The organism is Salmonella enterica subsp. arizonae (assembly GCF_008692845.1).
Taxonomy (GTDB): Bacteria; Pseudomonadota; Gammaproteobacteria; order Enterobacterales; family Enterobacteriaceae; genus Salmonella; species Salmonella arizonae.
In genome coordinates this window covers 115,344-230,686 of the sequence record NZ_VXJW01000004.1, presented here as the reverse complement: position 1 = coordinate 230,686, position 115,343 = coordinate 115,344, and the positions used below count along the sequence as shown (strand labels likewise).

Sequence of the window (115,343 nt, the reverse complement as noted above, 5' to 3'; positions counted from 1 at the left end):
AGAAATATTATTGCCATGCTGACGAGCCAGTTATCTCTTTGTGCCATTGCTGTTGACTGGAGTGGATATCCATCTCAGGAGCATCACGTGCTCCGCGCCAGCCTGATTTGCGACGGACGTTCGATACCCTTGCTGAGGTAGATAGTTCCTTCGGAGAAACAGCAAAATGCAAAGGTACAGCAGGCCTTTCTTAATACTCTTGCCGAAGCGGTAAACCCAGAAGCAAGAGTGATCATCGTCACTGATGCAGGGTTCCAGAATGCCTGGTTCCGGCACATAGAATCACTCGGATGGGATTTTATCGGGCGCATAAGGGGAAAGATCCAGATGCGGCTTGAGGCCAAAGGCGAATACTGGTTCAGACGTCAGGAATTGCAGGCCAGTAGCAAACCGGAATATCTGGGGCCAGGGACACTTGCCCGCTCAGAATATGCGCGGTGCGATGGTCATTTTTATTTGCATAAAAAAGAGCCGAAAGGCCGGAAAAATAAACGCTCCCGTTGCGGTATAGCCAGACCATCACAGATAAAAGATGCCAGCCCGGCGGCAAAAGAACCGTGGTTAATATTCAGTAGCACTGATGACTTTAAGCCGCGAGTGATCATGAAGTTATACAGCCGCCGAATACAGATTGAGCAGCGCTTCAGGGATGAAAAAGTGAGCGCTTAGGGTTCGGTCTGCGGGCCAGTTACAGCCGTTCGGCAGGAAGAGTGCTGGCGCTGAGCCTGCTGACAACGCTGAGCACAATAGTCCTGTGGCTTGTAGGTTATCACGCTGAAAATAAAGGATTACATTTAAGGTATCAGGCCAACAGCATCAGGACACGGCGGGTTATCACGTATCTGACGTTAGCGGAGAATGTCTTACGACAGTCCCCGCTAATTTTAAAACGAACGGTGCTGCGCACCGTTCTTAATCACCTCGCCAGAACCTATCAGAATATGGTGTTGGTTTATTGGCGCAGATTTATGGGGATCCCTCAGCGCTTCGGCGGGGTTTTGTTTATCAATCCTGCAAAGCCTTGTATAGAGGTTGGATAAGACGCTCGCGTCGCTATCCGGCAATTAATTAGCGGTTGTAGTGATATAATATTTTCCGTTCTGTGATGAATAGCACAAAACGCTATCGGTGTCGATCTTTCCAGGAAAAGTGAAAAGCAATCGATTTCTTTCATAAAATTACATTCTGAAAAATAGCAAAAAAATAGTGTAAATCATTTGTTGTAAATGAAAATTAAATGTGTGAGATAGTTTGGTTAAAATTTTATTAAATGTTTCTTTGAAAACAAATAAGGTAAAAAAATGTGATGCGTAACGTTTTTTAAGCGAATTTATATCCTACTTATACTTAATTTTGATAAGTTACGCTTTAAATTTAACATTGGAATTGTCTATAAAATAGCCCGTAATTGCTTGAAATATCGTCTTCATGAGGTGCTGGAAATAGGGGGGGAAATCGGGTGGTTATCGCCATAATATATCGTTATTTCTGCCATATTTTTTGACTAAAATCAGACTGAATTACTGTTTGTCTTTGTTAACAATTTGAAATTAAATGGCTTTTGTATTTAGCAATAACCTTGTAAAAATTGTGGTAAGTTAATTTGTGAGTGGTAGCACATAACCGCTAAGATTTAATTTGCTACACTTCATACCGTTCACAATATTATTTTAGAGCGGTAGATATGAATACACTTGTTCTCCCTAAAACACAGCATCTGGTGGTCTTTCAGGAAGTCATTAAAAGTGGTTCTATCGGTTCTGCCGCAAAATCGTTAGGGTTAACCCAGCCCGCAGTTAGTAAAATCATTAGCGACGTTGAGGCTTATTTCGGCGTTGAGTTAATTGTACGTAAAAATACCGGCGTTACGTTGACTGAAGCGGGGCAGGTGCTGCTCTCCTGGTCTAAATCTATCACTCGTGAAATGAAAAATATGATCAACGAGATGAACAGCATGACGTGCAATACCGTCGTTGACGTCTCGTTTGGTTTTCCTTCGCTGATTGGTTTTACCTTCATGTCCGATATGATTCATAAGTTCAAAGAGGTATTTCCAAAAGCGCAGGTATCCATGTACGAAGCCCAGCTCTCTTCATTCCTGCCGGCCCTGCGCGACGGGCGGCTGGACTTTGCTATCGGTACGCTCAGTAGTGAAATGCAGTTACAGGATCTGCATGTAGAGCCGCTGTTTGAATCAGAGTTTGTCCTGGTGGCCAGCAAGTCCCGAACATGCACCGGCACCATCACACTGGAATCGTTAAAAGACGAACAGTGGGTGTTGCCGCAAACGAATATGGGCTACTACAGCGAATTACTCACCACTCTACAACGAAATGGCATCAGCATCGAAAACATTGTTAAAACAGATTCCGTCGTCACAATATATAATCTTGTTCTCAATGCTGATTTCTTAACTGTGATTCCCTGCGATATGACCACGCCTTTTGGCTCTAATCAATTTATCACGATACCAATAAAAGACACGTTACCCGTCGCACGTTATGCGGCGGTATGGTCTAAAAATTATCGTATCAAAAAAGCCGCTTCAGTATTAGTAGAATTGGCTAAACAATATTCATCATATAATGGATGCAGACGCAGGCAGTTAATAGAAATTGAATGATATGGAATAAACATATTTAGCGAAATGGACGCCATCTGTTTTTTGAACAGTGGGCAACGGTAACTTATTTTTAATACCCAGGTTAAGAGGTTATAATGCACATTACATACGATCTCCCGGTTGCAATTGAAGATATCCTCGACGCGAAGAAAAGACTGGCAGGGAAGATATATAAAACAGGGATGCCTCGCTCTAACTATTTTAGTGAACGTTGCAAAGGCGAAATATTTCTCAAGTTTGAAAATATGCAGCGTACGGGCTCATTTAAAATTCGTGGCGCTTTTAACAAACTTAGTTCGTTAACGGAGGCTGAAAAACGTAAAGGCGTTGTGGCCTGTTCCGCGGGTAACCATGCGCAGGGCGTTTCGCTTTCTTGCGCAATGCTTGGTATTGACGGCAAGGTGGTGATGCCAAAGGGCGCGCCAAAGTCTAAAGTAGCGGCCACCTGTGATTATTCGGCGGAAGTCGTGCTCCACGGCGACAACTTCAATGACACCATTGCTAAGGTGAGTGAAATTGTCGAAACTGAAGGCCGGATATTTATTCCGCCTTACGACGATCCGAAAGTCATTGCCGGACAGGGCACTATTGGTCTGGAAATTATGGAAGATCTGTATGATGTCGATAATGTCATCGTGCCTGTTGGCGGCGGTGGTTTAATTGCAGGTATTGCCATTGCGATTAAATCGATTAACCCCACCATTAATGTTATCGGCGTCCAGTCTGAAAATGTTCACGGTATGGCGGCGTCTTATTACGCTGGCGAAATAACCACGCATCGAACGACCGGCACCCTGGCGGATGGTTGTGATGTCTCCCGCCCGGGTAATTTAACATATGAAATCGTTCGTGAATTAGTGGATGACATTGTCCTGGTCAGCGAAGATGAAATTCGTAACAGTATGATCGCCTTAATTCAGCGCAATAAGGTTATTACTGAAGGTGCTGGCGCACTGGCTTGCGCTGCATTATTAAGCGGGAAATTAGATAGCCATATTCAGAACAGAAAAACGGTCAGTATTATTTCTGGCGGCAATATCGATCTTTCTCGTGTATCACAAATTACGGGTTTAGTTGACGCTTAATCTTTTCGTGAGGATAGGATATGAGTACTACTGATAGCATTGTATCCAGCCAGGCAAAACAGTCGTCATGGCGTAAATCGGACACTACGTGGACGCTGGGTTTATTTGGTACCGCCATCGGCGCCGGGGTGCTGTTTTTCCCTATCCGCGCCGGGTTTGGCGGGCTTATCCCCATTCTGCTGATGCTGGTTTTAGCTTACCCTATTGCGTTCTATTGTCATCGGGCGCTGGCGCGTCTGTGTTTGTCCGGATCTAATCCGTCCGGCAATATTACGGAAACGGTCGAAGAGCACTTTGGTAAAACGGGCGGGGTAGTTATCACATTCCTGTACTTCTTTGCGATTTGTCCGCTGCTGTGGATTTATGGCGTCACCATTACTAACACGTTCATGACATTCTGGGAAAACCAGTTGCAGATGCCTGCGTTAAACCGCGGTGTCGTGGCGCTGTTCTTGCTGCTGCTGATGGCCTTTGTGATCTGGTTTGGTAAGGATCTGATGGTTAAGGTGATGAGCTACCTGGTGTGGCCGTTTATCGCCAGCCTGGTGCTAATCTCATTGTCTCTTATTCCTTACTGGAACTCGGCGGTTATCGATCAGGTTGATCTCAGCAATATCGCCCTGACCGGGCACGATGGCATACTGGTTACGGTGTGGCTGGGGATCTCTATCATGGTGTTCTCCTTTAACTTTTCGCCCATCGTCTCTTCATTCGTGGTTTCTAAGCGTGAAGAGTATGAGAAAGAGTTTGGCCGCGACTTTACCGAACGTAAATGTTCTCAGATCATCTCCCGCGCCAGTATGCTGATGGTAGCCGTGGTGATGTTCTTTGCCTTTAGCTGCCTGTTTACGCTCTCCCCGCAGAATATGGCGGATGCGAAAGCGCAGAACATTCCGGTACTTTCCTACCTGGCCAACCATTTCGCCTCTTTGTCCGGGACGAAATCCACTTTTGCAACGGTGCTGGAGTATGGCGCATCTATCATCGCGCTGGTCGCTATCTTCAAATCTTTCTTTGGTCACTATTTGGGGACCCTGGAAGGGTTGAACGGCCTGGTGCTGAAGTTCGGTTATAAAGGCGATAAAACCAAAGTCTCCATGGGCAAGCTTAACACCATCAGCATGATCTTCATTATGGGGTCTACCTGGGTTGTGGCTTACGCAAACCCGAACATTCTGGACCTGATCGAAGCGATGGGCGCGCCGATTATCGCTTCATTGTTATGTCTGCTGCCGATGTATGCCATCCGTAAAGCGCCGTCGCTGGCGAAATACCGTGGCCGTCTGGATAACGTGTTCGTCACCCTGATTGGTCTGCTGACCATCCTGAATATCGTCTACAAATTGTTCTAATCCTCACGTTCAGACAGCGTTCCGCCATAGGGCGCGGACGCAGTCTGACATCGACGGAGTCACTACATGAATGAATTTCCGGTCGTTCTGGTCATTAATTGCGGATCATCTTCTATTAAATTCTCGGTACTTGATGTCGCTACCTGTGATCTTTTAATAGCGGGAATAGCAGATGGAATTAATACTGAAAACGCCTTTTTATCCATTAATGGTGATAAGCCGTTAAACCTGGCGCACCCTAATTATGAGGGCGCGTTACAGGCTATTGCTTTTGAGCTGGAAAAACGTGATTTAACGGATAGCGTGGCATTAATTGGCCACCGTATCGCGCATGGTGGAGATCTATTTACGCAGTCCGTTATTATTACCGATGAGGTTATCGATAATATTCGCCAGGTATCGCCTTTAGCGCCGTTACATAATTACGCTAATTTAAGCGGTATTGACGCTGCGCGGCATCTTTTTCCGGGCGTGCGCCAGGTCGCGGTATTTGATACCAGTTTCCACCAGACGCTGGCGCCGGAAGCCTATTTGTACGGATTGCCGTGGGACTATTTTGCCAGGCTCGGCGTGCGTCGCTATGGCTTTCACGGTACGTCGCATCGCTATGTTTCGCAGCGCGCGCATGAACTGCTTGGCCTGGATGAAAAAAATTCGGGTCTGATTGTCGCGCATCTGGGCAATGGGGCGTCTATCTGCGCGGTACGCAATGGTCAGAGCGTGGATACCTCAATGGGGATGACGCCGCTTGAGGGGCTGATGATGGGCACTCGCAGCGGCGACGTTGATTTCGGCGCGATGGCGTGGGTAGCCAACGAAACCGGGCAGACGTTGAGCGATCTGGAGCGTGTGGTGAATAAAGAGTCCGGTTTGCTCGGCATCTCCGGGTTGTCATCCGACCTTAGAGTCCTGGAAAAAGCCTGGCACGAAGGACATGAGCGCGCCCGGTTAGCGATAAAAACGTTTGTCCACCGTATCGCCCGTCATATTGCCGGACACGCGGCATCGTTACATCGGCTGGATGGCATTATTTTTACCGGCGGTATTGGTGAAAATTCAGTATTAATTCGCCAGTTGGTAATTGAACATTTGGGCGTACTGGGGCTTACGTTAGACGTTGAAATGAATAAGCAGCCGAATTATCACGGCGAGCGTATTATTTCCGCTAACCCTTCTCAGGTTATTTGCGCTGTTATTCCCACAAATGAAGAGAAAATGATTGCCCTTGATGCCATTCATTTAGGCAACGTGAAAGCACCAGTGGAATTTGCATAACTTAACGGTTGTTCTGTAGAGAGATTATTTTTGATGAAGGTAAATATCGATACCAGCGATATGCTGTATGCCGAAGCATGGCGTGATTTTAAAGGTACGGACTGGAAAGAAGAAATTAATGTCCGTGATTTTATTCAGCATAACTATACGCCTTATGAGGGGGATGAATCTTTTCTCGCCGATGCGACGCCAGCGACCACGGCGTTGTGGGAAAAGGTGATGGCGGGAATACGTATCGAGAACGCGACCCATGCGCCGGTGGATTTCGATACCAACATCGCGACGACGATTACCGCCCACGATGCGGGATATATTGAAAAAGACCTGGAAAAAATCGTCGGTTTACAAACGGATAAGCCGCTTAAACGCGCTTTGCATCCGTTTGGCGGCGTTAATATGATCAAAAGTTCATTCCATGCCTATGGCCGCGAAATGGACGCCGATTTTGAATATACCTTTACCGACCTGCGGAAAACCCATAATCAGGGCGTATTCGATGTTTACTCGCCGGATATGCTGCGCTGCCGTAAATCCGGTGTATTAACCGGTTTGCCGGATGGTTATGGTCGCGGGCGCATTATTGGCGATTATCGCCGCGTCGCGCTGTATGGCATCCGTTATCTGGTGCGCGAACGCGAGCTGCAATTCGCCGACCTGCAGTCGAATCTGGAGTGGGGACAAAATCTTGAGGCGACGCTTCGCCTGCGTGAGGAGCTGGCGGAGCACCGTCGCGCGCTGCTGCAAATGCAGGAGATGGCCGCGAAATACGGCTACGATATCTCCCGTCCGGCGCGAAACGCGCAGGAGGCTGTACAGTGGCTCTACTTTGCCTATCTGGCGGCGGTAAAGTCGCAGAATGGCGGCGCAATGTCGCTGGGGCGAACCGCGTCGTTCCTGGATATCTACATTGAACGCGATTTCAACGCGGGCCTCCTGACGGAGCAGCAGGCGCAGGAGCTGATCGACCATTTCATCATGAAGATCCGCATGGTACGCTTCCTGCGCACGCCGGAATTTGACTCGCTCTTTTCCGGCGATCCGATCTGGGCGACGGAGGTAATTGGCGGTATGGGGCTGGACGGTCGCACGTTGGTGACCAAAAACGCCTTCCGTTATCTGCATACCCTGCACACGATGGGGCCAGCGCCGGAGCCTAACCTGACCATACTGTGGTCTGAAGCGCTGCCAGTGGCATTCAAAAAATATGCGGCGCAGGTCTCCATCGTGACTTCATCTTTGCAGTATGAAAACGACGATTTAATGCGTACCGACTTTAACAGCGACGATTACGCTATCGCCTGCTGCGTCAGCCCAATGGTCATCGGTAAGCAGATGCAGTTCTTCGGTGCGCGGGCTAACCTCGCCAAAACGTTGCTGTACGCCATCAATGGCGGCGTTGACGAGAAGCTGAAAATCCAGGTCGGGCCGAAAACCGCGCCATTAACGGATGAGGTACTGGATTACGACACGGTAATAGAAAGCCTCGACCATTTTATGGACTGGCTGGCGGTGCAGTACATCAGCGCGCTGAACATCATTCACTACATGCACGATAAGTACAGCTATGAAGCTTCGCTGATGGCGCTGCACGACCGTGATGTATATAGGACGATGGCGTGCGGTATTGCCGGACTGTCGGTAGCGGCGGATTCTCTGTCCGCCATCAAGTATGCTCGCGTTAAGCCGATTCGCGACGAAAACGGCCTTGCCATCGACTTCGCTATTGAAGGCGAGTATCCGCAGTATGGTAATAACGATGAGCGCGTGGACAGCATCGCCTGCGACCTGGTGAAACGCTTTATGCAAAAAATTAGCGTGTTGCCGACGTATCGCCATGCGGTGCCGACGCAGTCCATTTTGACCATCACCTCGAACGTCGTGTACGGGCAGAAGACCGGCAATACGCCGGATGGACGCCGCGCCGGGACGCCGTTCGCGCCAGGGGCGAACCCGATGCACGGTCGTGACCGTAAAGGAGCGGTAGCCTCGCTGACGTCGGTGGCGAAACTGCCGTTTACCTACGCTAAAGACGGTATTTCGTACACCTTCTCGATTGTGCCAGCGGCGCTTGGGAAAGAAGATGACGTGCGGAAAACCAATCTTGTCGGCCTACTGGACGGCTATTTCCATCATGAAGCACAGGTGGAAGGGGGGCAGCATCTGAACGTTAATGTAATGAACCGTGAAATGTTGCTGGATGCGATTGAACATCCGGAAAACTACCCGAACCTGACGATCCGCGTTTCCGGCTATGCCGTGCGCTTCAATGCGCTGACTCGTGAGCAGCAACAGGACGTTATTTCGCGCACTTTTACTCAGGCGATGTAACGTGAACGGGGCGATCGTGTGGATCGCCCCGCGACGGATCTTCACTGAACGGTAATCTTAGGGGGAGATATGATTAGCGCATTTGATATTTTTAAGATTGGCATTGGACCTTCAAGCTCCCATACCGTAGGGCCGATGAATGCAGGAAAATGTTTTATCGATCGGCTGGCGGGCAGCGGCGACCTGCCGCGAACGACGCACATTAAGGTTGATCTTTACGGATCGCTGTCGCTGACCGGCAAAGGCCATGCGACCGACTCTGCCATTATGATGGGCCTGGCGGGCAATACGCCGCAGGACGTCAATATTGATAGCATTCCGGCGTTTATCCAGGAGGTTGCCCGCAGCAGCCGTTTACCGGTCGCGGGAGGCGCGCATGTGGTGGATTTTCCCGTTGCCGACAGTATTCTCTTTCACACTGAAACCCTGGCGCGCCATGAAAACGGCATGTGTATTACCGCCTGGAACGGACAAATGCCGCTTTTACACAAAACGTATTACTCTATCGGCGGCGGCTTTATTGTCGAAGAGGAACGCTTTGGCCAGTCGCACGACGTAGAAAAATCGGTGCCTTATGACTTTCATTCCGCCAGCAAACTGTTGTCGTTGTGTGAAAGACACGGACTCTCGGTTTCCGGTCTGATGATGAAAAATGAACTGGCGTTACGTAGCAAAGAGCAGATTGACGCTGGCTTTGCCCGCATCTGGCAGGTAATGGCGGCCGGGATTGAGCGTGGTATGAATACTGAGGGCGTGCTGCCGGGGCCGCTGAACGTTCCACGCCGCGCGGTAGCGTTACGGCGTCTGTTGGTCTCCAGCGATAATCTCTCCCGCGATCCGATGAACGTTATCGACTGGATTAACATGTTCGCCCTGGCCGTGAGCGAAGAGAACGCGGCGGGGGGGCGGGTTGTCACCGCGCCGACCAACGGCGCGTGCGGGATTATTCCCGCGGTGCTGGCCTATTACGACAAATTCCGTCGTCCGGTAAATGCCAACTCTATCGCCCGTTATCTGCTGGCGGCGGGGGCGATTGGCGCGCTGTACAAGATGAACGCCTCGATATCCGGCGCGGAAGTGGGGTGTCAGGGCGAGGTTGGCGTCGCGTGTTCGATGGCGGCGGCGGGGCTGACAGAACTGCTGGGCGGTAGCCCGGCGCAGGTCTGTATTGCGGCGGAAATCGCGATGGAGCATAACCTGGGCCTCACCTGTGACCCGGTGGCGGGTCAGGTACAAATCCCCTGTATTGAACGTAATGCGATTAACGCCGTTAAAGCGGTAAATGCGGCGCGAATGGCGCTACGCCGTACCTCCGAACCGCGGGTTTCGCTCGATAAAGTGATTGAAACCATGTATGAAACCGGTAAAGACATGAACGACAAATACCGCGAGACGTCGCGCGGCGGCCTGGCGATTAAAGTCGTTTGTCGGTAGGCCCGATAAGCGCAGTGTTATTAGACTGTTGGATAACACACAAGGCAGAAGCATGGGAAAAGGGCGCACTAAAATGCGCCCTTTTTTGTTGTGATCCTCTTCAAATAGAGAAAATAACAATATTAAACGAATGGTAAATAGAAAATAATTCTTAACCCATAGGAAATATAGGTGTTTGATTGGTAAGTTTTTCTCTTATTGTGCGCGTATGATTTTCTTACTACAAGAAAGTACCTGCACCTCACGTACTGCACATCGCCTTGTTGCGGCACGAAAAATAAAAAAACCTCTACCTACACATTGAGCGAGAATTTTATGGAATCGGCAAGTAATACTAGCGTAATCCTCGACGCATCAGCCCCGGCGCGTCGGGCAGGGATGACAGAAAGCGAATGGCGCGAAGCCATCAAATTTGACAGTACCGACACCGGTTGGGTCATTATGAGTATCGGGATGGCGATCGGCGCAGGAATTGTTTTCCTTCCTGTCCAGGTCGGTCTGATGGGACTTTGGGTCTTTTTACTCTCTTCTATTATTGGTTATCCGGCCATGTATCTGTTCCAGCGGTTGTTTATTAATACGCTGGCGGAATCCCCGGAATGTAAAGACTACCCCAGCGTAATTAGCGGCTATCTGGGCAAAAACTGGGGTATTTTATTAGGCGCGCTCTACTTCGTGATGCTGGTTATCTGGATGTTCGTTTATTCCACGGCGATTACTAACGACAGCGCTTCTTATCTGCACACTTTCGGCGTAACAGAAGGATTACTCTCCGATAGCCCGTTTTATGGCCTGGTGCTGATCTGCATCCTGGTGGCGATTTCCTCACGCGGTGAAAAATTACTGTTCAAAATTTCCACCGGCATGGTACTGACCAAACTACTGGTAGTGGCGGCGCTGGGCGTATCAATGGTTGGTATGTGGCACTTGTATAACATTGGCGCGCTGCCGCCGATGGCCCTGCTGGTTAAAAACGCCATTATTACCCTGCCGTTTACGCTGACCTCGATTTTGTTTATCCAGACGTTAAGCCCAATGGTGATATCTTACCGTTCACGCGAAAAATCCATTGAGGTTGCACGCCATAAAGCGTTGCGCGCCATGAATATCGCGTTTGGCATCCTGTTCGTTACCGTCTTTTTCTATGCGGTTTCCTTCACCCTGGCGATGGGACATGACGAAGCGGTGAAAGCTTACGAGCAGAACATTTCCGCTCTGGCCATCGCCGCGCAATTTATTAGCGGCGATGGCGCTGGCTGGGTCAAAGTGGTCAGCGTAATTCTGAACATCTTTGCCGTCATGACCGCCTTCTTTGGCGTTTACTTAGGATTCCGTGAAGCGACGCAAGGCATTGTGATGAATATCCTGCGTCGCAAAATGCCCGCAGAGAAGATCAATGAAAATCTGGTACAGCGCGGCATTATGCTTTTCGCCATTTTGCTGGCCTGGAGCGCTATTGTCCTCAACGCGCCTGTACTGAGCTTTACCTCTATTTGTAGCCCTATCTTCGGTATGGTGGGCTGTTTAATTCCGGCATGGTTGGTCTGGAAGGTTCCTGCATTGCACAAATATAAAGGCGCCTCGTTGTACCTTATTATCATTACCGGTCTGCTGTTATGTGTTTCTCCGTTCCTGGCATTTTCTTGATATACCTGAGATTAAGGTTGTTGTTATGTTTGAATCTAAAATAAATCCATTGTGGCAGAGACTTATCCTGGCCGTACAGGAAGAAGTAAAACCAGCGCTGGGATGTACTGAGCCTATTTCACTGGCGCTGGCGGCAGCGGCGGCAGCGGCTGAACTTGACGGTACAGTTGAACGCATTGACGCGTGGGTTTCGCCCAACCTGATGAAAAATGGTATGGGCGTTACCGTTCCGGGAACGGGAATGGTAGGGCTACCGATCGCCGCGGCGCTTGGCGCGTTGGGCGGCGATGCTAAAGCCGGACTGGAGGTGCTTAAAGACGCTTCCGCTAAAGCGGTTGCCGATGCGAAAGCGCTACTGGCTGCCGGACATGTCGCCGTGATGTTACAGGAGCCGTGTAACGATATCCTGTTTTCACGGGCGAAAGTTTATAGCGGCGATAGCTGGGCATGTGTCACGATCGTCGGCGATCATACGAACATCGTGCGGATAGAAACCGACAAGGGCCTGGTGTTCGCACAGTCCGATAATGTGCAGGGAGAAGAAAAGGCTTCGCCGCTGGTGGTACTGTCTCACACTTCGCTGGAAGAGATTCTGGCATTTGTGAATGCGGTGCCCTTTGACGCCATCCGCTTTATTCTGGATGCAGCCAGGCTAAACGGCGCGCTGTCGCAGGAGGGACTGCGTGGTTCCTGGGGACTGCATATCGGTTCGACGCTGGCAAAACAGTGCGATCGCGGTCTGCTGGCGAAAGATCTCTCCACATCGATTTTGATTCGTACCAGCGCAGCGTCAGATGCCCGAATGGGTGGCGCAACATTGCCCGCGATGAGCAACTCCGGTTCCGGCAATCAGGGGATTACCGCCACTGTGCCGGTGATGGTGGTCGCTGAACATGTCGGCGCAGATGATGAGCGTCTGGCGCGCGCGCTAATGTTATCGCATTTGAGCGCTATCTATATTCACCATCAGCTTCCGCGTTTGTCGGCGCTATGCGCGGCAACCACGGCGGCGATGGGCGCGGCGGCAGGTATGGCGTGGCTGATAGATGGTCATTATGCCACTATCGCGATGGCTATCAGTAGTATGATTGGCGATGTCAGCGGGATGATTTGCGATGGCGCTTCGAATAGCTGCGCGATGAAAGTCTCCACCAGCGCGTCGGCGGCGTGGAAAGCCGTGCTGATGGCGTTGGACGATACGGCGGTGACCGGAAACGAAGGGATTGTGGCGCACAATGTCGAAGAATCTATTTCGAACTTGTGTTCGCTGGCGTGTCGTTCAATGCAGCAGACAGATAAGCAGATCATCGAGATTATGGCCAGTAAAGCGCATTAATAACGAATGCCCCGGCAGGAGGCCGGGGCATTCGTGTCGCCAGATGGCGCTCGCGCCGACATCCGGCCTGATATTCAGGCGGCGGCCTTTTCTTCTGCCAGCCGGACTTCGGCATCTGCCACGATAGCTTCCAGTTCGGTTAGCATCTCTTCATAGCCCAGATGCACAGTGGCTCTCATTGCCTTCTGTACGGCAGGTTTTACCACGGACTGACGTTTCTTCGCCGATTTTTTGCTCATCTTACGACTCCTTTTATGGCTGGCTACACCGGTAAATCTACCAGTAATGCGCGCAGCGGCGTATTGGCAACCAGCGTAATGTTAGGTTCATCACGAATAAATGCGCCATCCCCGCAGGTTAATACCTCTTGCTCTTCATTGTGCGTCACCGCGTGGAACGTACCGTGAATCGACTGCAAATAGGCGCGCGGCCCGTGAAGCTGAAAATTAAGCGATTCGCCTTTCTTCAGCGTAATGTGATGTAGCCAGACCTGTTGGCGCAGTTGTAAGCTGTTTTGCTCGCCGTCAGGCGAGGCAAGAAGCTGTTGTTGCGCCGCCGATAGCGTGGTTTTTTGTACCAGCGCGTTTTCCTGTTCAGGACAGGCGTCGAGCCACAGTTGCATTCGGGTTAAGGGCTTAACGTTGCTGAGATTACGTTCGCTGTAGCTAATACCCGGCTGCGCGGCAAGCAGTAACGCTTCGCCCGCTTTGGCCTGCACATGGTTGCCGTCGCTGTCGCGGTATTCCGCTTCGCCGTCCAGAATCAGGTTTAAAATATCCACCTTTGGATAAGTTCGGGGCTGAAAAGAGGCGCCAGGCGCCAGGACTTCCTGGTTCAGTACGCGCAGCGAAGCGTAGCCCAGCAGTGTAGGGTCGAAGTAGTGTCCAAAGGAGAAGGTGTAGCGGGCCTGCAGCCATCCATAGTCTGCCTGTCCACACTGTTTGGCGGTTCGGGTAGTAATCATCGTTATTAACCTCTCTTTACTCCCTTTTATGTTAAGGGGCTGGACGCTGCATTGTTAGCCAGATATTCTGCCCGGTATGTTCAAATTTCCTGAATGAGAACGCTATGGCTAAAGAGAGAGCGCTGACGCTTGAAGCATTGCGTGTGATGGACGCCATTGACCGCCGGGGCAGTTTTGCCGCAGCGGCAGATGAACTGGGACGGGTGCCCTCCGCGCTGAGTTACACCATGCAGAAGCTGGAAGAAGAGTTGGACGTTGTGCTGTTTGATCGTTCCGGCCATCGTACAAAATTCACCAACGTCGGGCGTATGCTGCTGGAGCGTGGCCGGGTATTGCTGGAAGCGGCAGACAAGTTGACGACGGATGCTGAAGCGTTGGCCCGCGGTTGGGAAACGCATCTGACGTTGGTCACTGAGGCTCTGGTGCCGACGCCCGCTTTTTTTCCGCTGCTCGACCGGCTGGCCGCTAAAGCCAATACGCAGCTTTCATTTATTACCGAAGTACTGGCTGGCGCATGGGAGCGCCTTGAGCAGGGGCGGGCGGATATCGTCATCGCCCCGGATATGCACTTTCGATCGTCGTCGGAAATTAACTCCCGTAAATTGTATACGCTCATGAATGTGTATGTCGCCGCGCCTGACCATCCGATTCACCAAGAGCCGGAGCCGCTTTCGGAAGTGACGCGGGTTAAATATCGCGGCATAGCGGTAGCGGATACCGCGCGCGAGCGCCCGGTATTAACGGTGCAACTGCTGGATAAGCAACCGCGCCTGACGGTAAGCACTATTGAAGATAAACGTCAGGCGTTGCTGGCCGGGCTTGGCGTCGCCACCATGCCATATTCGATGGTAGAACAGGATATAGCCGAAGGACGGCTACGCGTAGTGAGCCCGGAATCGACCAGCGAAATTGATATTATTATGGCCTGGCGGCGTGACAGTATGGGCGAGGCAAAAGCCTGGTGTTTGCGGGAAATACCTAAGCTATTCGCCGGGAAATAAATAGCGCGCGGCGCTTTAAAAGCAGCGCCGCGCCGCCATCAGGAAAAACGTTTCGGATCGGGGCCGAAGCGGTTATCGCCCGGCGTACCGTTCTGGCAGTTGAACGCGATGATGATAAGCCAGCCGATAATGGGGATTAGTAGTAATAGTAGCCACCATGCGGAGCGGTCAGTGTCATGCAAACGTCGGAACTGCACGGCCCACCACGGTAAAAAGATCAGAACGCCGTAAATGGTGGTCAGAACACCTTCACCCCCGGCGCGCTGCCAACCGAGCATGGCGTCCAGCAGGCCCAGCACAAAGGTAAAAATGATATTGACCAGAATAAACATCCAGTATTCTTTGCGTCGCGCGCGACCGCCAAAGCCCAGATAATTTTTTAAAACGTTTAAATACCAATCCATTTTCGCCTCAATAGTCGTTCAATCAATTGTTTTTAAAGTAATCAAACTAAGAATAGCTGCGAATGAAATGCTGGTAAATATTTGTGATATTAATTAATAAGGCGTCGCGGTGTAGTCTCCCCCAAATTTAGTCTGACCGCTTAATAGAGTCCTCTGGTTAAAATACAACCAATGGAGGTACGCTATGAAGAAAATACGTTTCACCGAATCCCAGATCCTGAGAGTCCTGAAAGAAGTTGAAGGCGGTCGACATGTGAAGGAGGTTTGTCGTGAGAATGGTGTTTCCGAAGCCAGCTACGATAACTGGAAATCCAAATATGGCGGCATGGAGTCCCCGGATATCAAACGCATGAAAGAGCTGGAAGAAGAAAACCGGCGATTGAAGCAAATGTACGCGTCTTTGAGCCTGGATCATGAAATTCTTAAGGATGTCGTCGCAAAAAAACTTTAACGGTTCCCGAAAAACGTAAACTGGTGCGCTATGTCATGACGGAACATCAGACCAGCGAGCGACGCGGGTGCCGAATTATTGGTATTAGCCGAAGCCTTTTGCATTATCGCCCGAATGCCGAACGGGATATTCCGGTGATCGAGGCGCTACAGGATCTGGCGCATCACTATCCGGCCTATGGATTTGGCTTGATGTTCAACAAGCTGCATCAGGCAGGGTTATCGTGGAATAAGAAACGCGTTTACCGGATATATTGTCGGTTAAAACTAAACCTCAGACGCAAGGGTAAAAAACGCTTGCCCAACCGGAACCCGCAGCCTTTGGCGGTCCCCATTAACATGAATCACTGTTGGTCAGTGGATTTTATGAGTGACGCGCTGATGGATGGAAGGCGGTTCAGATTGTTTAACGTAGCCGATGATTTTAATCGGGAAGCGCTGGCAGTCGAAGTGGACTTAAATATCCCGGCGCATCGCGTAGTGCGCGTTTTGGAGCGGCTCAGCGCCGAAAGAGGCTATCCGGCGTTTCCGAAGTGATAATGGACCGGAACTTACCGCCGCCGTCCTGTCGGAGTGGGCCGAGCAGCATGGAGTCATACTGGATTTTATTCAACCGGGAAAGCCAATGCAGAACGGATTTATCGAACGGTTCAATAAGACATTACGAACAGAAATACTCGATATGTATCTGTTCCGAACGCTGTCTGAAGTCCGAGAGTTAACAGAAAACCGGCGAACGGAATATAACGAGGAACGCCCGCATAGCTCACCTGGCGGCATACCGCCGGTTACCTATGCAAGGCAAAAACTGGCCGGAGACTCTAACTGGCAGTGGTACTAAAAACCGGAGTGACTACATCGCGACTAATACAGTTTATACCTATCTACTGGCATGCCCAACATATTACGGCAGCATCGTATCGAAATACTTCCTTTCTTCCTGGTAACTTTTTATAAGACAGTTGCTCACTTCGGCCGTCTCTGCATCAGTTCCTTTCGAATCAACCGTTTCCAGTTGGCATTTTTTATCAATCATCTCTCCCCATGATTTTTTAAGCTCCAGAATAAATGGCTTACGATCTGGGTTGTTATTGATTTGTGCATCAACAGATTTGTTCAAATTCTCTAATGCCGATTTTACTTCCCCTGAGCTTTTTTGATTAATACTTGCAAGCTGACTATTTTTTTCCGGAAAATGCAGCAGCACTAACTTCAGAATACCCTGTGAACAACAAGAGTAAAACAATGCTATATTTTAGATGTTCATTCTTCACACCCCAAAGCAGAATCTTTATCACAAGCCAGTTTTGCCGACAAATCACTAAGACGATCAATGCTAACGGACTTACAATCGTAAACAGATTCCTTTTTGCTATTCAGGTTCGTAACACTAACTCCACGGCTTTCACTCTCACCCTCATAATTACTAAATATCGTGTACTTATACTCTGCATTTACAAACGATACACTGAAATAATCGGTTTGAAATCGTGAGTAATGATTGTATTTAAATCCTGAATAATCATTACCTTTCGATTCATAATTAAATGCAGTTTTGCGGTCTTTCGATAAGGTGTACCGAAGCACGCCTTTGTTTTCATCTAGTTTGATTGTTCCTTTTGCAGTGTTGCACATGAAATATTCATCACTCGCAAACGATGAACCACACAAAAGCATTGCAGCCAACGCAAAAAACTTATAATGATGCATTGTAATTTCTCTCCATTTTCAAATCATATCCCTTCTGCCTTGGTCCGTTATATCTTTGAGCAAATGAAAGCCAATCTTTAGTCCGAATGGAGCGCAATAAAACTCTATCAGCCTTAATGAAGCTAACGAATGCTTTCAACTGATTTTTCTCAGACTTACTTAATGCAAAAACGAAATCCTCAGGGCTAGCGTAGCCTGATGTGGCGTAGTTCGACGCCAAAATCTGAAACTTACCCCAAGATGCTGACTTTAAAGCTGCTTTCTTGTCTAAAGCATACGCTTTGATTAGCTTTGCATACTGTATTGATGTTGCACCATATCCACCCGCAACAGGATTTGATATATCTTCGAACTGATCATACTTCCCATTTGTATATTTATGAAAGTGATGCCTTTCAAATAATATCGCAGGAACATAATCATCGTTATCTTCAAATTTAAAATAGGAGCCATAAGGACCATTTTCAGTTTTTGCTACAGCTTTAATTGCTGCAACTTCGCATCCTAATTCTTTTGCAGCCTCTTCATAATCAGTATCATCAATTTTATCTCCATTATAGAAGTGAATAAATTCTATAGGAGTTAACTCCCCATTAACAGGAGTCTTGGGAAACTCTGCACTTCGTAATATTTCCGGAAACTCAAGCGGATGAAAATGCCATACTGACCGCTGACTGGCGAACGGCGGCACCTTATCCATCCAGCGCGTCACATCCAGAAATCCCCCGTTGGCCATCTTCACAACAGGACTTTCATCCCTGACCGTAAATACCGATGACCAGCGTGTATCTTCGCGGGTACTGTGCCAGTCGCTGTCATGCTTCACTATCAGCCGCCGCGCATATTCCGGGATGTTCATCTGATTGGTATGCAGTGCGCCGAACAGCAGTTCGTCCAGGGATTTATCGGGATACGGGTCGGGCGGTCTTCTGTTTTCAGCGTTGTGGATCAGGCTGTCATAAAACATTTTTGCCTGTGCCGATGCGGGTCCTTTTTCGCTGTCAAAGTGCGAGCTGATGCTTTTCAGGGCATCAATAACCCAGCGTTCATCCAGCGTGCGGGTAAAATCGGTTGTGTGTTCAGCCTCAATACAGTGAAAGTTTAGCTCAGCTAAATCATGCTGACTGAGCTGCTCCACATCGTCCTGGTGCATCCACGTATGTGGGCGGATTTGAAAGTATGTTACGCCGTTTTTATCCGTAAACGGGTATGTGGCATCACGCGGAATAATTTTTCCAGCATCGGCACGGGTAATGGCGCTCATCTGCTTAAAGGTACTTTCCTCGTCCTCCCCGTTTCGCAGGTACAGTGGCCGTTTCAGCTTCAGCTTAATGAACTGTTTGCCCGTTTTGATGCCCTTCACGTTGGCCACCACATCCGGCACATGCTCGTCGAGGCTCAGCAGCTCGATATGGGCTTTATAGTCCGTGGTAATAATCTGCGGATAATTATCTTCGTCGGCCAGATCCTGAGCGCCGAGGAACCCGACCGGATCCCCTGCTTTCACCGTCACTTTCAGCGGGGCGGACGGCACTACCACATCATCAAACACGCCGTGATTCAGTGCGTGGTGCATCCACTCAGGCAGGCACACGTAACATTCCCCGTCCGGCTCCAGATATTCCGGGCGCATCGAGACCCAGAACAGATCGCCTGCGGGTTTACCGTCCTGAAGACGCTGCACCAGGGCGAACGGCTCCGGCCGTAGTTCCAGCAGAAACGATTTTTGTTGCAGCACGGTCAGCGTTTCCCCCTGCATCAGCATTCTGGCGTGGCCGTGTTTATTTGCCAGCACGTCCGGCACGATTTCACGGCTGTCATCGTGGCGGGAGTGTTTGCGCATCCGCACCCCGTGACCTTTCTGCGTGACCCGGTAAAGCGGGCGTTTCGGGAATTCTGATAGTGGCGCGATGTGCATGTAAAGCTGGTACAGCGTCAGCCAGGAGGATTCATCCTGTTCGTCGGGTTTGTACACCGATTTGACCAGCACAAAGGTGCCGGACTGGCGCAGGGGGCGTTCCTGGTAACACTCGATAGCCGCGTAATCGCGGTTAACCCGCCATGCCACCACCTCGCCGTCCATCATGAACTGGAGCGGCACGGATTTTTCCGGCGTGTCCTGATTCAGCACCGAGGCCGGAGACGATGACGTCCCGATGTGGATCCCCCCGTGCCAGTAATGACTAATGCCAAGTAACCACCAACCGTGCGCGTTTTTGCGGATGTCGGTCAGCAGCTCGTCATAGTTCTTATAGTCCCGTCCGTCGGCTTTCCGTACCGGATAACGAATGTTTATCATCTTTCCTTAAGTGAAATCCCTCAAAACCATAATCATCGCAGGGAGTTAAGAAGAAAGGGAGTGAAATTTATGCAAATTTTATTACTAAGATAACCCGCACGTCGGCAGATAAGGTATTGATCGGTTTCTTAGAGTATGAGGCTGTAGCCGCCATGTTTAACGAATTCCCTAGAATGTAGGGCGCGGGTTGGGGGGCGGTCTGAATCGCTACGGATAATCCAGACACTTCCGAGCCGTTGATAATACTGGTTTTCATATTCTGTTGGTGACATCTGATTACTCGAACCATGCCGACGCTTACTGTTATAAAACATTTCGATGTAATCAAAAATATCGCTGCAGGCTTCTTCCCGCGTTCCGTAGATCTTTTTCTTTATCCGCTCGCGTTTCAGTAACTGGAAAAAGCTTTCTGCAACCGCGTTATCGTGACAGTTACCGCGACGGCTCATACTCCCGTCCAGACCGTGTGATTTCAGGAATGACTGCCACTCATGGTTTGTGTACTGACTGCCCTGGTCCGAGTGAACCAGCACCTTTCTTTGCGGATTACCCCTCCATACAGCCATCAGCAGTGCGTTCAGGACAATGTCCTTTGTCATCCGGGATTGCATTGACCAGCCGATAATTTTGCGTGAGAACAGGTCAACAACCACGGCCAGATACAGCCAGCCCTCGTGAGTCCTGATGTAGGTTATGTCCGTTACCCAACGCTCATTCGCGCATCCGGATTGAACTGTCGCTGGGGCCTGTTGGGCGATACGATACAGGCCTCGCCTTTGCGTGCCCGCGGGCTCCGGTACCCGACCTGAGCCTTTATCCCGACACGCTTCATCAGTCGCCAGATTCTGTTCACTCCGCACTGTTGCCCGCTGTCCCGCAAGTCCAGATAGATCTTGCGATAACCATAAACGCAACCGGACTCCAGCCAGAACTGTTTGATCTGTCCCGTCAGTCTCCGATCTACCTGGTGGCGCTGAGAATGCGGCTGCTGAAGCCAGGCGTAAAAGCCACTGGGGTGAACATTCAGCACCCGACAGAGCAGACGAACAGGCCAGCAACTGCTGTTGTCACGGATAAAGGCGTACCTCAGTCGGACAGCTTTGCGAAGTTTAATATGTCCCGTTCGTCAGTAACCCGCTTCAGCTCTTTCTGGAGTCGGCGGAGCCCGGCCTGAGCATCTGACTGTTCTTTATTAATGGATGAGTACGGACCGTACTTCTTTATCCAGGCGTAAAGGCTGTGGGTGGTGATATCGAGACGTGTTGCAACGCTGGAAACAGAATGACCGCGATCAACAACCTGTTTGACTGCTTCAATTTTAAACTCTTCGGGATAACGCTTACCGCTCATGGGCGCCTCTCATCAAGTCATTTTAAATGACTCTGAGGTGTCTGTTAAACCCGTGGCGATTCATTATTCCCTCGCTTTTTAATTGAGTATAGGTTGCTTACCACTTTCTATTCAGCAGACGGTCAAGGCTGAACGCGCCTGGTCCGGTTAACGCCAGTAATAAGAATCCGCCGGCAATGGTCAGGTTTTTCATAAACATCAGCGAGTTTACGCCTTCTGCAAAATTGCTATGGAAGATAAATGCCGTCAGCAGCGTAAAACCGGCGGTGAAAAACGCAGTGGTTCGGGTGAGGAACCCCAGCAGAATCGCCAGGCCGCCGCCGAATTCAAGCAGTATGGTGAGCGGCAGCAGGAATCCCGGTACGCCCATCGCTTCCATATACTGTTGTGTGCCCGCATAGCCATTAATTTTTCCCCATCCTGCGGTAATAAACAGAACTGGCATTAAAATACGCGCTATCAGTACACCAACATCTTCTAATTTTTTCATGTTACTCTCCAGGAGGCCGCTTCGACTGCTGCTGTTATTTTCATTAGCAATGGCGCGGCGTAGCGCGTCATTGCTATCGCTGGAGAGAATCATAAACGTGACGTGCAGGAATTGTTAGCAAGTAAAATTGCAAAATTTTCTCAAAAAATTTGATTGATGGATAAGGCGGTAATATACCTGAAAAGTATCGCGCTATCAGATATCAACGGATGATAGCCGGATAGCGCGATGCTATAAAAGAAAGACGTTAACTGCGGAGTTGCTGTTGACGGAGAGTATTTTTTACCAGGCGCCATGCGCTCCAGATACCCAAGCCGCGTTTCGCCCAGCGTACCAGCATATTAGGATGACGTATGGTCCAGATAGCCATTACGCTGCTACCGACCAGCGCCCAGGAGCGCAGGCTTAACACCGTATTCCAGCCGCGATCGTAAGCGCCGGTGGTCTCCAGCCAGTCGCGACGGCTGGCAGCCAGATCCAGCCGTTGCTGCTGGATCTGGCTGAGAAGCAGCGCTTTACGTTTTTCGCGTTCGCCTTTGCTGCTCACGACTGATCGTCCTCCAGAATTTTCCGATCGTTAGCCAGTTCATGCCGCGTATGGCGCAACAACGTGGACTGACGCGCTTTACGCAAAGTCCAGATGCCGCCGATCAGCGCAAGCACTAATAGCACAACGGTGGTAGCGATCATGGCGTTCAAACGGTACTGAGGATCGATAGCCCAGATGACCAGCACCATCAGGCTCATTAAGCCAAACGCAGCGAAAAGCATGGTAAGACCTACCATCAGCAACAACTGAAAGAGGTTCGCTTTCTCTTCTTCCAGTTCCACTACCGCCAGTCGCAGTCGGGTTTCCACCATTTCAACGATAATGGTTACAATCCGCTGCCCGATACCCAGTACGCTTTTGCCTGGTCCTTGTGCCTGTCGAGAGTCCGCCATAATTAACGACGCGTCAGAAGTACGCCCAACACCAGACCGACAGCGGCGCCAATGCCTACGCTCGTCCAGGGATTTTCGCGCACATAATCATCAGCGCGGGTGGCGGCAACGCGAGTCTGATTGGCAATCACATCGCCCGTTTCGCCCAGGCGGTAACGGCTTTCTTTCAGCGCGCGTTCGGCTTTGCTACGAATCTTACTCAACTCTTCTTTCGACTTTTCGCCCGAAGAGCTCAGCACTTCTTCAAGCGTATCGGTCAGGGATTTCAACTCAGCGCGCAGATGTTCCGTAGTGTTATCTTTCGACATAGTTTTCTCCAGGTGAGTGAGTATTTACATTCGGTATTAACTTAATAGTCTCTGGCCTCAAGTTTTTTTAGCTCGTCCTGAGCCTCGGCCAGCTTACGTTCACGTTTGTTTATTTTATCCGCATCGCCTTTTGCTTTTGCCTCGGCTAAATCACGTTGGCGTTCGGCTATTTCCTCTTTTTGTTCGGCGATCTTTTTCTGATGCTCGGCGCGCAGCTTGCTGTCAGTACAATTGGCGCGTACTTCGCTGAGCGCCTTGTTCAGACCCTCGATACGGCGCTGATTATTGTGCTTTTCAGCGTAGCTAATTTCTTTTTGTATATCCTGCTCTTTTTCCGGACAAAGCGTATTAGCGTAGCTGCCTGCGCTAAGCGTGAAAAGTGTAATAGCCAAAGCGATACGGTATTTCATTCCTGAACTTTCCCTTATGTTCGAACCCATTGTCCGGGGCGGTGATCCCGATAATAACGTGGTGGGCTAAACACCAATTTATTAATCATAGTCATTAAACAACGAAATCACCAAAGTGAGTGATATGATTCGGATTCCTGGAGATTAGCCAAAGCGGTGTGAGTTTTCCCGTAAGCGAGATAGCCACTGTACCGCTTCGTTGTCATCGTCCTGCTGAGCGACGACATAACCGTGTGGCAGCGTTTGATCAAGTACCGCTTTCGCTGCGGCGCTTTGCGTAGGGGAATCGAATGTAATGAGCAGCATGTCATTCTTAGGTGTAATGCTTTTAAAATGAATGCCGTTCGCATCCAGATGATGCAGAACTGAAAAACCGTCTGGAATACTGGCGCCCTGGTTAACCGCGCGAATGGCCAGTGTCGACTCCTGCTGGCGCAGAGTTGACCACGCTACCATGAGTACGGTCAGCATCAGTAGAAAAGCGCTGATCCAAATGAACTGTCGGGCAGTTATGCGTGGTTTAAGCATAAGTTATCCCCGGCCCCCATATTTCTTTTTCCACAGCATGACCAGAGAACCCGCCAGGCCAAAAAAGAGCAGTACCACGGGCAATAGCATCAGATATGACATTAACTGATCTTCATACTTCATAAAGACAGGCGTTTTGCCCAGCAGATAGCCCAGCGACGTCAGAATAAGCACCCATAACAAGCCGCTCATCCAGTTAAAGAACTGAAAGCGCGCGTTATTCAGCCCGGATATGCCGGCAATGGTGGGCAGTAGCGTTCTGACAAATGCGATAAAACGGCCTATCAATAATGCCGACAGACCGTGTTTATGAAAAAGGTGGTGGGCGCGTTGATGGTAATGCGCGGGGAGATGAGAAAGCCAGTTTTGCACGGTACGGGTATTCCCAAGCCAGCGGCCCTGAATATAGCTGACCCAGCAGCCCAGGCTGGCAGCGACGGTAAGCAGTAAAATGGTTTGTGGAAAGCCCATCGCGCCTTTAGCGATCAGAACGCCGACCAGGATCAACAGGCTGTCGCCAGGTAAAAAGGCGGCAGGGAGCAAGCCATTTTCCAGGAACAAAATCATAAATAACACAAAATACAACATGCCAATCATGGAAGGATTAGCAAGTGTTTCAAAGTCCTGAGCCCACAGGGCATTCAGCAATTGAGTCAGTAGTTCCATTCAGTATTCCTGGGGAATCGGTTAACGTCACGCCGGTAATCTGAGGTTTGCACTACCGCAACAGAGGTGGAGTTTTTATCAGCGTTGCGGAAACGGCAAATTCGCGACCTGAACTATTCCTTGTTAAGTTGTGAAGTAAGCAAGCACTAACACACAAAAATTCAAATGCATCTAATTGTAACAAAGGTCAACGAAGTCCGTTATAGAAATTATGCGTCGTTGAGCTTTGATTTTGCTTATCGCAAAGGAGGGTGGCGAGAGGATTTACACAGACTGACATTTTATACTTTACGCTTACCGAGCGCCGCAGCAGACGTCATTTTACGCCGCCAGAGGCGATATCAAGGTGTACAACCGGATTTTCGGCAAAAAGATAGCGGTTGGCGTTAAATTCAAAATCATCACTGGTTTCATTAAATAACATCTGTTTCGTGTTCTCCAGATGCTGCCCCATCGTCACTTTAGCGGCGTGAGGATCTTTACGTATCAGCGCGCAGGATCTGGTCGTGGTTGTTGCACCAGTTGTCAACCGTGCGCAAGTCAATGTGTGTGCAATTTTTTCTAAAAAAGGTTGTGGATGCGTTGTGCCCACTTCTTATCGACAATGGCGGCCAACGCAGAGTCTTGCGTGGTTAACGCTACCTCAACAATGGCTATTTACCGGCGTAACAGGTTGCCGCAAATTACCGTTTTAAGAATCTGTATGGCATCTGGCTGAAAGGCGAACATTACCAATGGCGAGCCAGATCTGGCAATCTTTAAGCGTGGCGTTACGCGATAAAAAAGGCCGGATAAGATGCTTTAGCGTCTTATCCGGCCAGGATTAACCATGTTTCGAACGTAGGCCGGATAAGCGTAGCGCCTCCGGCATCAATAATAACTTAGCTACGCAAGGCATTGTTCGCCAGACGTTCGTCCTCTGCCTGGCAGGCTGCCGCGGTGAACAGAACATCGGTAGATGAGTTCAGCGCCGTTTCACACGAATCCTGCAATACGCCGATGATAAAGCCGACCGCAACTACCTGCATTGCGATATCGTTCGGGATGCCAAACATGTTGCACGCCAGCGGGATCAGCAGCAATGAACCGCCTGCCACGCCGGAGGCGCCGCAAGCGCACAGCGACGCCACCACGCTCAACAGCAGCGCTGTGGGCAGATCCACCGGTACGCCTAACGTATGGACTGCCGCTAACGTCAGAACTGTAATGGTAATTGCCGCGCCAGCCATATTGATGGTGGCGCCCAGCGGAATGGAAACGGAGTAGGTATCCCTGTCCAGATTCAGTTTTTCGCACAACGCCATATTCACCGGAATATTGGCGGCAGAACTGCGGGTAAAGAAGGCATAAACACCGCTTTCACGCAGGCAGGCGAATACCAGCGGGTAAGGGTTACGACGAATCTTCCAGAATACCAATAGCGGGTTGACCACCAGCGCGACCAGCAGCATACAGCCAATCAGGACCACCAGCAGGTGCGCATAGCCCCACAGAGTGGAGAAACCGGTGGTTGCAAGCGTTGATGAAACCAGACCAAAAATACCGACTGGCGCGAAACGGATCACCAGTTTGACCATAAAGGTCACGGCGTTGGACATATCGTTCACGAGGTTCTTCGTGGTCTCATTGCCATGACGCAGGGCAAACCCCAGACCGACGGCCCAGACCAGGATCCCGATATAATTCGCATTCAGCAGCGCGTCGATAGGGTTTGACACCATACTTATCAGCAGACCACGCAGGACTTCTACAATTCCGGACGGCGGCACAATATCCTGGGCGCTACTGGACAGGTGCAGCGTTGAAGGGAAGGCGAAGCTGAACACGACGGCCGCCAGCGCGGCTGAAAAGGTGCCTAACAGATAAAGAAAGAGAATCGGGCGGATATTGGTTTTTTGACCGTGCTGGTGGTTGGCGATTGAGGCCATCACCAGCATCAGCACCAGAATGGGGGCGACCGCTTTCAAGGCGCCGACGAACAGGGTGCCCAGCAAGCCAACCGCTTCCGCCGCAGGCTTAGAGACCCATGCCAGTAAAATCCCCAGTACCAGACCCACTAAAATTTGTTTAACCAGGCTGCCCTGCGCTAAACGCTGCAGTAGCCCTGATGCACGTTGCGTAGCCATTTCATATTCCTTGTATTGTGTTGCTGTTCATCCCCTGCACGCTCTTACGGCGCATCTTTCAGGATGTAACAAAGTGTTTGCCTGGTTGAGTATAAGGAAAGTTGAAGGTTCGGGAAGCGAAATATCCTGGATTTTTTGCTGCGATCATATTTTATAACTTTATATTAACAGTATTGTGACATGTTAAACAAAAAAGCCCAACGGGTATGCGCCGCCGGGCGTTAATGACAGAGAGGTTTGTTCCGATAAAAGCTTATTGCGCTCGCAGTTTCTTATCGCGCTGATGGTTAACCCAAGCGTTAATCACCAAAGTAATGGTCAGAATACCAAACACCACGCCCAGCGAAACCGCGATAGGAATATGGTAGAAGTCGACGATCAGCATCTTAATGCCGATAAAGACCAGAATGACCGCCAGACCATATTTCAGCATCGAGAAACGTTCCGCCACGCCGGACAGCAGGAAGTACATCGCACGCAGACCCAGGATAGCAAACAGGTTAGAGGTCAGCACGATGAACGGGTCGGTGGTGACTGCAAAGATTGCCGGAATACTGTCAACGGCGAATATCACATCGCTGAACTCAACCATAATCAGTACCAGTAGCAACGGTGTGGCATACAGCAGGCCATTTTTGCGTACGAAAAAGTGCTCGTTCTCGATCGTATCGGTCATGCGCAGATGCCCACGCAGCCAGCGCACCATCGGTTTTTCGCCAATGCCGGATTTGTCTTCTTTCGCCAGCGCCATTTTTACGCCGGTAAACAGCAGGAAGGCGCCGAACACGTACAGCAGCCATTCGAACTGGGCGATGAGCCAGGTACCGGCAAAAATCATGATGGTACGCAACACGATCGCGCCAAGAACCCCATACACCAGCACCCGGCGTTGCAGAGCCGGGGGGACGGAGAAATAGCTAAACAGCATCAGCCAGACAAAGACATTATCCACGGCCAGCGACTTCTCAATCAGATAGCCGGTAAGGAACGCCAATGCCTGAGGGTCAGCGACTTCGCGCCCTTGCGTTTCAGCCAGATACCACCAGAAAGCGGCGTTAAACAGCAGAGAGAGCGTTACCCACAGGATTGACCATCCCGCCGCTTGTTTCATCGACATGGCATGTGCGCCGCGTCGCCCCTGCAACAACAGGTCGATGGATAGCATTATCACCACTACAACCGTGAATCCACCCCATAATAATGGTGTACCGACAGTATTCATTATTTCTCCCCATGCAAAAAAAACGGCTAACGCCGAATGACATTAGCCGCTGCTTTTATGCATAGACCTTGCCATTCGGCAAGGTCTCACTTACAACTATAAAGGAATACGCTGACGTATTCCTTTATAGCTGCCCGGTGACCGGATGTGGTTTTGCACACATCGTAATGACGATCGTCCGACAATGAAGTTACTCCCCTTTGCGCGTAACAAAGTATGACAGGCCACGCCTGGAGTCAATGACCTGTAACATATAATTTACATTATTTTACGCAGGAAGAGGATGCGTCATATCGTCCGCCGGAAAGATAACCCCGGTTTGACGACGTATTTCTGTTAGCCATTTTGCTGTGGCGCGACTTAGCGACAATCCCGGATGTTCTACGGTGTGAGTCTCAATGAGACGGGCGAACGCCTCGGCTTCATACAGCATGGTATTAATATGCTGAGGTTGAGTTAGATCCTGCATCAGCGCGCCGCGCGGCGCAAAGCACACCTTCTGGCATTCCGACAGCTTTTCAATCACCAGAGATCCCGCCTCGCCCTGAATTTCGCTGGCCAATACGGAGTCGCTGACTTTGGAATGCTGTAGCGTAACGCTAAAATCGCCGTAATCCATGACCACAACGCCGTGCGCATCCACTCCGCTTTCCAACAAATTCGCTGACGCCTGAACGCTGCGCGGCTCGCCCCATAGCACGATCGCTGAAGCCAGACAGTAATACCCAATATCCATGATCGAACCACTGGAGAAGGCCGGATTAAACGTATTCGGGTTTTCACCGTTCAGATAGCGCTGATAACGTGAGGAGTACTGGCAGTAATTCAGCAACGCCTTATGCATTCTGCCGATCTTCGGCAGCGATTCCCGCAGGAGCAGAAAATTAGGCAGGTTGGCAGTTTTAAAAGCTTCAAACAGCACCTGCTGATTATCGCGCGCGCAGGCGATAGCGGCATCAACCTCCGTCAAGTTAGATGTCAGTGGCTTTTCGCACATGACATGTTTTTTATGCTGCAAAAAGAGCTGCGTCTGGGAGAAGTGCAGTGAGTTCGGGCTGGCGATATAAACCGCCTCTATCGCGTCGCTTTGCGCCATCGCCTCCAGCGAGGTAAACAGATGCTCGACGGGATAATCATTGGCGAAAGATTGTGCCTGCTCAAGGCTACGGGAGTAGACGGCGGTGAGCCTGAACTTGCCGGTTTCATGGGCGGCGTCGACAAACTGGCGCGTGATCCAGTTAGTACCGATTACAGAGAAACGTATCATAAACGTCAACGGACTCCTGAAAGGGATTTTCGTCAATGTAGCACGACTTTCTGCCCTTGCCAGTGCGCTGTGACGCACGCCGACATTTTACTGGCGAGAAGGGCATCCGTGTGCGCTATCGGTCCCAATAGTTACGCCAGCGCCTGATGCGTCAGCCACAGGCGGGTATCAAATTCCAGTTGATGGTACTGCGGCTCCATATGGCAGCAGATCTGATAAAACGCTTTGTTATGCTCTTTTTCTTTCAGGTGCGCCAGTTCGTGAACCACAATCATCCGCAGAAACGGCTCCGGAGCGTTGCGAAACACGGTGGCGACGCGTATCTCCGCCTTTGCCTTGAGTTTGCCGCCCTGAACGCGCGAGACGGCGGTATGCAGCCCCAGCGCATTTTTTAGCACATGGATCTTGCTGTCATACATCACTTTATTGATGGGCGGCGCGTTGCGTAGAAACTGACTTTTCAGCTCCTGAGTATAGTGATATAGCGCTTTGTCAGTGGCGTAATCATGCGCGCCGGGATAGCGTTTTTCCAGCATCGTTCCCAGGCCCTGCCCGGCGATTAAAGCGCGCACCTGGGCAAGGAGATGTTCCGGATATCCCTGAAGGTAAGGTAGTGAGGTCATCAAAGCTCCATGTTGCTGATAAAAAGTGTATACTCACGCACCCTTTTCAGGGATAACGCCGCAATTTTACCATTCAGGAGGCCCAATGAGCCACGTAGACGACGGTTTCCGTTCACTGACGCTGAAACGTTTTCCGCAAACGGATGATGTTAACCCGCTTCTGGCGTGGGAGGCGGCCGATGAATATCTGCTGCAACAACTGGATGAGACGGAAATTCGCGGCCCGGTGCTGATCCTGAATGATACGTTTGGCGCGCTAAGCTGCGCGCTGGCGGAGCATTCGCCATACAGTATTGGCGATTCATATTTAAGCGAACTGGGTACGCGAGAGAATTTACGCCATAACGGCATCGCTGAGTCCAGCGTAACGTTTCTCGACAGTACGGCTGACTACCCGCAGGCGCCGGGCATAGTATTGATTAAAGTACCGAAAACGCTGGCGTTGCTGGAACAGCAGTTACGCGCTTTGCGTAAGGTGGTGACGGCGCAAACGCGTATTATCGCTGGCGCGAAAGCGCGTGATATTCATACCTCTACGCTGGAACTGTTTGAAAAAGTGCTGGGTCCAACCACAACGACGCTGGCGTGGAAGAAAGCGCGTCTGATTAACTGTACCTTCAGCAATCCGCAACTGGCCGCTGCGCCGCAAACGCTAAGCTGGAAACTGGAAGATACTGGCTGGACGATTCACAACCACGCGAATGTATTTTCTCGTACCGGATTGGATATCGGCGCACGCTTCTTTATGCAGCATCTGCCGGAAAACCTCGACGGGGAGATTGTCGATCTCGGCTGCGGCAACGGGGTGATTGGCCTGAGCTTACTGGCGAAAAATCCGCAGGCGAACGTGGTATTTGTCGATGAATCGCCGATGGCGGTAGATTCCAGCCGTTTGAATGTGGAAACGAACATGCCGGAGGCGTTCGAACGCTGCGAATTTATGATCAACAATGCGCTTTCCGGCGTGGAGCCGTACCGTTTTAACGCCGTGTTCTGCAACCCGCCGTTTCACCAGAAACATGCGCTGACCGATAATATTGCCTGGGAGATGTTCCATCACGCCCGCCGCTGCCTGAAAATCAACGGCGAACTGTATATTGTGGCGAACCGCCATCTGGACTATTTCCACAAGTTGAAGAAGATTTTTGGTAATTGCGCGACGATAGCGACCAACAATAAATTTGTCATTCTGAAAGCGGTGAAGCTAGGACGACGTCGATAATTTGAAAGCGTTTGTCGGCGGATGGCGACGCTTGCGCATCTTATCCGGCCTACAACCTGCGCGATGGCGTAGGCTTGATAAGCGTAGCGCCGTCAGGCAAAAGTCGTTAAATCTCCAGCGCCAGTCGGGTGCCCTGGGCAATCGCCCGCCGGGCGTCCAGCTCCATCGCCACATCGCATCCGCCGATAAGATGTACCGTTTTTCCCGCGGCGCGTAGCGGTTCCGCCAGTTCGCGGCGGGGTTCCTGTCCGGCGCAGATCACCACATGATCGACCTCCAGTAGCTGGGGCTCGCCGCCGATTAAAAGATGTAATCCGTCATCGTCGATCTTCTGGTAACTGACCGCCGGGAGCATTTTCACGCCGCGCGCCAGTAACGTAGCGCGATGGATCCAGCCAGTCGTTTTGCCTAACCCTTCCCCCGGTTTACCGGTTTTGCGTTGCAGCATCACGATTTGCCGTGGGCTGCGCGTCAGGCGCGGGCCTTCCGGGCGCAGACCGCCTGCCTGTTGCAGGCTGGTATCAATTCCCCATTCAGTACAAAATTCAGCAATATTTTGGCTGGTGGATTCACCGTGCTGGCTCAGATACATGGCCGTGTCAAAACCGATCCCGCCGCAGCCGATGATCGCCACTCGCTTACCAACCGGCGTTTTATCGCGCAATACCTGCAGGTAGGTCAATACCTTCGGATGATCGATACCGTCGATTGGCGGGCGACGCGGTTCTATGCCACAGGCGAGGATCGCTTCGTCAAACGGCTGAAGATCCTCTGCGTTCACCTGCTGATTCAGTTTCAGCGTAACGCCAGTGACATCGATCATACGACGGTAGTAACGCAGCGTTTCGTAAAACTCCTCTTTACCTGGGATCTGTTTGGCGATAGTAAACTGGCCGCCAATTTCATTATGAGCGTCAAACAGCGTGACATGATGACCGCGCGACGCGGCGTTAATCGCGAAAGCCAGCCCTGCCGGGCCAGCGCCGACAACGGCCAGCTTCTTTTTGCGTATGGCTGGCGTTATCGGCATTTGGCTTTCGTGACAGGCGCGTGGGTTAACCAGGCAGGATGTCACTTTACCGATGAAGATTCTATCCAGGCAGGCCTGATTACAGCCGATACAGGTGTTGATCTCATTTGCGCGTCCGGATTGCGCTTTAGCCAAGAATTCGGCATCGGCGAGAAAGGGACGCGCCATCGACACCATATCGGCATCGCCGCGCGCCAGGATCGCCTCGGCAACCTGCGGATCGTTAATGCGATTGGTTGCGATCAGGGGAACCGACACCAGACCCTTGAGTCTACGCGTTACCCAGCTAAAGGCGCCACGCGGTACCGGCGTGGCGATGGTAGGGATTCGCGCCTCATGCCAGCCAATACCGGTATTAATAAGAGTTACGCCTGCGGCTTCAACGGCTTGCGCCAACTGTACCGTTTCGTCGAACGTACCGCCATCTTCCACCAGATCGAGCATCGACAGGCGATAGATAATAATAAAGTCGTTTCCTACCCGCTGGCGTACCGCGCGTATAACTTCAACGGCGAAGCGCATACGGTTGTCATAGTCGCCGCCCCACTCATCATTGCGATGGTTAGTCCGCCGCGTGAGAAATTCATTAATCAGATAGCCCTCTGATCCCATCACCTCTACGCCGTCGTAGCCAGCTTCCCGCGCCAATTGCGCGCAATGCGCGAAATCGTCGATTAACTGCAAGATTTCATTATGCGTCAGTTCATGCGGCGTAAAGCGGTTGACTGGCGCCTGAATTGCCGACGGCGCGACCAGGTGCGGCTGATAGCTGTAACGCCCTGTGTGTAGAATTTGCAGCGCGATTTTACCGCCTTCCGCATGTACGGCATCGGTCACCACGCGATGATGCCCTAGTTGGCTGGCATCGTTCAGCATCGCGCCGCCGGGCATGACTACCCCGGAGGGGGCGGGCGCAATACCGCCAGTGACGATTAATGCTACGCCGTGTCGCGCGCGTTCGGCATAAAATGCCGCCAGGCGATCTGCGCCATCAGAATGTTCTTCCAGACCCGTGTGCATAGATCCCATCAACACGCGGTTTCTGAGAGTGGTAAAGCCCAGATCGAGCGGGGCGAACAGCGACGGGTAGCTCATAAACGTATCCATTATGTAAAATTATTGTTATGTGGTCGGATGAGTTACTACTGTAGCCGTCGCGACGTAAAAGGGAAAAAGGGAATGCGGTGATTGTGATGAGATTCAAAAAAGAGGCGGCGATAAGGGGAAAAACAGGCCGGATAAGCACAGCGCCATCCGGCATCGTTTTTAAACCTCTTCAACGCTCACCTGCATCGCCGCCAGCGCATTACGCGCTGATTTCAATACCTGTTCGCACAGTTCAATGGTTAGCGTGAGCGGTGGTTCGATACGAATTGTTTTCGCATTATTCAACGTCCCGGCAACCAGCACTCGTTGACGGAACATTTCACTGGCAAATCGGTAGCCCGTTTCGTTATCGACAAATTCAATGGCCATCAGCATGCCTTTTCCACGCGCATCGTGTACCAGATCGGGATATTCACGCGCAAGTTGTCGAAAACCATCCAGGAGCGTATCGCCTTTCTGCTCCGCCAGGGCAGGGAGATTTTGCTCCAGCAGGACGTTAATGGTCGCCAGCGCGGCAGCACAAGCCAAAGGATTACCGCCAAAGGTGGTGGTATGCAGGAAGGGGTTGTCGAAAAGAACCGAAAATACCTCTTCCGTTGCGATGGTGGCGCCAATCGGCATCACGCCACCACCCAGGGCTTTCGCCAGACACAGAATATCAGGCTGCACATTTTCATGCTCGCAGGCAAACATCTTGCCGGTACGCCCCATGCCGGTTTGTACTTCATCCAGAATCATTAACGCGCCGAATTCATCGCAGAGCTTACGTACCTCAGTCAGATACCCCTGCGGCGGTAGGATCACGCCGCCCTCACCCTGAATAGGCTCCAGAATCACAGCGGCTATCTCATCGCCTGTCTTTTTGCCTTCGCTAAATGCCATGCGCATGGCATTGATATTGCCAAACGTCACATGGCGGAAGCCCGGTAGTAAAGGCATAAATGGTTTACGGAAGGTGGATTTGGCCGTGGCGGAGAGCGCGCCCAATGATTTGCCGTGAAATGCGCCGCTAGTAGCTATAAAGGTAAACTTGCCGCGCGGCGACTGATACGCTTTTGCCAGTTTTAATGCCGCTTCGACGGATTCGGTGCCGCTGTTGCAGAAAAAGCTGTACTTGAGTTTCCCCGGCGTCAGCGCCGCCAGCGTTTTTGCCAGTATCGCCCGCAAAGGGTCAAGTAACTCTTGGCTGTGGAGGGGTTGTTTTGCGAGTTGATTCTGGACGGCGGAGACTACAACAGGATTACGGTGCCCCACGTTAAAGATGCCGAATCCCCCAAGACAGTCAATAAACTCCTGCCCCTGGGTATTGACAAGCGTATTCAAACTGCCCGCTTGCCACTCTACGGCTCCGTAATCCCCACCAGCGGTAACAGATTTTCGGTATTCCAGAAATCCCGGATTTACATGTTCTTTAAAGTAGTCAATGACCTCTCGGTTTAGCGCTTTCATTTCCTCATGGCTTAGCGTTCGCTTCTCAATGAGATTCAGTGCGTGCGCGCTACAGGCCAAAGCCGATGCGCTGGAAGGTAACCTGTTCAAAATGAGCTCCAGAGGATCGCGTATCACATGATACTAAATTAAGTATTGCAGGGATTAGCGGGGGTCAAAGCCCATAGTGAAAATCGGGATAAACACCAGGATTAATCACATTTGCACAACATTTAATATCATTCGTTAACAATTGGATGCATTTTGAGCAGATCTTGTTTTACGGTTTACGGTGTGTTGCGTTAGCGGCGGCGTCAGAAAAAGATGAGCCAGGACAGATTTTAAAGAAAAAGGTTGTCCACGCTAAACAATTTCACAATGAAAATAATGTGCAGGATGACGTGAAAATCGTACAAATATTAAGGATTAATCGCAAATTGCGATCCAGGTCAATTTTAACAACTAAAGATAAATAGATTAGCGCCGAAGTAACATATGAGAAAAAATTAACATCCAGATAACCCGCACAGGACGCTATCATGTCTTCTCATCCCTACGTCAGCCAGCGAAATACCCCGCTGGATGATGATACCACTCTGATGTCAACGACCGACCTGGAAAGCTATATCACTCACGCCAACGACTCCTTTGTCCAGGTGAGCGGCTATCAGTTAAACGAGTTGCTGGCGCAGCCACATAATCTGGTGCGCCATCCGGATATGCCAAAAGCTGCCTTCGCCGATATGTGGTACACCCTAAAACAGGGCGAACCGTGGAGCGGCATTGTGAAAAACCGGTGTAAAAACGGCGACCATTATTGGGTGCGGGCCAACGCGGTACCGATGATACGCAAAGGGCATGTGACGGGATATATGTCGATCCGTACCCGCGCGACGGAGGACGAGATTGCCGCCGTCGAGCCTCTATATAAGGCACTGAATGAAGGACGGTGTAGTAAACGTATTCATAAAGGATTGGTGGTTCGTCAGGGCTTGCTGGGCAAACTGCCCGCTATGCCTGTTCGCTGGCGAGTGTGTAGCATTATGGGGCTAATGGCAGTGATGCTGGTGGTGGCGCTGTTCTATACGGATGCGTCATGGTTGGCGTTGCTGATGGGCGCGTTGACGATGCTGGTAGGTACGGCGCTATTTGAATGGCAAATTGTGCGTCCCATTGAAAATGTGGCGACGCAGGCGCTGAAAGTGGCGACCGGCGAACGCAACAGCGTGCGACATCTTAATCGTAGCGATGAGCTGGGGCTGACGCTGAGGGCAGTAGGTCAGCTTGGCTTGATGTGCCGCTGGCTGATCAATGATGTGTCAAGTCAGGTCTCCAGCGTCAGAAACGGCAGTGAAATGCTAGCGAAGGGTAGCGATGCTCTGAATAAGCACACCCGTCAGAGCGTGGAAAATGTTCAGGAAACGGTAACGACCATGAACCAGATGGCGGAGTCAGTGAAGCTTAATTCAGAGACGTCTTCCGCTGCGGATAAGCTTTCCATTGCGGCCAGCAGCGCGGCGATGCAGGGAGGCGAGGCGATGGATACGGTCATTAAAACGATGGATGATATCGCCAACAGTACGCAACGTATCGGTACGATCACCACGCTAATTAACGATATCGCTTTTCAGACGAACATCCTGGCGCTGAATGCCGCGGTAGAGGCGGCGAGAGCGGGCGAACAGGGGAAAGGATTTGCGGTGGTTGCGGGCGAGGTACGCCATCTTGCCAGTCGCAGCGCTAACGCGGCGAACGATATCCGCAAATTAATTGATGCCAGCGCAACAAAGGTGCAGTCAGGCTCTGAGCAGGTTCATGCCGCAGGTCGTACCATGGATGACATTGTAGCTCAGGTGCAAAATGTCACCCAGCTTATCGCCCGCATTAGTCAGTCGACGCTGGAACAGACTGATGGCCTCTCCAGCCTGACCCGCGCAGTGGATGAGTTAAACCGCACTACCCAGAAAAATGCGGAGTTGGTGGAGGAGAGCGCACAAGTGTCGGCAATGGTAAAACACCGTGCCAGCCGGCTGGAGGATGCGGTTTCGGTGCTGCATTAAGTTTACTTGTAGGTGACTGCCGTACTGACATCCGCCCGGTAGCAAGAGCTTACCGGGCGGATGCGATCTGCCAGGGAAAAATTTCCGCCATCATAGAGAGTATCAGTCGGATATGCCGTTAAAAATCATGTAAATAAATTTCAATGTAATTGTTATTGTGTTGCTTTCGACTACCGATTAATGGGTATTTGAGCGTTTAATTAATTAGAAATCGTTAACCTTTTAGCCTATTTCCTTCACTTTTAATGTCTATTTATATCACTATTGGCTCATTTCTCTGTAATATATGAAAAATATTTACTAATAATGTTGCTAAATAAAAAGCGATCAATATCATAAAGTTAGTAACATTTTTGCCGATAAATCTTCCTGTATGAGGATATGCAATCCCAGGGAGAAAATATGTTTTTGCATAACATTAAAATACGTTCGAAATTATTTATTGCCTTTGGTTTATTCATTGTACTCATGGTAGCGAGTTCCGCTCTGTCTTTATTTAGTCTTGATCGGGCTAATACAGGTATGCAGAACATTATTACCAATGATTATCCCACCACGGTGAAAGCCAATCTGTTAATCGATAATTTTAATGATTTCATCATCGCTCAGCAGCTTATGTTACTGGATGAAGAAGGGCGCTGGAGCCAGAGCTCGCAGAAAGAACTGAATGAGATAAGCCAGCGTATATCGGCGTTACTGGATGATCTTTCCAGCAATCGACACGATGCGGCTTCGCAGAAAATCATTACCGAGATCCGTGAAGCGCGCCAGCAATACCTGGAGTCCAGATTCCGTATTTTGCAAGATATTCAAAGCCATAATCGTCAGGCGGCCATTGAGGAGATGATGACCAGAACGGTGCAGGTGCAAAAGGTCTATAAGGACAAAGTTCAGGAGCTTATCGCTGTTCAGGATGCGCAGATGCACAACGCGGGCGTACAAGTTGAAGGCGATTTTAAAACCAATCGGACGCTATTAATCACCCTGGCGCTGATAAGTATCGCCGCTGGGTGTGTAATGGGATGGTATATTGTGCGTTCCATTACCCGACCGCTTGATGAAGCGGTACGCTTTGCCGAGGCGATTGCCGATGGCGATCTGACTCGCCATATCACCACCGACTATAAAGATGAAACGGGCGTGCTACTGCAAGCGTTGATGGCGATGAAAACGCGTCTGCTGGATATCGTACAGGAAGTGCAAAACGGCTCGGAAAGCATCTCCACAGCGGCGGCGCAAATTGTCGCCGGCAACCAAGATTTGGCGGCGCGGACGGAAGAGCAGGCCAGTTCTGTTGAAGAAACGGCTGCGTCGATGGAACAGATTACCTCCACGGTTAAAAATACGGCTGACCATACCAGTGAAGCGACGAAACTGTCTGCCGGCGCCGCCAGCGTGGTGAAAAACAACGGTGAGATGATGAATCAAGTGACGCAGAAAATGCGCGTCATTAATGATACGGCAAATCGTATGTCGGATATCATCAATATCATTGATTCCATTGCTTTTCAGACCAATATTTTGGCGCTGAACGCGGCGGTGGAAGCGGCGCGCGCGGGCGAACATGGGCGCGGTTTTGCCGTTGTCGCGGGGGAGGTTCGCCAGTTGGCGCAAAAGAGCGCCTCGTCGGCCAGCGAAATCCGTAATTTAATTGAAGATTCAACCAGCCAGACTCAGGAAGGTATGCAACTGGTGGAGAAAGCCAGTGCCCTGATTAATGGTATGGTGGATAACGTCGAAGAGATGGATGTGATATTGCGTGAGATTGGGCAGGCCAGCCGCGAGCAAACCGATGGTATTTCACAGATTAACAGCGCGATTGGCCTGATTGACGCCGCCACGCAACAAAACTCCTGCCTTGTGGAGGAGTCTGTTGCCGCCGCGGCGTCGCTGAACGAACAGGCGTTACATTTAAAAGAGCTGGTTAACGTGTTCCGCGTCCGGGAAGAAGACGCGCAGCCCGCTTAATCGAGTTCGGCGATTTCCAGCGCCGCGCGATCAATCACGCCGATAATGCGTTTGATTTGCGCGTCGTTGATATCGCTGTGGTTTATCCGCAGATCCAGCACGGCCTTGAAGTTATCCAGCGCCCGCTTCATCTGCGGATTTTTACGTAACTCCATACCGACGCAACGGGCTTTTAACCGCGCCTGAATATGCGTCAGATGCTCGCGATTTTCATCAAGCCATTGCGCGCCCTTCGCGGTAATCGCAATTTTTTTCCGCCCGCCTTCTTCATCGCTAATAGTAATAAATTGCTGCTCCTGTAAAAAATCCAGCGTGGGGTAGATCACGCCGGCGCTTGGCGTATAGTCGCCCCCGGTCAGGTTTTCTATCGCTTTAATCAGTTCATAGCCGTGGCTGGCGTCCTGGGTCAGGATATCGAGAATAACCAGCCGAAGTTCGCCGTGACCAAAAAATCGCTGACGCCGGCCGCCGCCCCGTCCATGATGGCCGCAGCCGTGTCCGTGACGGTGTTGTTCGCCGCCGCAACTGGCGTTCTCATGCTGATGCGCGCTATGGCAGCCTTCATGGTGATGTTCCCGATCTTTACAGCAGCCGTCGTGCTTATGATCCCGGTTTTTGCAGCACCCTTCATATTGGTTTTGCATCATTGCCTCCTGTTTTTTAGATATATCTAATTTATATCTAAATATAAGATGTTAGCAAGTGCAGGTTTGTTTTTAATTTTAAGATATTGATGTTAATGTATTTATTTTATGTTTTGATTAATATAGTGTAGCCAGTACCCTATCAAAAAAAGAGTTGCATTTTTTCTGATTAACAATCATTATCATTTAAATGTTAATTTAGATATATCGTATTACTTTGCGAAGGCAAAAAATGACTACATCATCCGTACGCTACCCACAGCGTGTTCGTAATGAACTGCGTTTTCGCGAGCTGACCGTCCTACGGGTAGAACGTATTAGCGCAGGATTTCAGAGGATCGTACTTGGCGGTGAGGCGCTGGACGGTTTCACATCCCGGGGCTTTGACGATCACACGAAAGTTTTTTTCCCTGAACCTGGCGACCGCTTTACGCCCCCGATAGTGACCGAGGAAGGCATCATCTGGGGAGAGGGCGTCCGTCCGGCCTCCAGGGACTACACGCCGCTGTATGATGAGGCGCGCCGCGAGCTGGCGCTGGATTTCTTTATCCACGATGGCGGCGTAGCCAGCCGTTGGGCAATGGAGGCGCGTGAGGGCGATACACTGACGATTGGCGGGCCGCGCGGTTCGCTGGTGGTGCCGGAAGACTATGCCTATCAGGTTTATGTCTGCGATGAGTCCGGTATGCCCGCGTTGCGTCGTCGTCTGGAGTCGCTTAGCCTTCTGCCTGTGCGTCCCGCAGTAACCGCGCTGGTAAGTATTCAGGATGCGGCATATCGGGGGTATCTCGCCCATGTGACGGACATTACTGTGGAATATGTTGTTGGCGGCGATGAGCAGGCAATACAAACGCTTCTGTCGCAGCTAACGATACCCGATTCAGACTATTTCATCTGGATCACTGGAGAAGGCAAAACGGTGAAACATTTAAGTCAGCGCTTTGAAAATGGATTTGATCCACAACTAGTACGTACGGCAGCCTATTGGCATCGTAAATAGCTATAGGGTCATTGATTCCCGGTCTTTCATCCCGTAGATGGACGAAACACAGCGAGAACACGAGCGTGAGGCGTGGCACGGTACAATGCTCAGCGCGACACTGAGCATTATAGAAACAATTAAGCTACTCTTTTGAGTGGCTTAATTTTATGATTTTAAAGTTAAAGTTTGGTGGCCGCTGCTGGACTTGGACCAGAGACCAAGCGATTATTATTTCCTACCAGAACAACGGGAAATCAATATTTTCGTTATTTATCATTGACATAGATTGCCATTATTTGCCAGCGTTTGCCAATATTTGCCATTTACACCGCCATTTTATCGCCACTTAAAAATGAGATAACAAAAAAGCCACTCTTTCGAGTGGCTTAATTATATGATTCTAAAACTAAAATTTGGTGGCCCCTGCTGGACTTGAACCAGCGACCAAGCGATTATGAGTCGCCTGCTCTAACCACTGAGCTAAGGGGCCGTGGCGGTGGATTATAATGTAACTTTACGCAGCAATCCAGCCATAACCGTGCGGGTGCTGTTTTTATAAACAATGTATTTTCAACCCGTTATACTTAAAGAACGTTGTATTGCTCAGGAGTGATAATGGTTAAGGACATACTGGCGCCAGGGTTACGGGTGGTTTTTTGCGGCATCAATCCGGGGCTCTCCTCGGCGAATACCGGTTTTCCGTTTGCCCATCCTGCGAATCGTTTCTGGAAGGTTATTCATTTGGCCGGTTTCACCGATCGACAGTTGAAACCGGAAGAGGCGGAAAAATTACTGGATTTTCGCTGCGGAGTAACAAAATTAGTTGACCGACCGACGGTACAGGCGACTGAGGTGAAGTTGCATGAGCTACGTAGCGGCGGACGAAGCCTGATTGAAAAAATTGAGGATTATCAGCCCGCAGCGCTGGCTGTGCTTGGTAAACAGGCTTTCGAACAGGGTTTCAGCCAGCGCGGTATCGCCTGGGGTAAACAGAAGATTGTCATTGGCGCGACGACGGTGTGGGTATTGCCAAATCCCAGCGGTTTAAACCGTATAAAAACGGAAAAACTGGTCGAGGCCTATCGCGAGCTGGATGAAGCGCTCATTATGCGTGGGTTATAGCAATAGTGAATAAGGGTACGAATACTCACACATTGTAAAAATTCTGCAGGCCAAATAAGGCGCTCGCGCATGACCTGATAAAAAACGCCGCCGTAAGGCGGCGTTTATGCGTGTACGACGAATTAATCGTCCAGGAAGCTGCGTAACACTTCAGAACGGCTCGGATGGCGCAGCTTACGCAGCGCTTTCGCTTCGATCTGACGGATACGTTCGCGGGTAACGTCGAATTGTTTACCCACTTCTTCCAGAGTATGGTCGGTATTCATATCGATACCGAAACGCATACGCAGGACTTTCGCTTCACGGGCGGTCAGGCCAGCCAGAACATCGTGGGTGGCGGCGCGTAGGCTCTCGGTAGTGGCAGAATCCAGCGGCAGCTCAAGGGTGGTATCCTCGATGAAATCCCCCAGATGCGAATCTTCATCATCACCTATTGGTGTCTCCATGGAGATAGGCTCTTTAGCGATTTTCAGCACCTTACGGATTTTATCTTCCGGCATCAGCATCCGTTCAGCAAGTTCTTCCGGCGTCGGCTCGCGGCCCATCTCTTGCAGCATCTGGCGGGAGATACGGTTGAGCTTGTTGATGGTCTCAATCATATGCACCGGAATACGGATGGTGCGCGCCTGATCTGCGATAGAGCGGGTGATCGCCTGACGAATCCACCAGGTAGCATAGGTGGAAAACTTGTAGCCGCGACGGTATTCAAACTTATCAACCGCCTTCATCAGACCGATGTTGCCTTCCTGGATTAGATCGAGGAATTGCAGACCACGGTTGGTGTATTTCTTGGCGATAGAAATAACCAGACGCAAGTTCGCTTCAACCATCTCTTTCTTCGCACGGCGGGCTTTCGCTTCCCCAATAGACATGCGACGGTTGATGTCTTTCACCTGTTCGATGGTCAGGCCGGTTTCTTCTTCAATCTGCCGCAGTTTTTGCAGGCAGCGTTGCACTTCTTCCGCTACATCGTGCAGTTTTTCCGACCACGGTTTGTTCATCGCGATGGCGGCGTTGAACCAGGTTTCGCTGGTTTCGTTGCCGGTGAACAACGTGATAAAGTTTTTCTTCGGCATTTTGCACTGCTCAACGCAGAGCTTCATGATCAGACGTTCCTGAGTACGAACGCGATCCATCATCACGCGCATACTGTTGACCAGGTAGTCGAATTGCTTCGGTACCAGACGGAACTGTTTGAACACTTCAGACAGCTTCAGAATCTCTTCCTGCGCGGCGGCATGGCTGCGGCCTTTTGCTTTGATGGTGTCGCGCGTGACGATATACTGCGCGCGCAGCTCAGCGAATTTTTCGCGTGCCAGTTCAGGGTCAATGCTGTTGTCGTCATCGGCGGCATCATCGTCGCCGTCTTCTTCATCTTCGTCTTCGTCATCATCCAGATCTTCCTGGGAGAGTTCAGAGCCGACGTGAGTTGCGGTCGGCGCCATCTCTTCTTCCGCATTCGGATCAACAAAGCCGGTGATAAGATCAGACAGACGAGCCTCTTCAGCCTCAACGCGATCGTACTGTTCCAGAAGATAGGTAATGGCTTCCGGATATTCGGCAACGGAGCATTGAACCTGGTTGATCCCGTCTTCGATACGTTTAGCGATGTCGATTTCGCCTTCCCGGGTCAACAGTTCAACAGTGCCCATTTCACGCATATACATGCGTACCGGGTCAGTCGTACGACCGATTTCAGACTCAACACTGGACAGAACTTGTGCAGCAGCTTCTTCCGCATCTTCATCGGTGCTGGTGGTATTCTCAGCCAGCAGCAGATCATCGGCATCAGGCGCTTCTTCCATCACCTGAATACCCATGTCGTTGATCATTTGGATGATATCTTCAATTTGATCTGAATCGACGATATCTTCCGGCAGATGGTCATTGACCTCGGCATAGGTCAGATAGCCTTGCTCCTTACCACGGGTGACAAGAAGTTTCAGCTGTGACTGCGGGTTTTGCTCCATAAGACGGTATCCACACTTATTCGTTTGATTGGTGTCGACGATATAACTGCCGACATTTAAAGCGAGGGCATACTTATATTTGGGCCGCTGCCTCTCACTGCGGCTGTCGGGGGCTTCCCGATCGATATGCGGCATTTAAGCCGTTAAATTCATTTTCTGGCCAGCTCCTGGTTTAACGTCCAGAGCTCCCGGCGTTCTTCGCTGCTTAAACCGTGAGTGCGATCGCGGGCGATCAGCTCTTCTTGTCGCAGTTGCAGCAGCGAATCAAACATATGGTTGAGTGAGTCGGTAAAGGTCTTTTCGGCAATCGCCTTATCTGCTATATCGTCCCACATCGATAATTTTTCAAGGGTCGCAGCATCATTTGTGCCACGGTAGAGTTCCAGAAGTTGTCCGGTAGTAAGGCCTGGCTGAGCCAAACAAGTTTTGACCAATTCTTTAAATAAGCCAAGCCCAGGCAGCTTATTCTGATCCAGCGCGTCTAATGGCGGCACCAACGGCGCGAGATCCGGATTTTGCACCAGTAATCCTATCAGTATACGCATGGTCGTGCGTTTTAGCTGCGGAGCCGGGCGGGAAAGGCCGCTTTCCGCCTGTTTGGGCACTAAACGATCAAGCTGACTATCGTCGAAAATGCCTAATTTTAGCCCCAACGTCTGACGCAGTTGAATACGGTGCGCGTCGCCAGGCACCTGATTAATAAGCGGCAGCGCCAGCGCGGCTAACTGCGTGCTGCCATCCGGCGAGCTTAAATCCACCTGCGGCAGGAGGCTATTAAACAGAAACGTAGAGAGCGGCTGCGCCTGCTCCATCCGCGCTTCGAAAGCCGCCTTTCCTTCTTTACGCACCAGCGTATCCGGGTCTTCGCCGTCCGGTAAAAACATAAAGCGTACCTGCCGACCATCGGTCATATAAGGCATTGCTGTTTCCAGGGCTCTCCACGCGGCGTCACGGCCTGCCCGGTCGCCGTCGTAACAGCAAATCACGTTGTTCGTCGCCCGGAATAACATATGCATATGGTCTGCCGTGGTTGAAGTACCCAGCGAGGCGACCGCATAGTTAATGTCATATTGCGCTAGTGCGACGACATCCATATAACCTTCGACCACAAGCAAGCGTTGCGGTTCAGCGCTATATTGCTGAGCCTCATAAAAGCCATAAAGCTGGCGACCTTTATGGAAAATGTCGGTTTCCGGAGAGTTAAGGTATTTCGGCGTGTCGTTACCCAGCACTCGACCGCCAAATCCAATCACCCTGCCGCGTTTATCCCGAATAGGGAACATGACCCGGTTACGGAAACGATCGTAAGTGCTGCCCTGCTCGTTATTAACCAGCATTCCGGCATCCAGCAACAATGCTTTGTTATCGCTGTTATTACCGAAGCGCTTTAACGCGTTATCCCAACCTGGCGGTGCGAAGCCAATGGCGAAACGCTGAATAATTTCAGCGCTCAGACCGCGCTTTTGCAGATAGTCACGCGCAGGTTTTGCCGCAGGATGGGTAAGCGACTGCTGATAAAAGTCATTCAGCCCATTCAACAGCTGATAGAGATTTTGCCGTTGATGACGCTCTATCTGGCTAAGCCCGGTTCCCGCTTCATAGGGGATTTCCAGGTTATGCATTGCCGCTAACTCTTCGACGGTTTCGACAAATTCGAGCTTGTCGTAATTCATCAAAAAGTCGATCGCATTGCCATGCGCGCCGCATCCAAAGCAGTGATAAAACTGTTTTTCACCGTTTACGGTGAAAGAAGGGGTTTTCTCATTATGGAACGGACAACACGCATGATAGTTCTTGCCCTGCTTTTTGAGTTTTACGCGCGCGTCGATCAGATCGACGATGTCGGTTCTCGCCAGCAGGTCATTAATGAATACGCGTGGGATTCGTCCAGCCATATGCCCCGTAAGTTACATTCCATCCTTCACTCTGTTTTGCATTGGCTTCTGAGTTCTCCTCAGGCATGGAGCCCGGGCTAACGCGTTTTGCGATACAGCGTGAATGGTTGTATGTAGATGCTGATTCATAAACGAAAACAAGCCGCGCATTCCTTTCGGAAGCACGGCCTTACAACTACAACTCGATCTGAATTGAGAGCAGCCCGCTCTCAAAAAATTAGTACAGACGAGTACGGCGTGCGTTTTCGCGAGCCAGTTTCTTCGCGTGACGTTTAACTGCAGAAGCTTTAGCGCGCTTACGTTCAGTCGTCGGTTTTTCATAGAACTCACGACGACGAACTTCCGCCAGAACACCTGCTTTTTCGCAGGAACGCTTGAAGCGACGCAGAGCTACGTCGAACGGCTCGTTTTCACGTACTTTAATTACCGGCATGTGCCTCTCACCTTTGATTAATTCGGTTTGCCGCTGGCATCAACGCCAGCTTATTTCAAAATGGTGCGGAATTTTACTGCAATTGCTGCTGCTTTGTAAAGCACCGCGGCCTTTTTTGAAAGGGACTTTTATAAGGGGAGGGAGTATACACGAAGTCGGGACTGAGGGTATACATCCACCCACATTAGACCTACACTGCGCGGTATTAGAGCGAGGTAAAACAAGTCATGCGTGTACTGGGTATTGAGACATCCTGCGATGAAACTGGCATCGCCATTTACGACGACGAAAGAGGTCTATTAGCCAACCAATTGTATAGTCAGGTAAAATTACATGCTGACTACGGCGGTGTAGTGCCTGAACTGGCTTCCCGCGATCATGTGCGTAAAACCGTGCCGCTGATTCAGGCGGCATTAAAAGAAGCCGGTCTGATGGCGAGCGACATCGACGCGGTGGCCTATACCGCAGGGCCGGGCCTGGTCGGCGCGCTGCTGGTGGGTGCTACGGTTGGACGTTCTCTGGCATTTGCCTGGAATGTGCCGGCTATTCCTGTACACCATATGGAAGGTCATCTGCTGGCGCCGATGCTGGAAGATAACCCCCCGGATTTTCCGTTTGTGGCGCTGCTGGTCTCCGGCGGGCATACGCAGCTCATTAGCGTAACCGGAATCGGGCAGTACGAACTGCTGGGGGAATCGATTGATGATGCCGCCGGTGAAGCGTTTGATAAGACTGCCAAATTGTTGGGGCTGGATTATCCTGGCGGCCCGATGCTGTCGAAAATGGCTTTGCAGGGTACTGCCGGGCGTTTTGTCTTTCCGCGTCCGATGACCGATCGTCCGGGGTTGGATTTTAGTTTTTCCGGTCTGAAAACCTTTGCCGCCAACACCATCCGTAGTAACGGCGAAGACGAACAAACTCGCGCTGATATCGCGCGCGCTTTTGAAGATGCGGTTGTGGATACGCTGATGATCAAGTGCAAACGCGCGCTGGAAAGCACCGGCTTTAAGCGTCTGGTAATGGCGGGCGGCGTCAGCGCTAACCAAACGTTGCGTGCGAAGTTGGCGGAGATGATGCAAAAACGCCGCGGCGAAGTGTTTTATGCCCGTCCGGAGTTTTGTACCGATAACGGGGCGATGATCGCTTATGCCGGGATGGTGCGGTTTAAGGCGGGCGTTACGGCGGATCTTGGCGTAACGGTACGTCCGCGCTGGCCGCTGGCGGAGTTGCCGGCGGTGTAAAACCCGTTGGGGCGGCGTGACGTCGCCCCAACGGGGTTACAGCAAAACTACGGGCATCCACAACAGCCCGGTGATGATCAGCAACATCAGTTCGTTGCCGGGAAACAGCCTGCGGCGACCATTTTTACCAGGATTAACACAATATGCCGACCAGCTCGCCTTATCAGGCCCACCACATAGTGCAGAAAACTACTTCGATTCTTTCTCGCGTTTCTTTTTTAGTTTCGTCCAGATTTTCGTCTCCTGGCGACGCCACAGGCGCTGGATGTTGTCGTGGTGGCGCAGCAAAATCAGGCATGACAGCATCGACACCGGAAAAGTGAACTGCGGTTTAAACCACCAGACGTAAAACGGCGCAATCAATGCGCTGACAATCGCCCCTAACGATGAATAACCGCTTAACAGGACCGTCAGTAGCCAGGTGCCCGCTATGACGCCGGTTAAATCCCAGCCGATGGGCGCAATGGCGCCAAACGCGGTCGCTACGCCTTTCCCGCCTTTAAAGCCAAAAAAGACCGGCCAGATATGTCCCAGGCAGGCGGCGATGGCGATAAGCCCAAGCCAGAAAGGGGTAATGCCTAACGCATACGCGCCCCAGACGGGCAGCATACCTTTAAGGATGTCAAAAATGAGTACCGCGACAGCCGCTCCCTTGCCACCGATTCGTAATACGTTTGTCGCGCCCGGATTGCCGGATCCGCTTTCACGCGGATCGGGCAGGCCAGCGATGCGGCAAACCAGAATGGCACTGGAAATTGAGCCGCAGAGGTACGCGAAGAGGATCATTCCAGGCGCGATTGCACTCATAAGCTGTTCCGTTTTGAAAGTGTCGTTTTATTTACTATTTCTGTGGATAATACGCACATTTCGCCGGAAGTGGTATCCGGCTTAGCTAAAAAGCAGGCAGGTCGTGATGGATATTGTATTTATAGAGCAACTTTCGGTAATCACCACTATCGGTGTTTATGACTGGGAACAGACTATCGAACAGAAACTGCTGTTTGATATCGAAATGGCCTGGGATAACCGCAAGTCGGCGAAAAGCGATGATGTCGCAGATTGTCTAAGTTACGCGGATATTGTCGACGCGGTGATTAGCCATGTTGAAGCCGGGCGTTTTGCGCTGGTCGAACGCGTGGCGGAAGAGGTAGCGGATCTACTGCTTAGCCGATTCAATTCCCCGTGGGTACGTATTAAGCTGAGCAAGCCTGGCGCCGTCGCGCGTGCGGCGAACGTGGGGGTAATTATTGAGCGTGGCAATAATCTGAAATAAAAATAAATAATTTTATATTTTTTAAACCAAAGGGTTATATATGGGTCTTAACGCGAGATCCACTTTTGCTGTGTTTTTTATTTTAGGGGTTTATTGATGAGCGATATGCACTCGCTGCTGATAGCGGCAATTTTGGGTGTGGTCGAAGGATTGACGGAGTTTTTGCCGGTATCCAGTACGGGCCATATGATTATAGTGGGTCATCTGCTGGGGTTTGAAGGCGATACGGCCAAGACGTTCGAAGTGGTGATTCAGCTTGGATCTATTCTGGCGGTCGTGGTGATGTTCTGGCGGCGGTTGTTTGGCCTGATCGGTATTCATTTTGGTCGCCCGCTACAGCGTGAAGGTGAAAGTAAAGGCCAATTAACGTTGATTCACATTCTGCTGGGAATGATTCCGGCGATGGTGCTGGGGCTGGTCTTTCATGACACTATCAAGTCGTTATTCAACCCGATTAACGTGATGTACGCGCTGGTGGTGGGCGGCCTGCTTCTGATTGCCGCAGAGTGCCTGAAGCCGAAAGAACCGCGTGCGCCGGGGCTGGATGATATGACGTACCGTCAGGCGTTTATGATTGGCTGTTTCCAGTGTCTGGCGCTGTGGCCGGGCTTCTCTCGTTCCGGGGCGACCATTTCCGGTGGGATGCTGATGGGCGTCAGCCGTTACGCCGCCTCGGAGTTCTCGTTCCTGCTGGCTGTGCCGATGATGATGGGCGCAACGGTTCTGGATCTCTATAAAAGCTGGTCATTCCTGAGCGTAGCGGATATTCCGATGTTCGCGGTGGGCTTTGTGACGGCTTTTGTAGTGGCGCTGATCGCTATCAAAACCTTCCTGCAACTGATTAAGCGTATCTCGTTTATTCCGTTTGCGATTTATCGCTTTGTGGTGGCGGCTGCCGTTTACGTCGTTTTCTTCTGATCATTGACCGTGCCGGATGGCGGCGTTCCGCCTTATCCGGCCTACAGTTTCGTACCGCTTAGTTGGCAGGTTTTGGGCAACGCTTCTCTTTCCAGCAGGCGACCGCCGCAATTCGCCGCTTAGTCAGCTCTTCGCGAATTGCTATTCCCTTAAATCCGGCCTCCACCACCTCTTTAGTCGGTACTGCCTGTGCCACCTGCCAGGCTTCGCGCAGCCAGCGTCCCTGCGGGTAATCCGACGCTTCAAAGCCTGTGCGCCCACGGACGTCGGCTTCGCTGGTAAGCGCAATTTGCTCGACGCGCTGCGGTTTACGCCAGGCATCAATGGCGTCAAAAAGCTTAACAATTGTTTTCGGCTGCAGTATCGGGAAGGTATGGATAAGATCGTGGAATTCGGCGACCAGTTTAGCTAAGTCACGCAGATCGTTGGGGACGCGTAAACGTCGGCATAACTGTTCGACCAGTTTCACGCCCGCCGGGCCGTGGCCGTGATGACGTGGCCAGAGATTTTTCGGCGTTAAACCTTTGCCCAGATCATGACAAAGCGTGGCGAAACGGACATCAAGCTGCGGACTGAGCATGGCGGCCATCGACAGCGTCATCAGCGTATGAACCCCGGTATCAATTTCCGGATGCCACTTTGCTGGCGCGGGCACGCCAAACAGGGCGTCGATTTCTGGAAACAGGACGCGCAGGGCGCCGCAGTCGCGTAATACCTGGAAGTAAACCTGCGGATTGCGAGTGGTAAGCGCATTTTCCGTCTCTTTCCATACCCGTTCCGGCGTCAGATGCTCCAGCTCGCCAGCCGCGGTCATTTCGCGCATTAGCGCCAGCGTATCATCGGCGATACGGAAGCTAAGATGGGCGTAGCGGGCGGCAAAACGCGCCACGCGCAATACGCGTAAGGGATCTTCGCCGAACGCGGGAGAGACATGGCGCAGCAGACGCGCCTCCAGATCCCGGCGTCCGTGCCAGGGGTCGATAATCTGGCCGTCATCGTCGCGCGCCAGGGCATTAATGGTCAGATCGCGGCGCTGGAGATCGGCTTCCAGGGTAACGTCTGGCGCGGCATAGCAGGTGAAACCCGTGTAGCCGGAACCGGATTTACGTTCGGTACGCGCCAGAGCGTATTCTTCGTGAGTTTGCGGATGGAGAAACACGGGAAAATCACGGCCTACCTGCTGGTAGCCTGCGTCAAGCATCTCCTGCGGCGTGGCGCCGACAACGACCCAATCTTTATCTTTAACCGGTAGCCCTAACAACGCATCCCGAACCGCACCACCGACCAGATAAATCTTCACGCCACTTTCCTTTTAAAAACGATCATCCTCTAATGATAAGACAGTGCGGCGGAGAAGGCGATTTAGTTCATCCAGCGATCTTTGCGTTTACGGCTTGGGATCATATGCGGCAGCACCAGACCTAACAACAAGCCAATACCCAACACGCCGCCGCCATACATAAACCACTGCATAATAATGGTGCGCTGTTTGTCATCCAGTTGCAGATTCGCGGCGCTAACTTTTTTCTGCGCCACAATCAACTCATTTTTCAGTTTCTGGTTCTCTTCTTTTAGCCCATTGATGACGCTGTCGCTTTGCGCCACTTTCTGCTGCATGTTGGCTGTGCGCTGATTCCACGTTGTATCAATATTGTTGAGTTTATCGGTCAACGTTTTGACCTGATTTTCCAGATCCGGCACGCGGGTACGCAGGCTTGGCGTAGTATTCAGTTCTTTTAACGGTATCCAGGCAGTACGACCGGAACTGTCTTTGATTTGGCCATAGTTGGCATCGCTCTGTAAGAGCGTGACTTGCTCGCCGGCGTTGACGGTGCCCACAAGGCGATAATTATCTCCCGGACCGCTGCGGACCCAGGTATTCAGTTCATCAGAAACATAACGCGTCTCTTCAGCATGAGAGACGGCGGTAGCGCTAAGCGCAAGTAAAGTTAGTCCAATCAGGCGTAATTTTGGCATCAGGCTGTCGTTATTGTCAGAGAAAGTGGAACGATAGTAACGGCATCAGTGTCGCTACGCAAAGCAGTCGACATCAATCGGAATCATCTGTGTCATCTTTGCCGCTACGTCAAACTTTTACGCCCGTCAAATTGCTCGTTGCATGGCAATTTGGCGCAAAATACTATCTACTGACAAAAATAATGCGGGTAAGTTCGCCAACAATCTTCCCATATGTGACATAACCAATAAGTACAAGGCCATGGCTCAGGAAATCGAATTAAAGTTTATCGTCAATCACGACGCCGTAAATGTGCTGCGAAATTATCTTCATACGCTCGGCGGCGAGCATCATGCGCCCAGCCAGTTGCTGAATATCTACTACGAAACGCCTGATAACTGGCTACGCCGCCATCATATGGGGCTGCGTATTCGTGGCGAAAATGGTTGCTATGAAATGACCATGAAAATTGCCGGGCGGGTAACGGGCGGGTTGCACCAACGACCCGAATACAATGTCGCGCTAAGCGAACCCGTCCTGGATCTGACGCAACTCCCGCTGGACATCTGGCCAGATGGCGAACTGCCCGTCGGTCTGGCAACAAGCGTGCAGCCGCTATTCAGCACCGATTTTTACCGGGAAAAGTGGTGGCTGGACGTTGACGGCAGCAAGATTGAAATTGCGCTCGATCTCGGCGACGTCAAAGCGGGCGAATTTGCCGAACCGATTTGTGAACTGGAACTTGAGTTGCTTAGCGGCGATACGCGCGCCGTGTTAAAACTGGCAAAGCAACTGCTGTCGCAAACCGGTTTGCGTCAGGGCAGTCTGAGTAAGGCAGCACGAGGCTATCACCTTGCGCAGGGCAATGCGCCGCGAGAAAATAAACCGACGGCAATACTGCGGGTTGCCGCGAAAGCCACTGTAGAACAAGGGCTAGAGGCCTCGCTGGAGCTGGCGTTGTCACAGTGGCAGTACCATGAAGAGCTCTGGCTGCGCGGCGACGAGTCAGCGAAAAAACGCATGTTAGACGCCATAGGGTTGGTGCGCCATGCCTTAATGCTATTTGGTGGTATCGTTCCGCGCAAAGCGAGCGCTCACTTACGTGATCTGCTCACTCAGTCGGAAGCGACGATGATATCTGCCGTCTCCGCCGTCACAGCCGTTTACAGTACGCCAACGGCGATGGCGAAACTGGCGTTGACGGAGTGGCTGGTGACGAAAGCCTGGCAGCCATTTTTGGATGCGAAGGCGCAGGCTAAAATGGCCGACTCTTTTAAGCGTTTCGCCGATATTCATCTTTCTCGACATGCTGCTGAATTAAAAAACGTTTTTGGACACCCGCTGGGTGATAAGTATCGCGACCAGTTGCCGCGTTTGACTCGCGATATCGACAGCGTTTTACTGCTGGCGGGATATTATGATGCGATGGTCGCGCAGGCATGGCTGGAGAACTGGCAGGGATTGCGTCACGCCATTATTACCGGGCAACGTATTGAAATTGAGCATTTCCGTAATGAGGCCATTAACCAGCAACCGTTCTGGTTGCACAGCGGAAAACGATAATCAGAGCCGTAGAAAGTGCCTGATGTAGCTGTGCTTACCAGGCTTACAGTATGCGGATTTTGTAGGCCGGATGAGGCGAAACGTCGCCATCCGGCATTATTTAAAGGATATTCCCTAAAATGACGCCGCTCTCTTCACCCTTACGGCAGTACTGGCAGACCGTTGTTGAGCGCTTACCAGAAGGATTTACTGAGACATCGCTTAGCGCGCAGGCGAAGTCAGTACTTACATTTAGCGATTTTGCGCTGGATAGCGTGATAGCGCATCCAGAGTGGCTTGCCGAACTGGAATCCGCATCGCCACAAGCCGATGAATGGCGACATTATGCAGGCTGGTTACAGGAGGCGTTGGCTGATGTCTGTGACGACGCCTCGCTGATGCGTGAGTTAAGGCTTTTTCGTCGTCGCATCATGGTACGCATCGCTTGGGCGCAGGCGCTGTCGAGGGTGGAAGACGAGACTATTTTACAACAGTTGAGCCATCTGGCGGAGACGCTCATCGTGGGCGCGCGCGACTGGCTGTATGCCGCCTGTTGCCGCGAATGGGGAACGCCCTGTAACCCGCAGGGCGTTCCCCAACCGCTGCTGATTTTAGGCATGGGCAAGCTGGGCGGCGGCGAACTGAATTTTTCTTCTGATATCGATCTGATTTTCGCCTGGCCGGAACATGGCACGACCCAGGGCGGGCGTCGTGAACTCGATAACGCCCAGTTTTTTACGCGTCTGGGGCAGCGGCTGATCAAAGCGCTGGATCAGCCCACGATGGATGGTTTTGTCTACCGGGTGGATATGCGTCTGCGACCGTTTGGCGACAGCGGCCCGCTGGTGCTGAGTTTTGCCGCGCTGGAGGATTACTACCAGGAACAAGGGCGCGACTGGGAGCGCTACGCAATGGTGAAAGCGCGGATAATGGGTGATAACAACGACGCCTGGTCTCGTGAATTACGCGCCATGTTGCGGCCTTTCGTTTTCCGCCGCTATATCGATTTCAGTGTTATTCAGTCGCTGCGCAATATGAAAGGGATGATCGCCCGCGAAGTGCGCCGCCGCGGTTTGAAAGACAACATTAAACTTGGCGCGGGCGGTATTCGTGAAATTGAGTTTATCGTTCAAGTATTCCAGTTGATCCGCGGCGGACGTGAACCGTCGCTACAATCGCGTTCGTTACTGCCGACGTTGAATGCTATTACTGCGCTGCATTTGCTGCCTGAAAACGACGTAACGCAACTGCGCGCGGCCTATCTTTTTCTACGGCGTCTGGAGAATCTGCTGCAAAGCATCAATGACGAACAGACGCAAACGTTGCCTGCCGACGATCTGAATCGGGCGCGGCTGGCTTGGGGAATGAATACGGATAACTGGCCGCAGCTTGTTGGTAAACTGACGGAGCATATGGCTAACGTACGCCGCGTATTCAACGAATTAATTGGCGATGATGAAGCCGATACCCCGCAGGAAGAAGAACTTTCAGAGCCGTGGCGTGAAGTATGGCAGGATACGCTACAGGAGGGTGATTCGACGCCAGTGCTGGCGCATCTGGCCGATGAGGATCGACGACAGCTTCTGACGCTTATCGCTGACTTCCGTAAGGAACTGGATAAACGCCCTATCGGCCCGCGTGGGCGGCAGGTGCTGGACCAACTGATGCCGCGCCTGCTTGACGACGTCTGTTCCCGCGAAGACGCCGCCGTTACGCTGTCGCGTATAACGCCGTTGCTGGCGGGGATTGTCACCCGCACCACCTATCTGGAGCTATTGAGTGAATTTCCCGGCGCGCTGAAACACCTGATTATGCTCTGCGCCGCTTCGCCAATGATTGCGAGCCAACTGGCGCGTTATCCGTTGTTGCTTGATGAACTGCTCGACCCCGGCACGCTTTATCAGCCGACGGCTACCAATGCTTACCGTGACGAATTACGCCAATATTTGTTACGCGTGCCGGAAGAGGATGAAGAGCAGCAACTGGAGGCGTTACGCCAGTTTAAACAAGCGCAGCTTTTGCGAATTGCGGCGGCGGATATAGCCGGTACGCTGTCGGTGATGAAAGTGAGCGATCACCTCACCTGGCTGGCGGAGGCGATGATTGACGCCGTGGTGCAGCAGGCATGGATGCAGATGGTCGCGCGTTATGGTCAGCCCACGCATCTGGACGAGCGCCAGGGGCGGGGGTTTGCGGTCGTCGGCTATGGCAAGTTAGGCGGATGGGAGCTGGGTTACAGTTCCGATCTGGATCTCATCTTCCTGCATGACTGCCCGATAGATGTCATGACTAACGGCGAACGTGAAATCGACGGGCGGCAGTTTTATCTGCGTCTGGCGCAGCGCATCATGCATCTGTTCAGTACGCGCACCTCCTCAGGCATTTTATATGAGGTGGATGCGCGGCTACGCCCCTCTGGGGCGGCGGGAATGTTGGTGACTTCAGCGGATGCGTTTGCCGATTATCAGCAGCATGAAGCCTGGACCTGGGAACATCAGGCGCTGGTACGCGCTCGCGTGGTATATGGCGACCCGCAGCTTACCTCACAGTTTGATGCGGTACGCCGCACTATCATGACGACGGCGCGCGACGGTAAGACATTGCAGACCGAAGTGCGTGAAATGCGCGAGAAAATGCGGTCGCATCTCGGCAATAAGCATCGCGATCGTTTTGATATCAAAGCTGATGAAGGCGGTATTACGGATATTGAGTTTATCGCGCAATATCTGGTACTGCGCTACGCTCATGAAAAACCTAAATTAACGCGCTGGTCTGATAACGTGCGCATCCTGGAGCTTCTGGCGCAAAACGGCATTATGGATGAGCACGAGGCGCAAGCGCTGACAGTAGCCTACACCACACTGCGTGATGAACTGCATCACCTTGCGTTGCAGGAACTTCCCGGCCATGTGGCGCAGACGTGTTTTAGTAAAGAGCGCGCGCTGGTGCAGGCAAGCTGGCGGAAGTGGCTGGTAGCCGTTTGAATTATGCTATTATCGCGCGCAAATTTTGAATCTCTCAGGAGACAGGAATGAAAGTAAATCTGCCAGCGTTTGAACGTGCGGGCGTCATGATTGTGGGTGATGTAATGCTGGATCGCTACTGGTATGGCCCTACTTGCCGTATTTCACCGGAAGCGCCGGTGCCTGTTGTTAAGGTGAATACCGTTGAGGAACGCCCAGGCGGCGCGGCGAACGTGGCGATGAACATTGCGTCTCTGGGAGCGAACGCCCGTCTGGTCGGCCTGACGGGAATTGATGATGCCGCGCGTGCGCTGAGCAAAACGTTGGCGGAGTTCAATGTAAAGTGCGACTTCGTTTCTGTGCCGACGCATCCGACGATTACCAAACTGCGCGTTCTGTCGCGTAACCAGCAGCTTATTCGTCTTGATTTTGAGGAAGGCTTTGAGGGAGTGGACCCGGAGCCGCTGCATGAGCGTATCAACCAGGCGCTGGGATCGATCGGCGCGTTGGTATTGTCTGATTATGCCAAAGGCGCGCTGACCAGCGTACAGACTATGATTGCCCTGGCGCGCCAGGCGGACGTGGCGGTGCTCATCGATCCGAAAGGGACGGATTTTGAACGTTACCGCGGCGCCACGCTGCTGACGCCGAACCTTTCTGAGTTTGAGGCGGTCGCGGGTAAATGTAAAAGCGAAGACGAACTGGTTGAACGCGGCATGAAGCTGATTGCCAATTACGACCTTTCCGCGCTGTTGGTCACGCGTTCCGAACAGGGAATGACGTTGCTGCAACCGAATAAAGCGCCGCTACATATGCCGACGCAGGCTCAGGAAGTTTATGATGTTACCGGTGCGGGCGATACGGTGATCGGCGTGCTGGCGGCGACGCTGGCGGCGGGAAATACTCTGGAAGAGGCATGTTATTTCGCCAATGCGGCGGCTGGGGTAGTCGTGGGTAAACTCGGGACGTCAACGGTTTCCCCTGTTGAGCTGGAAAACGCAGTGCGCGGACGTGCGGCTACCGGCTTCGGCGTCATGACTGAAGAGGAGCTGAAACAGGCCGTCGCCAGCGCGCGTAAGCGTGGCGAGAAAGTGGTCATGACCAACGGCGTTTTCGATATTCTGCACGCGGGCCACGTCTCTTATCTGGCGAACGCGCGCAAACTGGGCGATCGCCTGATTGTTGCGGTCAATAGTGACGCCTCGACTAAACGCCTGAAAGGCGAAAGCCGTCCGGTTAATCCGCTCGAGCAGCGTATGATCGTGCTGGGCGCGCTGGAGTCGGTCGACTGGGTTGTCTCTTTTGAAGAGGATACGCCGCAACGACTGATTGCCGGTATTCTGCCGGATCTGCTGGTAAAAGGCGGCGATTATAAGCCGGAAGAGATTGCGGGCAGCGAAGAGGTATGGGCCAACGGCGGCGAAGTTATGGTGCTGAACTTCGAAGATGGTTGTTCAACGACCAATATCATCAAAAAGATCCAGACCGAGAGCGAGAAGTAAAAACCGCGCCATCAGGCGTTACAGACGCTGTGGGCGTTGTACTTGAAGGCGCGTCGGACATTTCGTTTCGACGCGTATCTCGCGGTTGACGCTGCTTTTTTTCGACCTAAGGTAAAGGAATAAGGGTGAGGGGGGATCTCGTCCCTCTGATTGGCTGTTAGTAAGCAGGGAAACTTATCTGTAACAGAACAATCAGTATGATGACCTGTTGCATCATAACCCTTTCCTGATTAAAGCCCCTTGCTGACATTGCGATTGTTGGTGAGCAGCCGCCTGGCGCAAGGGTTTTCTCCCGCCTATTTTTAGTTACTGGATCGCCCACGCAAAATGGCGTGCTGGTCATGACGCTTTGTATAGAAAGGGAATTCCCGGCCTTATGACCAGAGATGAGGACCATGGCGGGGCAGTGATTCGTCTCACTATTAATTCTGTCGTATCTTTCTTTTCTTCTCCCGTATTGTTAAGTTGACCGATCTGCTTTTTACATCCAGCGCCGTGCGGTTCCCTAAGCCCGAAAGATAGTTATACGCCGTCATATTTGGTGAAAATTGTGACTCTACGCATTAAATTTGCGCACGTTATGTATAAAAGCGCCGTACATATAGGGAAATACTGAAATTAGAAAAAGCATATAGCCTTAACAGAATTCAATAACTGGAGGGTATGCTGATGAACCACAATAACGTCTATTCATTAAATAATTTCGATTTTCTGGCGCGCAGTTTTGCCAGAATGCAGGCGGAGGGGCGGCCTGTTGATATCCAGGCCGTAACCGGCAATATGGACGAGGAGCACCGCGACTGGTTCTGCAAGCGTTACGCGCTTTACTGCCAGCAGGCGACTCAGGCGAAAAAGTTAGAATTAGAGCACTAACCCAGGCTCCCTTTACAGGCGGAAGGGCATTATTCAGATCTTGTATGAGCGGGCCGTCAGGCCCGTTCACGTTTTACTCTTGTGGGTCGACTGGCGGAATGGCGGGCGCAGGTTTTACTTCCTCAGGCTTGTCGCGAGCTTCCAGTTCGGTGAGGCGTTGCTCCAGCAGCGCCAGTTTTTCCCGGGTGCGCAGCAAAACCTGAGTCTGGACATCAAACTCTTCGCGGCTCACCAGATCGAGACGCGTCAGTTGAGATTGCAGCGTTTGACGGATTTTCTTCTCAATATCTTCCCCGAATTCGCGAATACCTTTCGGCATTGATTCATGAATCTGGCGTGCGATTTGCTCAATTTTTTTCGGGTCAATCATTGTGGTTTCCCTGAACTGGTAGGTGTTAGCTCTTATTGTAGTGCGATATGTGGACGCCATAAACCAGAATTGTGTGACGTCATGCGGAGTAAAGGCGTTGATGAAGGTAATCAATAGCGTTATAGTTAACCCGCTTATTCTCAGGGCGGGGCGAAATTCCCCACCGGCGGTAAATCAGCGATGTTTAACGCGTTTCTCTCATCACGGTACGCCGTGGTGGAACACGGAGAACAGGTTGAAAGCCCGCGAGCGCTTTTTGCAATAGCGAAGAGGTCAGCAGATCCGGTGTAATTCCGGGGCCGACGGTTAAAGTCCGGATGGGAGAGGGTAACGATCCAGTCGGGCATGGACCCGCTCACGTTATTTTTTTGCCGCTTGTCGGCACTCCTAAGACTGCCCTGATTCTGGTAACCATAATGTCAATGAGGTTTTTTTACCATGAATCAGACGCTACTTTCCTCTTTTGGTACGCCATTTGAACGTGTTGAACTTGCACTGGATGCGCTGCGTGAAGGACGCGGTGTTATGGTGCTTGATGATGAAGACCGTGAAAACGAAGGCGATATGATTTTCCCCGCAGAGACAATGACCGTAGAACAGATGGCGTTAACCATTCGTCATGGTAGCGGTATTGTTTGCCTGTGCATTACTGAAGATCGCCGCAAGCAGCTTGACTTGCCAATGATGGTGCAAAACAACACCAGCGCCTACGGTACCGGCTTTACCGTCACGATAGAAGCAGCGGAAGGCGTAACAACAGGCGTTTCCGCCGCTGACCGTGTGACGACGGTACGTGCCGCCATCGCCGATGGCGCAAAACCGTCCGATCTTAACCGTCCGGGCCACGTTTTCCCACTGCGCGCTCAGGCGGGAGGCGTGCTGACGCGCGGCGGTCATACGGAGGCGACTATTGATCTGATGACGCTGGCTGGTTTTAAACCCGCAGGCGTATTGTGTGAGCTGACTAACGATAATGGGACGATGGCGCGTGCGCCGGAGTGTATTGCGTTTGCCGGCCAGCATAATATGGCTGTCGTGACGATTGAAGATCTGGTGGCTTATCGTCTGGCGCATGAGCGTAAGGTGAGTTAATCGGATTGCGATGTTTGTCGTCATGATGAAAAAAACCGAAGCTAAAACGCTTCGGTTTTTTGTTATTACGCGAGGGTTTTACCTCTGGAGAGTTTTATCACCCAGGCGCCGCTCATGACCAGTAGCAGAATCAGGCACACCCCAAAGGCCAACAGACATGCCTGCGCCATGTTCATAAAATGCAAGGGCGGAAGCAAATACCAGCCTTCGGAATGCTGGTAGAGATCGACAAACCACTGCTGTACGTTACTTAGCGTCACGCCATCAGGGACGACAGGCGCGTCATAACCGCAGTCTCCGGTAGGTTTAAACCACTCCGGCGCCCATTCCGCCAACGGTAAGTTGAAAGGAAAGGTCGGGTCGGTCGAACATCCTTGTACGCCAAAAAGTGAATCAGGGTCCGGGTTATGCACCGCATAATGGATACCATTAAGCTTAATAGAAAACTTAATGCCCATAATGCTTCCATAAAATGCCGCGACGCAGCCAATCAGCTTCAGCACGATATTTTTGGGATTTATCGCCGCAATCACCCCGCCAATTACCATCACAAACATCGCGTAGCGGATGTAAACACACTGCTCACACGGTGCCATGTAGAGGTAAATTTGGAAGAACGAGTGCGCCAGGATAATTAACCCTCCCATCGCGACGGCCATTAACAGCCACAGGAAGCGCTGCTCCTGCCATCTCACCAGAGTATCCACTGGTCTTGCGCGTAGGTCTCGCCATAATCCCTTAATAAAATCCATAATCGTTTCCCTGCTTATTTTTTAGTGGCCAGTTCCCGTACGAGTTCAGCCATAGAATCGATGGATTTTATGTTTTTGGTGTAGATGAGGTACTTGCCGTTGACAACATAAGCCGGAACACCCTGGATTTTGGCAACGTCATAGGCAGCTTTCCATTTTTCCAGCGTCTCCTGAACGGCTGGATCTTTTAGCGCGGCTTCAAAATCAGCCTGACTCATACCTGCGGCATCCAGTCCGGTTTTTATAAAAGACGTAGGGTCTTTACCATCTGACCAGCGCTCTTTCTTATCATGGTAGGCAGCGTAGTAGGCGAATTTCGCTTTTTTGAATTGTGATTTAGCATCAAATAACGAGATACCCGTCGCTTTATCTTTGGCGATAAGGACTGCAAATACTTCGCTGGCCTGTTTTCCATATTCGCCTTTTGTTTCCAAGTGGAACGGAGTGAAAGTAACTAGATCGGCTACTTTGTCAGACACCGGACCCGTTACGGCTTTGTCATATTTGTAGCAGAACGGACACGCGTAGCTAAATACCTTAATTAGCGTTTTATCCGCATTGGGGATCGGTTTTTCCAGGACCATATAATCGGTACCTTCGGTAAAAGCCGATGCCGCAAAAGGAGTGACCAACGCTGCCGTTAATACTACACTCTTAAATAAAGAGGTAATCCATTTAGATGACATATTAATTCCTTAACGTGATTTATTTAAACATTTGCTTCGGATGAACCAGTAACGCACGATAGTGAGTCTGGTTGGGTTTATCCGACAGCACATCAATTTCAACTTTCACTTCTTTTGTTTTATAGTCAATCTCATTAAGTTTACCGACCGTCGGTTTGCCAACGTCGAACAAATTAATAGATCCGCTAAAGCCGAACATGGTGTCGCGGTCTTTTTGATATTCAACAACTGAAGTAATAGGGCTATAGAAATCATATCCACGCTCTTTACCGTATTCCCAAACTTGCTTTACGGTGCCTTTCTTCTCATCGATCTTATATTCGACAAAACGAGAATATTTCATAGTTGGCAGAGCAGGTTGCTCCAGACCGCGGCCATCACCATTATCAAAAACGGTTAATGTGCCTTTACTGGAGAGCCATGCTGTATGTTGGGTATAGGTGAAATCGAAATCGGTATTCTCACACTTGCCGTTTTCGTCGCAGGTCAACGGCTTACCATTACCGTCTACCGGTTTCAGCAATTTGCTGGCTAGCTGCTTATTCCAGCCTTTAGATGGCGCCAGTATCCATTTCACCTGCTTATCGCGACCGATTTTTACGATGCCCTGATGGCGGGAAGAAAGGATAATGGAGTCGTCTTTCGCGTCATAAGCGATAGAGTTGACGTGCGCCCAGTTACGACCAGCACCGACCCCAAGCGCATCGCCATACGGCGTATTCGGTTCAAGTTTCGCCTGCTGTCCGGCATGAGCCAGATCGACGTTTACGCATACTGCGCCTGCATCCAGCGCGCCGAGCAGCGCATCACGCATAGGGTCGAGGATTTTGGTCAAATCCCAAACGTCTACCACGCGGCCAGACTTATCGACCTCAATGATTTGGTCACGGATGGTATGGACATGTAGACCGTCTTCTTTGCGATAATCGCGTTTGCCGACGCGCAGCAGTACCGTGCCGTTCACGGTTTCGATGGATTCATGAGACGCGTCGAGGAACCCGCGCGGCAGTTTATGATCGGCAAGGATTTGCCCCATCATATCAAACTCGTACCAATGCTGACCCTGGACTGCGGTAAAGGTGCCGCGAGGCGTCTCACGGATGCCCATCAGGTAGCCACGTTTGTTGATATCCATATCGTGGCCGTCATAGAAGGTGTCCTGATCCAGCCACCAGCGGTATTCGCCCTGGGTGTCGACCACAAACGTATAAGGGGCGATATCGAAAGGCAAAGCCCCGCCCGCCGGACCGGCATCAAGAATGCCCGCATTTTTATCTTTTTCGCCGTGCCAATGAAATTCAGCGCCCTGCGGCGTGAAAGTATGAGTATTTACCAGATAAAGGCGGTCTTCAAATCCCGGCGCGACTTTAATAACTTTCGTTTGCTGGAGATCTGAAATAGAACGGTTATCTATATAATGGTTGACGATAGCGGACGTCTGCACCACATAGTCATCCTTCATGGCTTTGCCATTTTCTTTATATTCTACCGTAACGTTGTTAGCAAATTTTTGGTAAAGGCCGAAAATAGGGATGCCGTCATACGTTTCTAAAGATTCTTTCCCAACGGTATAAGTAACAGGAACGCCTTTTTCCCCTTTGCCATGTACAGTAACTTTGACGTCTGAAATAATATGGCTATCTAATTCTACCAGTGCGGTAAGAGGGGCATTTCCGTAAGGATCGACAACGACTGCACCTAATTTCCCTGCGGGTTGCGCCGGTTGAAAACCTGCGGCAAACGTACTGGATGCGGTGAGGCCGCATGTCAGTACGATGGTACCGGCAAGTATTGTTTTTCGGTATTGATTAATCATGGATATATCTCCTTATATAGCTTCTAAATATAATACTTCTACATATACTACGTTTTTATGGATGAAAAATGAGGTAAATGATTAGTCTTTAAATTTAAGGCATGATGCTGCTAGTTATTTTAAAATATAATCCGCATCAATGTTCTTTAATTTTCTTTATTATTCGATAGTAGGAGGGGGATATTTTAAGAACAATATAAATTAGTGCGAAGTGTGATCTTGTCGACATTGTTTTCTGCTTAATACCCCTTTCGTTATTGGGTTTCACTACTGGTTTATATGATCAAAATCATTTATTTGTTCTGCAAATATGCCAGTATATGAATACGTCAAAATAAAGGTATGTAAAATTTTAACGTTAAATGTTTAGTGATGTTAAATTTTAAGGGTAAAAAGGATGTTTATTGCCTGGTATTGGATAATATTAATAGTTCTTGTGGTGATAGGGTATATTTGCCATATGAAGCGTTGTTGCAAGGCGTTTCGGCAAGACAGAGATGCATTACTTGAAGCGCGAACGAAACGTTTTCGCCAAATGAACGAAGGCGATAGCGTGATTAATGAGCATAAATAGCGCGTATTTTTGCCGGGCAGCCGGATGTTGCCTGGCTAAAGGACCGCACCCGGCGCGACGTTTGTCTTAACCGATACCTATCGTCTGCAAAATGACGAGACTAAGCCCCATGACGGACATGCCGCAAAGCACGCCATAGCTGGGGTTATTGTTAGGATCGATCTCTTTTGCCAGCGGCATCAGTTCATCGACGGAGAGCGCCACCATTATGCCGGCGACCGCCGCCATGATGGCGGCCATAACGATTGGCGAAACCAGACTGCCCAGAATCAGCCACGCCAGTACGCCGCCAAAAATTTCCGCCATGCCGGAGATACCAGCCCAAAAAATCGCGGTACGTTTTGAGCCCGTGGCGGCATAAACCGGGCCAGCGACCGCCAGACCTTCAGGAATATTGTGTAGCGCCACCGCCAGCGCGATGCCGAAACCCAGTTCAAGATTGCTGCTGGCGGTGACAAACGTGGCGATCCCTTCTGGAAAGTTGTGCAGGCTAATGCCGAGCGTCAATAAAACCGCAGTACGTTTTATCGAGCCGGGAATCGGCTGCTGCCTTTTTGGCACCAGATCCTGCGGGTGGGCGTGAGGAAGAAGGCGATCCAGCCCGAAGTAACCCAACAGGCCAATAATAAACATACCGTAACCCAATACGGGCGACATTCCCTCCGTATCCAGCGCGGCGGGTAGCATCTCCATCAGCGAGATGAGCAACATGATGCCTGCGGCGAAGCCCAGCGAAAAAGCCAGCACGCGATTAGACGGTTTTTGGCCGAGAACGCCAAGAAACGCGCCAATAAAGGTGGCGGCGCCCGCCAGTAAGGTCAGAATAAGTGGTACTGACATCCATTACTCCTTATCAATTTGCCGTCCGAACCTGACCTTCAAAATAACTGATGATCTCCATCATGGTTATCTGAGTTCTTCCTCTGTGAAGAAAGCGTATGGTGATGTTATCCGAATGTTTTACCTGTAAGGATAACATCATGTCTTTAACACGTATGCCAGCATTGTTTTTGGGGCATGGCAGCACGATGAACGTGCTGGACGATAACGATTATACCCACGCCTGGCAGCGATTGGGGGAAGCCTTACCGCGACCACAGGCGATAGTGGTGGTGTCGGCGCACAGGTATACCCGCGGGACGGGCGTTACAGCGATGGAAAGGTCGCAAACTCTCCATGATTTTGGCGGTTTTCCGCAGGCGCTGTATGACACGCATTATCCGGCTCCTGGATCGCCTGCGCTGGCGCAGCGTCTGGTTGAACTGTTGGCTCCCGTTCCCGTCGCGCTCGATAAAGAGGCGTGGGGATTTGATCACGGCTCCTGGGGCGTATTGATTAAGATGTACCCGAATGCGGATATCCCGATGGTGCAGCTTAGCGTTGATAGTACCAAACCTGCGGCATGGCATTTTGAGGTGGGCCGTAAGCTGACTACGTTGCGCGATGAAGGCGGAGCATTGTCGAACCCTACGCCGGATCACTATTTGCCGCTGCTGTACGTGTTAGGTGCATGGGACGGCAAAGAGTCGATCACTATCCCGACCGATGGGATTGAGATGGGAAGTTTGAGTATGTTATCGGTGCAGGTGGGATAGGCCGGATAAGGCGCTTTGCGCCGCCATCCGGCACTTTCTATCATTCGACGAAAATATGCGGATAGAAGCGGGAGAGATCCTGGGTGATCAGCGCCCGATCTTCACGGATACCAATTCCGGCGGGTTGATCGTTAATCAGCCAGCTACCAATCAGGGTATAACTGTCGCCGAATTTTGGCAGCGGATAGAACTGTTGCACGATCATACCCTCTTCGCCATACGGGCCTTCCACGGATTCGATCGTTTTACCGTTCTCAATAATCGATACGTTCGCCCCTTCGCGGGAGAAGATCGGTTTCACGACATATTTATCCATTTGCGGATGTTCGTCTTCGGCGAAATACGCAGGCAACAGATTCGGATGGTCCGGGAACATCTCCCACAACAGCGGCAACAACGCTTTATTGGAGATAATGCTTTTCCAGGCCGGCTCCAGCCAGCGCACGCCGGCATCTTCCAGCTTGGTGGAAAACATCTCGCGCAGCATAAATTCCCACGGATAGAGCTTGAACAGGTTCGCAATGACCTGATCCTGCAGATCCGTAAATTGGCCTTTTTCCCCCAGACCAATATCTTCGATATAGAGAAATTCGGTGGCGATTTCCGCTTCGGCAGCGCAATCCTGTAAATACTGAATGGTGCCGCGATCCTCAACCGTATCGCGACAGCAGGTGAGATGCAGCAACTGAAAACCGTACTGTTCGCGAAGTTCAGCAAAGCGTTCAATCAGCTTTTCCTGCAGGCTATTAAACTGATCGCTGCCTTCCGGCAGATTGCCCGCGTTGATCTGATCTTCCAGCCAAATCCACTGAAAAAACGCCGCTTCATACAGTGACGTTGGCGTGTCGGCATTATTTTCGAGCAGCTTAGGCTCGCCGATGCCGTCCCAGGCCAGATCGAGGCGGGAATAGAGCGACGGTTGTTGCGTTTGCCAGGACTGGCGAACAAAACCCCAGGTATGCTTTGGAATACGAAACTTTGTCATCAGCTCATCGCTGGCGATGACGCGTTCTACCACCTTGAGGCACATCTGGTGCAACTCGGCGGTAACGTCTTCCAGTTTTTCCACCTGGGCGAGCGTTAACTTGTAATAAGCGTCTTCACACCAGTACGGCTCACCATACATAGTGTGAAAATTAAACCCGTATTCAGTCGCTTTATCGCGCCAGTCCGGGCGCTCGGTAATACTGACTCTTTCCATGCGTATCAGCCGCCCATCGAACGTGTTGAAGTACCGGCTGCGCTACGCTGCATGGCGCTCTGTTTGGCGACAGATTCGCCAAAGCCGCCGCGGGTAACGGTGGTTGTGGTCGCCGGCTTCGGCGCCATAGCGGTTTTCGGTACGGTCATTGTCCGGCCCGGTTGCGCTGCGCCGTAGTTTTTACCTGCCGCGTCGGTATATTTGCCGTATGCCGGGCTGGCCGGGTTTTTCGAGCTAAACAGCGGCTGTTGCGCAAAGCCTGCGCCGCCGCCCATCAGACGCCCCATCATGTAACCTGCCATAAGCGGCATCCAGAAACTGCCGCTGGATTGTTGGGCCTGCGCCTGATTTTCCGGCGCCATGCCAGCCTGTGCGGGCGCTTGCTGGCACTGACCTTCGCCAAACTCGGCGACGCAATCTTCGCGTGTAGCGTACTTAGGCGCAGTACGTTCGGCCTCTTTCAGCGCATTGTTATACGCGGTTGTACACTCCGCGCTTTTGCCCGGATTTGCTGCTGAACAGTCATCAGCGTTTTGATACAGCGATACGGTTTCATCGCTTTTTTCACAGCCAGCCAGCATAAAAACAGCCGTAACCGCCAGGGCGACCGGCGTTAAATGCCGCGCGCTCCAGCTTTTGCGAAACGATGCGTGATGGATGGATTTTGTCCGTTTCATATTTGTCTTCCAGGACCCAGTGGTAAATACAACATGCGTTCAGAATAGAGGATGACTGCTCGAAATTGAAGCGAGAAAAGGCCAGAATGCGGCGGAATAGCAGGATCTTTACGTTGTCTTACGTTTTAATATCATTTCATGCCGGGTGACGCTTCGCTTACCCGGCCTACGATGAAGCAGGACCGACAAGCGAAGCGCTAACGGATAAGACTTAGTGGCGGAACGGATTGCCGTTACCGCGGGTAGACGTCGTGTGCGCTGAGACTGGCTGTGCCGCAGGAGCGTTACCGTTAAAGTTATCCACGGCGGCATCCTGCTCTGGTGTTTCCGGCGCTACGCTTTCCGGCGAAGTCGGGATAGGTTTACCCAACGTACTGTTAAGCGCGAGCAGATCCTGCTCGTTCAGCGTACCCAGCGCGTATTTGATATTTAACTGATTAATCAAATAGGTGTAGCGAGCGTTAGCAAGCTGCTGCTTGGCTTCATACAGCGTGGTGGTGGCGTCCAGCACGTCGACGATGGTGCGCGTACCGACGGAGTATCCCGCTTCCATCGCGTCGAGAGAGCTTTGCGCTGAGACAACCGCTTGTTTATACGCATTAATGCTACTGATAGAGGCGTTAATGTTATTGAAGGAGGAACGTACCGTCTGTACCACGCTACGGTGCGCGCTTTCCAACTGTTCGCTTGCGCCAACGAAGTTATACTGCGCTTGTTTTACCTGCGAGTTAACCATCCCGCCCTGATACAGCGGCAGAGAGAAGTTCAGGCCGACTTTGTTCTGCCCCATATTGCTGTCGTCATACTGGCTGCCTGGACCGTGAGTACCTGAGCCGTTATAAGACGTATCGGAAATACCGGTTGAAGCCGTTAGATTCAGCTTCGGCAGATGACCGTCCTGCGCCTGGCGGATTTGCTCGCGCGCCAGATCCTGACTTAAACGCGCCTGCAATAGCGACAGGTTACGGTTTTCCGCTTCCTTCAATAGCGCGTTAACTGCCTTAGGTTTGTCGGTTTTAAAATGTTCGACGTTAAGCGACGCCAGTTCCGGGTAATAATTGCCGGTCACTTGGCGCAGCTCTTCTACCGCGTTATCCAGGTTGTTGCGGGCGGTAACTTCATTCGCCAGCACGGTATCATATTGCGCACGGGCGTTTTGCACGTCGGTAATGGCGACCAGACCCACGTTAAAACGTTGCGTCGTTTGATCTAACTGACGATAGATAGCTTCTTTTTGCGCTTGGGTATAGGAAAGCACATCAATAGCGTTTAATACTTTAAAATAAGCGTTCGCGGTATTGAGAATCAGCGTTTGCTGATCGGTCTGATATGTTACATCCTGAATGCCCGCTGCTTTTTCTTGCAGGGTTAGCGCACGCCATTTCGACATATCAAACAGCGTCTGCGTTAATTGCAGGGAAGCGCTGGTGGCATTGGAGTTGATGCCGTTCGCATCGCGATAACCGTTGCTATAGGTGTAGTCGGCACCTAAACCCAGTTGCGGCAGTAAAGGACTACGCGCTTCGTTAATTTTTTCGAATGCAGCATCGCGATCGGCAGCGGATTTACGCAATTCCGGGTTGCTCAGGCGTGCTTGCTGATAAACTTGCATCAGGTTCTCTGCCTGGCTTAGTGTGCTGAACCCCGACAGGCTCAGGCCGATAAGGATGGGGAGCAATTTCTTCATTTGCATTCCTTGTTGTGAAGCAGTATTTAGCGCTGATCAATTTGTAAAAATAATTGCTGATTCTAGCAGAATCCGCCACTGCAAAAAGTTGGCGTTACGTGCCATACGAGCCTTAATTGGCACCAATTTACCACAAGGGTGATAAAACAGCAGTCAGCCACCCTTGAAATTCATCATTTAATCATTATTGCCAATAGGGCAGCACAATGCGTAAATCAGACAACTTGCCAGTAACGTTTACCAAAAGCGATGTAGAAATTATTGCACGGGAAACGTGCTATCGCGGTTTTTTTTCACTGGATCTGTATCGATTCCGCCATCGTTTATTCAGCGGAGAAATGAGTGGTGAAGTAAAGCGCGAAATTTTTGAGCGCGGGCACGCCGCCGTCTTGCTACCTTTTGACCCTGAGCGCGACGAGGTGGTGCTGGTCGAACAGATTCGTATTGCCGCTTATGACACAAGCGTTACGCCGTGGCTGCTGGAAATGGTCGCCGGCATGATAGAAGAAGGCGAAACTATTGAGGCGGTCGCTCGGCGTGAGGCGATGGAAGAGGCGGGGCTGACCGTTGGCCGCATCAGGCCGGTCATCAGTTACCTGGCAAGTCCTGGAGGAACCAGCGAGCGCTCATCTATTCTGGTGGGTGAAGTGGACGCGACGACCGCGGCGGGGATTCACGGTCTGGCGGATGAAAACGAAGATATTCGGGTTCATGTGGTAAGCCGGGAGCAGGCATACCAGTGGGTAGAAGAGGGGAAAATCGACAACGCAGCCGCAGTCATTGCTTTGCAATGGCTTCAGTTGCATCATCAAGAGTTAAAAAACGAGTGGAAAAAATGAAGCGTTATACACCTGACTTCCCTGAAATGATGCGTTTGTGCGAAATCAATTTTTCGCAATTGCGCCGCCTGTTGCCGCACAATGACGCACCCGGAGAAACGGTGAGCTATCAGGTGGGTAATGTACAATATCGGTTAACGATTGTGGAATCGACCCGATACACTACGCTTGTAACCATTGAGCAAACGGCGCCAGCCATCACTTACTGGAGCCTGCCGTCGCTGACGGTACGCCTCTATCATGATGCGATGGTGGCTGAAGTGTGTTCAAGCCAGCAGATCTTTCGCTTCAAAGCGCGGTATGATTATCCAAATAAAAAGTTGCATCAACGTGACGAAAAGCATCAAATTAATCAGTTTCTGGCCGACTGGCTACGATTCTGTTTAGCACATGGAGCGATGGCGATTCCGGTTTATTAGCGTCGTGAAACCTAAGGACACCATTTGGAAAGCCTGTTAACCCTACCTCTGGCTGGTGAGGCCCGAGTCAGGATTTTACAAATTACAGATACTCACCTGTTTGCCGAAAAGCATGAAACGCTGTTAGGCGTCAATACCTGGGAGAGTTACCAGGCCGTGCTGGAGGCCATTCGGGCGCAACAGTATGAATATGATCTGATCGTGGCGACCGGCGATCTGGCGCAGGATCAATCCGCTGCGGCTTATCAGCATTTTGCTGAGGGGATCGCAAGTTTTCGTGCGCCTTGCGTTTGGTTGCCGGGCAATCATGATTTTCAGCCAGCAATGTATGGCGCGCTGCAGGAGGCAGGGATTTCCCCGGCTAAGCACGTGTTAATCGGCGAAGAGTGGCAGATTTTGTTGCTGGATAGTCAGGTGTTTGGCGTTCCGCATGGCGAACTGAGCGAGTTCCAACTGGAATGGCTTGAGCGTAAGCTCGCCAATGCGCCAGAGAGACAGACATTGCTGCTTTTACACCACCATCCGTTGCCGGCAGGGTGCAGTTGGTTGGATCAGCACTGCTTGCGTAATGCCGCCGAGCTGGATAGTCTCCTGGCGCATTTCCCGCGCGTGAAGTATCTGTTATGCGGACATATTCACCAGGAGCTGGATCTTGACTGGAACGGACGCCGTCTGTTGGCGTCGCCGTCAACCTGCGTACAGTTCAAACCGCACTGCGCGAACTTTACGCTGGATACTATCGCGCCGGGCTGGCGTACGCTGGAGCTCCAGGCGAACGGTGTCCTGGAGACGGAAGTGCATCGCCTGCAGGATACCCGGTTCCGGCCCGATACCGCTTCGGAAGGATACTGATGTCTACGCTTGTCTATTTGCACGGATTCAACAGTTCCCCCCGCTCGGCAAAAGCGTGCCAGTTGAAAAAGTGGCTGTCGGAGCGTCATCCTCATGTCGAAATGATCGTTCCTCAACTCCCGCCTTATCCTGCCGATGCGGCGGAGTTGCTGGAGTCCATCGTGCTTGAGCATGGCGGCGCGCCATTAGGGCTGGTAGGATCGTCGCTGGGCGGTTATTACGCCACCTGGCTGTCGCAATGTTTTGTGTTGCCGGCTGTGGTGGTGAATCCCGCTGTGCGGCCCTTTGAATTATTGACCGACTATCTCGGTCAGAACGAGAACCCCTACACCGGGCAGCAATATGTGCTAGAGTCTCGCCATATTTACGATCTTAAAGTCATGCAGATTGACCCTCTGGAAGCGCCGGATCTAATCTGGCTGCTGCAACAGACGGGCGATGAAGTGTTGGATTACCGCCAGGCGGTGGCATATTATGCCTCCTGCCGTCAGACAGTGACTGAAGGTGGTAATCACGCATTCACGGGCTTCGAAGATTATTTCAACCAGATTGTCGATTTTCTTGGACTGCACAGTTGCTGACAATCAATTCGAATTGCTAATTAAATCATGACGCAAACTTATAACGCTGATGCCATTGAGGTACTCACTGGGCTTGAGCCGGTACGCCGCCGCCCGGGGATGTACACCGATACGACCCGTCCCAACCATCTGGGGCAGGAAGTGATTGATAACAGTGTGGATGAAGCACTGGCAGGCCACGCCAAACGCGTGGATGTCATTTTACATGCCGATCAGTCGCTGGAAGTGATTGATGACGGACGCGGGATGCCAGTGGATATCCATCCGGAAGAGGGCGTTCCGGCGGTAGAGCTGATCCTCTGTCGGCTTCATGCAGGTGGTAAATTCTCCAATAAGAACTATCAGTTCTCTGGTGGTCTGCATGGGGTGGGAATTTCAGTAGTAAATGCCCTGTCGAAGCGCGTGGAAGTGACCGTGCGCCGCGACGGTCAGATCTATAACATCGCGTTTGAAAACGGCGAAAAAGTGCAGGATTTACAGGTAACGGGAACGTGTGGCAAGCGTAACACCGGCACCAGCGTGCATTTCTGGCCGGACGAAAGTTTCTTCGATAGCCCGCGTTTTTCTGTCTCTCGCTTAATGCATGTTCTGAAAGCGAAAGCGGTGCTGTGTCCCGGCGTGGAAATCACTTTTAAAGATGAGGTGAATAACAGCGAGCAGCGCTGGTGTTACCAGGATGGTCTGAACGACTATCTGGGCGAAGCGGTAAACGGCCTGCCGACGCTGCCGGAAAAACCGTTTATCGGTAATTTTAACGGTGAAACGGAAGCGGTTGACTGGGCGCTACTGTGGCTGCCAGAGGGCGGCGAACTGCTCACTGAAAGCTACGTGAACCTGATCCCAACGATGCAGGGCGGCACCCACGTTAACGGCCTACGGCAGGGGTTGCTGGATGCGATGCGCGAATTCTGCGAATACCGCAATATTCTGCCGCGCGGCGTGAAACTGTCGGCGGAAGATATCTGGGATCGCTGCGCTTATGTGCTCTCTGTGAAAATGCAGGACCCGCAGTTTGCCGGACAGACCAAAGAGCGTCTGTCGTCGCGTCAATGCGCGGCATTTGTTTCCGGCGTGGTGAAAGATGCCTTCAGCCTGTGGCTGAACCAAAACGTGCAGGCGGCGGAACAGTTGGCGGAAATGGCGATCGCCAGTGCTCAGCGGCGACTGCGCGCCGCAAAGAAAGTGGTGCGTAAAAAGCTAACCAGCGGTCCGGCGTTGCCGGGGAAACTGGCGGACTGTACCGCGCAGGATCTCAATCGGACCGAGCTGTTCCTTGTGGAAGGGGATTCGGCGGGCGGTTCCGCCAAGCAGGCGCGCGATCGCGAATATCAGGCGATCATGCCGCTCAAAGGTAAGATCCTCAACACCTGGGAAGTCTCTTCCGATGAAGTGCTGGCCTCGCAAGAGGTGCATGATATTTCTGTGGCGATCGGTATCGATCCGGACAGTGACGATCTGAGCCAGTTGCGCTACGGCAAGATCTGTATCCTGGCGGATGCGGACTCCGATGGTTTACATATCGCCACGCTGCTTTGCGCACTGTTTGTCAGACATTTCCGCGCGCTGGTGAAGAACGGACATGTTTATGTCGCGTTGCCGCCGCTATATCGTATCGATCTGGGTAAAGAGGTCTATTACGCGCTGACGGAAGAAGAAAAGGCGGGGGTACTGGAACAACTGAAGCGTAAGAAAGGCAAGCCGAACGTTCAGCGTTTTAAAGGTCTGGGTGAAATGAACCCGATGCAGTTACGCGAAACCACGCTTGATCCGAATACCCGCCGCCTGGTGCAGCTCACCATTAGCGATGAAGACGATCAGCGCACCAACGCGATGATGGATATGCTGCTGGCGAAGAAGCGTTCTGAAGATCGACGCAACTGGCTACAGGAAAAAGGCGATCTCGCGGATCTGGATGTGTAACGGTTGTTGCACGCTTTATCCGGCCTGCGGTGTGCAGACCGGATAAGCGAATCCGGCATGACGCCGTAGCCTGATGGCGATGCTTGCGCATCTTATCAGGGCTACGTCAGGCTATGGTAATCACTTAAACGCCAGACTCCAGGACACGAATATTCATTTCCAGCACATCGTCTTTTACCGCGTCGCTATAGGCTTTCATATGTGGGGTTTGCAGATGCGCTTCAAGGTGCGCAACGCTTTCCCACTGTTCAATCATCACGATCGAGTCAGGCGCTACAGTCTGAAAACTCACGCCCGCGGCATGATCCACCATCGGCGCGTAGCCGTGGCACCCCTCTTCTTTAAGAACGGTTGGAATGATTTTCGCAAACTGATCGAGGACGGCCTGACGGTGATGTTGGCCCGGACGCGTGCGAATTTCGGCAATGACGGTAAGCATGGTTAACTCCTTCTAATTCCAGGATGACCAGTTAAGCAAAAATTTCGTTCAGATGCTTGCGATATTCTGCGGTATAGCGCGGAACATCCGGCATTTTAATTACGTCGTTGGCAATAAACGTTGGCAGCGCGTCCATGCCCAGGAACTGGTTGGCTTTATGGAATGGCAGATAGACGCCATCTACGCCTACGCCGTGGAAAAACTGATCTTTTTCGGTAAATGCTTCCATCGGCGCGTTCCACGTCAGTGACAGCATATATTTTTTCCCCTGCGCCAGACCGCCGGAACCGTACTTTTTAGCGGCATCGGAACGCGTGCGGCCATCGCTGGCATAGAGCGTGCCGTGGCCTTCGGTAAAGACATCATCCATATATTTTTTTACTGTCCACGGCGCGCCCATCCACCAGCCTGGCATCTGCCAAATCACCACGTCAGCCCAGACGAAATTCTGTACCTCTTCTTTCATGTTGTAGTCGCTGTCGGCGCGGACGATCTTAACTTGATGGCCAAGATCGCGCAGAAAACCATCGGCAACTTCGGTCAGGGTGTCATTCAACTGGCCGTTGGAGTGCGCAAATTTTTTCGCGCCGTTGATAATAAGTATATTACTCATTATTTTCACTCTAATGAATGCGTTTGCCGCTGATTCTACGCTGACGGGCGGTGCGGTGAAATTAGCAAAATGTGCAAAGTCTTTTGCGTTTTAAGTAAAAGACTTTGCTACCAACGTACTACGGCCTCAAATCCACCTTCCGCGGCGTTGCCAAACGACACCGTCATGCCATGCAGCGTAGCGATGCGGCGGACGATTGATAATCCCAGACCGCTGCCGGTCACACTTTGGCCAGGCGGGCGATAAAAACGCTCGCCGATATGCGTCAGAACCTCTGGCGCTACGCCGGGGCCGTTATCTCTGACCGTGAAGCTGCGGTTATTTAAGGTAACGTCGACGACGCTGCCCTGCGGACTATAGCGAATCGCATTATCCAGCAGGTTACGCACTAACAGGCTTAAGAGTAGCGGCTGACCGGTACGTATGACGTTGTGGGCGTTGAGCTGTAAACGCACATCGATATTTGCCTGTTGCGCCGGATGATAAATGTCCATCACAGCGGATTGCAGTAACTCTTCCAGCGAAATCTTCGCCACATCCTGCAAATTATCCAGTGAATCGAGGCGCGATAACGTCAGTAGCTGATCGACCAGCCGCGTGGCGCGATCGATCCCCACATGAAGCTGGGTCAGCGCTTTATCTCGCGACAGCGGATCGTCGCCTGAGAGCTGCGCCACCTCGGTTTGGACTTTCAGCGCGGCCAGCGGGCTACGTAATTCATGAGCGGCGTCGGAGGTAAATCGTCGTTCGCGCACCATCATCGAGTGGATACGGCTAAAAAGCTGATTAAGCGCTTCGACCAGCGGGCGAACCTCGCTCGGCACGCCTTTGCCGTCAAGCAGCGTTTCCGATTCTGGCGACCGGAAGCGTAGCGCCTGTGCCAGTTTTTTCAACGGCCTGAGTTCGCGGTGAAGCAGGAGTAATAAAATCAGCAGCATGAGCGGAAGGGCGATCAGCCACGGCGTTAATTGCGCCGCCACGATCGCCAGCGCCATATCTTCGCGGTAATCCCACTCCTGGCCGACGACGATACGATATTTACCGTCCGCCGAGTTTAGCCATAAAAAACGCCAGAGGTCGTTGTCGTCCTTCAGATAGCCATTGTCGAAGCCTTCCCGACGATAGCGATACGGGATATCCTGGCCGTTGTCGCCATCATGCAGCAACATTTTGCCGTCGGTGGAAAAGATAGCGAACGCCAGTGCATCGTCATCGATATGTCCATGTTTTAATTTCTTCGGAGTATGCGCCATGCGCTGCGGAGCGTTGATCTCGTTAAGATCGAGGGTACTGAGCCGTCTGGCGAACAGCATCAATTGCGTGTCAAACAACTCGTCGACGTTATCCGTCGTCTTTCTCCAGGCCACAAAACTGGAGATTGCCCAGGTGATTGAGACCAGAATCAGAAAAATAAGCGTCAGTCTGACGCGCAGGCTAAGACGTTGCGTCAATTTCATGCGTCACCCAAGGTGTAGCCGATGCCGTGTACGGTGCGAATAAATTCGCTGCCGAGCTTGCGGCGTAAATGATGAACATGAACTTCCACCGCATTGCTGGAAACGTCATCGTCCCAGTTATACAGCTTCTCTTCAATAAGCTTGCGCGGCAGCACGCGGCCTTTGTTGCGCATTAACAGTTCCAGCAACGCGAACTCTTTCGGTTTTAGGGCTAAAGGAGCGTCGGCAAGCGTCGCGACGAGATTGCCGGGATTGAGCGTAACCTGACCGTGGCGCAATTCGCTACTGGCCTGGCCGCTGGCGCGGCGTACCAGCGCCTCCAGACGGGCAGCAACCTCAATGAGCGCAAAAGGTTTACATAAATAGTCATCGGCGCCCAGACGTAGCCCCTCAACGCGCTCTGCTAACGCGTCGCGCGCCGTCAGGATCAGTACCGGTTCTTGTTTACCCTTTTCACGCCATTCGCGCAAAATATCCCGTCCGTCCATTCCTGGCAGCGTCAAATCTAAAATGACCGCATCATAAGGCGCGCTGTAAAGCGCCTCTTTGCCCGGACGTCCCTCAGTAAACCAGTCGACGCTGAAACCCATTTTACTCAGACCCGCTTTTATGCCATCGCCAATAAGTGTGTCATCTTCTATCAGTAAAATTCGCATCTGTTCTTCCCTGCGGTAACTCGCGTTACCGTCAGTTAACCTTGTCGCCGCAGGCGATGTACAGAAAAAAAGAATCTTTTTTTGCCTTAAGAAGTTGTTAAGGATTAACCTATTAAATGGATCTGAAACGACATGAAAGGGAAAGATAATCATGAAAAAATTAGCTGCAATCGTTGCCGTTATGGCATTGTGTTCTACCCCGGTTCTGGCGGCTCAGCAGGGCGGTTTCTCCGGTCCGTCGGCGACGCAAACGCAAAGTGGCGGATTTGTCGGCCCGAACGGCAGCAGCACGACGGTAGAGAGCGCTAAATCGCTGCGTGACGATGCGTGGGTAACGCTGCGCGGGAATATCGTCGAGCGTATTTCCGACGACCTGTATCTGTTTAAAGATGCTACCGGTACTATCAATGTGGATATTGACCACAAGCGCTGGAACGGTCTGACCGTCACTCCGCAGGATACCGTTGAAATTCAGGGTGAAGTGGATAAAGACTGGAATTCCGTTGAAATTGACGTAAAACAGATCTCCAAAATCGCCAAATAAACCCCATCAGGGCCGCGTTCGCGGCCCTTTTCTTTGTGACTCAACGCGCCAGATAGGGTAGTATCTGCGGCAATATTGCCTGAGAGATACCGGGTATTGTTCGGGCTTACAGTTGAGGAATCACAATCAATGAGCGAGATGGCAGAGCGCCTTGCGCTGCATGAATTCACGGAAACGGCCTATCTGAATTATTCCATGTACGTCATCATGGACAGGGCGTTGCCGTTTATTGGTGATGGTCTGAAACCCGTTCAGCGTCGCATCGTCTATGCGATGTCGGAACTGGGCCTTAACGCCAGCGCCAAGTTTAAAAAATCCGCCCGTACCGTCGGCGACGTGCTGGGTAAGTATCATCCGCATGGCGACAGCGCCTGTTATGAAGCGATGGTGCTGATGGCGCAGCCGTTTTCTTATCGTTATCCGCTGGTCGACGGGCAGGGTAACTGGGGGGCGCCTGATGACCCGAAATCGTTCGCCGCGATGCGTTATACCGAATCCCGCTTGTCGAAATACTCCGAGCTGCTGCTAAGCGAACTGGGCCAAGGGACGGCGGACTGGGTGCCTAATTTCGACGGCACCTTGCAGGAGCCCAAAATGTTACCGGCGCGTCTGCCGAACATTCTGCTTAACGGCACCACAGGTATCGCCGTCGGGATGGCGACGGACATTCCGCCGCATAACCTGCGCGAAGTAGCGAAGGCTGCCATCACGCTGATTGAACAGCCGAAAACGACGCTGGAGCAGTTGCTGGATATCGTCCAGGGGCCGGATTACCCGACCGAAGCGGAGATCATTACCCCACGTGCGGAAATTCGTAAGATTTACGAAAACGGGCGCGGCTCTGTTCGGATGCGCGCGGTATGGACGAAAGAGGACGGCGCGGTGGTAATTACCGCGCTGCCGCATCAGGTGTCCGGCGCGAAAGTGCTGGAGCAAATCGCCGCGCAGATGCGTAATAAAAAACTGCCGATGGTGGACGATCTGCGCGATGAATCGGATCACGAAAACCCGACGCGTTTAGTGATTGTGCCACGCTCCAACCGTGTGGATATGGAACAGGTGATGAACCATCTGTTCGCCACCACCGATCTGGAAAAAAGCTACCGTATCAACCTGAACATGATCGGTCTGGATGGCCGCCCGGCGGTGAAAAACCTGCTGGAGATCCTTACCGAATGGCTGGCGTTTCGCCGTGATACGGTGCGTCGCCGTCTCAATTATCGTCTGGAGAAGGTCCTCAAGCGCCTGCATATCCTCGAAGGTCTGCTGGTGGCGTTTCTCAATATCGACGAAGTGATTGAGATTATCCGTACCGAAGACGAGCCAAAACCCGCTCTGATGTCGCGTTTCGGCATCACCGAGACCCAGGCGGAAGCGATCCTTGAACTGAAACTGCGCCATCTCGCGAAACTGGAAGAGATGAAAATTCGCGGCGAGCAGGACGAACTGGAAAAAGAACGTGACCAATTGCAGGGCATTCTCGCTTCCGAACGCAAAATGAACTCCTTGCTGAGAAAAGAGCTGCAGGCGGATTCTGATGCGTATGGCGACGATCGCCGTTCTCCGCTGCATGAGCGCGAAGAAGCTAAAGCGATGAGCGAACACGATATGCTGCCGTCCGAACCGGTGACTATTGTGCTGTCGCAGATGGGCTGGGTGCGCAGCGCCAAAGGTCATGATATTGATGCGCCGGGGCTTAACTATAAGGCGGGCGACAGCTTTAAAGCTGCGGTGAAAGGTAAGAGCAATCAACCGGTGGTGTTTATTGATACTACCGGGCGCAGCTATGCTATCGATCCCATTACGCTTCCGTCGGCGCGCGGGCAGGGCGAGCCGCTGACCGGCAAATTGACGCTGCCGCTGGGGGCGACTATAGAGCATATGCTGATGGAAGGCGATGACCAGAAACTGTTGATGGCGTCGGATGCGGGCTACGGCTTCGTCTGTACGTTTAACGATCTGGTCGCCCGTAACCGTGCCGGTAAGGCTTTGATTACTCTCCCGGAAAATGCGCACGTCATGCCGCCAGTGGTGATTGAAGACGAGAACGATATGCTGCTGGCGATTACCCAGGCCGGACGTATGTTGATGTTCCCGGTAGATTCTCTGCCGCAGTTGTCGAAAGGCAAAGGAAATAAGATCGTTAATATTCCGTCTGCGGAAGCGGCGAAAGGCGATGATAGTCTGGCGCACCTGTACGTGCTGCCGCCGCAAAGCACCCTGATTATCCATGTCGGGAAGCGCAAAATCAAACTGCGTCCTGAAGAGTTACAGAAGGTAGTCGGCGAACGCGGACGCCGCGGCACATTAATGCGCGGTTTACAGCGTATCGATCGCATTGAGATTGATTCGCCGCATCGCGCAAGCCATGGCGACAGCGAAGAGTAAGATAGTATCACCCATAGGCCGAATAAGGCATTTATGCCGCCTTCCGGCACGCTGCCGTTGCCGGAAGGCGACGCGGTAGCGTCTTATCCGGCCTACGGTTTCAGATCGGATTAACGTTAAAATTTCCCGTAAAACCGTTGTTTATTCGTGCATTGCGATTAACAATACGTTTATCCAGAGAGCCATACTTACCAAAATCCTAACCTGAATTCCAGGTGACGTAGAATGCCGGGCTCTTAGGCCTTCAGAGGTTGTTATGCTATATATTTTTCGTCTTATTGTTACCGTTATTTACTCCATTCTGGTCTGTATTTTCGGTTCTATTTACTGCCTTTTCAGCCCACGTAACCCGAAACACGTGGCGACGTTTGGACATATGTTCGGTCGTCTGGCCCCGCTGTTTGGCCTGAAAGTGGAGTGCCGCAAACCTGCAGATGCGGAAAGCTATGGCAATGCTATCTATATCGCCAACCACCAGAATAATTATGATATGGTCACGGCGGCGAATATTGTGCAGCCGCCAACCGTAACGGTGGGGAAAAAAAGCCTGGTTTGGATCCCATTTTTTGGTCAACTGTACTGGCTGACGGGTAATCTGCTGATTGACCGCAATAATCGCGCCAAAGCGCATAGCACCATTGCGGAAGTGGTCAACCATTTTAAAAAGCGCCGTATTTCTATCTGGATGTTTCCTGAAGGTACGCGTAGTCGGGGGCGCGGTCTGCTGCCGTTTAAAACCGGCGCGTTCCATGCGGCTATCGCGGCTGGTGTGCCTATCATTCCCATCTGCGTCTCCAATACCGCTAACAAAGTCAATCTAAACCGCCTTAATAACGGACTGGTGATTGTGGAAATGTTGCCGCCAGTCGACGTCAGCGAATATGGTAAAGATCAGGTTCGCGAGCTGGCGGCTCACTGCCGTGCGTTAATGGAGCAAAAAATCGCGGAACTTGATAAAGAGGTTGCGGAACGTGAAGCGGCCGGTAAGGTTTAAGCGGCCTCACTCTGTTATTGTAGACATCATTTTTTTCAGACACAGCGTTTTAGCCAGTTTTACATGGAGCTTATATGTCATTCAGTCGGCGTCAGTTTCTTCAGGCATCGGGAATCGCACTATGTGCAGGCGCGATTCCCCTCAGGGCGAATGCTGCCGGTCAGCAACAGCCCTTGCCTGTTCCGCCGTTGCTGGAGTCTCGTCGCGGACAGCCGTTATTTATGACGCTACAGCGTGCGCACTGGTCCTTTACGCAAGGCACGCGCGCGCCGGTTTGGGGAGTAAACGGTCGTTATCTGGGTCCGACAATCCGCGTCTGGAAAGGCGATGACGTTAAACTCATCTATAGCAACCGTCTGGCGGAAAATGTCTCCATGACGGTTGCCGGTTTACTGGCGCCGGGGCCGCTGATGGGCGGCCCGGCGCGTATGATGTCGCCTAATGCGGACTGGGCGCCGGTGTTGCCGATTCGTCAGAACGCCGCGACGCTGTGGTATCACGCTAACACGCCTAACCGCACTGCGCAGCAGGTGTATAACGGCCTGGCCGGAATGTGGCTGGTAGAGGACGAAATTAGTAAAACGCTGCCCATTCCGAACCATTACGGCGTGGATGATTTTCCCGTCATTATCCAGGATAAGCGGCTGGATAATTTTGGGACGCCGGAGTACAGCGAACCGGGAAGCGGCGGTTTTGTCGGCGATACGTTGCTGGTGAACGGCGCGCAAAGCCCCTATGTCGAAGTGTCCCGCGGCTGGGTGCGGTTACGGTTGTTGAACGCATCGAACTCGCGCCGGTATCAGCTTCAGATGAGCGATGGCCGGGCGCTGCATGTGATTTCAGGCGATCAAGGCTTTTTACCTGCGCCGGTTTCAGTCAAACAGTTGTCACTGGCGCCCGGCGAGCGACGTGAAATTCTGGTCGATATGACTAACGGCGATGAAGTCTCAATCACCTGCGGGGAAGCGGCCAGCATTGTCGATCGGATTCGCGGTTTCTTTGAGCCTTCCAGTATTCTGGTTTCTACCCTGGTGTTGACGTTGCGGCCAACCGGATTGCTGCCACTGGTGACTGATAATCTGCCGATGCGTCTGCTGCCGACAGAGATCATGAGCGGCGCGCCTGTCCGTAGCCGGGACATCAGTCTTGGCGACGCTCCGGGAATTAACGGCCAGCTTTGGGATGTTAATCGCATTGATATTACCGCCCAGCAAGGTACCTGGGAGCGTTGGACGGTACGCGCCGATATGCCGCAGTCGTTCCATATTGAGGGCGTCTCTTTCCTGATTCGTAACGTCAACGGCGCTATGCCGTTCCCGGAAGATAGAGGCTGGAAAGATACCGTCTGGGTGGATGGGCAAGTCGAATTGCTGGTCTACTACGGTCAGCCGTCCTGGCCGCACTTCCCGTTCTATTTCAACAGCCAGACGCTGGAAATGGCGGATCGCGGTTCGATTGGGCAGATGCTGGTAAATCCGGCGCCGTAATCCTCTTCTCGCCCGTCAGGGCGAGAGGTGAATACCTTTCGATTTCTCCTTCGTTCCGGCTTATAATCCCCGGCCTTTGATTATTTTTTTACCATTTTTGGAAGCACTATGAGCGCAATATCCCTGATCCAACCGGATCGCGACCTTTTCTCCTGGCCGCAGTACTGGGCCGCCTGCTTTGGGCCGGCGCCGTTTTTGCCGATGTCACGTGACGAAATGGATCAACTTGGCTGGGATAGCTGCGACATTATTTTGGTGACGGGCGACGCGTATGTCGATCATCCGAGCTTTGGTATGGCGATCTGTGGCCGTATGCTGGAATCCCAGGGCTTCCGCGTCGGTATCATCGCTCAGCCGGACTGGAACAGCAAAGACGACTTTATGCGTCTGGGTAAGCCGAACCTGTTTTTCGGCGTGACCGCCGGTAACATGGATTCGATGATCAACCGTTATACCGCCGATCGTCGCCTGCGCCACGACGATGCCTATACGCCGGATAACGTGGCGGGCAAGCGCCCGGACAGAGCCACTCTGGTCTATACCCAGCGTTGCAAAGAAGCGTGGAAAGATGTACCGGTGATCCTCGGCGGCATTGAGGCCAGTCTGCGCCGTACCGCGCATTACGACTACTGGTCTGATACTGTGCGCCGTTCGGTGTTAGTCGATTCCAAAGCCGACATGCTGATGTTCGGCAACGGCGAACGTCCGTTGGTGGAAGTGGCGCACCGTCTGGCAATGGGCGAAACCATCGATCAGATTCGCGATGTGCGTAACACCGCGATTATGGTTAAAGAAGCATTACCTGGCTGGAGCGGTGTCGACTCTACCCGCCTGGACACGCCGGGTAAAATTGATCCGATCCCCCATCCCTATGGCGAGGATCTGCCATGCGCGGATAACAAACCCGTCGCGCCGAAAAAGCAGGAAGCGAAGGCGGTTACCGTACAACCGCCGCGTCCGAAGCCGTGGGAGAAAACCTATATTCTGCTGCCGTCTTTTGAAAAGGTGAAGGGTGATAAAGTGCTGTATGCCCATGCGTCGCGGATTCTGCATCACGAAACTAACCCTGGCTGCGCGCGGGCGCTGATGCAAAAGCACGGCGACCGCTATGTTTGGATCAACCCGCCCGCCATACCGCTTTCCACCGAAGAGATGGATAGCGTGTTCGCGTTGCCGTATCAGCGCGTGCCGCACCCGGCTTATGGCAATGCCCGCATTCCGGCCTATGAGATGATCCGCTTTTCGATCAATATTATGCGCGGCTGCTTTGGCGGCTGCTCTTTCTGTTCGATCACTGAACATGAAGGGCGCATCATTCAGAGCCGTTCAGAAGACTCTATCATTAACGAGATCGAAGCGATCCGCGATACGGTGCCGGGGTTTACCGGCGTGATCTCCGATCTGGGCGGTCCTACCGCAAACATGTATATGCTGCGCTGCAAGTCGCCGCGTGCAGAGCAGACCTGTCGTCGCCTGTCGTGCGTCTATCCGGATATCTGCCCACATATGGATACTGACCATACGCCGACGATCAATCTTTATCGCCGCGCCCGCGAACTGAAAGGCATTAAGAAAATCTTAATTGCCTCCGGCGTGCGCTATGACATCGCCGTGGAAGATCCGCGCTACATTAAAGAGCTGGCGAGCCATCATGTTGGCGGCTATTTGAAGATTGCGCCGGAGCATACCGAAGAAGGTCCGCTGTCGAAAATGATGAAGCCGGGTATGGGCAGCTACGATCGCTTTAAGGAACTATTTGATCTTTACTCTAAACAGGCCGGGAAAGAGCAGTATCTGATCCCATATTTCATCTCCGCGCATCCGGGCACGCGGGACGAAGATATGGTGAATCTGGCGCTGTGGCTGAAGCGTCACCGCTTCCGTCTGGACCAGGTGCAGAACTTCTACCCGTCGCCGTTGGCGAATTCGACCACCATGTATTACACTGGCAAGAATCCGCTGGGTAAGGTTGGCTATAAGAGTGAAGAGGTCGTGGTGCCTAAGGGCGACAAGCAGCGCCGTCTGCATAAAGCGTTGCTGCGTTATCACGATCCGGCGAACTGGCCGCTGATTCGCCAGGCGCTGGAGGCGATGGGGAAAAAGCATTTAATTGGCGGTCGCCGTGAGTGCCTGGTGCCTGCGCCGACTATTGAAGAGATGCGCGAAGCGCGTCGCCAGAACCGCAACACCCGCCCGGCATTGACCAAACATACGCCGGTAGTGCACCAGAGACAGGGGCTTGCCGCCAATAAGAAGCGCGGGAAAGGCGCGGGGCGCTAAACTGCTTTACAGATAGACCCTGGCCGAACGCCTTCCGGTAGAGATTACGCCTGGACATCCCGAATTCTGGCCGCCAGCGCGGCCAGTTTTTTATCATCCGCCCGTTCATGATCGTGCGATGAGAGATATCCCTCGTAGCGCTCGAAAAATTTATTCTGCCGCGATTCGATAGGCTTCCATTCGCTCAGATTGGCCGTGCCGTGCAGCGGCATTAACTTACTATGTACATGGTCGACGCCAAATCCCTCAAAAAACATCCCGGTACGGCCCACATCCACAAATGCCTTGTCCAGCAGCTTCGCTACCTTTTGTGTCGCCAGCATCAGGTCTGTCAGCGCCTGCGGCGGTAGATCGAATGCGTAGCTGGGGTAATGTTTTTTCGGGATCACCACGGTAAACCCATCGGTATTCGGAAAAATGGACAAAAAAGCCAGGTGATGCTCATCTTCCCAAACTTTATGACAAGGCGCTTTACCTTCAACTATTTGACAGAAAATGCAGGTCATTCCATTTCTCCGTTAACCGAGGGACTTATCGATGCGTAATGCGTTTAGTACAGTCCTAACACTTTCCACCATGCGAGGCCGACTGTCAAAAAGACCGCCTGATTAAAGAGGCTGATAATAAATCCCGTTCGCCACCAGACTCCCGTCGACACATAGCCAGCACCAAAAAGAATGGGGCCGCGCGCGTGGGTATACTGCGTAAGAGAGCAGTACAGGCTACTGGTAAACGCCAGCATAAGTGCCATCGGCGCCGCCGGTATATTCAGATGCAGACCGACGCCCAGAAACACGGCATACAACGCGGCGATTTGCGCATTGCCGCTGGCGAAAAAATAGTGGGTATAAAAATAGGCAGCGTTAAGCAGCAGCAGGATGATTACCCAACTGGTACCATGCATCGTACTACCGATGCTGTCGCCAATCAGATTGCCAAACCAACTGGTGAATCCCAGTTTCTTCAACTGGTTAGCCATCATCAGCAGCGCGGCGAACCAAATTAATGTATCCCAGGCGCCTTTCTCGCTTTTAACGTCTTCCCAAGTGAGCACGCCGCTCAGTAATAAAATCGAGAGACCGACAAAAGAGGCCGTAGTGGCATCCACGCCGAGCGTGTCACCAAAAATCCACAGCACCAGCAAAACACCGACGGTCGCCAGCATCAGCCACTCGCCGCGCGCCATACTGCCCATTTGCGCCAGTTCTTTGCGTGCCAGATCCGGCGCATCCGGCGTGTGTTTAATCTCCGGACGGGTCAGCCAGTAGACCAGCAGAGGGACGATAAGAAGAGAGACCAGGCAAGGCAGGAGCGCTGCCATAAACCAGCTTCCCCAGCTCAGCGTAACGCCAGCGTTCGCCGCCAGTTTTACCGCCAGCAGGTTACCCGTATAACCGGTCATAAACAGTGCGGCGGTGACGTCGTTAATATTGCCGATACAGGTGATCAGAAAGGTGCCGATTTTGCTGCGAGACTCATCTTCCGGATGTGAATCAAAGCTGCGCGCCAGCGAGTCGGCAATCGGGTAAATCACGCCGCCGCAGCGCGCGGTGTTACTGGGCATGGCGGGGGAGAGGATCAGATCGGCAAACGCAAGGCCATAGGCCAGGCCCAGCGTTCGCTTACCTAACAGACGGATCATTTGTAAGGCGATGCGCCGCCCCAACCCGGTTTTGATAAACCCACGGGCAATCATAAAGGCGACGACGATAAGCCAGATCAGCGAACTGTTCAGCTCGCTCAATGCCGTGGTAATCGCGCCGCTGGCCGTTTTGTCGCCAGCGGCATAGGCGAGCGCAAAGACGGTAATGCCGATAATACCAACTGCGCCAATGGGCAGCACTTTCGCCACGATTGAAGCGATCGTCGCGACAAAAATAATCGCGGAATGCCAGGCCGGCGCACTTAATCCAGAAGGGGGCGTGAGTTGCCACAGTCCAGCGGCGATCACCAGAATAAGAATGAATGGGAGCCATTTGACGCCCTGAGATTTTTTTTCCGCCACAATCACACATCCATAAATATTTTATATGCATTAGGTAAATTGATAATTAATATGAAGAAATATTCATAAAATCAGAATAATGCTGCGCTTGTGTGCGGGGGAAATATACTGTTAAATGCACGCTAATTGTTTCTTAATATTTCGGAATGCAAAAAAGCCCGACGAAATCGTCGGGCATGACACGCGATAAATCCGGCTTAACCGCCGAACTGCTCCGGATCGGGACCGAGGCGTTTTCCTTGATCCAGTTTTGCGATCTCGCCTAATTCATCTTTATCGAGACGGAAATCCCAGACAGCAAAGTTTTCCGCGATACGGGAAGGGGTGACGGATTTCGGGATGACGACCAGCCCGCAGTCCAGATGCCAGCGAATAACGATCTGGGCGGGCGTTTTGCCGTATTTATCCGCCAGCTCGCGAATCACTTTCTGATCGAATACGCCTTCGCCGCCCTGCGCCAGCGGGCTCCAGGACTCAGTCTGGATTTTATGCGTCGCATTCCACGCATGTAGCTGGCGCTGCTGCATCAATGGGTGTAATTCGATCTGGTTTATGACGGGGGTAACGCCGGTTTCATCAATCAGACGCTGGAGGTGATGGATCTGAAAGTTACAGACCCCGATACTCTTTACCAGCCCCTCTTTTTGCAGCGCGATCATGCCCTTCCAGGCTTCCACATAGTGATCGATAGCCGGTACTGGCCAGTGCATCAGATAGAGATCGAGATAATCAAGCTGAAGTTTTTTCAGACTCTCCTGCAGGGCTTCGCGGGAACGTTTTTGATCGTCATTCCACAACTTGGTGGTGATAAACAGCTCTTCCCGCGCCACGTCCGCTTCTTTTAGGGCTTTGCCGACGCCTTCTTCATTCTGATACGCTGTGGCGGTATCAATTGATCGATAGCCCACCTCCAGCGCTTTATGAATCGCGGTGATCACCTCTTCATTACTTGCTTTCCAGACTCCCAGCCCAAGTTGTGGCATTATGTTGCCATCCTGTAGCCTGATAATGGTTGGATTAGCCATGATGCGTTCCTCTTTTAATTGGCTCGCCGGAGTCGGTCCCGGCGAGACTAAGTGACTTAAGTCTGGACGAAATGGCCAAAAACGAAAGTCAGAGGCAAAAAAAGCTTAGCGTGCCGCTTCGTAAATCCGACGACTGACATCCAGCGTAATGTCCTGATTTTCACCTAAATTTTTGCATCCATGCGCCTCAAGTTTGGCCAGTAGCGCCGGAATAGAACTGCCATCCAGACCGTAATCGGACAGGCGGGTAGGCACGCCCATTTGTTCGAAGAAATGGCGAGTGGCGGCAATGGCGGCATCAATACGCTCGTCGTCGGAACCGTCGGTGATATTCCATACACGTTCAGCGTATTGCAGGAGTTTTGCGCGTTTAACGTCGCGTTTTTCGTTCCATAGCGCAGGCAGAATGATAGCCAGGGTCTGGGCATGATCGAGACCGTGCATCGCGGTAAGCTCATGACCGAGCATATGTGTCGCCCAGTCCTGCGGAACGCCTGCGCCAATCAGGCCATTCAGCGCCTGGGTGGCGGCCCACATCACGTTAGCGCGGACGTCATAGTTTTCAGGCTCTTGCAGCGCTTTGGGACCTTCTTCGATCAGTGTGAGTAAAATGCCTTCGGCGAAGCGATCCTGAATTTTTCCGTGAACCGGGTAAGTGACGTACTGCTCAACGGTATGGACGAAAGCATCCACGACGCCGTTCGCAACCTGGCGCGGCGGTAATGTATAAGTGTAGACCGGGTCGAGTACGGCGAACACCGGTTGGACGAACGAAGAGTGAAAAGCCTGTTTGTCGCCAGTGGTCTTACGGGAAATGACTGCGCCAGCGTTCGATTCTGAACCAGTTGCCGGCAGGGTTAGCACGGACCCCATCGGGATCGCGCTACGAATCTTAGTACCGCCAGTTTCCAGAATGTGCCATGGATCGACGCCGTCCGCATACTGCGCCGCTGCGGCGATAAATTTGGTGCCGTCCAGTACGGAACCACCGCCAACGGCCAGCAGGAACGTAATCTTTTCGTCGCGTACAAGCTGAACAGCCTTCATTAGCGTTTCATATGACGGGTTCGGTTCGATACCGCCAAACTCCCGAACGTCAAGCCCTTGTAATGCTTCCTGAACTTGCGCCAGTACACCGGTTTTTTTCACGCTACCGCCTCCATAGGTAATCAGCACGCGGGCGTCCTGCGGGATCTGATCGCGGAGATCGACGATAGCGCCTTTACCAAACAGAATGCGGGTAGGGGTATGTAATTTAAAATTGTTCATTGCTCACTCCCTTGTGTGGGTAAAAAGAGGGCAGGCGGCTGTCCGCCTGATGGTCATCATTGTGGTCTTGTGATGTATGTCTCTCAATGCACATTTCTGCCAATGTTTTGCCTATTTCTCCAGAATACTGGAGAAAATCGCTAAAAATGCGCACAATCCGGCGGAGTGAATTTGATAAAAAAATGGCGTGCTATGAATCGTGAAGCAATTTGCTTACAGTTAGCGAATAAAATTAATCATTTGAAAAATAATGATAAAATAATCAGCGAACGGCTACCGGGCATTCGTCTATTATATGGTGCTGAACCGGGGCCGCGCACGCCGGTTATGTATCAGCCTGGCATCATATTTCTCTTTTCTGGTCATAAAATTGGCTATATTAATGAGCGCGAGTTTCGTTACGACGCTAATGAATATCTCTTACTGACCGTGCCGCTCCCTTTTGAATGCGAGACCTACGCGACGCCGGAGATACCGCTGGCCGGAATCCGGCTCGACATTGATGTGCTGCAACTGCAAAAGCTGCTTATGGACATTGGCGAAGATGAGCGCTTCCAGCTTCCGATGACAGCCAGCGGAATTAACTCCGCCACGCTGTCGGACGAGATTTTATGCGCAGTAGAAAGGTTGATGGATGTAATAGAACGCCCGCTGGATGCGCGGATCCTGGGAAAACAGATTATTCGCGAAATCCTTTATCATGTGCTGATGGGGCCGCGCGGCGGGGCGCTGCTTGCGCTGGTTAGCCGCCAGACTCACTTGAGCCTGATCAGTCGCGTACTTAAACAGATCGAAATGAAATACACCGAGAACCTGAATGTTGAGCAACTGGCGGCAGAAGCGAACATGAGCGTGTCGGCGTTTCACCATAATTTTAAGGCGGTTACCAGTACCTCGCCGTTGCAGTATTTAAAAAGCTACCGGCTGCATAAGGCAAGGATGTTGATAATTCACGACGGTATGAAGGCCAGCGCCGCGGCGATGCGGGTCGGCTATGAGAGCGCATCGCAATTTAGCCGGGAGTTTAAACGTTATTTTGGCGTTACGCCGGGCGAAGATGCGGCAAGAATGCGGATAATACAAGGGAACTAAGTTGGTTATCCCGGCACAGATCAGCGAAGCGCAACCGGGCCATTCTGGCCGATCATGGATAAGTCAGGCATTACAGTATTTCTTTTTAATCAACACGACCAGCGTACCTAACAACCCGGCAACCAGCAGCGCGACGGGAAGGATCATTAAAAATGTCATTACCTGATGTTCATGACGCTTAACAAACGGAATCATACTGAGCGCGTAGCCGAAACTGGTCACAACGGTCACCCACAGCAGGCCGCTTAACCAGTTAAAAAACTGAAACCGGCGGTTGGAAAGACCGGAAATGCCCGCCATTGTTGGCAACAGAGTACGTACAAATGCCAGAAAGCGTCCGACAAGCAACGCTAACAAACCGTGACGGTCAAACATGCAGGTGGCGCGCTGATGATATTTTGCAGGAAGCTGCGCCAGCCAGCCTTTGACGGTGCGCGTATTACCGAGCCAGCGTCCCTGGATATAACTTAGCCAGCAGCCGAGGCTGGCCGCGGCGGTAAGAATGCCAATCGTTGGCAAAAAATGCATCACGTCCTGGGCGATCAAGGCGCCTGCCAGCAATAGCAGGCTATCGCCGGGTAAAAATGACGCTGGCAACAGACCGTTTTCTAAAAATAGCGTGGCGAACATGACAAAGTAAACGACGCTAACAACGTGTGGATTCGCCAGCGCGGCAAAATCATGTTGCCAGAGCGCAGCGATAATATCTTGAATGACAGCCATGAACTTTCCTGTGGAACAGCGTTTACGCTTTTATGTGCCTATTGTACTCCTGAATCGCCCGGAATGCCTGATCCCGGACGCTACAAATGCAGACTTTTCCACGGAAATTGTCTGCATATATGTCTATCTGCGGCAACTTTACACAATTCTGGCGAATCCGGCGGCTAAATCAGCGATTAAATCATCAACATTCTCTAAACCAATATGCACCCGAATCAGCGTACCGGTAAAATCTACGCCGCCTGCCGGGCGAATTGCGGCGATCTGTTCCGGCTGATTGGCGAGAATCAGCGACTCGAACCCTCCCCAAGAGTAGGCCATACTGAACAGCGAAAAGTTATCCAGGTAGGCCGATAATTCCGCATCGGTCAGCTTTTTATTGAGTACGAAGGAGAACAGACCGCTGCTGCCTGTAAAGTCTCGTTTCCAGATCGCATGACCCTGGCTGCCCGGCAGGGCCGGATGGTTAACGCGCGCGACCTGAGGATGATTTGTCAGCCATGCGGCGATTTTTAGGCTGCTTTCATGGTGCTGGCGCAACCGGACGCCAAGCGTGCGAAGGCCGCGGCTGGTCATGTAAGCCGTGTCGGCGTCGAGCATTTGCCCCATCAGATAGGCGCTTTCCCGCAATTGTTCCCAGCAGCGCGCATTTGCGACGGCCGTACCGACCATCGCATCAGAATGACCAATCAGATACTTCGTGCCCGCCTGGATAGAGATATCGATACCGAACTCAAGCGCTTTAAACAGAATGCCTGCCGCCCAGGTATTATCAATCATGATGACGGCTTTTGGCGCGACGCGTCTGACTGCGCTGACAATAGTCGGTATATCATGTACTTCCATGGTAATAGAGCCGGGAGATTCCAGAAATACGACTTTCGTATTCGGCTGAATATGTTGAATAATATCAGCGCCGATGAGCGGATCGAACCAGCTTGTCGTCACCCCCAGCTTGCCGAGAATTTTGCTGCAAAAATTCTGGCTGGGTTCATAAGCCGTGTTGGTCATCAGGACGTGGTCGCCCTGTTCAACGAATGCCAGGATGGTGTTGGCGATCGCCGCTGCGCCGCACGGGAAGAGCGCGCATCCGGCACCGCCTTCCAGCTCGCACATGGCTTCCTGGAGCGAAAAGTGGGTTAGCGTTCCCCGACGTCCGTAGAATAATTCGCCGTTGGCGCGATTGCGGGTGGCATGTTTTTTGGCCTCGATGGTGTCAAATACCAGTGAAGAAGCGCGTTGAATCACACTATTCACTGAGCCAAGCGTGTATTTTTTGCTGCGTCCTGCGTTTACCAGTTTTGTATCCAACTGTTTATTCGTCATATTGAGCTTCCTGATTTTATCCGTCTGGATGTCTAAACTAGCATGAATATGACAATATGCACCTTGGCGACGAGTGATACAGATGAAAATTTTGCCAAAATAAAAACAGGTGACTTTTTTAATGCTTAAGCGCAAAGAAAAAGCATCAAAGGTGCGGCAATATGTAAATAGTAATGAGAACGACTATCAATTCGACGTTGTTTTGATATTATTATGCTCAGATTTTGTGATTTGCGTCCTGGAGATTCAGAGTGGGTAATAATTTGATGCAGACGGATCTTTCCGTCTGGGGTATGTATCAGCACGCCGATATTGTCGTGAAGTGCGTGATGATTGGTCTGATCCTGGCGTCGGTCGTCACCTGGGCTATCTTTTTCAGTAAAAGCGTTGAATTTTTCTCTCAGAAGCGCCGCTTAAAGCATGAGCAACAGCAATTAGTTGATGCGCGTTCCTTAGATCAGGCTGCCGACATCGCAGCAGGTTTCAGCGCAAAAAGCCTCAGCGCGCAGCTCATCAATGAAGCGCAGAATGAACTGGAACTCTCTCAGGGCAGCGAAGATAACGAAGGGATTAAAGAACGTACTGGTTTCCGTCTGGAACGTCGCGTCGCGGCGGTTGGTCGCTACATGGGACGAGGCAACGGTTATCTGGCGACGATTGGCGCTATTTCCCCGTTTGTCGGGTTGTTTGGCACCGTATGGGGCATTATGAATAGCTTCATCGGTATTGCGCAAACGCAGACCACCAATCTGGCGGTGGTCGCGCCTGGTATTGCGGAAGCGCTCCTGGCGACGGCGATTGGGCTGGTGGCCGCGATCCCGGCCGTCGTCATTTACAACATCTTTGCGCGTCAGATAGGGAGTTACAAAGCGACGCTGGGTGATGTGGCGGCGCAGGTACTGCTGCTACAAAGCCGCGATCTCGATCTGAATGCGAGCGCCTCCGCGCAGCCGGTACGCGCCGCGCAGAAATTACGGGTAGGATAATGCGTCATGGCAATGCGTCTTAACGAGAATCTGGACGACAACGGTGAAATGCATGAAATCAACGTGACGCCGTTTATCGATGTCATGTTGGTTCTGCTGATTATCTTTATGGTAGCTGCGCCGCTGGCGACGGTGGACGTCAAAGTGAATCTGCCCGCTTCTACCAGTACGCCGCAGCCGCGCCCGGAAAAACCGGTTTATCTGTCGGTGAAAGCGGATAACACCATGTTTATCGGTAACGATCCGGTGACGGATGACACGATGATTGCCGAGCTAACGGCCCTGACGGAAGGAAAAAAAGATACCACGATTTTCTTCCGCGCTGATAAAACCGTAGATTATGAAACCCTGATGAAAGTAATGGATATGCTGCATCAGGCGGGTTATCTCAAGATTGGTCTGGTCGGTGAAGAGACCGTGAAAGCGAAATAAGTATTCTGCTGACGCTGTAGGCCGGGTAAGGCGCAACCGCCATCCGGCTTTTTATTGCCTAAGATGGCGCTTTGCTTAACAGAATTGCGCCATCTTAATCTACCGAATCCGTTAACCTAAATGTTCCCCGCCGCACACGCCGTGGACTTCTGCGGTAACGTAACTTGATTCCTGACTTGCCAGATAGACATACACTGGCGCCAGCTCTGCCGGTTGACCGGCTCGCTTCATTGGCGTTTGCTGACCAAACTGTGGAATTTTATCCTGCGTTTGACCGCCGGAAATTTGCAACGCTGTCCAGATAGGACCTGGCGCGACAATATTCACGCGAATTCCTTTTTCCGCCACCTGCTTCGCCAAGCCGCGACTGTAATTGAGGATCGCCGCTTTGGTTGCCGCATAGTCCAGCAGGTGTGGACTGGGCTGATATGCCTGGATAGACGATGTAGTGATAATGCTGGCACCTTCCGGCAGCAGCGGAATTGCTTCCTGGGTTATCCAGAATAGGGCAAAAACGTTAACGGCGAATGTTTGCTGAAATTGCTCGCTGGTCAGATCTTTTATCTCCGGGATTGCCGTCTGTTTACCGGCTACCAGCGCCAGAATGTCCAGCCCCCCAAGCGTTTCACGCGCCTTGTATACCAGCGAACGGGCGAAAGATTCGTCGCTGAGATCGCCTGGCAGTAATACCGCTTTACGACCGCACTCCTCAATCAGCGCTTTAACTTGCTGCGCATCCTCTTCTTCCGCTGGCAGATAGTTGATCGCGACATCCGCGCCTTCACGCGCGTAAGCGATGGCGGCAGCGCGCCCAATCCCTGAGTCGCCCCCTGTCACCAGTGCCTTACGATCTTTAAGGCGACCACTGCCGACATAACTTTTTTCGCCGCAGTCAGGAACAGGCGTCATTTTCGCCTGCACGCCGGGCGCCGGCTGTTTTTGCTTAGGATATTCACCGGTGTAATACTGCGTGGTAGGGTCGTATAGATGAGACATTGAGCTTCTCCCTTCAGGTTGAACACCCTTTAAGCGTAGACACTTTTGCTACCGTAAGAGGGAGAATCAGAACGATCCTTATGCTTCGCCCGTATTCACAACAGAGTTAACCAGCCATGAAGGCTATTTTTCTTGCCGTGCGACGGTAGCGACGCTGCGCGTCTGGTAATCGCCATCGGAAAGCTTGCGCGTCAGGCGTAAGGTTGCCGTCTCGCGAGCCAGCAAATGTTGCCAATTGCTTTCAAGACGAGACATAATTTTTTCTCGTAATTCAGGATGCTGCTCGATAATAGCATTGATGGTCGCGCCATAAATTTCCTCTTTGACCTGTAACGCATAAATCTCCCGTCGGTTTTGCCACTTCAGGCGCACTAACGCCGCTGGTATGGAGACCACCTCCTGCGTTACCTTTTCCAGCGTGGCATTTTTACTGGCGATTAGCGCTGCAATATTTTGCTTTAAGATAAATTCATCACTTTTATGGTTATCTAAAGCCAAATAAACGTTATTGTCTTCAACCTCTTTCATCTTTATCTTCCAGTGAATAAAATAGCGGCGTGTTGCTCTCGCGAGTGATTAAATTAAGCCAAATGGCATTGCCTTTTTCATTTATCATTGCGGTTTTATCCGCCAGTATTTTACTTAGCGTTTGGGCATCAATATCGCCTTCTTCCTGTAGTGCGTTTATAAGGCGGGCAAACGTTTCAATTTTAGCCACACAATACAGACGTTCTCTAATATGACGGTCACGTTCTTCAAATAATACGTTTCTGGGTTGCCCGGCAGTGTTAGCGCTAATTAAAATATCAGGCTTATAATCGCTGAGTTTTATCTTTCCCTGAGTCAAATTTTTACTGTTTTCTGTGGCTTCAGGGGGCGGCGATGACAGGCGAAAATGAGAGGAAACCAGATGCTCAGGAAGCATGACTAAATATCCTTTACGATCAGTGGTATACTATTTTTAATAGTGTAGGTTTCGTTGACAATAGCATGGTGTAATTTTAAAATCAAAAAAATGGAGCCTGCTATGAACAGTATTTTTTATTCTGTAATTATATTGCTATTACTTACTGGCGCGATACTCTTCCTGATGTGGGAGGTTAATAAAAAACGTCCTGGTGGGGACATAGTAAATTTAAATCAAACTGAGCTCATGACAAAGGAAGAGGGTGAAGATCATTTTTCAGTATTAATGAATTCGATAACGCCGGTGTGGTACTGGCGTGTTAACCATGAATATATCGATTTCCTTCATGCAACGATAAAGCGAATGACAATGACTGAGTTGAATGAAACGCCTGGATTATTTGACGCTCAACGCCGTTGCAGCGACCTTAACTCTGCCGTCTATAAGTATTACGACAATATTAAGAAGCGTTGCCTGAACGGTGAAAAGGTACCGTATTCGGATTTGGATGTCCTTAATTTACGTCAGTGTTTCCGTGAGCTGAGCCTTGAAGCCTACCCGGCGCTGGTGGCGCTGGTATGGCCTGAATATCAGCGCCCACAGATTAAACCGGATGAGATTTAACTGACATGTTGATCTGATGTTGCGTGGTCGGCATATACCGTTGCTGGTTTTAGTTATCTGGCAGGTCTCTATGGAACGCTTCCTTGAAAAACGTAATGTATGCGTCTCGCTGGCTGCTCGCGCCGGTGTATTTTGGCCTCTCTTTGGCGCTTCGCTTTAGCTATAAAGTTCTTCCAGGAAATTTTACACGTTCTGCCGAACGTCTTTGCCCTTGCGGAGGCCGATCTGATCCTGGTGTTGTTATCCTTGGTTGATATGACGCTGGTCGGCGGGTTGCTGGTGATGGTCATGTTCTCTGGGTATGAAAATTTTGTCTCTCAGTTGGATATCTCTGCGGGCAAGGAGAAGGCTGGGGAAAATGGATGCGACGTCGCTAAAAAATAGGTGGCGGCATCGATAGTCGCCATCTCTTCTATTCACCTGTTACGCGTATTTATGGATGCGAAAAACGTCCCGGATAACAAATTAATGTGGTACGTCATCATCCATCTGACCTTTGTCCTGTCGGCGTTCGTGATGGGCTATCTCGACAGGTTGACGCGGCATAACCATTGAGCCGTCGTCAACGGTGAACCAGTCGGGTAAAGGATGATGAGCCTGGCTGTAAACGCCGCGTCTTTAACGACGGATAACTACCTTGCTTCTGCCTTACGCAATATTTCTTCTACATCCAGTCATTTGCTAAATAATAATACTGACAGATTTTCTCTGTGTTCACAGGTATATAACATTTGTAAGCGCGTAAACGGCGATCATCGTAAAAAAATGGAGAATGCATTATATATTCTCCGCGCCTTGCCGATAACGAGAGTACGTCATCGTCTGATGACTAATCTCTTATATTCAGCAAGGAAATTCATATGCGTTTGCTGCAAAACTTTACTATTCGTATGGTCATGCTGACGATACTGGGGCTTTTTTGTCTACTCTGGTCGGGGGTTGGTTTATACAGCGTCCATGCATTATCCGAAGTTTCCGAAGGAAATTATATTGACCGACATCTTGTGCGGCAAATGACTGTGTTAAGCCAGGGTAACGATCAATATTTCCGCTTTGTCACCCGCCTTAGCCGCGCGATGGATGTAAAAATCGGCGGCGGTACGCCCGATTTTGCGCCTGCTCAACAGTCGCTCGATAACATGCGTAAAAAGCTGGAGGAGATGAAAACGTTGTCGCCAGGAACGATGAACCCTGATATCTCAATAGCGGTGTTGTCCAACTGGCAGGCTTTGCTGGAGAAAGGCGTGATCCCTCAAATGCAACTGGCGCAGCACGGATCGCTGACCGCATGGAGCGAACATGCCAGTACGGTTACACCAGATCTCAGCCGCGCGTTTGGCGCCAGCGCGGAACGGTTTAATCATGAAGCTGGCGTAATGCTGGATCGCACCCGCATGATGGTCGATGGCAAAACCTATACTATCCGCATCCTGCTTATCACGGCGGTGATTCTGGGCATTGCCATCCTAATTTTCACCGATCGCTATCTGGTTACCATGATGGTGAAGCCGCTGGAGCGCATCCGTCAGCAATTTCAGCGCATCGCGCAAGGCGATCTTAGCCAGCCGATTGAAACGTTGGGGCGTAACTGCGTAGGTCGGTTGGTGCCGCTACTGCGCGCAATGCAGGACAGTTTACGGGAAGCCGTGAGTACGATTCGCGCCGGAAGCGACAATATCTGGCGCGGCGCGACGGAAATTTCTACCGGCAATAACGATCTCTCTTCCCGAACGGAAGAACAGGCCGCCGCGCTGGAGGAGACTGCTGCCAGCATGGAGCAGCTTACGGCAACGGTGAAACTGAATGCCGATCACGCCCGCCAGGCCAGTAAGCTTGCGGATGCCGCCTCGGTAACGGCAGGAAAAGGCGGTGAGCTGGTTTCCGATGTGGTGAAAACGATGGACGGTATTTCCACCAGTTCGCAGCAAATCGCCGAAATTACTACGGTAATTAATAGCATTGCTTTCCAGACCAATATTCTGGCATTGAACGCAGCGGTAGAAGCGGCCAGAGCGGGCGAGCAGGGACGCGGCTTCGCGGTGGTCGCCGGTGAGGTACGTAACCTGGCCAGCCGCAGCGCGGGGGCGGCGAAAGAAATTGAAGCCTTAATTGGCGAATCGGTACGCCGCGTAGAGCAGGGCGCGCAACTGGTCAAAGAAACTGGGGCGACGATGGACGCCATTCTGCGCGGCGTCACGGAAGTGACGACGATTATGAAACAGATCGCGTCCGCCTCCGAAGAGCAGAGTAAAGGAATCTCTCAGGTTGGCGTGGCGATCACGCAAATGGATAGCGTTACGCAACAAAACGCCGCGCTGGTCGAGCAGGTTTCCGCGGCGGCGGCGGCGCTGGAGCGGCAGACGGAGGATTTGCAACGCTCCGTACAGCAGTTCCAGCTTTCCGCTAATGAGCCGCAACAGCGCGCAACGGCGAAAGCGGCGCCTGGCGTTCAGAGAACGGCGTCGGTTCCCGCGCAGACTACTGATGAATGGGTTGCTTTCTGATGTGATGCAAAAAAGCGCGTAATGCTCTGGCCTTCATTTAATTAGTCGCTATATAATTTATTGTATAGCGACTGAGGAGGTCAGATGAATAATCATTTTGGAAAAGGGTTAATGGCCGGGTTGAATGCGCCATATGCATATAGCGCGCATAATGCGGTGAATTTCTGTTCTGATTATAAACGTGGCTTTGTATTAGGTTTTACGCACCGTATGTTCGAAAAGACCGGCGATCGCCAACTTAGCGCGTGGGAGGCCGGAATTCTGACGCGTCGCTATGGTCTGGATAAAGAAATGGTGATGGATTTTTTTAAAGAGAGCCAGTCCGGGATGGCGGTTCGCTTCTTCATGGCAGGTTATCGACTCGAAGGTTGATCCAACAGGGGTATTATCTTGCTTTAATTAATTACACTATCGCCTCTTCCCTTCGTTTTACTGTTCCGTCGAAGTATTATGGCGCACATAACCATAAAAAAAGTGTGGTAAATGGCGCACCGATCGCAATAACTTCTTCGCGAACAGTGCAAAATAAAAGCCAGGTCTTCGTAACGGAATAACTATAAAATGACTGGAGATAATACTCTCATCACTTCTCACGGCATTAACCGTCGTGATTTCATGAAGCTTTGTGCAGCACTGGCCGCTACTATGGGGCTCAGTAGCAAAGCCGCCGCAGAAATGGCAGAGTCGGTATCCAATCCACAGCGTCCGCCCGTTATCTGGATTGGCGCTCAGGAGTGTACCGGCTGTACCGAATCACTGCTTCGTGCTACACACCCAACCGTCGAAAATCTCGTTCTGGAGACCATCTCTCTGGAATACCACGAGGTACTTTCCGCCGCGTTCGGCCACCAGGTCGAAGAAAACAAACATAACGCTCTGGAAAAGTATAAAGGGCAATATGTTCTGGTGGTGGATGGTTCTATCCCATTAAAAGATAACGGTATCTACTGCATGGTTGCCGGCGAGCCGATCGTGGATCACATCCGCAAAGCCGCTGACGGCGCAGCCGCGATTATCGCTATCGGTTCCTGCTCGGCATGGGGCGGCGTTGCTGCGGCTGGCGTAAACCCAACCGGCGCTGTCAGCCTGCAGGAAGTCTTACCGGGCAAAACGGTTATCAATATTCCAGGTTGCCCGCCAAACCCGCATAACTTCCTGGCGACCGTCGCGCATATCATTACTTACGGCACGCCGCCGAAGCTGGATGCGAAAAATCGCCCAACCTTTGTCTATGGCCGTCTGATCCATGAGCATTGCGAACGTCGTCCACACTTCGACGCCGGCCGTTTTGCCAAAGAATTTGGCGACGAAGGCCACCGTCAGGGGTGGTGTCTCTACCATCTTGGCTGTAAAGGGCCGGAAACCTGGGGCAACTGCTCTACGTTACAGTTTTGCGATGTCGGCGGCGTCTGGCCGGTGGCGATCGGTCATCCTTGCTATGGCTGTAACGAAGAAGGCATAGGATTCCATAAGGGCATTCACCAGCTTGCTCATGTCGAAAACCAAACTCCGCGTTCAGAGAAGCCTGACGTCAATATGAAAGAAGGCGGCAATATTTCTGCGGGCGCCGTCGGTCTGCTTGGCGGCGTGGTAGGCCTGGTTGCCGGCGTTAGTGTGATGGCGGTACGTGAACTGGGGCGTCAGCAAAAGAAAGATAACGCTGACTCACGGGGAGAATAACCGTGAACAGACGTGACTTTATTAAAGCAGCCTCCGGTGGAGCATTGCTGTTGGGCGCCGCGCCGTCCGTCAGCCATGCGGCTGCAGAAAACCGTCCGCCGATTCCAGGTTCGCTGGGAATGCTGTATGACTCCACTCTGTGCGTGGGCTGTCAGGCCTGCGTCACAAAGTGTCAGGATATCAACTTCCCGGCGCGTAACCCGGAAGGGGAGCAGACCTGGTCAAACAACGACAAGCTGTCGCCGTATACCAATAACATTATTCAGGTATGGCGCAGCGGCACGGGCGTGAACAAAGATCAGGAAGAGAACGGCTATGCCTACATTAAGAAACAGTGTATGCATTGTGTCGATCCTAACTGTGTTTCCGTTTGTCCGGTGTCGGCGCTGAAAAAAGATCCGAAAACCGGCATCGTCCACTATGACAAAGATGTTTGTACCGGCTGCCGTTACTGTATGGTCGCCTGTCCGTACAACGTACCTAAGTACGACTACAACAACCCGTTTGGCGCGCTTCACAAGTGTGAGTTGTGTAACCAGAAAGGTGTTGAGCGTCTGGATAAAGGCGGTTTGCCAGGGTGTGTGGAAGTTTGTCCGGCAGGGGCCGTCATTTTCGGTACTCGTGAAGAGCTGATGGCGGAAGCGAAAAAACGTCTGGCCCTCAAACCAGGCAGTGAATACCACTATCCGCGCCAGACGTTGAAAACGGACGACACTTATCTGCATACGGTGCCTAAATACTACCCGCATCTCTACGGTGAAAAAGAGGGCGGCGGTACACAGGTGCTGGTGCTGACAGGCGTTCCTTATGAAGATCTGGATCTGCCGAAGCTGGATGACCTTTCAACCGGAGCGCGCTCCGAGCATGTTCAACACACGCTTTATAAAGGCATGATACTACCCCTGGCTGCGCTGGCGGGCTTAACCGTGCTGGTTCGTCGTAATAGCAAAAACGACCATCACGATGGAGGAGACGATCATGAGTCATGATCCAAAACCGCTGGGCGGAAAAATCATCAGTAAACCGGTCATTATTTTTGGACCGTTAATCGTCCTGTGTATGCTCCTTATCGTGAAGCGTCTGGTCTTCGGTTTGGGTTCCGTTTCCGACCTGAACGGCGGTTTCCCGTGGGGCGTCTGGATTGCCTTTGACCTGTTGATCGGCACCGGCTTTGCCTGCGGCGGTTGGGCGCTGGCATGGGCGGTGTATGTCTTTAACCGTGGGCAATACCACCCGCTAGTGCGTCCGGCGTTGCTGGCAAGCCTGTTTGGGTATTCGCTGGGCGGCCTGTCGATCACTATTGATGTCGGTCGTTACTGGAACCTGCCGTATTTCTACATTCCGGGGCACTTCAACGTGAACTCGGTACTGTTTGAAACGGCGGTCTGTATGACCATCTACATCGGCGTGATGGCGCTGGAGTTTGCGCCGGCCCTGTTTGAACGACTGGGCTGGAAAGTGTCGCTCAAGCGTCTGAATAAAGTGATGTTCTTTATTATCGCGCTGGGCGCGCTGCTGCCGACGATGCACCAATCCTCAATGGGGTCATTGATGATCTCGGCGGGCTATAAAGTGCATCCGCTATGGCAAAGCTATGAAATGCTGCCGCTGTTCTCGGTTCTGACCGCGTTTATCATGGGCTTTTCCATTGTTATATTTGAGGGTTCGCTGGTTCAGGCGGGCCTGAAAGGAAACGGTCCTGACGAGAAAAATCTGTTTGTTAAGCTGACGAATACCATCAGCGTGCTGCTGGCGATTTTCGTGGTCCTGCGATTTGGCGAACTGATCTATCGCGACAAGCTGTCCTATGCGTTTGCCGGCGATTTTTATTCCGCCATGTTCTGGATTGAAGTCGTCCTGATGGTCTTCCCGTTAGTGGTGCTGCGCGTGGCGAAACTGCGTAATGACTCTCGTATGCTGTATCTGTCGGCGCTGAGCGCGCTGTTGGGCTGCGCGACGTGGCGTTTGACCTATTCGCTGGTGGCATTCAACCCCGGCGGCGGCTACCACTACTTCCCGACATGGGAAGAGTTATTGATTTCTATTGGTTTTGTGGCTATTGAGATTTGTGCATACATCGTACTCATTCGTCTACTGCCGATACTTCCTCCTTTAAAACAAAACGATCATAATCGTCATGAGGCGAGCAAAGCATGAGCCAGAGAATTACTATTGATCCGGTAACCCGTATTGAGGGGCATTTACGCATTGACTGCGAAATTGAGAACGGCGTCGTATCTAAAGCATGGGCATCCGGCACCATGTGGCGCGGTATGGAAGAGATCGTGAAGAACCGCGATCCGCGCGATGCATGGATGATTGTGCAGCGTATTTGCGGCGTTTGTACGACGACTCATGCGATCTCCTCTGTTCGTGCGGCGGAAAGCGCGCTGAATATTGATGTTCCCGTTAACGCGCAGTATATCCGTAACATTATTCTGGCGGCGCATACCACCCATGACCACATTGTCCATTTCTACCAGCTCTCTGCGCTGGATTGGGTAGATATTACTTCTGCATTGAAAGCCGATCCGGCAAAAGCCTCTGCAATGTTGGATGGCGTGTCGAGTTGGCATCTGAACAGCGCGCAGGAATTCACGAAAGTTCAGAACAAGATCAAGGATCTTGTCGCCAGCGGCCAGTTGGGTATTTTCGCTAATGGCTATTGGGGACACCCGGCAATGCAGTTACCGCCGGAGGTCAACCTGATTGCGGTCGCCCACTACCTGCAGGCGCTGGAATGTCAGCGTGACGCCAACCGCGTGGTGGCGTTGCTGGGCGGTAAATCGCCGCACATCCAGAACCTGGCGGTTGGTGGGGTGGCGAACCCGATCAATCTCGACAGCATCGGTACGCTGAACCTTGAACGCTTGATGTACATCAAATCGTTTATCGATAAGCTGAGCGATTTTGTCGAGCAGGTGTATAAAGTGGATACTGCGGTGATCGCGGCCTACTACCCGGAGTGGCTGGAACGCGGCAAAGGCGCGGTGAACTACCTGAGCGCGCCGGAATTCCCGACCGACGGTAAAAACGGTAGCTTCCTGTTCCCTGGCGGTTACATTACTAATGCCGATCTGTCGACATACCGTCCGATCACCTCTCACTCCGATGAGTTCCTGATTAAAGGTATTCAGGAGAGCGCGAAGCACGCCTGGTATAAAGATGAAGCGCCGCAGGCGCCGTGGGAAGGCACCACCATTCCGGCTTACGACGGTTGGTCGGATGACGGTAAATACTCATGGGTCAAATCACCGACCTTTTACGGTAAAACCGTGGAAGTTGGGCCGCTGGCGAACATGCTATGTAAACTGGCTGCCGGTCGTGAATCCACACAGACTAAGCTGAATGAAATCATTGCGCTTTATCAGAAGCTGACTGGCAAAACGCTGGAAATGGCGCAGCTTCACTCTACGCTGGGCCGTATCATCGGGCGTACCGTTCACTGTTGTGAACTGCAAAACGTATTGCAGAATCAATACAATGCGCTGATTGTGAATATCGGCAAAGGCGACTACACCACGTTCGTGAAGCCGAACATTCCGGCAACGGGCGAGTTCAAAGGCGTGGGCTTCCTGGAAGCGCCGCGTGGTATGCTGTCTCACTGGATGGTAATTAAAGACGGTATTATTAGCAACTATCAGGCGGTGGTGCCATCAACCTGGAACTCCGGCCCGCGTAACTTCAACGATGACGTGGGGCCATATGAGCAGTCGCTGGTCGGTACGCCGATCGCCGATCCGGCTAAGCCGCTGGAAGTGGTGCGCACGATTCACTCCTTTGACCCTTGTATGGCGTGTGCGGTGCACGTTGTGGATGCCGATGGAAACGAAGTCGTCTCGGTGAAGGTTTTGTAATGCGGATATTAGTCTTAGGGGTCGGCAATATTTTGCTGACCGATGAAGCCATCGGGGTGCGTATTGTTGAAGCGTTAGAGCAACGATACACCCTGCCGGATTTCGTTGAGATTCTGGATGGCGGTACGGCGGGAATGGAACTTCTTGGCGATATGGCGAGTCGGGATCATTTGATCATCGCTGACGCCATCGTGTCGAAAAAGAACGCGCCGGGAACCATTATGGTACTGCGCGACGATGAAGTTCCGGCGCTGTTCACCAACAAAATTTCCCCCCATCAGCTTGGACTGGCCGACGTCTTGTCGGCCCTCCGCTTTACCGGCGAGTTTCCGAAGAAACTGACCCTGGTCGGCGTTATTCCACAGTCGCTGGAACCGCACATCGGCTTAACGCCAACCGTAGAAGCGATGATTGAACCTGCGCTTGAGCAGGTTCTTGCCGCGCTGCGTGAATCCGGCGTGGAAGCAATTCCTAAGGAGACGGCGCATGTCTGAAGCGTTTTCGGGATTCGACACGGCGCCCGTCGCCCGGGTTCAGGCGGCGTTTGAAGAGATAGCCCATCGTTCGATGCACGATCTTTCGTTTCTGCATCCGAATATGCCGGTGCATGTCTCTGATTTTACGTTGTTTGAAGGGCAATGGACGGGCGCGGTAATTACGCCGTGGATGTTGAGCGCGTTAATCTTCCCTGGCCCGGACCAGATCTGGCCGGTGCGTACCATCGGTGAAAAACTCGGTCTGCAACTGCCTTATGGCACGATGACCTTTACCGTTGGCGAACTGGAAGGCATTTCGCAATATCTCGCCTGCTCGTTGATGTCGCCGCTTTCCCGTAGTCTGTCGCCGGAAGAGGGCGTTCGGCTGGCGGATGACTGCGCGCGAATGCTGTTGTCCCTGCCGGTAAGCAATCCTGATGCGCCGCAGACAAGTCGGCGTGCGTTGCTGTTTGGCCGTCGGAGCGGTGCGAATGCATGAACTGTCCCTTTGCCAAAGCGCCGTTGAAATTATCCAACAGCAGGCGGAACAGCACGGCGTGGCGCGCGTTACTGGCGTATGGCTGGAGATAGGCGCGCTTTCGTGCGTTGAAGAGCGCGCGGTTCGTTTCAGCTTTGACATCGCCTGCCAGGGGACTTTAGCGCAAGGGTGCGAATTGCACATCGACTACAGACCGGCCCAGGCCTGGTGCTGGGATTGCAGTCAGGTGGTGGAAGTTCTCAGGCATGACGCGCAGTGTCCGCATTGCCATGGCGATCGCCTGCGGGTGGATACCGGCGATTCGTTGAAAGTAAAAAGTATTGAGGTCGAATAACCCGCATTTTATTCCAGGTGGTTAATTATGTGTATTGGCGTCCCCGGTCAGGTGCTGGCCGTCGGTGATGATATTCACCAGCTTGCGCAGGTGGAAGTGTGTGGCATCAAACGTGATGTTAATATTGCTCTGATTTGTGAAGGTAAGCCAGCCGAGCTGGTGGGGCAATGGGTACTGGTACACGTTGGTTTTGCGATGAGCATTATTGACGAAGACGAAGCGAAAGCTACCTTAGATGCGCTGCGCCGCATGGAGTATGACATCACCAGCGCGTAACCCTCTTAATCACCTCTATTATAATCCCGTGGCTGAATATGGCTTTGTCTGTTCGGTAGCAGAAAATCGGCTTGCCGATTTTCTGCTGTTATCACGGGCGAGGCTGATTCTCGTGCAACATGGGTTTAGTTAAACGCTGAATAACACAAACTCGTAAGCCTGATAAGCGAAGCGCCATCAGGCAATACAATGCCGGATGTCAACATTAAAATCTTATCCGGCATCATGGGTTAGCTCTGACGTTTGTCTTCAGTATTTGTATCAAAGTCGCTGGCGCCGTGGCGTTCGTGAAGTTGTTCGTTCAACGGTCCGTTGGTTCGGTTGACAATACGCCCCCGCTTTACCGCTGGACGCTCGGCTACCTGTTTCGCCCAGCGTTGCACGTTTTGATAACTTCCGGCATCCAGAAATTCCGCTGCGTCATAGACATTCCCCAGCACCACGTTGCCAAACCACGGCCAGATCGCCATATCGGCAATCGTGTACTCATCGCCTGCAACGTATTGATTATTCGCCAGTTGCTTATCCAGAACGTCCAGCAGACGCTTGGCTTCCATGGTGAAGCGATTAATGGCGTACTCAATTTTTACCGGCGCATAATGATAGAAATGACCGAAACCGCCGCCGAGGAACGGCGCCGCGCCCTGTAGCCAGAACAACCAGTTAAGGGTTTCTGTGCGCTTAGGTAGATCCTGCGGCAGGAAATAGCCAAACTTATCCGCCAGATAAACAAGAATCGCGCCCGACTCAAAAACCCGAATCGGCGGATTATGTGAGTTATCGCGCAGCGCCGGGATTTTTGAGTTCGGATTGATGTCAACAAAGCCGCTGGAGAACTGATCTCCCTCGCCGATGCGAATCAACCAGGCGTCATATTCGGCGCCGGTCACGCCCAGCGCCAGGAGCTCTTCCAGCATAATGGTCACTTTTTGGCCGTTAGGCGTTCCCAGCGAATAGAGCTGTAACGGGTGTTTGCCGACGGGCAGCGTTTTGTCGTGCGTCGGGCCGGAAATCGGGCGATTAATGTTAGCGAACGCGCCGCCGCCGGATTTATCCCACGTCCAGACTTTTGCGGGTTGATAAGTATTGTCTGCCATGTTGACCTGCCTTCAAAGTGGGGGTGTTGAAGCAGTGTAGCAGTTCGCTAACCTGGTATTTAACCGATTGGGACATTCCGGCGAGTGAAATCTTAACCTTCTGGCCTCAGCGTACCTTATTGAGGTGTATGATTATGTCGACCTCTGTCCGGTTAGTGTCACAGAGCAGACAATCAGAGCGAAATCACGCCAGGCTGCTCAGGCGGTATTGTTTTGAGGTAAGGTGCATGAGCAAAGGAACCACCAGTCAGGATGCCCCCTTTGGGACATTATTGGGCTACGCCCCCGGCGGCGTAGCGATCTACTCTTCAGATTACAGCTCCCTCGAGCTGCGGGACGACGACGATGCCGCTTTTCGTAGCTACATTGACGATGAATATATGGGGCATAAATGGCAGTGCGTAGAATTTGCCCGCCGTTTTCTCTTTCTGAATTATGGCGTTGTTTTTACTGACGTCGGCATGGCCTGGGAAATCTTCTCGCTGCGTTTTCTGCGCTAGGTCGTGAATGACAATATTTTGCCATTGCAGGCCTTCCCGAATGGTTCGCCGCGCGCGCCGGAGGCCGGGGCGCTGCTTATCTGGCAAAAGGGCGGCGAGTTTAACGAAACCGGTCACGTCGCGATTATCACCCAACTCCTGGATAACAAAATTCGTATTGCTGAGCAAAACGTTATCCACACGCCATTGCCGCCAGGGCAGCAGTGGACTCGCGAACTGGAAATGGTAGTCGAAAACGGGTGTTACACCCTGCGCGACACCTTTGACGACACGACGATTTTAGGCTGGATGATCCAGACCGATGACACGCAATACAGTTTGTCGCAACCTGACATCGCTAATCAGTCGCTGGCAATTCGCGGCGCAAGGCTGCCAGAGAAAGGTCAGTTTGACGGTCAGTGGCTGGATGAGCGCGATCCGTTACAAAAAGCCTATGTGCAGGCGAACGGACACGTTATTAATCAGGACCCGCACCAGTATTTTACGATCACCGAGAACGCTGAACAGGAGCTTATCAAAGCGACCAATGAGTTGCATTTGATGTACCTGCACGCCACGGATAAAGTTCTAAAAGATGATAACCTGCTGGCGCTATTCGATATTCCCAAAATTCTTTGGCCGCGCCTGCGTCTCTCCTGGCAGCGCCGTCGTCACCATATGATCACTGGTCGTATGGATTTCTGCATGGATGAACGCGGGCTGAAAGTCTATGAATACAATGCCGATTCCGCATCATGTCATACCGAAGCGGGATTAATTCTCGAAAAATGGGCCGAGCAGGGCTATACCACCGACAAAGGACATAACCCGGCGGAGGGGTTAATTAACGAGCTAGCGGGCGCCTGGAAACACAGTAAAGCGCGTCCTTTCGTCCATATCATGCAGGATGACGATATCGAGGAGGACTATCACGCGCAGTTTATGCAGCAGGCGCTGCATCAGGCCGGTTTCGATAGCAAAATCCTCCGTGGGCTTGGCGAGCTGCGCTGGGATGAAGCCGGTCAGTTGATCGACGGCGACGGGCGGCTGGTGAATTGTGTCTGGAAAACCTGGGCGTGGGAAACAGCGATAGAGCAGATCCGCGAAGTCAGCGAGACGGAGTACGCCGCAGTGCCTATTCGTACCGGACACCCGGAAAATGAAGTCAGGCTGATTGACGTATTACTGCGCCCGGAAGTGTTGGTGTTTGAACCTCTCTGGACGGTGATCCCCGGTAACAAAGCGATCCTGCCCATCCTGTGGTCGCTCTTCCCGCATCATCGCTATTTGCTCGACACGGATTTTACCGTCAACGATGAACTGGTGCAGACTGGCTACGCGGTAAAACCGATTGCCGGACGTTGCGGTAGTAATATCGATCTGGTGAGTCATCAGGAAGAGCTACTGGATAAAACCAGTGGGAAATTTGCGACGCAAAAAAATATCTATCAGCAGTTATGGTGCCTGCCTAAGGTCGCCGGGAAGTATATTCAGGTCTGTACTTTTACCGTGGGCGGTAACTACGGCGGTACGTGTCTGCGTGGCGATGAATCACTCGTCATTAAAAAAGAGAGCGATATTGAACCGCTAATCGTCATCAAGACGTAACGGGGTCTTTCTCGTCGGGATATCGGCATGGGTGCCGATATCCTGGGCGGTTGAGCTTAACGAAAATCGGTTGTCTGCCTGTTATTTGTTTGTAGCATCTGAGAAATATTATCATAAATTATTCTTAACGTTTCTGGTGTGGGCGGCGACGCTATCTGCGTTGACGTATACATTTCCTGATTTTCGTCTAATCGGTGCTCTTTGCGACCGGTTACGTTGTTAGCACACTTTGTGTTTAGATCATGCCAGTTTTCCTGGTAAACGGACAACACAATATTTCGACAAGTCCGGATAATATTATTGAACATATAAAAAGTTTACGTTAAGTTATTTTTCTATCCAAAAAAATTGCGTTTAACCCTGACTGCAATCTTCAGACAGATATCCAGATAAAACTAATTAAATGCAATTAATTATTATTATGACATGGCCCACAGCCTTGTAAGCACTATTTCTGTGTAACATAAAAATCTTTACATTATTGCTATTAAGAGCATTATTGAATAGTTTATTCTGTAATTATTTAAATTTAGTGGACGTTTTGTCTTATTCTATTGAACATATGATTATGGCAGATGACTTTCGATTTTTCATTATGTTAGCATGAGTTGATAATACTTTATCCAGGCATAGAATAGGATGTCCACATATAATAAGGAGAATGGTATATGTTTAAAAAAGTATTAGGTTTGCGCCATTGGAATAATAATGTTGTAAAAATACCGCCGCCAGCAGAATCTGGCGCTAATGCGTCTGACATCGCGCTGGACACCCCTCAGCCTTATGAGCGAATACTGTGCCAAAAAATTCTGATGGGGATCTCGACGATCGACATCATTCGCAATGCCATCATAAAGTCCTGTGAACAGTTAAATATTGAAAAAGAACGTATTAATGAACTTAACGAACAGAATGATAAAGCCAGAAGTTCATTAAAATCGCTCGTGGAATTCATTACTGAAATTGGTACTACTTCATCAGATATTGGCTGTCGTATGGGCGACTTAAATACCTCTTTAACGCAAATTAACGCTTGTATTAAAGAGATACAGAAAATCGCTAACCAGACCAACCTGATAGCGATTAACTCCGCGATCGAGGCCGCGCGCGTAGGGGATGCCGGACGTGGTTTTAGCGTTATTTCGAAAGAAGTAAAAAACTTATCCGAGGATGTTAAACACAGTTCGAAAAGTGTAAGTACGCTGACGTCTGTAATCAAAGATAATACGGCCAGGGTGAGTGAGGTGCTTGATAATCAACAACCGGTTATTGATAATATTACGACCAACATAAATGAAATTGTGGAGTCTATTGGCATCGTCATTGATAAATCGTTGAGCATGAAATCGGTCATGCAGTACATCTCTACGGTGCAGTTTTTGAATATTGTCAAAGTTGACCATGTTATCTGGAAAATGGAAGTCTACAAATTACTCTTAAATAAAGACATAAACAGTCAAATAACGATGCACGATCAATGTCGACTGGGGAAATGGTATTACGGCTTTGAAGGTCAGCAGTTTAGCAATTACTACAGTTTTCGTAGCCTGGAAGCGCCGCATAAAGAGGTGCATACGGCTGGTCACTCTGCGCTGAACTATTTTGCCGCAGGCGATATGAATGCGATGTCGCAAGAACTCGACAGAATGGAGCGTTCCAGTAATGAGGTTGTTAACCAACTGGAAATGCTGGCTGTCGATTTATTAAAAGAAACGGCCCCCGTAACGCATTAAGCGCTGACCCACCGGACCCGGCATTTACGCCGGGTCACGCTCCTGTCTGGTATGACGCCTTTAGCCAACAACCCTCCCTTTTACCGCCTACACCATTGGGCCGTCATATATTATGTCAATAATCGACGTCTGGCTGCGGCCGCTCATCTCTTTCAGCCACGGTGGGCAGGTCATGCTGCGCCATTTATTTCCTGGCGTGAGAATAAAAAAGCCGCCGGGCTGGATATCCACGGCGACTCTGTTTGTTATGCTCACGCATTAATAGCGATTATTTTATCGCGAAATAATGCTGGGCGTTATTAAAACAGATATCCTGAACCATACGGCTTAGCATCGCTTCATCATCAGGAATCTCTCCGTCCTGCGCCCACTGTCCCAGCAGGTTACAGAGAATACGACGGAAATATTCATGCCGCGTATAAGAAAGGAAACTGCGGGAGTCGGTCAGCATCCCGACAAACTGACTTAACAGCCCCATCTGCGACAGTTGCTCCAGTTGGCGCAGCATTCCGTCTTTCTGATCGTTAAACCACCAGCCGGAACCAAACTGCACTTTCCCGGCAATCCCCGGCCCCTGGAAGTTGCCTGTCATGGTCGCCAGAACTTCGTTATCGCGTGGGTTCAGGCAATAGAGAATAGTCTTAGGCAGTTCATTCGTCACGTCCATACTGTCGAGTAAACGGGAGAGCGCCCAGCTAATGTTATTATCGCCAATGGAGTCAAAACCTGTATCCGGTCCCAGCAGGCGGAACATACGGGTATTATTGTTACGGATCGCGCCAATATGTAGCTGCATTACCCAGCCGCGCGCGGCGTACTGACGACCCAGCCAGCCCAGCACCGCCGTGGTAAACTGGGCGATCTCAAGTTCGCTCAGCGTTTCTCCAGCCAGACGTTTGCCTAGAATAGCGTCAAGTTGCGCGTCGTCGGGCACCGGCGCAAATCGCAGCGTTTCAATGCCATGATCGGACGCGCGGCAGCCGCAGGCGGCGAAATGGTCGAGGCGGCGAGTGAGCGCCTGACGTAAGTCGTCGAAACGGGTAATGCTGACATCTGCCGCCGCTTCCAGTTTCCTCAGGTAATCGACAAAGCCGTCCAGTTCAATTTTAAAAGCTTTGTCGGGGCGCCAGCTTGGCGCGACTTCAATACCAAAGCTGTCGTCGGCGGCTATCTGACGGTGGTACGCCAGAGAATCTATCGGGTCGTCGGTTGTTCCGACCATCCGCACATTCATCTGCTGCATAAATACCGCGCGCGGAAAAGGCCGGCGTCGCCAGTTTCTCATTACACTGCGTCCAGATACTTTCAGCGGTATCCGGTCCGAACAGAGTATCTGTAATGCCAAATGGGCGGCGTAGCTCAAGGTGCGTCCAGTGATACAGCGGATTACCCAGCGTTTTCGGTACGGTATTAGCCCAGGCCATATATTTTTCATAATCACTGGTCTCTTTACCAGTGATCAGCGATTCATCTACGCCTGCGCTTCGCAGCGCCCGCCATTTATAGTGGTCGCCCTCCAGCCAGATCTGTCCGAGATTATCGAAACGGCGATCGTCGGCGATTTCCTGCGGGCTTAAATGGCAGTGGAAGTCATAAATCGGCATGGGCGCGGCGTACTTATGGTACAGCGTCCGGGCAATGTCGTTTTTAAGTAGAAAATCTTTAGTCATAAACGTAGTCATGATTTATCTCCTCCTTACTTGCCCAGCGCTTCTACTGTAGCCTTCGCGCCGTTCTGCAATAGCTGTTGGTAAGCGTCGGTAACGGCTTGCACGAATTCTTGGTTCTTCGGCAGGTCGTTGCCAAAGATAGACTCAATGGCTAATAGCCCCCGCACGCGTTCTTCCGGCGTCTGATATTGCTGATGAATCGCCTGATACTGCGCGAGCAGCGGATCGACGACATCAATGGTCTTGCCTTGTTCATCCACACCGCCGACATAACGCATCCATCCGGCGACGCCCAGCGTCAGGCGGCGATAGTCATCGCCCTGTTGCAAGTGCAGGCGTACCGGGTCCAGCAGACGCTGCGGCAGTTTCTGACTGCCGTCCATCGCGATCTGCCAGGTGCGGTGTTTCAACGAGGGGTTAGTGAAACGCGCAATCAACAAATTCGCATATCCTTCCAGATCGGTGCCTTCCGGCATCGACAGAGTCGGCGCTTGTTCATCAAGCATTAGCGCGAGCGCCGCGCGACGGTAAGCCGGGTTGGTCATGGTATCGGCGATTGTGTCATATCCGCCGAGATAACCCAGATAGGCGAGGAAAGAGTGACTGCCGTTAAGCATACGCAACTTCATCATTTCAAACGGTACGACGTCTGCAACGAATTGCGCGCCGACAGTGTCCCAATCCGGGCGGCCATTAACAAAATTATCTTCAATGACCCACTGGCGGAAGGGTTCGCAGGCGATAGCGCAAGGATCATAAACGCCCAACTGGTCGGCAACCAGTTGCAGCGTCTCCTCGGTCGCCGCCGGAACAATACGGTCAACCATGGTGCAGGGGAATGTCACATTTTCGGCAATCCATGCGGCGAGGGCGGCATCGCGCGCTTTCGCCAGACCGAGGACGGCAGCTTTCGCGACGTGGCCATTCTCGCGCACGTTATCGCACGACAGAACAGTAAAGGCTTTCAGTCCTTGCTTCCGGCGTATGTTTAGCGCTTCGACAATATAACCGATAGCGGATTTAGGCTCCTGTGGATGGGCAAGATCGTTTTGGATGAGTGGATTATTGACATCAAGCTCACCGCTGGCAGGGTCGGTGCAGTAGCCTTTTTCGGTCACGGTTAAGGAGACGATCGCTGTTTCCGGGCGCGCCATTGCCGCCAGGATCCCTGCATGACCGTCGAATTCAGGGTGCAGCGCCTCTTTCATTGAACCGATAATTTTCAGTTCGGTGCTTTCTGCGCCGCGTTCTGCAACGGTGTACAGCAAATTTTGCGCTTTCAGGTTCGCGATCAGCCGTGCGTCGTTACCTGGCATCAGGTTCACTTCACAAATGCCCCAGTCGCTGTCGCTCTTTTCCAGTAGATGATGGGTAAAGAGCGCCTGGTGCGCGCGGTGAAACGCGCCGCATCCCAGATGCACAATACGGGATACCAGACGTGATTTATCCCAGTTTGGGCGGTCGACGGAAACCTGGGCGGTGGCGATATTCTGTTCCATTGCAAACTCCTGTCATTCGACGTCTTCGCCCACGGTCTCCGGGGCGAGGCATGTTGCTATTGCATTGCGTAGGGGAAATCGCATGACGCGTCGCGCCATGCGAGAGAAGGTTATTTGCTAAAGAAAGCGCGCTTGATAGCCAGTTCAACGCCGCGAACTTCCGCAAGCCCTTTCAGACGGCCAATAGCGGAATAACCCGGATTCGTTTTCTTCTTCAGATCGTCCAGCATCTGATGACCGTGATCCGGACGCATCGGGATCAGATCGTCGCTACCTTCGGCTTTACGACGGTGCTCTTCTTCCACTATCGCTTTAACGACTTCATACATATCCACATCGCCGTGTAAATGGGCGGCCTCGTGGAAGGTCTTCGGATTCTCTTCGCGCAGCGTAGAGCGCAGATGCGTAAAGTAGATACGCGGACCAAATTGTTTGATCATATCAACCAGATCGTTGTCGGCGCGCACACCGTAAGACCCTGTACACATGGTGAAACCGTTTGCCATGCTATTGACGGTCTCTACCATCCATTGCATGTCTTCAATGGTCGAGACAATGCGCGGCAGGCCGAGAATAGGGCGCGGCGGATCGTCAGGGTGAACGGCCATGCGCACGCCCACCTCGTCGGCAACCGGAATAATGGCTTTCAGGAAATAGGCGAAATGTTCACGCAGTTTTGCTTTATCGATATCTTTATACGTTGCCAGGTGCTGACGGAACTGATCCAGCGTATAGCCTTCTTCCGCGCCAGGTAAACCGGCAATAATGTTGCGGGTCAGACGCGCTTTGTCTTCCTCGCTCATGGTGGCGAAACGCTGACCTGCCTGAGCAATCTCTTCTGCCGTATAGTCGGCTTCTGCTCCCGGACGCTTCAGGATGTGCAGTTCGAACGCGGCAAATTCAATCTGGTCAAAACGCAGCGCTTTTGAACCATCCGGCAATACGTATTCCAGATCGGTACGTGTCCAGTCCAGCACCGGCATAAAGTTATAGCAAACCGTGTAGATACCGCATTGCGCCAGATTACGCAGTGTTTGCTGGTAGTTTTTGATCCACAAATCATACTGCCCTGTGTGGGTTTTGATGTCTTCGTGGATAGGTACGCTCTCTACCACAGACCACTCCAGACCCGCCTCTTCAACGGTAGCTTTACGTTTCTCGATCTCGTCTACCGACCAAATTTCTCCATTCGGAATATGGTGTAACGCTGTCACCACGCCGGTTGCGCCAGCCTGGCGTACATCTGAAAGCGTTACCGGGTCGTTAGGTCCGTACCAGCGCCAGGTTTGTTTCATGTCTCGTTTCCTCTTCTTGCAATGATGTCTTCGTGGTTGACCTATTGTTAGCCAACAGCGAAATGTGCTCTGTAAAACCCATTCTGACTCCTAAATTCAACCAAAATATTTCTCATGTCAACCTTGCTGTCTGAATTGGATAACCAAATCACAAATATCACCATGTATGGTCTGCCAATTTTATTTATTTGATCTGTGTCAATTTTTGCTGGGTAAAATACGTTCACCATTCAACTTGAAATGGGTTGATGTATTTATTTCAAAAATATTAATGGCGAGGGTTGCCGCCAGATTTTGACCGGTCCGGATGAGAAAATATTTATTGGTCAACCAATTTGTGTAATTTCAGTTTTTCCCGCTACAGGTCAGACGGCGTGGAGATAATGTTTTTTAACGAGGCTTTATCATGAAGATGACAAAATTAAGATGGTGGATTATCGGCCTGGTCTGCGTAGGGACCATCGTAAACTACCTGTCCCGTAGCTCGCTTAGCGTTGCGGCGCCAGCGATGATGAAAGAACTCCATTTTGATGAGCAGCAATATTCCTGGGTAGTAAGCGCCTTCCAGCTTTGCTATACCATTGCGCAGCCGATCACTGGTTATTTGATGGATGTCATCGGACTGAAAATCGGCTTCTTTATCTTTGCGTTGTTGTGGTCGCTGATCAACATGGCGCACGCTCTGGCCGGCGGCTGGATAAGTCTGGCATTTCTGCGTGGTCTGATGGGGCTGACCGAGGCGTCGGCTATTCCTGCCGGGATCAAAGCCAGCGCCGAATGGTTCCCGACGAAGGAACGTGGTATTGCGGGAGGCTTGTTTAATATCGGCACCTCGATTGGCGCGATGCTGGCGCCGCCGCTAGTGGTCTGGGCGATGCTGGCCTTTGCTGATAGCGGCATCGGTACTGAAATGGCGTTTGTGATTACCGGGGGTATCGGCGTGCTGTTCGCCATCACCTGGTTCCTAATTTATAACTCGCCAAACAAACACCCATGGATTACCCATAAAGAGTTGCGTTATATCGAGGACGGCCAGGAAAGCTATCTCCAGGATGACAACAA

Annotated in this window: 99 protein-coding genes, 1 tRNA gene, 10 pseudogenes and 1 riboswitch (2 of these 111 cut by a window edge); of the genes and pseudogenes, 55 read left to right on the top strand and 55 right to left on the bottom strand. The window is 51.6% G+C overall.

Translation table 11 applies throughout. From position 1 onward, the window contains the following. The 9 genes and pseudogenes from F4V61_RS10165 to F4V61_RS10125 form a co-directional block, all read left to right on the top strand. Positions 1 to 956 (top strand): annotated as a pseudogene (locus F4V61_RS10165) (IS4 family transposase); its annotated part reaches 234 nt to the left of the window's first position; the annotation flags it as partial. A 728-nt stretch (positions 957 to 1,684) separates the two neighbouring features. Then, positions 1,685 to 2,623 carry a transcriptional regulator TdcA gene (gene tdcA / locus F4V61_RS10160; protein ID WP_038397585.1) on the top strand — a complete coding sequence of 313 codons (939 nt, stop codon included), beginning with the start codon at positions 1,685 to 1,687 and terminating at the stop codon, positions 2,621 to 2,623. Between the two features lie 95 nt (positions 2,624 to 2,718). Further along, entirely contained in the window at positions 2,719 to 3,708 is a 990-nt protein-coding gene (gene tdcB, locus F4V61_RS10155) for a bifunctional threonine ammonia-lyase/L-serine ammonia-lyase TdcB (RefSeq protein ID WP_000548362.1), read from the top strand. Positions 3,709 to 3,728: 20 nt separating this feature from the next. Then, positions 3,729 to 5,060, top strand: a complete 1,332-nt coding sequence (gene tdcC, locus F4V61_RS10150) for a threonine/serine transporter TdcC (RefSeq protein WP_058819956.1) — start codon at positions 3,729 to 3,731, stop codon at positions 5,058 to 5,060. A 66-nt stretch (positions 5,061 to 5,126) separates the two neighbouring features. Then, positions 5,127 to 6,335, top strand: coding sequence for a propionate kinase (gene tdcD, locus F4V61_RS10145; RefSeq protein ID WP_001001847.1), 1,209 nt, complete (start codon positions 5,127 to 5,129; stop codon positions 6,333 to 6,335). 33 nt (positions 6,336 to 6,368) lie between these two features. Further along, the gene (gene pflB, locus F4V61_RS10140) at positions 6,369 to 8,663 is read left to right on the top strand and encodes a formate C-acetyltransferase (RefSeq protein WP_038397587.1); all 2,295 of its coding nucleotides are present in this window, start codon (positions 6,369 to 6,371) and stop codon (positions 8,661 to 8,663) included. A gap of 69 nt (positions 8,664 to 8,732) precedes the next feature. Further along, positions 8,733 to 10,097 (top strand): L-serine ammonia-lyase, encoded by a 1,365-nt coding sequence (tdcG, locus tag F4V61_RS10135; RefSeq protein WP_000622066.1) that lies wholly within the window; start codon positions 8,733 to 8,735, stop codon positions 10,095 to 10,097. Between the two features lie 315 nt (positions 10,098 to 10,412). After that, positions 10,413 to 11,744 (top strand): amino acid permease, encoded by a 1,332-nt coding sequence (locus F4V61_RS10130; protein ID WP_012210907.1) that lies wholly within the window; start codon positions 10,413 to 10,415, stop codon positions 11,742 to 11,744. A gap of 25 nt (positions 11,745 to 11,769) precedes the next feature. Further along, on the top strand, positions 11,770 to 13,080 hold the full coding sequence (locus tag F4V61_RS10125; RefSeq protein ID WP_058345446.1) for a serine dehydratase subunit alpha family protein: 1,311 nt from the start codon (positions 11,770 to 11,772) through the stop codon (positions 13,078 to 13,080). 74 nt (positions 13,081 to 13,154) lie between these two features. Here F4V61_RS10125 and F4V61_RS10120 read toward each other — a convergent pair whose 3' ends face one another. Both F4V61_RS10120 and F4V61_RS10115 read right to left on the bottom strand, forming a co-directional pair. Continuing rightward, positions 13,155 to 13,319, bottom strand: coding sequence for a hypothetical protein (locus F4V61_RS10120; RefSeq protein ID WP_000039330.1), 165 nt, complete (start codon positions 13,317 to 13,319; stop codon positions 13,155 to 13,157). A gap of 23 nt (positions 13,320 to 13,342) precedes the next feature. Further along, complete coding sequence (locus tag F4V61_RS10115) at positions 13,343 to 14,044, bottom strand: pirin family protein (protein ID WP_058345445.1); 702 nt, start codon at positions 14,042 to 14,044, stop codon at positions 13,343 to 13,345. A gap of 104 nt (positions 14,045 to 14,148) precedes the next feature. Here F4V61_RS10115 and yhaJ point away from each other — a divergent pair, with 104 nt between their 5' ends. Continuing rightward, the gene (gene yhaJ / locus F4V61_RS10110; RefSeq protein WP_001041029.1) at positions 14,149 to 15,045 is read left to right on the top strand and encodes a DNA-binding transcriptional regulator YhaJ; all 897 of its coding nucleotides are present in this window, start codon (positions 14,149 to 14,151) and stop codon (positions 15,043 to 15,045) included. 38 nt (positions 15,046 to 15,083) lie between these two features. Here yhaJ and F4V61_RS10105 read toward each other — a convergent pair whose 3' ends face one another. Then, the gene (locus tag F4V61_RS10105; RefSeq protein WP_000384150.1) at positions 15,084 to 15,449 is read right to left on the bottom strand and encodes a DUF805 domain-containing protein; all 366 of its coding nucleotides are present in this window, start codon (positions 15,447 to 15,449) and stop codon (positions 15,084 to 15,086) included. 184 nt (positions 15,450 to 15,633) lie between these two features. Here F4V61_RS10105 and F4V61_RS10100 point away from each other — a divergent pair. Next, a pseudogene (locus tag F4V61_RS10100) lies at positions 15,634 to 16,740 on the top strand (IS3 family transposase). Positions 16,741 to 16,803: 63 nt separating this feature from the next. Here the strand turns inward: F4V61_RS10100 and F4V61_RS10095 are convergent. From F4V61_RS10095 to F4V61_RS10040, 12 genes and pseudogenes are all read right to left on the bottom strand, one after another. Further along, positions 16,804 to 17,106 carry a hypothetical protein gene (locus F4V61_RS10095; protein WP_000924273.1) on the bottom strand — a complete coding sequence of 101 codons (303 nt, stop codon included), beginning with the start codon at positions 17,104 to 17,106 and terminating at the stop codon, positions 16,804 to 16,806. A 56-nt stretch (positions 17,107 to 17,162) separates the two neighbouring features. Then, positions 17,163 to 17,609, bottom strand: coding sequence for a hypothetical protein (locus F4V61_RS10090; protein ID WP_000546623.1), 447 nt, complete (start codon positions 17,607 to 17,609; stop codon positions 17,163 to 17,165). Further along, entirely contained in the window at positions 17,596 to 19,908 is a 2,313-nt protein-coding gene (locus F4V61_RS10085) for an N-acetylmuramidase family protein (RefSeq protein ID WP_000608317.1), read from the bottom strand. The genes F4V61_RS10090 and F4V61_RS10085 overlap by 14 nt, the downstream gene beginning before the upstream one ends. Positions 19,909 to 20,129: 221 nt before the next feature. Continuing rightward, a pseudogene (locus F4V61_RS10080) lies at positions 20,130 to 21,258 on the bottom strand (IS3 family transposase); the annotation flags it as partial. Positions 21,259 to 21,355: 97 nt separating this feature from the next. Then, positions 21,356 to 21,748, bottom strand: a complete 393-nt coding sequence (locus F4V61_RS10075; RefSeq protein WP_024132120.1) for a DoxX family protein — start codon at positions 21,746 to 21,748, stop codon at positions 21,356 to 21,358. A 247-nt stretch (positions 21,749 to 21,995) separates the two neighbouring features. Beyond that, positions 21,996 to 22,295 (bottom strand): YqjK-like family protein, encoded by a 300-nt coding sequence (locus F4V61_RS10070; protein WP_000095491.1) that lies wholly within the window; start codon positions 22,293 to 22,295, stop codon positions 21,996 to 21,998. Further along, entirely contained in the window at positions 22,292 to 22,690 is a 399-nt protein-coding gene (locus F4V61_RS10065) for a phage holin family protein (protein WP_079828613.1), read from the bottom strand. Before F4V61_RS10065 ends, F4V61_RS10070 begins: the two co-directional genes overlap by 4 nt. Positions 22,691 to 22,692: 2 nt before the next feature. Beyond that, on the bottom strand, positions 22,693 to 22,998 hold the full coding sequence (locus tag F4V61_RS10060) for a DUF883 family protein (RefSeq protein ID WP_080160924.1): 306 nt from the start codon (positions 22,996 to 22,998) through the stop codon (positions 22,693 to 22,695). Between the two features lie 41 nt (positions 22,999 to 23,039). Continuing rightward, on the bottom strand, positions 23,040 to 23,408 hold the full coding sequence (locus tag F4V61_RS10055) for a DUF1090 domain-containing protein (protein ID WP_000877302.1): 369 nt from the start codon (positions 23,406 to 23,408) through the stop codon (positions 23,040 to 23,042). A gap of 144 nt (positions 23,409 to 23,552) precedes the next feature. Continuing rightward, positions 23,553 to 23,936 carry an EnvZ/OmpR regulon moderator MzrA gene (gene mzrA / locus F4V61_RS10050; protein ID WP_000917511.1) on the bottom strand — a complete coding sequence of 128 codons (384 nt, stop codon included), beginning with the start codon at positions 23,934 to 23,936 and terminating at the stop codon, positions 23,553 to 23,555. A 3-nt stretch (positions 23,937 to 23,939) separates the two neighbouring features. After that, complete coding sequence (gene yqjA, locus F4V61_RS10045; RefSeq protein WP_000422142.1) at positions 23,940 to 24,602, bottom strand: DedA family general envelope maintenance protein YqjA; 663 nt, start codon at positions 24,600 to 24,602, stop codon at positions 23,940 to 23,942. A gap of 316 nt (positions 24,603 to 24,918) precedes the next feature. Beyond that, a pseudogene (locus F4V61_RS10040) lies at positions 24,919 to 25,250 on the bottom strand (GntR family transcriptional regulator); the annotation flags it as partial. 21 nt (positions 25,251 to 25,271) lie between these two features. Here F4V61_RS10040 and F4V61_RS22165 point away from each other — a divergent pair. After that, positions 25,272 to 25,358 (top strand): annotated as a pseudogene (locus F4V61_RS22165) (hypothetical protein); the annotation flags it as partial. Positions 25,359 to 25,483: 125 nt separating this feature from the next. Here F4V61_RS22165 and sstT read toward each other — a convergent pair. The 4 genes from sstT to F4V61_RS10015 form a co-directional block, all read right to left on the bottom strand. After that, a complete protein-coding gene (gene sstT / locus F4V61_RS10030; RefSeq protein WP_000235372.1) occupies positions 25,484 to 26,728 on the bottom strand; it encodes a serine/threonine transporter SstT in 1,245 nt (414 codons plus the stop codon). 253 nt (positions 26,729 to 26,981) lie between these two features. Continuing rightward, entirely contained in the window at positions 26,982 to 27,950 is a 969-nt protein-coding gene (locus tag F4V61_RS10025; protein ID WP_001098841.1) for a TerC family protein, read from the bottom strand. Positions 27,951 to 28,218: 268 nt separating this feature from the next. Beyond that, positions 28,219 to 29,217 (bottom strand): Gfo/Idh/MocA family protein, encoded by a 999-nt coding sequence (locus F4V61_RS10020; RefSeq protein WP_080160925.1) that lies wholly within the window; start codon positions 29,215 to 29,217, stop codon positions 28,219 to 28,221. 131 nt (positions 29,218 to 29,348) lie between these two features. Beyond that, entirely contained in the window at positions 29,349 to 29,840 is a 492-nt protein-coding gene (locus F4V61_RS10015; RefSeq protein WP_080160926.1) for a M48 metallopeptidase family protein, read from the bottom strand. 85 nt (positions 29,841 to 29,925) lie between these two features. On the opposite strand from F4V61_RS10015, the gene rlmG reads away from it, so the two are divergent. Then, positions 29,926 to 31,062, top strand: a complete 1,137-nt coding sequence (gene rlmG, locus F4V61_RS10010) for a 23S rRNA (guanine(1835)-N(2))-methyltransferase RlmG (protein ID WP_058819760.1) — start codon at positions 29,926 to 29,928, stop codon at positions 31,060 to 31,062. A gap of 106 nt (positions 31,063 to 31,168) precedes the next feature. Here rlmG and F4V61_RS10005 read toward each other — a convergent pair whose 3' ends face one another. Continuing rightward, a complete protein-coding gene (locus F4V61_RS10005; protein WP_079828610.1) occupies positions 31,169 to 33,187 on the bottom strand; it encodes an FAD-dependent oxidoreductase in 2,019 nt (672 codons plus the stop codon). Positions 33,188 to 33,358: 171 nt separating this feature from the next. Then, positions 33,359 to 34,738: a putrescine aminotransferase gene (gene ygjG, locus F4V61_RS10000; RefSeq protein WP_079828609.1), complete on the bottom strand. Its 1,380-nt coding sequence runs from the start codon at positions 34,736 to 34,738 to the stop codon at positions 33,359 to 33,361. A 428-nt stretch (positions 34,739 to 35,166) separates the two neighbouring features. Between ygjG and F4V61_RS09995 the strand changes: the two genes are divergently transcribed. Together F4V61_RS09995 and F4V61_RS09990 are read left to right on the top strand one after the other, a co-directional pair. Beyond that, positions 35,167 to 36,687 carry a methyl-accepting chemotaxis protein gene (locus F4V61_RS09995; protein ID WP_079828608.1) on the top strand — a complete coding sequence of 507 codons (1,521 nt, stop codon included), beginning with the start codon at positions 35,167 to 35,169 and terminating at the stop codon, positions 36,685 to 36,687. A gap of 402 nt (positions 36,688 to 37,089) precedes the next feature. Next, the gene (locus tag F4V61_RS09990; RefSeq protein ID WP_000478451.1) at positions 37,090 to 38,655 is read left to right on the top strand and encodes a methyl-accepting chemotaxis protein; all 1,566 of its coding nucleotides are present in this window, start codon (positions 37,090 to 37,092) and stop codon (positions 38,653 to 38,655) included. On the opposite strand, the gene F4V61_RS09985 is transcribed toward F4V61_RS09990, so the two are convergent. Then, positions 38,652 to 39,302, bottom strand: coding sequence for a PadR family transcriptional regulator (locus F4V61_RS09985; RefSeq protein WP_103143120.1), 651 nt, complete (start codon positions 39,300 to 39,302; stop codon positions 38,652 to 38,654). The genes F4V61_RS09990 and F4V61_RS09985 overlap by 4 nt on opposite strands. 229 nt (positions 39,303 to 39,531) lie before the next feature. On the opposite strand from F4V61_RS09985, the gene F4V61_RS09980 reads away from it, so the two are divergent. Further along, positions 39,532 to 40,299 (top strand): siderophore-interacting protein, encoded by a 768-nt coding sequence (locus F4V61_RS09980; RefSeq protein WP_058819756.1) that lies wholly within the window; start codon positions 39,532 to 39,534, stop codon positions 40,297 to 40,299. A gap of 396 nt (positions 40,300 to 40,695) precedes the next feature. Here the strand turns inward: F4V61_RS09980 and F4V61_RS09975 are convergent. Then, a tRNA-Ile gene (locus tag F4V61_RS09975) sits at positions 40,696 to 40,771 on the bottom strand. 125 nt (positions 40,772 to 40,896) lie between these two features. On the opposite strand from F4V61_RS09975, the gene mug reads away from it, so the two are divergent. Beyond that, positions 40,897 to 41,403 (top strand): G/U mismatch-specific DNA glycosylase, encoded by a 507-nt coding sequence (gene mug, locus F4V61_RS09970; protein WP_038397606.1) that lies wholly within the window; start codon positions 40,897 to 40,899, stop codon positions 41,401 to 41,403. 122 nt (positions 41,404 to 41,525) lie between these two features. Here mug and rpoD read toward each other — a convergent pair whose 3' ends face one another. The 3 genes from rpoD to rpsU all read right to left on the bottom strand — a co-directional run bounded on the left by rpoD (position 41,526) and on the right by rpsU (position 45,701). Further along, positions 41,526 to 43,508: an RNA polymerase sigma factor RpoD gene (gene rpoD / locus F4V61_RS09965; RefSeq protein ID WP_071820952.1), complete on the bottom strand. Its 1,983-nt coding sequence runs from the start codon at positions 43,506 to 43,508 to the stop codon at positions 41,526 to 41,528. A 14-nt stretch (positions 43,509 to 43,522) separates the two neighbouring features. Then, positions 43,523 to 45,268: a DNA primase gene (dnaG, locus tag F4V61_RS09960; protein WP_038397607.1), complete on the bottom strand. Its 1,746-nt coding sequence runs from the start codon at positions 45,266 to 45,268 to the stop codon at positions 43,523 to 43,525. Positions 45,269 to 45,485: 217 nt separating this feature from the next. After that, positions 45,486 to 45,701 carry a 30S ribosomal protein S21 gene (rpsU, locus tag F4V61_RS09955; RefSeq protein WP_001144069.1) on the bottom strand — a complete coding sequence of 72 codons (216 nt, stop codon included), beginning with the start codon at positions 45,699 to 45,701 and terminating at the stop codon, positions 45,486 to 45,488. 227 nt (positions 45,702 to 45,928) lie between these two features. Here rpsU and tsaD point away from each other — a divergent pair, with 227 nt between their 5' ends. Beyond that, positions 45,929 to 46,942 carry a tRNA (adenosine(37)-N6)-threonylcarbamoyltransferase complex transferase subunit TsaD gene (tsaD, locus tag F4V61_RS09950; protein WP_038397608.1) on the top strand — a complete coding sequence of 338 codons (1,014 nt, stop codon included), beginning with the start codon at positions 45,929 to 45,931 and terminating at the stop codon, positions 46,940 to 46,942. A 189-nt stretch (positions 46,943 to 47,131) separates the two neighbouring features. Here tsaD and plsY read toward each other — a convergent pair whose 3' ends face one another. After that, positions 47,132 to 47,749 (bottom strand): glycerol-3-phosphate 1-O-acyltransferase PlsY, encoded by a 618-nt coding sequence (gene plsY, locus F4V61_RS09945; protein WP_001272781.1) that lies wholly within the window; start codon positions 47,747 to 47,749, stop codon positions 47,132 to 47,134. A gap of 106 nt (positions 47,750 to 47,855) precedes the next feature. On the opposite strand from plsY, the gene folB reads away from it, so the two are divergent. Both folB and bacA read left to right on the top strand, forming a co-directional pair. Beyond that, positions 47,856 to 48,215, top strand: a complete 360-nt coding sequence (gene folB, locus F4V61_RS09940; RefSeq protein WP_000355773.1) for a bifunctional dihydroneopterin aldolase/7,8-dihydroneopterin epimerase — start codon at positions 47,856 to 47,858, stop codon at positions 48,213 to 48,215. A 96-nt stretch (positions 48,216 to 48,311) separates the two neighbouring features. Continuing rightward, complete coding sequence (gene bacA, locus F4V61_RS09935) at positions 48,312 to 49,133, top strand: undecaprenyl-diphosphate phosphatase (protein WP_079828607.1); 822 nt, start codon at positions 48,312 to 48,314, stop codon at positions 49,131 to 49,133. A 58-nt stretch (positions 49,134 to 49,191) separates the two neighbouring features. On the opposite strand, the gene F4V61_RS09930 is transcribed toward bacA, so the two are convergent. Both F4V61_RS09930 and F4V61_RS09925 read right to left on the bottom strand, forming a co-directional pair. Next, positions 49,192 to 50,433, bottom strand: a complete 1,242-nt coding sequence (locus tag F4V61_RS09930) for a multifunctional CCA addition/repair protein (protein ID WP_038397610.1) — start codon at positions 50,431 to 50,433, stop codon at positions 49,192 to 49,194. Positions 50,434 to 50,495: 62 nt separating this feature from the next. Beyond that, positions 50,496 to 51,110: a TIGR04211 family SH3 domain-containing protein gene (locus tag F4V61_RS09925; RefSeq protein WP_001125345.1), complete on the bottom strand. Its 615-nt coding sequence runs from the start codon at positions 51,108 to 51,110 to the stop codon at positions 50,496 to 50,498. Positions 51,111 to 51,351: 241 nt separating this feature from the next. Here F4V61_RS09925 and F4V61_RS09920 point away from each other — a divergent pair, with 241 nt between their 5' ends. The 3 genes from F4V61_RS09920 (at position 51,352) to hldE (ending at position 57,097) form a co-directional block, all read left to right on the top strand. After that, positions 51,352 to 52,653 (top strand): inorganic triphosphatase, encoded by a 1,302-nt coding sequence (locus F4V61_RS09920; protein ID WP_000046236.1) that lies wholly within the window; start codon positions 51,352 to 51,354, stop codon positions 52,651 to 52,653. Positions 52,654 to 52,772: 119 nt separating this feature from the next. Then, complete coding sequence (glnE, locus tag F4V61_RS09915; RefSeq protein ID WP_000188288.1) at positions 52,773 to 55,616, top strand: bifunctional [glutamate--ammonia ligase]-adenylyl-L-tyrosine phosphorylase/[glutamate--ammonia-ligase] adenylyltransferase; 2,844 nt, start codon at positions 52,773 to 52,775, stop codon at positions 55,614 to 55,616. A 47-nt stretch (positions 55,617 to 55,663) separates the two neighbouring features. Continuing rightward, positions 55,664 to 57,097, top strand: a complete 1,434-nt coding sequence (gene hldE / locus F4V61_RS09910; RefSeq protein ID WP_000867673.1) for a bifunctional D-glycero-beta-D-manno-heptose-7-phosphate kinase/D-glycero-beta-D-manno-heptose 1-phosphate adenylyltransferase HldE — start codon at positions 55,664 to 55,666, stop codon at positions 57,095 to 57,097. Between the two features lie 157 nt (positions 57,098 to 57,254). Here hldE and F4V61_RS22835 read toward each other — a convergent pair whose 3' ends face one another. Next, entirely contained in the window at positions 57,255 to 57,314 is a 60-nt protein-coding gene (locus F4V61_RS22835; protein WP_227001225.1) for a type I toxin-antitoxin system Ibs family toxin, read from the bottom strand. A 446-nt stretch (positions 57,315 to 57,760) separates the two neighbouring features. Here F4V61_RS22835 and glgS point away from each other — a divergent pair, with 446 nt between their 5' ends. Beyond that, a complete protein-coding gene (gene glgS, locus F4V61_RS09900; protein WP_000928917.1) occupies positions 57,761 to 57,970 on the top strand; it encodes a cell surface composition regulator GlgS in 210 nt (69 codons plus the stop codon). A gap of 73 nt (positions 57,971 to 58,043) precedes the next feature. Here the strand turns inward: glgS and ubiK are convergent, their stop codons facing one another. Next, positions 58,044 to 58,340 carry a ubiquinone biosynthesis accessory factor UbiK gene (ubiK, locus tag F4V61_RS09895; protein ID WP_000566821.1) on the bottom strand — a complete coding sequence of 99 codons (297 nt, stop codon included), beginning with the start codon at positions 58,338 to 58,340 and terminating at the stop codon, positions 58,044 to 58,046. A 132-nt stretch (positions 58,341 to 58,472) separates the two neighbouring features. Continuing rightward, positions 58,473 to 58,673: riboswitch (FMN riboswitch) on the top strand. Positions 58,674 to 58,778: 105 nt separating this feature from the next. Between ubiK and ribB the strand changes: the two genes are divergently transcribed. Beyond that, positions 58,779 to 59,432, top strand: coding sequence for a 3,4-dihydroxy-2-butanone-4-phosphate synthase (ribB, locus tag F4V61_RS09890; protein WP_001076980.1), 654 nt, complete (start codon positions 58,779 to 58,781; stop codon positions 59,430 to 59,432). 65 nt (positions 59,433 to 59,497) lie between these two features. Here ribB and dsbI read toward each other — a convergent pair whose 3' ends face one another. The 4 genes from dsbI to zupT all read right to left on the bottom strand — a co-directional run bounded on the left by dsbI (position 59,498) and on the right by zupT (position 64,100). After that, positions 59,498 to 60,184, bottom strand: coding sequence for a protein-disulfide oxidoreductase DsbI (dsbI, locus tag F4V61_RS09885; RefSeq protein ID WP_000345579.1), 687 nt, complete (start codon positions 60,182 to 60,184; stop codon positions 59,498 to 59,500). Positions 60,185 to 60,198: 14 nt separating this feature from the next. Beyond that, complete coding sequence (locus tag F4V61_RS09880) at positions 60,199 to 60,870, bottom strand: thiol:disulfide interchange protein DsbA/DsbL (protein ID WP_000096234.1); 672 nt, start codon at positions 60,868 to 60,870, stop codon at positions 60,199 to 60,201. 19 nt (positions 60,871 to 60,889) lie between these two features. Beyond that, positions 60,890 to 62,686, bottom strand: coding sequence for an aryl-sulfate sulfotransferase (locus F4V61_RS09875; protein WP_000610209.1), 1,797 nt, complete (start codon positions 62,684 to 62,686; stop codon positions 60,890 to 60,892). A gap of 640 nt (positions 62,687 to 63,326) precedes the next feature. Continuing rightward, on the bottom strand, positions 63,327 to 64,100 hold the full coding sequence (gene zupT, locus F4V61_RS09870; protein ID WP_000115872.1) for a zinc transporter ZupT: 774 nt from the start codon (positions 64,098 to 64,100) through the stop codon (positions 63,327 to 63,329). 140 nt (positions 64,101 to 64,240) lie between these two features. On the opposite strand from zupT, the gene ygiD reads away from it, so the two are divergent. Then, positions 64,241 to 64,855: a 4,5-DOPA dioxygenase extradiol gene (gene ygiD, locus F4V61_RS09865; protein ID WP_170243776.1), complete on the top strand. Its 615-nt coding sequence runs from the start codon at positions 64,241 to 64,243 to the stop codon at positions 64,853 to 64,855. A 40-nt stretch (positions 64,856 to 64,895) separates the two neighbouring features. On the opposite strand, the gene F4V61_RS09860 is transcribed toward ygiD, so the two are convergent. The 3 genes from F4V61_RS09860 to tolC form a co-directional block, all read right to left on the bottom strand. Then, positions 64,896 to 66,056 (bottom strand): glutathionylspermidine synthase family protein, encoded by a 1,161-nt coding sequence (locus F4V61_RS09860; protein WP_000442837.1) that lies wholly within the window; start codon positions 66,054 to 66,056, stop codon positions 64,896 to 64,898. Positions 66,057 to 66,061: 5 nt separating this feature from the next. Further along, entirely contained in the window at positions 66,062 to 66,733 is a 672-nt protein-coding gene (locus F4V61_RS09855; protein ID WP_000831527.1) for a DUF1190 family protein, read from the bottom strand. 211 nt (positions 66,734 to 66,944) lie between these two features. After that, complete coding sequence (tolC, locus tag F4V61_RS09850; RefSeq protein ID WP_072159242.1) at positions 66,945 to 68,426, bottom strand: outer membrane channel protein TolC; 1,482 nt, start codon at positions 68,424 to 68,426, stop codon at positions 66,945 to 66,947. Between the two features lie 200 nt (positions 68,427 to 68,626). Here tolC and nudF point away from each other — a divergent pair, with 200 nt between their 5' ends. The 5 genes from nudF to parE are packed head-to-tail and all read left to right on the top strand — an operon-like array spanning position 68,627 to position 73,031. Beyond that, entirely contained in the window at positions 68,627 to 69,259 is a 633-nt protein-coding gene (nudF, locus tag F4V61_RS09845; RefSeq protein WP_001231946.1) for an ADP-ribose diphosphatase, read from the top strand. Beyond that, positions 69,256 to 69,678: a DUF1249 family protein gene (locus F4V61_RS09840; RefSeq protein WP_000833384.1), complete on the top strand. Its 423-nt coding sequence runs from the start codon at positions 69,256 to 69,258 to the stop codon at positions 69,676 to 69,678. The genes nudF and F4V61_RS09840 overlap by 4 nt, the downstream gene beginning before the upstream one ends. Before the next feature lie 24 nt (positions 69,679 to 69,702). Next, positions 69,703 to 70,530, top strand: coding sequence for a 3',5'-cyclic-AMP phosphodiesterase (gene cpdA, locus F4V61_RS09835; RefSeq protein WP_080160928.1), 828 nt, complete (start codon positions 69,703 to 69,705; stop codon positions 70,528 to 70,530). Continuing rightward, the gene (yqiA, locus tag F4V61_RS09830) at positions 70,530 to 71,111 is read left to right on the top strand and encodes an esterase YqiA (RefSeq protein ID WP_000105978.1); all 582 of its coding nucleotides are present in this window, start codon (positions 70,530 to 70,532) and stop codon (positions 71,109 to 71,111) included. Before cpdA ends, yqiA begins: the two co-directional genes overlap by 1 nt. Positions 71,112 to 71,138: 27 nt before the next feature. Further along, positions 71,139 to 73,031: a DNA topoisomerase IV subunit B gene (parE, locus tag F4V61_RS09825; protein WP_038397614.1), complete on the top strand. Its 1,893-nt coding sequence runs from the start codon at positions 71,139 to 71,141 to the stop codon at positions 73,029 to 73,031. A gap of 124 nt (positions 73,032 to 73,155) precedes the next feature. On the opposite strand, the gene F4V61_RS09820 is transcribed toward parE, so the two are convergent. The 4 genes from F4V61_RS09820 to qseB all read right to left on the bottom strand — a co-directional run bounded on the left by F4V61_RS09820 (position 73,156) and on the right by qseB (position 76,196). Next, positions 73,156 to 73,470, bottom strand: coding sequence for a putative quinol monooxygenase (locus F4V61_RS09820; protein ID WP_000958590.1), 315 nt, complete (start codon positions 73,468 to 73,470; stop codon positions 73,156 to 73,158). A gap of 31 nt (positions 73,471 to 73,501) precedes the next feature. Continuing rightward, complete coding sequence (locus tag F4V61_RS09815; RefSeq protein ID WP_000065412.1) at positions 73,502 to 74,083, bottom strand: NAD(P)H-dependent oxidoreductase; 582 nt, start codon at positions 74,081 to 74,083, stop codon at positions 73,502 to 73,504. Positions 74,084 to 74,190: 107 nt separating this feature from the next. Next, positions 74,191 to 75,540, bottom strand: coding sequence for a quorum sensing histidine kinase QseC (gene qseC / locus F4V61_RS09810; protein ID WP_038397616.1), 1,350 nt, complete (start codon positions 75,538 to 75,540; stop codon positions 74,191 to 74,193). Next, the gene (gene qseB, locus F4V61_RS09805; protein ID WP_001221516.1) at positions 75,537 to 76,196 is read right to left on the bottom strand and encodes a quorum sensing response regulator transcription factor QseB; all 660 of its coding nucleotides are present in this window, start codon (positions 76,194 to 76,196) and stop codon (positions 75,537 to 75,539) included. Before qseB ends, qseC begins: the two co-directional genes overlap by 4 nt. Before the next feature lie 151 nt (positions 76,197 to 76,347). On the opposite strand from qseB, the gene F4V61_RS09800 reads away from it, so the two are divergent. From F4V61_RS09800 to F4V61_RS09780, 5 genes are all read left to right on the top strand, one after another. Continuing rightward, the gene (locus tag F4V61_RS09800) at positions 76,348 to 76,740 is read left to right on the top strand and encodes a YgiW/YdeI family stress tolerance OB fold protein (protein WP_000731555.1); all 393 of its coding nucleotides are present in this window, start codon (positions 76,348 to 76,350) and stop codon (positions 76,738 to 76,740) included. A gap of 129 nt (positions 76,741 to 76,869) precedes the next feature. After that, complete coding sequence (gene parC / locus F4V61_RS09795; RefSeq protein ID WP_080160929.1) at positions 76,870 to 79,128, top strand: DNA topoisomerase IV subunit A; 2,259 nt, start codon at positions 76,870 to 76,872, stop codon at positions 79,126 to 79,128. A gap of 256 nt (positions 79,129 to 79,384) precedes the next feature. Further along, complete coding sequence (gene plsC / locus F4V61_RS09790; RefSeq protein ID WP_080160930.1) at positions 79,385 to 80,122, top strand: 1-acylglycerol-3-phosphate O-acyltransferase; 738 nt, start codon at positions 79,385 to 79,387, stop codon at positions 80,120 to 80,122. 74 nt (positions 80,123 to 80,196) lie between these two features. Beyond that, positions 80,197 to 81,609 carry a cell division protein FtsP gene (gene ftsP / locus F4V61_RS09785; RefSeq protein ID WP_000010651.1) on the top strand — a complete coding sequence of 471 codons (1,413 nt, stop codon included), beginning with the start codon at positions 80,197 to 80,199 and terminating at the stop codon, positions 81,607 to 81,609. A 108-nt stretch (positions 81,610 to 81,717) separates the two neighbouring features. Further along, positions 81,718 to 83,889 carry a YgiQ family radical SAM protein gene (locus F4V61_RS09780; protein ID WP_080160931.1) on the top strand — a complete coding sequence of 724 codons (2,172 nt, stop codon included), beginning with the start codon at positions 81,718 to 81,720 and terminating at the stop codon, positions 83,887 to 83,889. A 44-nt stretch (positions 83,890 to 83,933) separates the two neighbouring features. Here the strand turns inward: F4V61_RS09780 and F4V61_RS09775 are convergent, their stop codons facing one another. The 4 genes and pseudogenes from F4V61_RS09775 to yqhD all read right to left on the bottom strand — a co-directional run bounded on the left by F4V61_RS09775 (position 83,934) and on the right by yqhD (position 88,188). Beyond that, complete coding sequence (locus F4V61_RS09775) at positions 83,934 to 84,395, bottom strand: HIT family protein (RefSeq protein ID WP_058819745.1); 462 nt, start codon at positions 84,393 to 84,395, stop codon at positions 83,934 to 83,936. Between the two features lie 44 nt (positions 84,396 to 84,439). After that, positions 84,440 to 85,925: pseudogene (locus F4V61_RS09770) on the bottom strand (DASS family sodium-coupled anion symporter). A 166-nt stretch (positions 85,926 to 86,091) separates the two neighbouring features. Next, positions 86,092 to 86,919, bottom strand: coding sequence for a 2,5-didehydrogluconate reductase DkgA (gene dkgA, locus F4V61_RS09765; RefSeq protein ID WP_038397620.1), 828 nt, complete (start codon positions 86,917 to 86,919; stop codon positions 86,092 to 86,094). Between the two features lie 105 nt (positions 86,920 to 87,024). Then, positions 87,025 to 88,188: an alcohol dehydrogenase gene (gene yqhD, locus F4V61_RS09760; protein ID WP_038397621.1), complete on the bottom strand. Its 1,164-nt coding sequence runs from the start codon at positions 88,186 to 88,188 to the stop codon at positions 87,025 to 87,027. A 192-nt stretch (positions 88,189 to 88,380) separates the two neighbouring features. On the opposite strand from yqhD, the gene F4V61_RS09755 reads away from it, so the two are divergent. Then, complete coding sequence (locus F4V61_RS09755) at positions 88,381 to 89,280, top strand: AraC family transcriptional regulator (protein ID WP_136655643.1); 900 nt, start codon at positions 88,381 to 88,383, stop codon at positions 89,278 to 89,280. Between the two features lie 63 nt (positions 89,281 to 89,343). Here the strand turns inward: F4V61_RS09755 and yghB are convergent, their stop codons facing one another. Continuing rightward, positions 89,344 to 90,003 carry a DedA family general envelope maintenance protein YghB gene (gene yghB / locus F4V61_RS09750; protein WP_000268443.1) on the bottom strand — a complete coding sequence of 220 codons (660 nt, stop codon included), beginning with the start codon at positions 90,001 to 90,003 and terminating at the stop codon, positions 89,344 to 89,346. Between the two features lie 138 nt (positions 90,004 to 90,141). After that, positions 90,142 to 91,329, bottom strand: coding sequence for a cystathionine beta-lyase (gene metC / locus F4V61_RS09745; RefSeq protein WP_000182634.1), 1,188 nt, complete (start codon positions 91,327 to 91,329; stop codon positions 90,142 to 90,144). Positions 91,330 to 91,580: 251 nt separating this feature from the next. On the opposite strand from metC, the gene exbB reads away from it, so the two are divergent. Both exbB and exbD read left to right on the top strand, forming a co-directional pair. Further along, positions 91,581 to 92,315, top strand: a complete 735-nt coding sequence (gene exbB / locus F4V61_RS09740; RefSeq protein ID WP_000527854.1) for a tol-pal system-associated acyl-CoA thioesterase — start codon at positions 91,581 to 91,583, stop codon at positions 92,313 to 92,315. Positions 92,316 to 92,321: 6 nt separating this feature from the next. Continuing rightward, positions 92,322 to 92,747, top strand: a complete 426-nt coding sequence (gene exbD / locus F4V61_RS09735) for a TonB system transport protein ExbD (RefSeq protein WP_001251475.1) — start codon at positions 92,322 to 92,324, stop codon at positions 92,745 to 92,747. A gap of 111 nt (positions 92,748 to 92,858) precedes the next feature. On the opposite strand, the gene F4V61_RS09730 is transcribed toward exbD, so the two are convergent. The 3 genes from F4V61_RS09730 to F4V61_RS09720 form a co-directional block, all read right to left on the bottom strand. Beyond that, positions 92,859 to 93,743: an SDR family oxidoreductase gene (locus tag F4V61_RS09730; protein ID WP_080160932.1), complete on the bottom strand. Its 885-nt coding sequence runs from the start codon at positions 93,741 to 93,743 to the stop codon at positions 92,859 to 92,861. Positions 93,744 to 93,866: 123 nt separating this feature from the next. After that, entirely contained in the window at positions 93,867 to 94,271 is a 405-nt protein-coding gene (locus F4V61_RS09725; protein WP_000665649.1) for a hypothetical protein, read from the bottom strand. Beyond that, on the bottom strand, positions 94,258 to 94,668 hold the full coding sequence (locus F4V61_RS09720) for a hypothetical protein (RefSeq protein ID WP_038397623.1): 411 nt from the start codon (positions 94,666 to 94,668) through the stop codon (positions 94,258 to 94,260). The genes F4V61_RS09725 and F4V61_RS09720 overlap by 14 nt, the downstream gene beginning before the upstream one ends. Positions 94,669 to 94,770: 102 nt before the next feature. On the opposite strand from F4V61_RS09720, the gene F4V61_RS09715 reads away from it, so the two are divergent. From F4V61_RS09715 to F4V61_RS22375, 13 genes and pseudogenes are all read left to right on the top strand, one after another. Next, entirely contained in the window at positions 94,771 to 95,274 is a 504-nt protein-coding gene (locus F4V61_RS09715; RefSeq protein ID WP_038397624.1) for an ESA_00282 family adhesion-associated protein, read from the top strand. Positions 95,275 to 95,344: 70 nt separating this feature from the next. Further along, positions 95,345 to 95,829: pseudogene (locus tag F4V61_RS09710) on the top strand (TIGR00645 family protein). 305 nt (positions 95,830 to 96,134) lie between these two features. Beyond that, entirely contained in the window at positions 96,135 to 97,778 is a 1,644-nt protein-coding gene (locus tag F4V61_RS09700) for a methyl-accepting chemotaxis protein (RefSeq protein WP_058345426.1), read from the top strand. Between the two features lie 84 nt (positions 97,779 to 97,862). Continuing rightward, on the top strand, positions 97,863 to 98,150 hold the full coding sequence (locus F4V61_RS09695) for a DUF2623 family protein (protein WP_001059142.1): 288 nt from the start codon (positions 97,863 to 97,865) through the stop codon (positions 98,148 to 98,150). Between the two features lie 189 nt (positions 98,151 to 98,339). Next, positions 98,340 to 99,458 carry a hydrogenase 2 small subunit gene (gene hybO / locus F4V61_RS09690; RefSeq protein WP_080160933.1) on the top strand — a complete coding sequence of 373 codons (1,119 nt, stop codon included), beginning with the start codon at positions 98,340 to 98,342 and terminating at the stop codon, positions 99,456 to 99,458. A 2-nt stretch (positions 99,459 to 99,460) separates the two neighbouring features. Further along, complete coding sequence (gene hybA, locus F4V61_RS09685; protein ID WP_001081721.1) at positions 99,461 to 100,447, top strand: hydrogenase 2 operon protein HybA; 987 nt, start codon at positions 99,461 to 99,463, stop codon at positions 100,445 to 100,447. Then, entirely contained in the window at positions 100,437 to 101,615 is a 1,179-nt protein-coding gene (gene hybB, locus F4V61_RS09680; protein WP_000017678.1) for a Ni/Fe-hydrogenase cytochrome b subunit, read from the top strand. The genes hybA and hybB overlap by 11 nt, the downstream gene beginning before the upstream one ends. Next, on the top strand, positions 101,612 to 103,315 hold the full coding sequence (gene hybC, locus F4V61_RS09675; protein WP_080160934.1) for a hydrogenase 2 large subunit: 1,704 nt from the start codon (positions 101,612 to 101,614) through the stop codon (positions 103,313 to 103,315). The genes hybB and hybC overlap by 4 nt, the downstream gene beginning before the upstream one ends. Next, a complete protein-coding gene (locus tag F4V61_RS09670; RefSeq protein ID WP_001221962.1) occupies positions 103,315 to 103,809 on the top strand; it encodes a HyaD/HybD family hydrogenase maturation endopeptidase in 495 nt (164 codons plus the stop codon). The genes hybC and F4V61_RS09670 overlap by 1 nt, the downstream gene beginning before the upstream one ends. Further along, on the top strand, positions 103,802 to 104,290 hold the full coding sequence (gene hybE, locus F4V61_RS09665; protein WP_038397626.1) for a hydrogenase-2 assembly chaperone: 489 nt from the start codon (positions 103,802 to 103,804) through the stop codon (positions 104,288 to 104,290). The genes F4V61_RS09670 and hybE overlap by 8 nt, the downstream gene beginning before the upstream one ends. Further along, positions 104,283 to 104,624, top strand: coding sequence for a hydrogenase maturation nickel metallochaperone HypA (hypA, locus tag F4V61_RS09660; protein ID WP_000544947.1), 342 nt, complete (start codon positions 104,283 to 104,285; stop codon positions 104,622 to 104,624). Before hybE ends, hypA begins: the two co-directional genes overlap by 8 nt. A gap of 27 nt (positions 104,625 to 104,651) precedes the next feature. Then, positions 104,652 to 104,900 carry a hydrogenase maturation factor HybG gene (gene hybG / locus F4V61_RS09655; RefSeq protein WP_000334891.1) on the top strand — a complete coding sequence of 83 codons (249 nt, stop codon included), beginning with the start codon at positions 104,652 to 104,654 and terminating at the stop codon, positions 104,898 to 104,900. Positions 104,901 to 104,919: 19 nt separating this feature from the next. Continuing rightward, a pseudogene (locus F4V61_RS22375) lies at positions 104,920 to 105,033 on the top strand (molybdenum ABC transporter substrate-binding protein); the annotation flags it as partial. Positions 105,034 to 105,130: 97 nt separating this feature from the next. Here F4V61_RS22375 and yghU read toward each other — a convergent pair. Beyond that, positions 105,131 to 105,997: a glutathione-dependent disulfide-bond oxidoreductase gene (gene yghU / locus F4V61_RS09645; RefSeq protein WP_058819738.1), complete on the bottom strand. Its 867-nt coding sequence runs from the start codon at positions 105,995 to 105,997 to the stop codon at positions 105,131 to 105,133. A 227-nt stretch (positions 105,998 to 106,224) separates the two neighbouring features. Between yghU and gss the strand changes: the two are divergent. Together gss and F4V61_RS09635 are read left to right on the top strand one after the other, a co-directional pair. Beyond that, a pseudogene (gss, locus tag F4V61_RS09640) lies at positions 106,225 to 108,084 on the top strand (bifunctional glutathionylspermidine amidase/synthase). A gap of 668 nt (positions 108,085 to 108,752) precedes the next feature. Further along, positions 108,753 to 109,817 carry a methyl-accepting chemotaxis protein gene (locus F4V61_RS09635; RefSeq protein ID WP_000475248.1) on the top strand — a complete coding sequence of 355 codons (1,065 nt, stop codon included), beginning with the start codon at positions 108,753 to 108,755 and terminating at the stop codon, positions 109,815 to 109,817. A gap of 268 nt (positions 109,818 to 110,085) precedes the next feature. Here the strand turns inward: F4V61_RS09635 and uxaC are convergent. The 3 genes and pseudogenes from uxaC to uxuA all read right to left on the bottom strand — a co-directional run bounded on the left by uxaC (position 110,086) and on the right by uxuA (position 114,281). After that, positions 110,086 to 111,499, bottom strand: a pseudogene (gene uxaC, locus F4V61_RS09630) (glucuronate isomerase). Between the two features lie 14 nt (positions 111,500 to 111,513). Beyond that, positions 111,514 to 112,986, bottom strand: coding sequence for a fructuronate reductase (locus tag F4V61_RS09625; protein ID WP_079781469.1), 1,473 nt, complete (start codon positions 112,984 to 112,986; stop codon positions 111,514 to 111,516). 110 nt (positions 112,987 to 113,096) lie between these two features. After that, positions 113,097 to 114,281 carry a mannonate dehydratase gene (gene uxuA, locus F4V61_RS09620; RefSeq protein ID WP_000815482.1) on the bottom strand — a complete coding sequence of 395 codons (1,185 nt, stop codon included), beginning with the start codon at positions 114,279 to 114,281 and terminating at the stop codon, positions 113,097 to 113,099. A 406-nt stretch (positions 114,282 to 114,687) separates the two neighbouring features. Here uxuA and F4V61_RS09615 point away from each other — a divergent pair, with 406 nt between their 5' ends. Further along, positions 114,688 to 115,343 carry the 5' portion of an MFS transporter gene (locus tag F4V61_RS09615; protein WP_000784364.1) on the top strand. It continues 649 nt past the right edge of the window, so only the first 656 of its 1,305 coding nucleotides appear in the window; its start codon is at positions 114,688 to 114,690; its stop codon lies beyond the right edge, outside the window.

What these genes read in the sequence shown, in the direction of transcription:
- tdcG (WP_000622066.1), top strand. Translation starts at nt 8,733, where the DNA reads ATGATTAGCGCATTTGATATTTTTAAGATTGGCATTGGACCTTCAAGC.
- tdcB (WP_000548362.1), top strand. Translation starts at nt 2,719, where the DNA reads ATGCACATTACATACGATCTCCCGGTTGCAATTGAAGATATCCTCGAC.
- nudF (WP_001231946.1), top strand. Translation starts at nt 68,627, where the DNA reads ATGCGTAAATCAGACAACTTGCCAGTAACGTTTACCAAAAGCGATGTA.
- F4V61_RS09715 (WP_038397624.1), top strand. Translation starts at nt 94,771, where the DNA reads ATGAACAGTATTTTTTATTCTGTAATTATATTGCTATTACTTACTGGC.
- F4V61_RS10125 (WP_058345446.1), top strand. Translation starts at nt 11,770, where the DNA reads ATGTTTGAATCTAAAATAAATCCATTGTGGCAGAGACTTATCCTGGCC.
- pflB (WP_038397587.1), top strand. Translation starts at nt 6,369, where the DNA reads ATGAAGGTAAATATCGATACCAGCGATATGCTGTATGCCGAAGCATGG.
- rlmG (WP_058819760.1), top strand. Translation starts at nt 29,926, where the DNA reads ATGAGCCACGTAGACGACGGTTTCCGTTCACTGACGCTGAAACGTTTT.
- rpoD (WP_071820952.1), bottom strand. Translation starts at nt 43,508, where the DNA reads ATGCCGCATATCGATCGGGAAGCCCCCGACAGCCGCAGTGAGAGGCAG.
- F4V61_RS09625 (WP_079781469.1), bottom strand. Translation starts at nt 112,986, where the DNA reads ATGGAACAGAATATCGCCACCGCCCAGGTTTCCGTCGACCGCCCAAAC.
- F4V61_RS09840 (WP_000833384.1), top strand. Translation starts at nt 69,256, where the DNA reads ATGAAGCGTTATACACCTGACTTCCCTGAAATGATGCGTTTGTGCGAA.
- F4V61_RS10015 (WP_080160926.1), bottom strand. Translation starts at nt 29,840, where the DNA reads ATGACCTCACTACCTTACCTTCAGGGATATCCGGAACATCTCCTTGCC.
- F4V61_RS09700 (WP_058345426.1), top strand. Translation starts at nt 96,135, where the DNA reads ATGCGTTTGCTGCAAAACTTTACTATTCGTATGGTCATGCTGACGATA.
- F4V61_RS10090 (WP_000546623.1), bottom strand. Translation starts at nt 17,609, where the DNA reads ATGCATCATTATAAGTTTTTTGCGTTGGCTGCAATGCTTTTGTGTGGT.
- F4V61_RS09995 (WP_079828608.1), top strand. Translation starts at nt 35,167, where the DNA reads ATGTCTTCTCATCCCTACGTCAGCCAGCGAAATACCCCGCTGGATGAT.
- ubiK (WP_000566821.1), bottom strand. Translation starts at nt 58,340, where the DNA reads ATGATTGACCCGAAAAAAATTGAGCAAATCGCACGCCAGATTCATGAA.
- tdcC (WP_058819956.1), top strand. Translation starts at nt 3,729, where the DNA reads ATGAGTACTACTGATAGCATTGTATCCAGCCAGGCAAAACAGTCGTCA.
- F4V61_RS09815 (WP_000065412.1), bottom strand. Translation starts at nt 74,083, where the DNA reads ATGAGTAATATACTTATTATCAACGGCGCGAAAAAATTTGCGCACTCC.
- F4V61_RS09920 (WP_000046236.1), top strand. Translation starts at nt 51,352, where the DNA reads ATGGCTCAGGAAATCGAATTAAAGTTTATCGTCAATCACGACGCCGTA.
- F4V61_RS10120 (WP_000039330.1), bottom strand. Translation starts at nt 13,319, where the DNA reads ATGAGCAAAAAATCGGCGAAGAAACGTCAGTCCGTGGTAAAACCTGCC.
- ygiD (WP_170243776.1), top strand. Translation starts at nt 64,241, where the DNA reads ATGTCTTTAACACGTATGCCAGCATTGTTTTTGGGGCATGGCAGCACG.
- F4V61_RS09775 (WP_058819745.1), bottom strand. Translation starts at nt 84,395, where the DNA reads ATGACCTGCATTTTCTGTCAAATAGTTGAAGGTAAAGCGCCTTGTCAT.
- F4V61_RS10075 (WP_024132120.1), bottom strand. Translation starts at nt 21,748, where the DNA reads ATGAAAAAATTAGAAGATGTTGGTGTACTGATAGCGCGTATTTTAATG.
- F4V61_RS10130 (WP_012210907.1), top strand. Translation starts at nt 10,413, where the DNA reads ATGGAATCGGCAAGTAATACTAGCGTAATCCTCGACGCATCAGCCCCG.
- F4V61_RS10020 (WP_080160925.1), bottom strand. Translation starts at nt 29,217, where the DNA reads ATGATACGTTTCTCTGTAATCGGTACTAACTGGATCACGCGCCAGTTT.
- dsbI (WP_000345579.1), bottom strand. Translation starts at nt 60,184, where the DNA reads ATGGATTTTATTAAGGGATTATGGCGAGACCTACGCGCAAGACCAGTG.
- F4V61_RS10085 (WP_000608317.1), bottom strand. Translation starts at nt 19,908, where the DNA reads ATGATAAACATTCGTTATCCGGTACGGAAAGCCGACGGACGGGACTAT.
- hybB (WP_000017678.1), top strand. Translation starts at nt 100,437, where the DNA reads ATGAGTCATGATCCAAAACCGCTGGGCGGAAAAATCATCAGTAAACCG.
- hybO (WP_080160933.1), top strand. Translation starts at nt 98,340, where the DNA reads ATGACTGGAGATAATACTCTCATCACTTCTCACGGCATTAACCGTCGT.
- zupT (WP_000115872.1), bottom strand. Translation starts at nt 64,100, where the DNA reads ATGTCAGTACCACTTATTCTGACCTTACTGGCGGGCGCCGCCACCTTT.
- F4V61_RS09980 (WP_058819756.1), top strand. Translation starts at nt 39,532, where the DNA reads ATGACTACATCATCCGTACGCTACCCACAGCGTGTTCGTAATGAACTG.
- F4V61_RS09875 (WP_000610209.1), bottom strand. Translation starts at nt 62,686, where the DNA reads ATGATTAATCAATACCGAAAAACAATACTTGCCGGTACCATCGTACTG.
- yhaJ (WP_001041029.1), top strand. Translation starts at nt 14,149, where the DNA reads ATGGCTAAAGAGAGAGCGCTGACGCTTGAAGCATTGCGTGTGATGGAC.
- hybC (WP_080160934.1), top strand. Translation starts at nt 101,612, where the DNA reads ATGAGCCAGAGAATTACTATTGATCCGGTAACCCGTATTGAGGGGCAT.
- F4V61_RS10115 (WP_058345445.1), bottom strand. Translation starts at nt 14,044, where the DNA reads ATGATTACTACCCGAACCGCCAAACAGTGTGGACAGGCAGACTATGGA.
- yghB (WP_000268443.1), bottom strand. Translation starts at nt 90,003, where the DNA reads ATGGCTGTCATTCAAGATATTATCGCTGCGCTCTGGCAACATGATTTT.
- F4V61_RS09780 (WP_080160931.1), top strand. Translation starts at nt 81,718, where the DNA reads ATGAGCGCAATATCCCTGATCCAACCGGATCGCGACCTTTTCTCCTGG.
- sstT (WP_000235372.1), bottom strand. Translation starts at nt 26,728, where the DNA reads ATGGCTACGCAACGTGCATCAGGGCTACTGCAGCGTTTAGCGCAGGGC.
- glgS (WP_000928917.1), top strand. Translation starts at nt 57,761, where the DNA reads ATGCTGATGAACCACAATAACGTCTATTCATTAAATAATTTCGATTTT.
- rpsU (WP_001144069.1), bottom strand. Translation starts at nt 45,701, where the DNA reads ATGCCGGTAATTAAAGTACGTGAAAACGAGCCGTTCGACGTAGCTCTG.
- tdcD (WP_001001847.1), top strand. Translation starts at nt 5,127, where the DNA reads ATGAATGAATTTCCGGTCGTTCTGGTCATTAATTGCGGATCATCTTCT.
- F4V61_RS09820 (WP_000958590.1), bottom strand. Translation starts at nt 73,470, where the DNA reads ATGCTTACCGTCATTGCCGAAATTCGCACGCGTCCGGGCCAACATCAC.
- F4V61_RS09720 (WP_038397623.1), bottom strand. Translation starts at nt 94,668, where the DNA reads ATGCTTCCTGAGCATCTGGTTTCCTCTCATTTTCGCCTGTCATCGCCG.
- ftsP (WP_000010651.1), top strand. Translation starts at nt 80,197, where the DNA reads ATGTCATTCAGTCGGCGTCAGTTTCTTCAGGCATCGGGAATCGCACTA.
- qseC (WP_038397616.1), bottom strand. Translation starts at nt 75,540, where the DNA reads ATGAAATTGACGCAACGTCTTAGCCTGCGCGTCAGACTGACGCTTATT.
- plsC (WP_080160930.1), top strand. Translation starts at nt 79,385, where the DNA reads ATGCTATATATTTTTCGTCTTATTGTTACCGTTATTTACTCCATTCTG.
- F4V61_RS09725 (WP_000665649.1), bottom strand. Translation starts at nt 94,271, where the DNA reads ATGAAAGAGGTTGAAGACAATAACGTTTATTTGGCTTTAGATAACCAT.
- yqjA (WP_000422142.1), bottom strand. Translation starts at nt 24,602, where the DNA reads ATGGAACTACTGACTCAATTGCTGAATGCCCTGTGGGCTCAGGACTTT.
- yghU (WP_058819738.1), bottom strand. Translation starts at nt 105,997, where the DNA reads ATGGCAGACAATACTTATCAACCCGCAAAAGTCTGGACGTGGGATAAA.
- dkgA (WP_038397620.1), bottom strand. Translation starts at nt 86,919, where the DNA reads ATGGCTAATCCAACCATTATCAGGCTACAGGATGGCAACATAATGCCA.
- hldE (WP_000867673.1), top strand. Translation starts at nt 55,664, where the DNA reads ATGAAAGTAAATCTGCCAGCGTTTGAACGTGCGGGCGTCATGATTGTG.
- exbD (WP_001251475.1), top strand. Translation starts at nt 92,322, where the DNA reads ATGGCAATGCGTCTTAACGAGAATCTGGACGACAACGGTGAAATGCAT.
- F4V61_RS09985 (WP_103143120.1), bottom strand. Translation starts at nt 39,302, where the DNA reads ATGATGCAAAACCAATATGAAGGGTGCTGCAAAAACCGGGATCATAAG.
- F4V61_RS09695 (WP_001059142.1), top strand. Translation starts at nt 97,863, where the DNA reads ATGAATAATCATTTTGGAAAAGGGTTAATGGCCGGGTTGAATGCGCCA.
- hybG (WP_000334891.1), top strand. Translation starts at nt 104,652, where the DNA reads ATGTGTATTGGCGTCCCCGGTCAGGTGCTGGCCGTCGGTGATGATATT.
- F4V61_RS09860 (WP_000442837.1), bottom strand. Translation starts at nt 66,056, where the DNA reads ATGGAAAGAGTCAGTATTACCGAGCGCCCGGACTGGCGCGATAAAGCG.
- yqiA (WP_000105978.1), top strand. Translation starts at nt 70,530, where the DNA reads ATGTCTACGCTTGTCTATTTGCACGGATTCAACAGTTCCCCCCGCTCG.
- tsaD (WP_038397608.1), top strand. Translation starts at nt 45,929, where the DNA reads ATGCGTGTACTGGGTATTGAGACATCCTGCGATGAAACTGGCATCGCC.
- F4V61_RS09880 (WP_000096234.1), bottom strand. Translation starts at nt 60,870, where the DNA reads ATGTCATCTAAATGGATTACCTCTTTATTTAAGAGTGTAGTATTAACG.
- F4V61_RS10025 (WP_001098841.1), bottom strand. Translation starts at nt 27,950, where the DNA reads ATGAATACTGTCGGTACACCATTATTATGGGGTGGATTCACGGTTGTA.
- F4V61_RS09800 (WP_000731555.1), top strand. Translation starts at nt 76,348, where the DNA reads ATGAAAAAATTAGCTGCAATCGTTGCCGTTATGGCATTGTGTTCTACC.
- F4V61_RS10060 (WP_080160924.1), bottom strand. Translation starts at nt 22,998, where the DNA reads ATGTCGAAAGATAACACTACGGAACATCTGCGCGCTGAGTTGAAATCC.
- dnaG (WP_038397607.1), bottom strand. Translation starts at nt 45,268, where the DNA reads ATGGCTGGACGAATCCCACGCGTATTCATTAATGACCTGCTGGCGAGA.
- F4V61_RS09990 (WP_000478451.1), top strand. Translation starts at nt 37,090, where the DNA reads ATGTTTTTGCATAACATTAAAATACGTTCGAAATTATTTATTGCCTTT.
- glnE (WP_000188288.1), top strand. Translation starts at nt 52,773, where the DNA reads ATGACGCCGCTCTCTTCACCCTTACGGCAGTACTGGCAGACCGTTGTT.
- F4V61_RS09855 (WP_000831527.1), bottom strand. Translation starts at nt 66,733, where the DNA reads ATGAAACGGACAAAATCCATCCATCACGCATCGTTTCGCAAAAGCTGG.
- qseB (WP_001221516.1), bottom strand. Translation starts at nt 76,196, where the DNA reads ATGCGAATTTTACTGATAGAAGATGACACACTTATTGGCGATGGCATA.
- bacA (WP_079828607.1), top strand. Translation starts at nt 48,312, where the DNA reads ATGAGCGATATGCACTCGCTGCTGATAGCGGCAATTTTGGGTGTGGTC.
- F4V61_RS09670 (WP_001221962.1), top strand. Translation starts at nt 103,315, where the DNA reads ATGCGGATATTAGTCTTAGGGGTCGGCAATATTTTGCTGACCGATGAA.
- yqhD (WP_038397621.1), bottom strand. Translation starts at nt 88,188, where the DNA reads ATGAACAATTTTAAATTACATACCCCTACCCGCATTCTGTTTGGTAAA.
- parC (WP_080160929.1), top strand. Translation starts at nt 76,870, where the DNA reads ATGAGCGAGATGGCAGAGCGCCTTGCGCTGCATGAATTCACGGAAACG.
- plsY (WP_001272781.1), bottom strand. Translation starts at nt 47,749, where the DNA reads ATGAGTGCAATCGCGCCTGGAATGATCCTCTTCGCGTACCTCTGCGGC.
- uxuA (WP_000815482.1), bottom strand. Translation starts at nt 114,281, where the DNA reads ATGAAACAAACCTGGCGCTGGTACGGACCTAACGACCCGGTAACGCTT.
- F4V61_RS09730 (WP_080160932.1), bottom strand. Translation starts at nt 93,743, where the DNA reads ATGTCTCATCTATACGACCCTACCACGCAGTATTACACCGGTGAATAT.
- parE (WP_038397614.1), top strand. Translation starts at nt 71,139, where the DNA reads ATGACGCAAACTTATAACGCTGATGCCATTGAGGTACTCACTGGGCTT.
- metC (WP_000182634.1), bottom strand. Translation starts at nt 91,329, where the DNA reads ATGACGAATAAACAGTTGGATACAAAACTGGTAAACGCAGGACGCAGC.
- ribB (WP_001076980.1), top strand. Translation starts at nt 58,779, where the DNA reads ATGAATCAGACGCTACTTTCCTCTTTTGGTACGCCATTTGAACGTGTT.
- hybE (WP_038397626.1), top strand. Translation starts at nt 103,802, where the DNA reads ATGTCTGAAGCGTTTTCGGGATTCGACACGGCGCCCGTCGCCCGGGTT.
- mzrA (WP_000917511.1), bottom strand. Translation starts at nt 23,936, where the DNA reads ATGCTTAAACCACGCATAACTGCCCGACAGTTCATTTGGATCAGCGCT.
- F4V61_RS10105 (WP_000384150.1), bottom strand. Translation starts at nt 15,449, where the DNA reads ATGGATTGGTATTTAAACGTTTTAAAAAATTATCTGGGCTTTGGCGGT.
- F4V61_RS09635 (WP_000475248.1), top strand. Translation starts at nt 108,753, where the DNA reads ATGTTTAAAAAAGTATTAGGTTTGCGCCATTGGAATAATAATGTTGTA.
- F4V61_RS09925 (WP_001125345.1), bottom strand. Translation starts at nt 51,110, where the DNA reads ATGCCAAAATTACGCCTGATTGGACTAACTTTACTTGCGCTTAGCGCT.
- folB (WP_000355773.1), top strand. Translation starts at nt 47,856, where the DNA reads ATGGATATTGTATTTATAGAGCAACTTTCGGTAATCACCACTATCGGT.
- F4V61_RS10065 (WP_079828613.1), bottom strand. Translation starts at nt 22,690, where the DNA reads ATGGCGGACTCTCGACAGGCACAAGGACCAGGCAAAAGCGTACTGGGT.
- hypA (WP_000544947.1), top strand. Translation starts at nt 104,283, where the DNA reads ATGCATGAACTGTCCCTTTGCCAAAGCGCCGTTGAAATTATCCAACAG.
- F4V61_RS10005 (WP_079828610.1), bottom strand. Translation starts at nt 33,187, where the DNA reads ATGAGCTACCCGTCGCTGTTCGCCCCGCTCGATCTGGGCTTTACCACT.
- F4V61_RS09755 (WP_136655643.1), top strand. Translation starts at nt 88,381, where the DNA reads ATGAATCGTGAAGCAATTTGCTTACAGTTAGCGAATAAAATTAATCAT.
- tolC (WP_072159242.1), bottom strand. Translation starts at nt 68,426, where the DNA reads ATGCAAATGAAGAAATTGCTCCCCATCCTTATCGGCCTGAGCCTGTCG.
- mug (WP_038397606.1), top strand. Translation starts at nt 40,897, where the DNA reads ATGGTTAAGGACATACTGGCGCCAGGGTTACGGGTGGTTTTTTGCGGC.
- tdcA (WP_038397585.1), top strand. Translation starts at nt 1,685, where the DNA reads ATGAATACACTTGTTCTCCCTAAAACACAGCATCTGGTGGTCTTTCAG.
- F4V61_RS10055 (WP_000877302.1), bottom strand. Translation starts at nt 23,408, where the DNA reads ATGAAATACCGTATCGCTTTGGCTATTACACTTTTCACGCTTAGCGCA.